At 65.0% G+C, this 111,435-nt stretch carries 114 protein-coding genes and 1 tRNA gene (1 of these 115 running past the window's edge); 28 read left to right on the top strand and 87 right to left on the bottom strand.

All coding sequences use genetic code 11. The features are described 5' to 3' along the window. The first annotated feature begins 276 nt into the window (after window positions 1-276). The 4 genes from V2L18_RS03070 to V2L18_RS03055 all read left to right on the top strand — a co-directional run bounded on the left by V2L18_RS03070 (window position 277) and on the right by V2L18_RS03055 (window position 3,940). On the top strand, window positions 277-741 hold the full coding sequence (locus V2L18_RS03070; protein WP_336176328.1) for a RidA family protein: 465 nt from the start codon (window positions 277-279) through the stop codon (window positions 739-741). A gap of 27 nt (window positions 742-768) precedes the next feature. Then, a complete protein-coding gene (locus V2L18_RS03065) occupies window positions 769-1,530 on the top strand; it encodes a glycerophosphodiester phosphodiesterase family protein (RefSeq protein ID WP_336176327.1) in 762 nt (253 codons plus the stop codon). A gap of 380 nt (window positions 1,531-1,910) precedes the next feature. Next, window positions 1,911-3,323: a GNAT family N-acetyltransferase gene (locus tag V2L18_RS03060; RefSeq protein WP_336176326.1), complete on the top strand. Its 1,413-nt coding sequence runs from the start codon at window positions 1,911-1,913 to the stop codon at window positions 3,321-3,323. 188 nt (window positions 3,324-3,511) lie between these two features. After that, window positions 3,512-3,940 (top strand): HIT family protein, encoded by a 429-nt coding sequence (locus tag V2L18_RS03055; protein WP_336176325.1) that lies wholly within the window; start codon window positions 3,512-3,514, stop codon window positions 3,938-3,940. A 60-nt stretch (window positions 3,941-4,000) separates the two neighbouring features. On the opposite strand, the gene V2L18_RS03050 is transcribed toward V2L18_RS03055, so the two are convergent. Further along, entirely contained in the window at window positions 4,001-4,366 is a 366-nt protein-coding gene (locus tag V2L18_RS03050) for an AzlD domain-containing protein (protein WP_336176324.1), read from the bottom strand. Then, the gene (locus V2L18_RS03045; RefSeq protein WP_336176323.1) at window positions 4,363-5,118 is read right to left on the bottom strand and encodes an AzlC family ABC transporter permease; all 756 of its coding nucleotides are present in this window, start codon (window positions 5,116-5,118) and stop codon (window positions 4,363-4,365) included. The genes V2L18_RS03050 and V2L18_RS03045 overlap by 4 nt, the downstream gene beginning before the upstream one ends. A 200-nt stretch (window positions 5,119-5,318) precedes the next feature. On the opposite strand from V2L18_RS03045, the gene V2L18_RS03040 reads away from it, so the two are divergent. Further along, window positions 5,319-5,834 carry an AAA family ATPase gene (locus tag V2L18_RS03040; RefSeq protein WP_336176322.1) on the top strand — a complete coding sequence of 172 codons (516 nt, stop codon included), beginning with the start codon at window positions 5,319-5,321 and terminating at the stop codon, window positions 5,832-5,834. A 125-nt stretch (window positions 5,835-5,959) separates the two neighbouring features. On the opposite strand, the gene V2L18_RS03035 is transcribed toward V2L18_RS03040, so the two are convergent. The 4 genes from V2L18_RS03035 to V2L18_RS03020 form a co-directional block, all read right to left on the bottom strand. Next, window positions 5,960-6,385, bottom strand: coding sequence for a hypothetical protein (locus tag V2L18_RS03035; RefSeq protein WP_336176321.1), 426 nt, complete (start codon window positions 6,383-6,385; stop codon window positions 5,960-5,962). Window positions 6,386-6,452: 67 nt separating this feature from the next. Then, window positions 6,453-8,888, bottom strand: a complete 2,436-nt coding sequence (clpA, locus tag V2L18_RS03030) for an ATP-dependent Clp protease ATP-binding subunit ClpA (protein WP_336176320.1) — start codon at window positions 8,886-8,888, stop codon at window positions 6,453-6,455. 10 nt (window positions 8,889-8,898) lie between these two features. Further along, a complete protein-coding gene (gene clpS, locus V2L18_RS03025; protein WP_336176319.1) occupies window positions 8,899-9,228 on the bottom strand; it encodes an ATP-dependent Clp protease adapter ClpS in 330 nt (109 codons plus the stop codon). A gap of 904 nt (window positions 9,229-10,132) precedes the next feature. Beyond that, window positions 10,133-10,456 (bottom strand): phasin family protein, encoded by a 324-nt coding sequence (locus V2L18_RS03020; RefSeq protein WP_336176318.1) that lies wholly within the window; start codon window positions 10,454-10,456, stop codon window positions 10,133-10,135. Between the two features lie 482 nt (window positions 10,457-10,938). On the opposite strand from V2L18_RS03020, the gene V2L18_RS03015 reads away from it, so the two are divergent. Beyond that, window positions 10,939-12,417 (top strand): SPOR domain-containing protein, encoded by a 1,479-nt coding sequence (locus V2L18_RS03015; RefSeq protein WP_336176317.1) that lies wholly within the window; start codon window positions 10,939-10,941, stop codon window positions 12,415-12,417. A gap of 81 nt (window positions 12,418-12,498) precedes the next feature. Here the strand turns inward: V2L18_RS03015 and V2L18_RS03010 are convergent, their stop codons facing one another. Further along, window positions 12,499-13,224 carry a DnaJ domain-containing protein gene (locus V2L18_RS03010; protein ID WP_336176316.1) on the bottom strand — a complete coding sequence of 242 codons (726 nt, stop codon included), beginning with the start codon at window positions 13,222-13,224 and terminating at the stop codon, window positions 12,499-12,501. Window positions 13,225-13,230: 6 nt separating this feature from the next. Then, complete coding sequence (locus tag V2L18_RS03005; protein WP_336176315.1) at window positions 13,231-13,977, bottom strand: VWA domain-containing protein; 747 nt, start codon at window positions 13,975-13,977, stop codon at window positions 13,231-13,233. A gap of 247 nt (window positions 13,978-14,224) precedes the next feature. Here V2L18_RS03005 and panC point away from each other — a divergent pair, with 247 nt between their 5' ends. After that, a complete protein-coding gene (gene panC / locus V2L18_RS03000) occupies window positions 14,225-15,094 on the top strand; it encodes a pantoate--beta-alanine ligase (RefSeq protein WP_336176314.1) in 870 nt (289 codons plus the stop codon). A gap of 483 nt (window positions 15,095-15,577) precedes the next feature. Here the strand turns inward: panC and V2L18_RS02995 are convergent, their stop codons facing one another. The 4 genes from V2L18_RS02995 to V2L18_RS02980 form a co-directional block, all read right to left on the bottom strand. After that, window positions 15,578-16,012: a DUF1489 family protein gene (locus V2L18_RS02995; protein WP_336176313.1), complete on the bottom strand. Its 435-nt coding sequence runs from the start codon at window positions 16,010-16,012 to the stop codon at window positions 15,578-15,580. 164 nt (window positions 16,013-16,176) lie between these two features. Next, a complete protein-coding gene (locus V2L18_RS02990; protein ID WP_336176381.1) occupies window positions 16,177-16,674 on the bottom strand; it encodes a c-type cytochrome in 498 nt (165 codons plus the stop codon). A gap of 126 nt (window positions 16,675-16,800) precedes the next feature. Then, window positions 16,801-18,753 (bottom strand): acetyl/propionyl/methylcrotonyl-CoA carboxylase subunit alpha, encoded by a 1,953-nt coding sequence (locus V2L18_RS02985; protein WP_336176312.1) that lies wholly within the window; start codon window positions 18,751-18,753, stop codon window positions 16,801-16,803. Between the two features lie 537 nt (window positions 18,754-19,290). Next, window positions 19,291-20,169 (bottom strand): MBL fold metallo-hydrolase, encoded by an 879-nt coding sequence (locus V2L18_RS02980; RefSeq protein ID WP_336176311.1) that lies wholly within the window; start codon window positions 20,167-20,169, stop codon window positions 19,291-19,293. 161 nt (window positions 20,170-20,330) lie between these two features. Between V2L18_RS02980 and V2L18_RS02975 the strand changes: the two genes are divergently transcribed. The 3 genes from V2L18_RS02975 (at window position 20,331) to V2L18_RS02965 (ending at window position 22,067) form a co-directional block, all read left to right on the top strand. Next, window positions 20,331-20,648: a metalloregulator ArsR/SmtB family transcription factor gene (locus tag V2L18_RS02975; RefSeq protein WP_336176310.1), complete on the top strand. Its 318-nt coding sequence runs from the start codon at window positions 20,331-20,333 to the stop codon at window positions 20,646-20,648. Between the two features lie 73 nt (window positions 20,649-20,721). After that, complete coding sequence (locus V2L18_RS02970; RefSeq protein WP_336176309.1) at window positions 20,722-21,279, top strand: rhodanese family protein; 558 nt, start codon at window positions 20,722-20,724, stop codon at window positions 21,277-21,279. Further along, a complete protein-coding gene (locus V2L18_RS02965; protein ID WP_336176308.1) occupies window positions 21,276-22,067 on the top strand; it encodes a sulfite exporter TauE/SafE family protein in 792 nt (263 codons plus the stop codon). The genes V2L18_RS02970 and V2L18_RS02965 overlap by 4 nt, the downstream gene beginning before the upstream one ends. Before the next feature lie 334 nt (window positions 22,068-22,401). On the opposite strand, the gene V2L18_RS02960 is transcribed toward V2L18_RS02965, so the two are convergent. The 6 genes from V2L18_RS02960 to V2L18_RS02935 form a co-directional block, all read right to left on the bottom strand. Then, complete coding sequence (locus V2L18_RS02960) at window positions 22,402-23,352, bottom strand: response regulator (RefSeq protein ID WP_336176307.1); 951 nt, start codon at window positions 23,350-23,352, stop codon at window positions 22,402-22,404. Next, window positions 23,349-25,067 (bottom strand): PAS-domain containing protein, encoded by a 1,719-nt coding sequence (locus tag V2L18_RS02955; protein ID WP_336176306.1) that lies wholly within the window; start codon window positions 25,065-25,067, stop codon window positions 23,349-23,351. Before V2L18_RS02955 ends, V2L18_RS02960 begins: the two co-directional genes overlap by 4 nt. Window positions 25,068-25,228: 161 nt before the next feature. Continuing rightward, window positions 25,229-26,773, bottom strand: a complete 1,545-nt coding sequence (locus tag V2L18_RS02950; RefSeq protein WP_336176305.1) for a carboxyl transferase domain-containing protein — start codon at window positions 26,771-26,773, stop codon at window positions 25,229-25,231. A 109-nt stretch (window positions 26,774-26,882) separates the two neighbouring features. Beyond that, on the bottom strand, window positions 26,883-27,530 hold the full coding sequence (locus V2L18_RS02945; RefSeq protein WP_336176304.1) for a glutathione S-transferase family protein: 648 nt from the start codon (window positions 27,528-27,530) through the stop codon (window positions 26,883-26,885). Window positions 27,531-27,566: 36 nt separating this feature from the next. Further along, the gene (locus V2L18_RS02940) at window positions 27,567-27,962 is read right to left on the bottom strand and encodes a rhodanese-like domain-containing protein (RefSeq protein WP_336176380.1); all 396 of its coding nucleotides are present in this window, start codon (window positions 27,960-27,962) and stop codon (window positions 27,567-27,569) included. 250 nt (window positions 27,963-28,212) lie between these two features. Further along, complete coding sequence (locus tag V2L18_RS02935) at window positions 28,213-28,344, bottom strand: hypothetical protein (protein WP_336176382.1); 132 nt, start codon at window positions 28,342-28,344, stop codon at window positions 28,213-28,215. Window positions 28,345-28,699: 355 nt separating this feature from the next. On the opposite strand from V2L18_RS02935, the gene V2L18_RS02930 reads away from it, so the two are divergent. Both V2L18_RS02930 and V2L18_RS02925 read left to right on the top strand, forming a co-directional pair. Continuing rightward, window positions 28,700-29,398, top strand: coding sequence for a DUF599 family protein (locus V2L18_RS02930; RefSeq protein WP_336176303.1), 699 nt, complete (start codon window positions 28,700-28,702; stop codon window positions 29,396-29,398). A 120-nt stretch (window positions 29,399-29,518) separates the two neighbouring features. After that, on the top strand, window positions 29,519-29,884 hold the full coding sequence (locus V2L18_RS02925) for a hypothetical protein (protein ID WP_336176302.1): 366 nt from the start codon (window positions 29,519-29,521) through the stop codon (window positions 29,882-29,884). Between the two features lie 601 nt (window positions 29,885-30,485). Here the strand turns inward: V2L18_RS02925 and V2L18_RS02920 are convergent. From V2L18_RS02920 to V2L18_RS02875, 10 genes are all read right to left on the bottom strand, one after another. After that, window positions 30,486-30,866, bottom strand: coding sequence for a hypothetical protein (locus V2L18_RS02920; protein ID WP_336176301.1), 381 nt, complete (start codon window positions 30,864-30,866; stop codon window positions 30,486-30,488). 14 nt (window positions 30,867-30,880) lie between these two features. Next, a complete protein-coding gene (locus V2L18_RS02915) occupies window positions 30,881-31,501 on the bottom strand; it encodes an ATP-dependent Clp protease proteolytic subunit (RefSeq protein WP_336176300.1) in 621 nt (206 codons plus the stop codon). A gap of 249 nt (window positions 31,502-31,750) precedes the next feature. After that, a complete protein-coding gene (locus tag V2L18_RS02910) occupies window positions 31,751-32,905 on the bottom strand; it encodes a GGDEF domain-containing protein (RefSeq protein WP_336176299.1) in 1,155 nt (384 codons plus the stop codon). A gap of 352 nt (window positions 32,906-33,257) precedes the next feature. Continuing rightward, window positions 33,258-34,430 carry an isovaleryl-CoA dehydrogenase gene (locus V2L18_RS02905; protein ID WP_336176298.1) on the bottom strand — a complete coding sequence of 391 codons (1,173 nt, stop codon included), beginning with the start codon at window positions 34,428-34,430 and terminating at the stop codon, window positions 33,258-33,260. Between the two features lie 756 nt (window positions 34,431-35,186). After that, entirely contained in the window at window positions 35,187-35,633 is a 447-nt protein-coding gene (locus V2L18_RS02900) for a PaaI family thioesterase (protein ID WP_336176297.1), read from the bottom strand. Between the two features lie 55 nt (window positions 35,634-35,688). Continuing rightward, window positions 35,689-36,117: a VOC family protein gene (locus V2L18_RS02895; protein WP_336176296.1), complete on the bottom strand. Its 429-nt coding sequence runs from the start codon at window positions 36,115-36,117 to the stop codon at window positions 35,689-35,691. Between the two features lie 30 nt (window positions 36,118-36,147). Then, the gene (gene mgtE / locus V2L18_RS02890; protein WP_336176295.1) at window positions 36,148-37,563 is read right to left on the bottom strand and encodes a magnesium transporter; all 1,416 of its coding nucleotides are present in this window, start codon (window positions 37,561-37,563) and stop codon (window positions 36,148-36,150) included. 295 nt (window positions 37,564-37,858) lie between these two features. After that, complete coding sequence (locus V2L18_RS02885) at window positions 37,859-38,128, bottom strand: GIY-YIG nuclease family protein (RefSeq protein ID WP_336176379.1); 270 nt, start codon at window positions 38,126-38,128, stop codon at window positions 37,859-37,861. Window positions 38,129-38,777: 649 nt separating this feature from the next. Next, a tRNA-Leu gene (locus V2L18_RS02880) sits at window positions 38,778-38,864 on the bottom strand. A gap of 86 nt (window positions 38,865-38,950) precedes the next feature. Further along, window positions 38,951-39,217: a FliM/FliN family flagellar motor switch protein gene (locus V2L18_RS02875; protein WP_336176294.1), complete on the bottom strand. Its 267-nt coding sequence runs from the start codon at window positions 39,215-39,217 to the stop codon at window positions 38,951-38,953. A 154-nt stretch (window positions 39,218-39,371) separates the two neighbouring features. Between V2L18_RS02875 and lipB the strand changes: the two genes are divergently transcribed. Continuing rightward, entirely contained in the window at window positions 39,372-40,079 is a 708-nt protein-coding gene (lipB, locus tag V2L18_RS02870; RefSeq protein ID WP_336176293.1) for a lipoyl(octanoyl) transferase LipB, read from the top strand. Window positions 40,080-40,136: 57 nt separating this feature from the next. Here the strand turns inward: lipB and V2L18_RS02865 are convergent, their stop codons facing one another. The 4 genes from V2L18_RS02865 to V2L18_RS02850 all read right to left on the bottom strand — a co-directional run bounded on the left by V2L18_RS02865 (window position 40,137) and on the right by V2L18_RS02850 (window position 43,710). Continuing rightward, window positions 40,137-40,445 (bottom strand): GIY-YIG nuclease family protein, encoded by a 309-nt coding sequence (locus V2L18_RS02865; protein WP_336176292.1) that lies wholly within the window; start codon window positions 40,443-40,445, stop codon window positions 40,137-40,139. A 228-nt stretch (window positions 40,446-40,673) separates the two neighbouring features. Next, the gene (locus tag V2L18_RS02860; RefSeq protein ID WP_336176291.1) at window positions 40,674-40,973 is read right to left on the bottom strand and encodes an acylphosphatase; all 300 of its coding nucleotides are present in this window, start codon (window positions 40,971-40,973) and stop codon (window positions 40,674-40,676) included. A gap of 29 nt (window positions 40,974-41,002) precedes the next feature. Further along, window positions 41,003-41,704, bottom strand: a complete 702-nt coding sequence (locus tag V2L18_RS02855; protein WP_336176290.1) for an HAD hydrolase-like protein — start codon at window positions 41,702-41,704, stop codon at window positions 41,003-41,005. Then, complete coding sequence (locus V2L18_RS02850; protein WP_336176289.1) at window positions 41,701-43,710, bottom strand: acetyl/propionyl/methylcrotonyl-CoA carboxylase subunit alpha; 2,010 nt, start codon at window positions 43,708-43,710, stop codon at window positions 41,701-41,703. The genes V2L18_RS02855 and V2L18_RS02850 overlap by 4 nt, the downstream gene beginning before the upstream one ends. A 329-nt stretch (window positions 43,711-44,039) precedes the next feature. On the opposite strand from V2L18_RS02850, the gene V2L18_RS02845 reads away from it, so the two are divergent. Next, a complete protein-coding gene (locus V2L18_RS02845) occupies window positions 44,040-44,903 on the top strand; it encodes a cation diffusion facilitator family transporter (RefSeq protein WP_346433432.1) in 864 nt (287 codons plus the stop codon). A 369-nt stretch (window positions 44,904-45,272) separates the two neighbouring features. Here V2L18_RS02845 and V2L18_RS02840 read toward each other — a convergent pair whose 3' ends face one another. After that, window positions 45,273-46,016 (bottom strand): DUF4336 domain-containing protein, encoded by a 744-nt coding sequence (locus V2L18_RS02840; RefSeq protein WP_336176287.1) that lies wholly within the window; start codon window positions 46,014-46,016, stop codon window positions 45,273-45,275. A gap of 141 nt (window positions 46,017-46,157) precedes the next feature. On the opposite strand from V2L18_RS02840, the gene V2L18_RS02835 reads away from it, so the two are divergent. The 3 genes from V2L18_RS02835 to folB all read left to right on the top strand — a co-directional run bounded on the left by V2L18_RS02835 (window position 46,158) and on the right by folB (window position 47,787). Next, window positions 46,158-46,583 carry a CidA/LrgA family protein gene (locus tag V2L18_RS02835; protein WP_336176286.1) on the top strand — a complete coding sequence of 142 codons (426 nt, stop codon included), beginning with the start codon at window positions 46,158-46,160 and terminating at the stop codon, window positions 46,581-46,583. Beyond that, window positions 46,583-47,296, top strand: a complete 714-nt coding sequence (locus V2L18_RS02830) for an LrgB family protein (RefSeq protein WP_336176285.1) — start codon at window positions 46,583-46,585, stop codon at window positions 47,294-47,296. Before V2L18_RS02835 ends, V2L18_RS02830 begins: the two co-directional genes overlap by 1 nt. Before the next feature lie 119 nt (window positions 47,297-47,415). Beyond that, window positions 47,416-47,787, top strand: a complete 372-nt coding sequence (folB, locus tag V2L18_RS02825) for a dihydroneopterin aldolase (RefSeq protein WP_336176284.1) — start codon at window positions 47,416-47,418, stop codon at window positions 47,785-47,787. Between the two features lie 39 nt (window positions 47,788-47,826). On the opposite strand, the gene V2L18_RS02820 is transcribed toward folB, so the two are convergent. The 3 genes from V2L18_RS02820 to V2L18_RS02810 all read right to left on the bottom strand — a co-directional run bounded on the left by V2L18_RS02820 (window position 47,827) and on the right by V2L18_RS02810 (window position 51,630). After that, window positions 47,827-49,140 carry an ATP-binding protein gene (locus tag V2L18_RS02820; protein WP_336176283.1) on the bottom strand — a complete coding sequence of 438 codons (1,314 nt, stop codon included), beginning with the start codon at window positions 49,138-49,140 and terminating at the stop codon, window positions 47,827-47,829. Next, the gene (locus V2L18_RS02815) at window positions 49,137-49,862 is read right to left on the bottom strand and encodes a response regulator (RefSeq protein ID WP_336176282.1); all 726 of its coding nucleotides are present in this window, start codon (window positions 49,860-49,862) and stop codon (window positions 49,137-49,139) included. The genes V2L18_RS02820 and V2L18_RS02815 overlap by 4 nt, the downstream gene beginning before the upstream one ends. A 235-nt stretch (window positions 49,863-50,097) precedes the next feature. Beyond that, window positions 50,098-51,630, bottom strand: coding sequence for an acyl-CoA carboxylase subunit beta (locus V2L18_RS02810; RefSeq protein WP_336176281.1), 1,533 nt, complete (start codon window positions 51,628-51,630; stop codon window positions 50,098-50,100). A gap of 280 nt (window positions 51,631-51,910) precedes the next feature. Between V2L18_RS02810 and V2L18_RS02805 the strand changes: the two genes are divergently transcribed. The 4 genes from V2L18_RS02805 (at window position 51,911) to V2L18_RS02790 (ending at window position 56,172) form a co-directional block, all read left to right on the top strand. After that, window positions 51,911-53,332, top strand: coding sequence for a circularly permuted type 2 ATP-grasp protein (locus V2L18_RS02805; RefSeq protein ID WP_336176280.1), 1,422 nt, complete (start codon window positions 51,911-51,913; stop codon window positions 53,330-53,332). Window positions 53,333-53,417: 85 nt separating this feature from the next. Continuing rightward, the gene (locus V2L18_RS02800; protein WP_336176279.1) at window positions 53,418-54,368 is read left to right on the top strand and encodes an alpha-E domain-containing protein; all 951 of its coding nucleotides are present in this window, start codon (window positions 53,418-53,420) and stop codon (window positions 54,366-54,368) included. A gap of 79 nt (window positions 54,369-54,447) precedes the next feature. Continuing rightward, on the top strand, window positions 54,448-55,266 hold the full coding sequence (locus tag V2L18_RS02795; RefSeq protein WP_336176278.1) for a transglutaminase family protein: 819 nt from the start codon (window positions 54,448-54,450) through the stop codon (window positions 55,264-55,266). 174 nt (window positions 55,267-55,440) lie between these two features. Continuing rightward, window positions 55,441-56,172 (top strand): proteasome-type protease, encoded by a 732-nt coding sequence (locus V2L18_RS02790; protein ID WP_336176277.1) that lies wholly within the window; start codon window positions 55,441-55,443, stop codon window positions 56,170-56,172. Between the two features lie 31 nt (window positions 56,173-56,203). Here V2L18_RS02790 and V2L18_RS02785 read toward each other — a convergent pair whose 3' ends face one another. Beyond that, entirely contained in the window at window positions 56,204-57,001 is a 798-nt protein-coding gene (locus tag V2L18_RS02785) for an ATP12 family protein (RefSeq protein ID WP_336176276.1), read from the bottom strand. Beyond that, window positions 56,998-57,681 (bottom strand): HAD-IA family hydrolase, encoded by a 684-nt coding sequence (locus V2L18_RS02780; RefSeq protein WP_336176275.1) that lies wholly within the window; start codon window positions 57,679-57,681, stop codon window positions 56,998-57,000. Before V2L18_RS02780 ends, V2L18_RS02785 begins: the two co-directional genes overlap by 4 nt. 300 nt (window positions 57,682-57,981) lie before the next feature. On the opposite strand from V2L18_RS02780, the gene V2L18_RS02775 reads away from it, so the two are divergent. Further along, window positions 57,982-58,191: a cold-shock protein gene (locus tag V2L18_RS02775; protein ID WP_336176274.1), complete on the top strand. Its 210-nt coding sequence runs from the start codon at window positions 57,982-57,984 to the stop codon at window positions 58,189-58,191. An 845-nt stretch (window positions 58,192-59,036) separates the two neighbouring features. Here V2L18_RS02775 and V2L18_RS02770 read toward each other — a convergent pair. Both V2L18_RS02770 and V2L18_RS02765 read right to left on the bottom strand, forming a co-directional pair. After that, window positions 59,037-61,232 (bottom strand): pyrroloquinoline quinone-dependent dehydrogenase, encoded by a 2,196-nt coding sequence (locus V2L18_RS02770; protein ID WP_336176273.1) that lies wholly within the window; start codon window positions 61,230-61,232, stop codon window positions 59,037-59,039. A gap of 55 nt (window positions 61,233-61,287) precedes the next feature. After that, entirely contained in the window at window positions 61,288-61,677 is a 390-nt protein-coding gene (locus tag V2L18_RS02765) for a hypothetical protein (protein ID WP_336176272.1), read from the bottom strand. Between the two features lie 313 nt (window positions 61,678-61,990). Between V2L18_RS02765 and V2L18_RS02760 the strand changes: the two genes are divergently transcribed. Together V2L18_RS02760 and V2L18_RS02755 are read left to right on the top strand one after the other, a co-directional pair. Next, a complete protein-coding gene (locus V2L18_RS02760) occupies window positions 61,991-62,152 on the top strand; it encodes a hypothetical protein (RefSeq protein ID WP_336176271.1) in 162 nt (53 codons plus the stop codon). A gap of 103 nt (window positions 62,153-62,255) precedes the next feature. Further along, window positions 62,256-63,566 carry a replication-associated recombination protein A gene (locus tag V2L18_RS02755; protein ID WP_336176270.1) on the top strand — a complete coding sequence of 437 codons (1,311 nt, stop codon included), beginning with the start codon at window positions 62,256-62,258 and terminating at the stop codon, window positions 63,564-63,566. A gap of 201 nt (window positions 63,567-63,767) precedes the next feature. On the opposite strand, the gene crcB is transcribed toward V2L18_RS02755, so the two are convergent. The 5 genes from crcB to V2L18_RS02730 all read right to left on the bottom strand — a co-directional run bounded on the left by crcB (window position 63,768) and on the right by V2L18_RS02730 (window position 69,224). Then, window positions 63,768-64,148, bottom strand: coding sequence for a fluoride efflux transporter CrcB (gene crcB, locus V2L18_RS02750; protein ID WP_336176269.1), 381 nt, complete (start codon window positions 64,146-64,148; stop codon window positions 63,768-63,770). A gap of 21 nt (window positions 64,149-64,169) precedes the next feature. Then, window positions 64,170-64,979, bottom strand: coding sequence for a sterol desaturase family protein (locus V2L18_RS02745; protein WP_336176268.1), 810 nt, complete (start codon window positions 64,977-64,979; stop codon window positions 64,170-64,172). Next, window positions 64,972-65,823 carry a sterol desaturase family protein gene (locus V2L18_RS02740; RefSeq protein ID WP_336176267.1) on the bottom strand — a complete coding sequence of 284 codons (852 nt, stop codon included), beginning with the start codon at window positions 65,821-65,823 and terminating at the stop codon, window positions 64,972-64,974. The genes V2L18_RS02745 and V2L18_RS02740 overlap by 8 nt, the downstream gene beginning before the upstream one ends. Window positions 65,824-66,241: 418 nt before the next feature. Next, window positions 66,242-66,544 (bottom strand): GIY-YIG nuclease family protein, encoded by a 303-nt coding sequence (locus V2L18_RS02735; protein WP_336176266.1) that lies wholly within the window; start codon window positions 66,542-66,544, stop codon window positions 66,242-66,244. Between the two features lie 238 nt (window positions 66,545-66,782). Then, window positions 66,783-69,224, bottom strand: a complete 2,442-nt coding sequence (locus tag V2L18_RS02730) for a patatin-like protein (RefSeq protein ID WP_336176265.1) — start codon at window positions 69,222-69,224, stop codon at window positions 66,783-66,785. A 461-nt stretch (window positions 69,225-69,685) separates the two neighbouring features. On the opposite strand from V2L18_RS02730, the gene msrB reads away from it, so the two are divergent. Both msrB and V2L18_RS02720 read left to right on the top strand, forming a co-directional pair. Beyond that, on the top strand, window positions 69,686-70,198 hold the full coding sequence (msrB, locus tag V2L18_RS02725) for a peptide-methionine (R)-S-oxide reductase MsrB (protein WP_336176264.1): 513 nt from the start codon (window positions 69,686-69,688) through the stop codon (window positions 70,196-70,198). An 81-nt stretch (window positions 70,199-70,279) separates the two neighbouring features. Further along, entirely contained in the window at window positions 70,280-71,272 is a 993-nt protein-coding gene (locus V2L18_RS02720; RefSeq protein ID WP_336176263.1) for an RluA family pseudouridine synthase, read from the top strand. A 392-nt stretch (window positions 71,273-71,664) separates the two neighbouring features. Here the strand turns inward: V2L18_RS02720 and V2L18_RS02715 are convergent, their stop codons facing one another. The 3 genes from V2L18_RS02715 to V2L18_RS02705 all read right to left on the bottom strand — a co-directional run bounded on the left by V2L18_RS02715 (window position 71,665) and on the right by V2L18_RS02705 (window position 75,067). Then, on the bottom strand, window positions 71,665-73,107 hold the full coding sequence (locus V2L18_RS02715) for a DegQ family serine endoprotease (protein WP_336176262.1): 1,443 nt from the start codon (window positions 73,105-73,107) through the stop codon (window positions 71,665-71,667). A 383-nt stretch (window positions 73,108-73,490) separates the two neighbouring features. After that, on the bottom strand, window positions 73,491-74,480 hold the full coding sequence (locus V2L18_RS02710; protein WP_336176261.1) for an EamA family transporter: 990 nt from the start codon (window positions 74,478-74,480) through the stop codon (window positions 73,491-73,493). Beyond that, window positions 74,477-75,067, bottom strand: coding sequence for a TetR/AcrR family transcriptional regulator (locus tag V2L18_RS02705; RefSeq protein ID WP_336176260.1), 591 nt, complete (start codon window positions 75,065-75,067; stop codon window positions 74,477-74,479). Before V2L18_RS02705 ends, V2L18_RS02710 begins: the two co-directional genes overlap by 4 nt. A gap of 290 nt (window positions 75,068-75,357) precedes the next feature. On the opposite strand from V2L18_RS02705, the gene yghU reads away from it, so the two are divergent. Further along, on the top strand, window positions 75,358-76,236 hold the full coding sequence (gene yghU, locus V2L18_RS02700; RefSeq protein ID WP_336176259.1) for a glutathione-dependent disulfide-bond oxidoreductase: 879 nt from the start codon (window positions 75,358-75,360) through the stop codon (window positions 76,234-76,236). 102 nt (window positions 76,237-76,338) lie between these two features. Here yghU and V2L18_RS02695 read toward each other — a convergent pair whose 3' ends face one another. Then, window positions 76,339-77,088, bottom strand: a complete 750-nt coding sequence (locus tag V2L18_RS02695; RefSeq protein WP_336176258.1) for an SDR family oxidoreductase — start codon at window positions 77,086-77,088, stop codon at window positions 76,339-76,341. Window positions 77,089-77,201: 113 nt separating this feature from the next. Here V2L18_RS02695 and V2L18_RS02690 point away from each other — a divergent pair, with 113 nt between their 5' ends. Beyond that, the gene (locus V2L18_RS02690; protein ID WP_336176257.1) at window positions 77,202-78,095 is read left to right on the top strand and encodes a LysR family transcriptional regulator; all 894 of its coding nucleotides are present in this window, start codon (window positions 77,202-77,204) and stop codon (window positions 78,093-78,095) included. A gap of 99 nt (window positions 78,096-78,194) precedes the next feature. Here the strand turns inward: V2L18_RS02690 and V2L18_RS02685 are convergent, their stop codons facing one another. From V2L18_RS02685 to rplJ, 38 genes are all read right to left on the bottom strand, one after another. Beyond that, on the bottom strand, window positions 78,195-80,387 hold the full coding sequence (locus tag V2L18_RS02685) for a methyl-accepting chemotaxis protein (RefSeq protein WP_336176256.1): 2,193 nt from the start codon (window positions 80,385-80,387) through the stop codon (window positions 78,195-78,197). 475 nt (window positions 80,388-80,862) lie between these two features. Then, the gene (gene rplQ, locus V2L18_RS02680) at window positions 80,863-81,294 is read right to left on the bottom strand and encodes a 50S ribosomal protein L17 (RefSeq protein ID WP_336176255.1); all 432 of its coding nucleotides are present in this window, start codon (window positions 81,292-81,294) and stop codon (window positions 80,863-80,865) included. 75 nt (window positions 81,295-81,369) lie between these two features. Next, window positions 81,370-82,392 carry a DNA-directed RNA polymerase subunit alpha gene (locus tag V2L18_RS02675; protein WP_336176254.1) on the bottom strand — a complete coding sequence of 341 codons (1,023 nt, stop codon included), beginning with the start codon at window positions 82,390-82,392 and terminating at the stop codon, window positions 81,370-81,372. Between the two features lie 118 nt (window positions 82,393-82,510). Beyond that, entirely contained in the window at window positions 82,511-82,900 is a 390-nt protein-coding gene (gene rpsK / locus V2L18_RS02670) for a 30S ribosomal protein S11 (RefSeq protein ID WP_336176253.1), read from the bottom strand. Between the two features lie 157 nt (window positions 82,901-83,057). Then, complete coding sequence (rpsM, locus tag V2L18_RS02665; RefSeq protein ID WP_336176252.1) at window positions 83,058-83,426, bottom strand: 30S ribosomal protein S13; 369 nt, start codon at window positions 83,424-83,426, stop codon at window positions 83,058-83,060. A 224-nt stretch (window positions 83,427-83,650) separates the two neighbouring features. Next, window positions 83,651-84,232: an adenylate kinase gene (locus V2L18_RS02660; RefSeq protein ID WP_336176251.1), complete on the bottom strand. Its 582-nt coding sequence runs from the start codon at window positions 84,230-84,232 to the stop codon at window positions 83,651-83,653. After that, window positions 84,229-85,560, bottom strand: a complete 1,332-nt coding sequence (secY, locus tag V2L18_RS02655; protein WP_336176250.1) for a preprotein translocase subunit SecY — start codon at window positions 85,558-85,560, stop codon at window positions 84,229-84,231. The genes V2L18_RS02660 and secY overlap by 4 nt, the downstream gene beginning before the upstream one ends. A gap of 458 nt (window positions 85,561-86,018) precedes the next feature. After that, window positions 86,019-86,510, bottom strand: coding sequence for a 50S ribosomal protein L15 (gene rplO / locus V2L18_RS02650; protein ID WP_336176249.1), 492 nt, complete (start codon window positions 86,508-86,510; stop codon window positions 86,019-86,021). 21 nt (window positions 86,511-86,531) lie between these two features. Next, window positions 86,532-86,726 carry a 50S ribosomal protein L30 gene (gene rpmD, locus V2L18_RS02645; RefSeq protein WP_336176248.1) on the bottom strand — a complete coding sequence of 65 codons (195 nt, stop codon included), beginning with the start codon at window positions 86,724-86,726 and terminating at the stop codon, window positions 86,532-86,534. A gap of 41 nt (window positions 86,727-86,767) precedes the next feature. Beyond that, window positions 86,768-87,337: a 30S ribosomal protein S5 gene (rpsE, locus tag V2L18_RS02640; RefSeq protein ID WP_336176247.1), complete on the bottom strand. Its 570-nt coding sequence runs from the start codon at window positions 87,335-87,337 to the stop codon at window positions 86,768-86,770. A 37-nt stretch (window positions 87,338-87,374) separates the two neighbouring features. Beyond that, window positions 87,375-87,737 carry a 50S ribosomal protein L18 gene (rplR, locus tag V2L18_RS02635; protein WP_336176246.1) on the bottom strand — a complete coding sequence of 121 codons (363 nt, stop codon included), beginning with the start codon at window positions 87,735-87,737 and terminating at the stop codon, window positions 87,375-87,377. Between the two features lie 12 nt (window positions 87,738-87,749). Next, complete coding sequence (gene rplF, locus V2L18_RS02630) at window positions 87,750-88,283, bottom strand: 50S ribosomal protein L6 (RefSeq protein ID WP_336176245.1); 534 nt, start codon at window positions 88,281-88,283, stop codon at window positions 87,750-87,752. Between the two features lie 53 nt (window positions 88,284-88,336). Then, a complete protein-coding gene (gene rpsH / locus V2L18_RS02625) occupies window positions 88,337-88,735 on the bottom strand; it encodes a 30S ribosomal protein S8 (RefSeq protein WP_336176244.1) in 399 nt (132 codons plus the stop codon). Between the two features lie 10 nt (window positions 88,736-88,745). Further along, window positions 88,746-89,051, bottom strand: a complete 306-nt coding sequence (gene rpsN, locus V2L18_RS02620; protein WP_336176243.1) for a 30S ribosomal protein S14 — start codon at window positions 89,049-89,051, stop codon at window positions 88,746-88,748. 30 nt (window positions 89,052-89,081) lie between these two features. Then, window positions 89,082-89,639 carry a 50S ribosomal protein L5 gene (gene rplE, locus V2L18_RS02615; protein ID WP_336176242.1) on the bottom strand — a complete coding sequence of 186 codons (558 nt, stop codon included), beginning with the start codon at window positions 89,637-89,639 and terminating at the stop codon, window positions 89,082-89,084. Then, window positions 89,632-89,949, bottom strand: coding sequence for a 50S ribosomal protein L24 (gene rplX, locus V2L18_RS02610; RefSeq protein WP_336176241.1), 318 nt, complete (start codon window positions 89,947-89,949; stop codon window positions 89,632-89,634). Before rplX ends, rplE begins: the two co-directional genes overlap by 8 nt. Continuing rightward, entirely contained in the window at window positions 89,950-90,318 is a 369-nt protein-coding gene (gene rplN / locus V2L18_RS02605; RefSeq protein ID WP_336176240.1) for a 50S ribosomal protein L14, read from the bottom strand. It abuts the gene before it with no gap. A 64-nt stretch (window positions 90,319-90,382) separates the two neighbouring features. Continuing rightward, window positions 90,383-90,634: a 30S ribosomal protein S17 gene (rpsQ, locus tag V2L18_RS02600; protein WP_336176239.1), complete on the bottom strand. Its 252-nt coding sequence runs from the start codon at window positions 90,632-90,634 to the stop codon at window positions 90,383-90,385. A 9-nt stretch (window positions 90,635-90,643) separates the two neighbouring features. Further along, window positions 90,644-90,844 carry a 50S ribosomal protein L29 gene (gene rpmC, locus V2L18_RS02595; RefSeq protein ID WP_336176238.1) on the bottom strand — a complete coding sequence of 67 codons (201 nt, stop codon included), beginning with the start codon at window positions 90,842-90,844 and terminating at the stop codon, window positions 90,644-90,646. Between the two features lie 22 nt (window positions 90,845-90,866). Next, entirely contained in the window at window positions 90,867-91,280 is a 414-nt protein-coding gene (rplP, locus tag V2L18_RS02590) for a 50S ribosomal protein L16 (RefSeq protein ID WP_107989421.1), read from the bottom strand. Window positions 91,281-91,329: 49 nt separating this feature from the next. Then, window positions 91,330-92,040, bottom strand: coding sequence for a 30S ribosomal protein S3 (gene rpsC, locus V2L18_RS02585; protein WP_336176237.1), 711 nt, complete (start codon window positions 92,038-92,040; stop codon window positions 91,330-91,332). Continuing rightward, window positions 92,040-92,420 carry a 50S ribosomal protein L22 gene (gene rplV / locus V2L18_RS02580; protein WP_336176236.1) on the bottom strand — a complete coding sequence of 127 codons (381 nt, stop codon included), beginning with the start codon at window positions 92,418-92,420 and terminating at the stop codon, window positions 92,040-92,042. Before rplV ends, rpsC begins: the two co-directional genes overlap by 1 nt. Before the next feature lie 2 nt (window positions 92,421-92,422). After that, window positions 92,423-92,701, bottom strand: coding sequence for a 30S ribosomal protein S19 (gene rpsS / locus V2L18_RS02575; protein WP_321339738.1), 279 nt, complete (start codon window positions 92,699-92,701; stop codon window positions 92,423-92,425). Window positions 92,702-92,712: 11 nt separating this feature from the next. After that, on the bottom strand, window positions 92,713-93,546 hold the full coding sequence (gene rplB / locus V2L18_RS02570) for a 50S ribosomal protein L2 (RefSeq protein ID WP_336176235.1): 834 nt from the start codon (window positions 93,544-93,546) through the stop codon (window positions 92,713-92,715). A 15-nt stretch (window positions 93,547-93,561) separates the two neighbouring features. Then, window positions 93,562-93,855, bottom strand: coding sequence for a 50S ribosomal protein L23 (locus tag V2L18_RS02565; protein ID WP_336176234.1), 294 nt, complete (start codon window positions 93,853-93,855; stop codon window positions 93,562-93,564). Beyond that, window positions 93,852-94,472 (bottom strand): 50S ribosomal protein L4, encoded by a 621-nt coding sequence (rplD, locus tag V2L18_RS02560; protein ID WP_336176233.1) that lies wholly within the window; start codon window positions 94,470-94,472, stop codon window positions 93,852-93,854. The genes V2L18_RS02565 and rplD overlap by 4 nt, the downstream gene beginning before the upstream one ends. After that, window positions 94,472-95,176 (bottom strand): 50S ribosomal protein L3, encoded by a 705-nt coding sequence (gene rplC / locus V2L18_RS02555; RefSeq protein ID WP_336176232.1) that lies wholly within the window; start codon window positions 95,174-95,176, stop codon window positions 94,472-94,474. Before rplC ends, rplD begins: the two co-directional genes overlap by 1 nt. A gap of 25 nt (window positions 95,177-95,201) precedes the next feature. Further along, on the bottom strand, window positions 95,202-95,510 hold the full coding sequence (rpsJ, locus tag V2L18_RS02550; protein ID WP_107989429.1) for a 30S ribosomal protein S10: 309 nt from the start codon (window positions 95,508-95,510) through the stop codon (window positions 95,202-95,204). Between the two features lie 125 nt (window positions 95,511-95,635). Beyond that, the gene (tuf, locus tag V2L18_RS02545; RefSeq protein WP_336176219.1) at window positions 95,636-96,826 is read right to left on the bottom strand and encodes an elongation factor Tu; all 1,191 of its coding nucleotides are present in this window, start codon (window positions 96,824-96,826) and stop codon (window positions 95,636-95,638) included. 47 nt (window positions 96,827-96,873) lie between these two features. Continuing rightward, the gene (fusA, locus tag V2L18_RS02540) at window positions 96,874-98,949 is read right to left on the bottom strand and encodes an elongation factor G (protein WP_336176231.1); all 2,076 of its coding nucleotides are present in this window, start codon (window positions 98,947-98,949) and stop codon (window positions 96,874-96,876) included. Window positions 98,950-98,972: 23 nt separating this feature from the next. After that, window positions 98,973-99,443: a 30S ribosomal protein S7 gene (rpsG, locus tag V2L18_RS02535; RefSeq protein ID WP_336176230.1), complete on the bottom strand. Its 471-nt coding sequence runs from the start codon at window positions 99,441-99,443 to the stop codon at window positions 98,973-98,975. A 34-nt stretch (window positions 99,444-99,477) separates the two neighbouring features. Further along, entirely contained in the window at window positions 99,478-99,849 is a 372-nt protein-coding gene (gene rpsL / locus V2L18_RS02530; RefSeq protein ID WP_107989433.1) for a 30S ribosomal protein S12, read from the bottom strand. 644 nt (window positions 99,850-100,493) lie between these two features. After that, complete coding sequence (locus V2L18_RS02525; protein ID WP_336176229.1) at window positions 100,494-100,910, bottom strand: DoxX family protein; 417 nt, start codon at window positions 100,908-100,910, stop codon at window positions 100,494-100,496. 278 nt (window positions 100,911-101,188) lie between these two features. Continuing rightward, window positions 101,189-101,485: a regulator gene (locus tag V2L18_RS02520; protein ID WP_336176228.1), complete on the bottom strand. Its 297-nt coding sequence runs from the start codon at window positions 101,483-101,485 to the stop codon at window positions 101,189-101,191. A 169-nt stretch (window positions 101,486-101,654) separates the two neighbouring features. Continuing rightward, on the bottom strand, window positions 101,655-105,860 hold the full coding sequence (gene rpoC, locus V2L18_RS02515) for a DNA-directed RNA polymerase subunit beta' (protein ID WP_336176227.1): 4,206 nt from the start codon (window positions 105,858-105,860) through the stop codon (window positions 101,655-101,657). A 154-nt stretch (window positions 105,861-106,014) separates the two neighbouring features. Continuing rightward, window positions 106,015-110,154, bottom strand: a complete 4,140-nt coding sequence (gene rpoB, locus V2L18_RS02510) for a DNA-directed RNA polymerase subunit beta (RefSeq protein ID WP_336176226.1) — start codon at window positions 110,152-110,154, stop codon at window positions 106,015-106,017. Window positions 110,155-110,604: 450 nt separating this feature from the next. Next, on the bottom strand, window positions 110,605-110,979 hold the full coding sequence (gene rplL, locus V2L18_RS02505; RefSeq protein ID WP_336176225.1) for a 50S ribosomal protein L7/L12: 375 nt from the start codon (window positions 110,977-110,979) through the stop codon (window positions 110,605-110,607). 61 nt (window positions 110,980-111,040) lie between these two features. Next, a protein-coding gene (gene rplJ, locus V2L18_RS02500; RefSeq protein WP_336176224.1) for a 50S ribosomal protein L10 crosses the window boundary here: on the bottom strand, window positions 111,041-111,435 show its 3' portion. Its footprint extends 124 nt past the window's final position; only the last 395 of its 519 coding nucleotides appear in the window; the start codon falls outside the window, past its right edge — the gene reads right to left on this strand; the stop codon is at window positions 111,041-111,043.

Raw genomic sequence — 111,435 nt, 5'->3', positions numbered from 1 at the left:
AAGGAACGCAAACCGAACTGCAACACCGACAAGCCTTTCGAAACGGAGCGGACCGGACAGCCCCTGTCAGCCAACATCTTCCCCACCATGCGCCAGATCGCCATTCCATGCCAGAGTGCCGTTGGAGGAACGAACCGCATTTCGCACGAGCAGCACGCCGACGCCGCCCTTGCTCGGCGAGGAGAACGGCCGGACAACCCTGTTGCCGCCCGCACCGATTTGCGCCAATGTCGCGACCTCGTTTTGACTGCACAAGCCCTTCAACTGGAGCCTTCCATGACCGGTCCGATCGAAAAGCGGCTCGCCGATCTCGGCATTGTCCTGCCGAGCCCCGCCGCGCCGGCCGCCAACTACGTGCCCTTCGTCGTCAGCGGTCTGCACCTCTACATTTCCGGCCAGTTGCCCTTCGGTGCCTCCGGCGCGCTCATCAAGGGTCGCTGCGGCGAGGACCTTTCGGTCGAAGACGGCCAGAAGGCCGCCCGCCTGTGCGCCATCAACCTGCTCGCCCAGGCGAAGGCCGCGACCGGCGACCTCGGCCGCATCGCGCGCCTCGTCAAGCTCACCGGTTTCGTCAACTCCACGCCCGATTTCACGGATCAGCCGAAGGTCGTCAACGGCGCGTCCGACCTGATGGTCGAGGCGCTCGGCGACAAGGGCAAACATGCCCGCTCCGCCGTCGGCGTCGCCGCCCTGCCGCTCGGTGTGGCGGTGGAGATCGAGGCGATCTTCGAACTCGCCTGAACGGCACCCTGACAGGACAAGCAAACCATGTCCGCCCCCGCCTGGCTCACCGCCCGTCCGATCGCCCATCGTGGCCTGCACGATGCCTCCGCCGGCCGCATCGAGAATTCGCCCTCGGCGGTCGCGGCGGCGGTGGAGCGCGGTTTTGCCATCGAGGTCGATCTTCAGGAAACGGCCGATCAGGGTGCCCTCGTCTTCCACGACAACACGCTCGACCGGCTGACCCGCGAGAGCGGCCCGGTGCGCGCCCGCGCTTTGGTCGATCTCGTGCAGATCCCGATGCGCGACGGCTCCGACCATTTGTGGGATCTCGATGCCCTGCTCGCGCTGGTCGCCGGCCGGGTGCCGCTGGTCATCGAGCTGAAATCGCTCAACGCCCGCGACGGCCAGCGCGCCTTCGTCAAGGCCGTGACCGAAAGGCTTGTCGCCTATGACGGCCCGGTGGCGCTGAAGACCTTCGATCCGGAAATGCTCGCCAACGTCCGCGCCCTTGCGCCTGCCATCCCGCGCGGCATCCTGGCGGAGGATACCCGCTCCGACGAATGGCGCCGGCGCTTCGGGCTGATGGAGCGCTTCATCCTGCGCAACATGCTGCACTGGCCGCGCACGAGGCCGGATTTCATTTCCTATGGCGTCCACTCCCTGCCTGCGCCCGCGCCCTGGGTCCTGCGCAATCTTTTCGGCGTGCCGGTGATGACCTGGACGGTGCGCACCGCCGACGACCGCGCCACCGCCGCCCGCCACGCCGACCAGATCGTCTTCGAAGGCTTCGATCCGGATCGTCTTTAGGGAGGGGCGCGGCGTCTCGCCCGCCCGACGGGCCCTTTCCGTCCTCGTCAACTCTGTCTTGGCGAGCATGGAAGCCGGGATCACAGCCACACCCGCGATTGTCATCTCCGCGCAGGCGGGGATCCAGCATCCCAGAGGCGCCGCGTCTTTTGCCTCATGGTTTGATCCTGTGGTTGCTGGATTCCCGCCTCCGCGGGAATGACATCGAATGTGGGGCCCATTTCTCAGGCAATGATGACAGAGAGCGGGGACTGTCATTCCCATCGCCTCGCGCCCCTTCCGCTCGCCCCCACACTCCACCTTCTTCGCAGCCGCCCTATAGAACTCCCGCCGCAATGCACTAAATTCATCCGCATGCCCTCTCCCCGAACCGGCGAGCGATGACCGACAGTTCCGAGCACATCATCCGCGTCCACTCCACCCTTGCCGATATCCCGGCCCGCCAATGGGATCGGGTGGCCAATCCCGGCTGGACACTCGGCCCCGGCGGCCGACTTGAATCTCTGCCTGAAGATGCGCAGCTCCCCGTCTCCGCCGCCAAACCTCTGAAACCGGAGCGAAATCGCGCGGGCCTTGAATCGGATTGCAAGGCAGGTGAATCGATACGTGAAGTTCCCGATGCCGCGTCCGAACCGCTTGAATCAGAAGCTGAGACACTTGAATCACCGTCTCAGGTAGCGGAATCAAATCCTCAAGAAACCAGCTTCAACCCCTTCGTTTCACACGCATTTCTACATACACTCGAAGAGGCAGGCTGCGCGGTCGGCAAGACCGGATGGCTCGGCCAGCACCTCGTGCTGGAAGATGGCTCGGGCACCCCGCTCGCAGCAGCGCCCTGTTACGTGAAGACCCATTCCCAGGGCGAATACGTCTTCGACTACGGCTGGGCCGATGCGTTTGAGCGCGCGGGCGGGCGCTACTATCCCAAGCTTCAGGTCTCCGTGCCGTTCACGCCGGCGACCGGCCGGCGCCTGCTCGTCGGGCCCGACATCGACCGCGACACCGGCCGCGCGGTGCTTGCCTCCGGCCTGCATCAGCTATGCGACCAGCTCGGCACCTCCTCCGTTCACCTCACCTTCCTGCCGAAGGCGGAAGCGGCGTTTCTGGAGCGCGGCGACTTTCTCATCCGCACCGACCGCCAGTTCCACTGGCCCAACCACGGCTACGCCACCTTCGACGATTTCCTGGGTTCCCTCGCCTCGCGCAAGCGCAAGGCCGTGAAGCGCGAACGGCGCGAGGCGCTGGAAGGCGGCATCACCGTGGAATGGCTGACGGGCAAGGACATCACCGAAGACCACTGGGACGCGTTCTTCGAATTCTACATGGACACCGGTTCGCGCAAATGGGGCCGGCCCTATCTGAACCGCACCTTCTTCTCCCTTCTCGGCGAGCGGATGGGCGAGCGCGTGCTGCTCATCATGGCCAGACGCAGCGGGCGCTACATCGCCGGCGCGCTCAACATGATCGGCTCCGACACGCTCTACGGCCGCTACTGGGGCTGCGTGGAGGATCACCCCTTCCTGCATTTCGAGCTCTGCTACCATCAGGCGATCGATTATGCGATCGAGCACGGGCTCGCCCGGGTAGAGGCGGGCGCGCAAGGGTCCCACAAGCTGGCGCGCGGCTACCTGCCGGAGACGACATGGTCCGCCCACTGGATCGCCCACCCGGGCCTGCGCCGTGCGGTGGAGGATTATCTGGAGGAGGAGCGCAGGGCGGTCGCCGAGGAACAGGAGATCCTGAGCGAGCACGCCCCTTACAGACGGGGCGAAGGCCCCGTGCCAGAGCGCTGAAACGACTCGGGCTTTTCGCAGGCAGGGCTCAGGGAAACGACCGTCCGCGCCTGTGGCCCCGTCGCCTTGACGGATGCTCGAACGGCGCCGCGCAACCGCCTGTTCCCGCCCTTGGCCAGCGTTTTGCGCCAGGCGATTCTGCGCTATAGGAAAAGCGATTTCAGCAACAAGCAATGGAAACCAGGTCCATGACCACGCCCGAGTATGACGACCAGAACGTCTTCGCCAAGATCCTGCGTGGCGAGTTGCCCTGCCACAAGGTCTACGAGGACGACAGCACCCTGGCCTTCATGGACGTCATGCCGCGCGGCGACGGGCACGTTCTGGTGGTCCCGAAAGCCGCCTCGCGCAACATCTTCGACATCGCTCCCGCCGACCTCGCCGCCCTGATGGCGACGGTGCAGACGGTTGCCCGCGCCACCGTGGCCGCCTTCGACGCCGACGGCTGCACCATCCAGCAGTTTTCCGAAGAAGCGGGCGGCCAGGCCGTGTTCCATACCCACGTCCACGTCATCCCGCGCTTCACCGGCGTGAGCCTGCGTCCGCACACGGGCGAGATGGGCGATCAGGACGTGCTTGCCTCGCAGGCCGAACAGATCCGCAGGGCATTCGCCTGACCCTTTCGCAAAGGGGGCCGACCGGGGACCTTGCAAGCGCGCGCCCTCAAGGGGTCGCGCTCACAGCCCCAGCGCCAGCCAGCCGCCGATCAGCAGCGCCTCCGCCGTCAGCACGCCGACGATGAGCCGCTGGCCGGCGGCGAGGAAAGCGACAAAGCCCAGAAGCGCCGCGCCGATCCGCAGCCACAGCGGCGCGCCTTCCAGCGCGCCGGAGGGAAAAAGGATCAGCCGCGCGATCACGCCGGCCACAAGCGCGGTCGCCACCGCCTTGACCCAGCCGAGGAACTCGCTGTCCTCGCGCAGGCGCCCGGCCACCAGCACGCCGATCCAGCGCCAGATGTCGGTGGCGAGCCAGCCGGCGACCACGATCATCACATAGGGCCACCACCACGCATCGGCCGCCGCGCTCATCGCATCCCCGCTCATGGCCGCACCGCCCGGGCGATCCGCGTACCCGCATAGGCGAGCGTGCCGCCGAGAAGTCCGGTCCACAGAAGGTCGAGCCCCGGCAGGTAGACGTAGAAGACCGGTCCCAGCACCAGCCCGGCCACCATCGACGCCTTCTCTGACGACAGCTTCGAGGCGCCCCACAGCGAGCACAGGAAATAGACCGGCGTCAGCAGGAACAGCGCCGCGGTCACCGGCGTCGGCATCTCGCCCACCAGTTCATAGGCGATGCCGGTCATGCAGAACACGAAGGCGGAGATCGTCACGCCGAACCCAAGGAAGAACGGCAGCCGCCCCTCCCTGGGCAGGTGCGGCAGGTGGATCATGGCATAGACCCAGGCCGTCACCGCCACGAAGTGCGAGGCGAGAAACAGTTTCCAGCGCGGCGTGCGGCCCTCCTCCTCGCGCAGGATCGGCAGGAGCGCCACGGTCATCGGCATCAGCCGCACCGAGGCGAGCGCCACGGCGATGGCCGCCGGCAGAAGTCCCATTCCTGACGTGATCGCCCCGGTCATCACCACGATGGAAGGCAGCGCCCAGACGAGCCCGGTCAGCATCAGCGTTTCGCCGAGCGACAGCCCGCTCTCGCGCGCAAGTCCCGCATAGCCGATGAAGGCAGCAGTCAGGATGACGGCGGGAAGCGACACGATCGCCCGCGCGCCGCGGAAAAACCAGACATGGGTGGCAAGCCGCGGCTGCGGCTGGGGGAGACTGTCGTCGGGATCGGGCAAGAGACGAATCCACTCGTGGTTCGGAAAGGCGGGATGGACACCCTAACAAGCGGCGGCCGCAAGGTCAGCCCGCCTGACGCATGGGGAAGACAAATCCCCATGCAGTGGATGCATAGCTGATGTCCGCCGGACAAAGGCCGGCAGCGCTGGAGCGGCAGGCGATCAGCGGGTAGTTTCGCGGCGATTTGCAGGAGAATGCGATGGCGACGCTGATTGCGTTTGCAGGCCTTCCGGGAACGGGAAAATCGACGATCGCGGCGGCACTTTCGAAACGGACGGGCGCGGTGTTCCTGCGGATCGACGAGATCGAGGCCTCCTTGCGCGCCCACGGCCCCTCGCGCGACATCGGGCCGGAAGGCTATCACGTCGCCGCAGCGCTTGCCGCATCCAACCTGCGCCTCGGCCACGACGTCATCACCGATTGCGTCAACCCGTGGCCGCTGACACGGACGATCTTCGCCGAGGCTGCCGAACGCGCCCGCGCCGCGATGCTCGGCGTGGAGATCCTGTGCTCCGACAGTGTGGAGCATCGCGGGAGGGTGGAAACGCGCACCCTCGACATCCCCGGCGGCAGCCTGCCGGACTGGCCCGCCGTCGAGGCCCGCGACTACACGCCCTGGCACGACGCGGATCTGCACATCGACACCGCCACAACCCCGGTCGCGGAAGCCGTCTCGCTGATCCTGAGACGGCTGCTTTACCACCCGGTGCGATAGTTCATCCCGTAAGAGCGCCTATCGTTCAGACGGAATCGTCTGAACGATAAGAAATCGCCGCAGATCAATACCTTGAGCATATTCTTATCGATCAGATTAGTTCAACCTGATCGACAAGGATATGCTCAAGGCAAAATCAGCGCCTGCCAGCCTCGTCTTCTGGTAGCGGGCAAGCCCTGCCGAATGCGATCGAAAGTCCTGCGCGCCATCGCCTCGTCCCGAGTCTCGACGCACAGGTCGAACTCTCCTTCCCGCGCAAACTGCCACGGGATTTTGGTAACCTGCACCACACCAGGCATGTCCTTCAAAAGACGCCGGACGATTTCGATCGCCTCAGGATCCGGACCACAACAATAGCTGCCAAAACGAACAGTCAGATCGCAATCGCCCTCATCGGCCAGAACCGACGGCGCGATCGAAAACATGACGATCGAGAAAATGATCGCCTTGCAGAAAGATACAAGTGTTTGAGCGATTTCTCGTCGACCATGTCGGAGCGATCCGCCTGGGATATGCTTTAATATACGCTCTTCGATCCGGCCAAGCCGCATCACTCGCCCCTTAAGCAAAAGGGGCAGTTTCGACCTGCCCCTTTTTCTCATTCACCAGCGACCGCCTCTAATCCGCCAGCGGCACCTTCGGCACCAGCGAGCGCTTGGGATCCGCGCCGCCGCTGCCGCCCTTGGAGCCGCTGCCGGAACCCGACGACTTCGCCTTCGCCGACGCCTTGCGCTTCTTCTGGGCGCTCGGCTTCTTCGGCTGGACCGGCATATCCTCGATGGCCTCCAGCTTCAGGCCCGGCTTGCCGCCTTCCGGCGTCTCCACCGACACCTTCACCGTGCCGCCCTTCTGCAGCTTGCCGAACAGCACCTCGTCAGCCAGCGGCTGCTTGATGTTGTCCTGGATCACGCGGGCCAGCGGGCGGGCGCCCATCTGCTGGTCGTAGCCTTTGTCCGCAAGCCACTTCACCGCCTCGTCGGTCAGCTCGAACGTCACGCCGCGGTCGGCAAGCTGCGCCTCCAGCTGCATGACGAACTTGTTGACGATCTGGTAGACGACCTCCATCGGCAGGTTGCCGAAGGCGATGATCGCGTCGAGCCGGTTGCGGAACTCCGGCGTGAACAGCCGGTTGATCGCTTCCTTGTCGTCGCCTTCGCGCTTGGTGCGCGCGAACCCGATCGCTTCCTTCGCCATGTCGGCCGCGCCGGCATTGGTGGTCATGATTAGGATGACGTTCCTGAAATCCACCGACTTGCCGTTGTGGTCCGTCAGCTTGCCGTGATCCATGACCTGCAGCAGGATGTTGAACAGGTCCGGATGCGCCTTCTCGATCTCGTCGAGCAGCAGCACGCAATGCGGGTGCTGGTCGACGCCGTCGGTCAGAAGCCCGCCCTGGTCGAAGCCGACATAGCCCGGAGGCGCGCCGATCAGCCGCGAGACGGTGTGGCGCTCCATGTATTCCGACATGTCGAAGCGGATCAGCTCCACGCCCAGCGAGGACGCGAGCTGACGGGCGACCTCGGTCTTGCCGACGCCGGTCGGGCCGGAGAACAGGTAAGAGCCGATCGGCTTTTCCGGTTCGCGCAGACCCGCGCGCGCCAGCTTGATCGCCGACGACAGCGCATCGATCGCCGCGTCCTGACCGTAGACCACACGCTTGAGCGAGGCCGACAGGCCCGACAGCATCTCCGCGTCATCGCGCGAAACCGACTTCGGCGGGATGCGGGCCATGGTCGCGATGGTCGTCTCGATCTCCTTCACGCCGATGGTCTTGCGGCGCCGGCTTTCCGGCAGCAGCATCTGCGAGGCGCCGGTCTCGTCGATCACGTCGATCGCCTTGTCCGGCAGCTTGCGGTCGGAAATGTAGCGGGCCGACAGTTCCACCGCCGTCTTGATCGCGTCGTTGGTGTAGCGGACCTTGTGATAGGTCTCGAAATAGGGCTTCAGCCCCTTCAGGATCGCGATCGCGTCGGTCACCGACGGCTCGTTCACGTCGATCTTCTGGAAGCGGCGGACAAGCGCCCGGTCCTTCTCGAAGAACTGCCGGTATTCCTTGTAGGTGGTGGAGCCGACGCAGCGGATCGTGCCCGATGCAAGCGCAGGCTTGAGCAGATTGGAGGCATCCATCGCCCCGCCCGAGGTCGCGCCCGCGCCGATCACGGTGTGGATCTCGTCGATGAACATGATCGCGCCGGGATAGTCCTCGATCTCCTTCACGACCTGCTTCAGCCGCTCCTCGAAGTCGCCGCGATAGCGGGTTCCGGCCAGAAGCGCGCCCATGTCGAGCGAGAAGATGGTCGAGTCGCGAAGGACCTCCGGCACGTCGCCGTTGACGATGCGCCGGGCTAGGCCTTCCGCGATCGCGGTCTTGCCCACGCCGGGGTCGCCGACGAAGAGCGGATTGTTCTTCTGGCGCCGGCAAAGAACCTGAATGGTGCGCTGGATTTCCGTGTCTCGCCCGATCAGCGGGTCGATCTTGCCGTTGCGCGCCTTTTCGTTGAGGTTGACGCAATAGGCCTCCAGGGCATCCGTCTTTTTCTTCGACGTCTCCTGATCCTCCACCGTCGCCGCGTCCTCCTCCACGCCGCGCACCGGACGGTGCTCGGACGCGCCGGAGCGCTTGGCGATGCCATGCGAAATGTAGTTGACCGCGTCGTAGCGGGTCATGTCCTGCTCTTGCAGGAAATAGGCCGCGTGGCTCTCGCGCTCGGCGAAAATCGCCACGAGCACGTTGGCGCCGGTCACCTCCTCGCGGCCGGACGACTGCACGTGGATCACGGCGCGCTGGATGACGCGCTGGAAACCGGCCGTGGGCTTGGAATCGTCGTCCGTGTCATGGACGAGGTTTTCCAGTTCGGTGTCGATATATTCGATGAGGTTGCGCCGCAGGAGGTCGAGATCGACGTTGCACGCCCGCATGACGGCGGCCGCGTCCTGATCGTCGATCAGGGCCAGCAGAAGGTGTTCCAGCGTCGCATATTCCTGGTTGCGATCGTTTGCATAGGCGAGCGCCTGATGCAGGGCTTTTTCCAGGCTGCGGGAGAATGACGGCACGTGGGTCCCCTTATTTCTTCTCCATGACGCATTGCAGCGGATGCTGATGCTTGCGCGCGAAATCCATGACTTGGGTCACCTTTGTCTCGGCGACCTCGTAGGTGAACACCCCGCACTCCCCGACACCGTGGTGGTGAACGTGAAGCATGATGCGGGTGGCGTCCTCCTGGTTCTTCTGAAAGAACCGCTCCAGTACATGAACGACGAACTCCATCGGCGTGTAGTCGTCGTTCAGCAGCAGCACGCGATACATGTTCGGCCGCTTGGTTTTCGGCCGTGTCTTGGTTACGACGACGGTGCCCGTGTCACCGTCATTATCCTGACGATTGTCTTTACTCATCCCCGTCCGGCCTGCCTTGCCGCCGACCCCGCGCGGCCGACCAGCCCTGCCGTTTGTCCTGGCCGCCCTGGACCCGCACGCCCCGGCCGGCACCATCGTTTCATCAAAGGCGGCCCGGATCGGGCCCGCCCAATTTTCTCTCGTCCACGCCGGCGCCCTCGTGACATGTCTCTCGTCACGAATGTTGTTCGCGGGTCCCGTTCGACAAGCCCCCGCACGACCGGCCGACACCGGCGCCCCGCAGAACCAACTTCTGGCTGCGTCCGCCCTGACAAGGCCGACGACACGTCGGCCTGCCAAATCACGCTCACCCAATTATGTAGGCCACATTGTCGGAATTGTAAGCCGCTTGCCGGGCGGCGCAATGGGGCTTGTCCGCATTCGCCCGGTCAAATCCATGAAAATCTCAAGGAAAACGTCCCCCGCTACCGCGAATAATCGCAAGGGGAGACGGCGCATGTGGAGGACGCGGCAACCTTGGCGAAGCGGAAACAAAACCCCGTGATCGCCGTTACGCCGCGAAATGCCGTCAAACCGGCGGGGGAAACCGTCCGGAGAGGCAGGTCCGAATGGCATCGGGCTGTGCGCTTTCGCGCCCTCCCCCTCATGCCCCCCGCCGTCATTGCCCGGCGAAGTCCGGACGATCCACCGCCACAAGCAGCATTCCGGGCACGCACCGGATCACCCGGACTTCCCCGGGTGATGACGACGGTGGGACATGATGGGGAGGAGTATGAAGACGCGTGGAACTCGGGGCAAAGAACCAACGACCATTTTCTGACCAGCCTTTTTCCGGAAACAAGCGGCAGAAACAGAAAGAGGCCCGGCGTGCCGGACCTCCGCTTCCCCCATCACCGCCCCATCACGGGAAACCGTTTCGAGCCGGGCGAGTGCCCCGCTCGCGCTACTTCGAGGCGACCTTGCCGGCGAAGCCTTCGTACGGCTTGTAGGCTTCCTTGCCGAGATCGAGATACATCTCCGACAGCTTGTTGAACTCGCTGATCATGCTCTCGTAGGCGCTCTTCATATAGTCCGACTGGACCTCGAAGGCCTTGTCCGGCGACTTGGCGGCGATCATCTTCTCAAACGCGGCGGTCGACTCCTCGACGGACTTCTTGGAGAAATCGGCATACTCGGACGCGATCGCCTGCAGCCCCTTGGAGACGGCGCCAAAGCTCTTGGTGGCAACGTCCATGCCTTCTTTCGAGGCCTTCTGAAATTCATCCATTCCGTTAATCATCTTACGAAACTCCATCTTCGCTTTGCACCCGGATCCGCACACGCGACGAAGCCCCCGTGGAGCTCCCGGCACCCACGACAATATCTTCCTTTATATGCACTGCACAAAATATGTCAAGCTCTGAATATTGCACTGCGATATTTTAAGCCCGCGTCCCGGAGTGAGACGCATTCGCACAATTTGTCCCGCGGGCTTTACCGATTCGTAACCGCGTTTCTTCATCCTGCAGACACATCTTCCGAACGGCCCGGGCATTGATATCCGGCCGTCGGATCCGGCTACCGCACAAGGCGGGGCGAGCCGGACGAGGAGACGTCGAACCCCGGGGTGGCAGGCGTCGAAACCGAAGGCGCGCGGGCGATCAGGCCCAACGCGGGCGGACAGGATCCGTGGCCACGCGCGTCCGAAAGCGTCAATGTGTTCAGGCCGGGAGCGCAGCAAACCCGGCCGGTAATGAGTTTGTCTCCATCATGCATTCGCGTAACCGTCGGTCCGCTACGCTGTCGACGCTGATCAGGGCATGGGCGATCGTTTGTATCGCCGTTGCCGCCACGCTCGTCGCGGCGCCGCCTGCTTCGGCCAACAGCAAATATGCCGGGATCGTGGTCGACGCCAAGACGGGCAAGGTGCTCTATTCAAACAGCGCCAATTCCCGTCGCTACCCCGCCTCGCTCACCAAGATCATGACGCTCTACATCCTGTTTGAGGAACTGGAAGCGGGCCGCATGTCGCTCGACACGCCGCTCAAGGCCTCGCGCCATTCCTCCGGCATGCCCCCCTCCAAGGTCGGGCTGCGCCCCGGCGACACGATCAAGGTGCGCGACGCCATCCTGGCGCTGGTCACCAAGTCGGCCAACGACGTAGCGGCCACCGTGGGCGAGAACATCGAGGGCTCCGAGCCCGCCTTCGCGCGCCGCATGACGCGCACCGCCCACCAGCTCGGCATGCGCAACACCCAGTTCCGCAATGCCTCCGGCCTGCCCAACAGCCACCAGTACACCACCGCCGCCGACATGGCCCGGCTGGGGCGCGCCATCCAGGAGCGCTTCCCCACCTACTACAAGTATTTCTCGACCCGCGTCTTCACCTACAAGGGTCGCCGTTATGGCAACCACAACAAGTTGCTCGGCCGGGTGGAGGGCGTGGACGGCATCAAGACCGGCTATATCCGCGCCTCCGGGTTCAACCTCGTCACCTCTGTGCGCAAGAACGGCCGTCACATCGTCGCCGTCGTCTTCGGCGGACGCACCGGCCGCTCGCGCGACGCGCAGATGCGCGAGCTGATCGCCGAATACCTGCCCAAGGCGAGCCGCGGCAGCAAGCGCGATTCCATCATCATCGCGCGGCGTGCGCCTCTGCCCTCCGCCAAGCCCGGCGAGACGACCCCCGTCGCCCCCATTGTCGTGGCCGACGTGCCGCTGCCGCCGGTTCAGGAGGTCGTTGACGACGCCGAGACCACGGATACCACCGAGGATCTGGTGCCGCCCGCACTTGCCGAAGGCGATACGGATCCCGAATCAACCATCGAGACGGCCAGTGTCGTCCCGGCGCCCAAGGCCATCAGCGCCGCCATCGCGCGCGCCCACGACATCGCCCGCAAGGCCGAGATCACCGGCATGCCCGCGGCCGAGCCGAAGAGCCCGAAGGCGACCACGCTCACCGTCGCCAGCGCCGATCCCGCCCCCGCCGCCGTTCCCGAGCGCCCGGCCGGCTGGCACGTCCAGATCGCCGCCGCTCCCACCGAGGCCGGCGCGCTGGAAATGCTGAAAAAGGCCCGCGACAAGGCCGGCAAGACCCTCAAGGGCCGCAAGCCCTTCACCGAGGCCATCCAGAGCGGCGGACAGACGCTGTACCGCGCCCGCTTTGCCGGTTTCGCCAACCAGGACGCCGCAATCGCGACCTGCAAGTCGCTGAAGAGGATGAAGATCGGCTGCTACGCCACCCAGTGAAGTCCGAAGTGTCGCCTGCGGCCGGCGGAGCGTTTCGTCCTCCGGCCGTTTCTTGGAAGGCTGTCGCCTTCCCGCCTCCAGCTAGTTTCGCGTACGGGAGGATCCATGATTTCTGAGAAGCCTGTCCTTGGCCTCGTTGATTTTGGCCGCAAGGAACGTCGAGCCCCCCTGGTCGGGGTGCATCCGAAGCATGAGCCGCCGGTGGGCCGCTCGGATTTCCGTCTCCCCGGCGCCGGGCGCAAGCCCAAGCACCTGATAGGCCTCCTCCTCGCTCATGGGGCCCGCGCCAGGCGTTCCGTCCTGCCGCGCTGCGCCATCCGCCTCGAAGTCTACACGCCATCCGGGATGCCGGCGGTCGAGATAAGCTTCGAGTAGGGCGCGGCTCTCCCCGTCGCCCGCCGTTTCCTGCCACAGGGCCAGCATCTCCTCGCGCGACAGCGCGTCGAGACTGCGGCCCTCGAAGGCCCCCGCGATTACCCCGCCGGCGAGATCGCCGGTATCGTGATCGAGTTCCATTTCCAGCATGGCCGAACGCACCGTGGAGCGCTTGCCCGGTGAGGGCCGCGACCGGGTCGACGAAAACCCCGGCACTCCACCCCAGCCGAGCACGGAGAGCCCCAGCGCGCCGATCGGCAGCGCGAACGCCAACCGGCCGAAGACGAGAAAGATCGCAGCCACCGCCAGCAGCAACACCCCGCTCGTCATCTTCACCCAGAAGGCGAGCCGCGCGGGGTCGGCGGACACGAACGAATTGGCGAAGAGAAGCACGAGCAGCAGCAGCACCGCGCCTATGATGAAGAATGCCATCGCGCCCTAACTCCGCATCTGGCCGATGAGAAGCCGCGCACCGGCATCGCCGCGCGCATTGAGATCCTCAAGCGCGGCCCGCCCGCCCGCCGCATAGGTCGCGACCGCGCCCAGCAGATCGCGCAGTTCCTTCGCCGAGGCTGAGGAAAACCGGCAGAACGCCCCGCCCGTCAGCCGCGCGATCTCGCGAAACGTCGGCTCCGCGCCCGGGTCCGTCCCCTCCTGAAAAACGAAGGCCGGCACGCCCAGCAAGCCCAGTTCGCCTGCGAGCGCACAGAGATCGTCGGCGCTCTCCTCCATGCAGTCGCCGACATAGACGAGCGCCTGAACCTTGCGCGTGCGCGTCTCGTTGATGGCGTGGCGCAGCACCTTGCGGATCTGGGTATGCCCGCCCCGGCAGGTGATGCGGCTCATCAGGTTGCCAAGCCTCTTGCCGTCGCTCACCCATTTGCTCGCCCGGCATTCGCCAAGGCCCCGGAAATAGACGAGCTGCACATCGAGCCCGCCGATCGCGGCGGTGACGGAGAACATGTCGCCCTGAATGGCGCAGGCCCGGTCCCAGGTCGGCTGGCGGCTCATGGTGGCATCGAGCGCGAAGATCAGCCGCCCGCGTCCAGACGCACCCGCCGGCTTTTCCGCCGCAAGCGCCCGCGTCTTTTCCAGAAAGGCGTCGATCTCGCCACGGCTGGAGCGCTGCCGCACCTCAGGCGCGGCGGCGGCGTCGCGGCGTGTCGGCGTCTTCTCCTCGCCCATGGTCGGGGTCCTCCTCACGCGGTCTGGTTCCCCCCAATTTGGAGTGCCGGCCGCTCCGCCGCAAGAAAGGCGGATGTTTTGCACCGCCGCGCGGTCGCAATCGCGTGCGATTGCTCAAGATTGGTGCATTCGCGCCCGCGCTCTGCTAGAGCAGCCTGCGTTCGGGCGGACTCACCTGAACGAAAGAAGAGTTGCTCTGTTCTAGTCGTCTTAGAGCATCCCCAAACGAACAATCCGGAGAGAGCCCGTGACGGCCCCGGCGACACATTCTGCAACACCCCGCCTCATTCGCACCACCCAGGATCTGCAGGCCTGGTCAGACGGCTGCCGCAGGGACGGCCGCACCATTGCCATGGTTCCCACCATGGGTGCGCTGCACGCCGGCCACCTGTCGCTTGTCAAAGCCGCCGCCGAAAAGGCCGACGCGGTCGTCGTCTCCATCTTCGTCAATCCGACCCAGTTCGGCCCCGGCGAGGATTTCGACGCCTACCCGCGCACCGAGGCGGCGGACGTGGAAAAGCTGACCGGGCACGGTGTCGAGGTGGTCTTCGCGCCCAACGCGGCGGAGATGTATCCGGACGGGTTTGCCACCACCGTCACCGTCGGCGGTCCCTCCGCGGGACTGGAGACGGATTTCCGCCCGCATTTCTTCGCAGGCGTCGCAACGGTGGTCACGAAGCTGCTGCTCGCCGCCCGCCCGCATTACGCGGTCTTCGGCGAGAAGGACTACCAGCAGCTTCTGGTGGTGAAGCGGCTCGCCCGCGATCTCAATATCGGCACCGAGATCGTCGGCCGGCCGACGGTGCGCGAGGCCGACGATCTGGCGCTTTCCTCGCGCAACGCCTATCTGGATGCCGCCGCCCGACGCGCCGCCAGCCGCCTACCGGCGGTGCTGAGGCATGTGGTGATCGCGCTTGAGGCCGGCGCGCCTGTCGAAGCCGCGCTTGCCGACGGCCGCGCCGCGCTGGAGCGCGAGGGCTTTGCGGTCGATTACCTGTCGCTGTGCGACGCGGAAACGCTTTCCGCGCCCCGTCCCAACGCCCCCCGCCGCCTGCTCGTCGCCGCCCGCATCGGCACGACGCGACTGATCGACAACATGGGCGTTGCTGCCGCGTAACGGGTAGATTGCGCGTATGGCCGATGTGGACCTTGCGGCCCATCCTCCGAGACGGCGTCTGCGCCGCCTCCTGAGAGCCCGGCCCGGAATTGGTATCGGGCTATGCGCTTTCGGTTATTCCCCCTCATGGCCCCTCCATCGTCATTGCCCGGCACCCGCTTTCGCGGGCACAGGCTCCGTCCGGGCAATCCATCGCCAGCCGCAGCATTCGGTGCGCGCGCTGGATCACCCGGACGGAGCCTGTGCCCGCGAAAGCGGGTGCCGGGTGATGACGATGGAGGGGTATGAAGGCGCGGAGAATTCGACGCGAAGAGCCGGTTACCATTTCCGGACCAAGCTCTCAGGATGACGCGTGTGTGTTGATGAATTTGAAGAAGCCAACCACCCGATAACGTCATCCTGAGGAGGCCCGAAGGGCCGTCTCGAAGGATGGGCCACGCCCTCGAACACGCCCACCGGCCCCGCGCGCGAAATCCCGCGCCCCTACAGCAGCCCCAGCTCCGCCAGTTCCCGGCGCATATCTTCCGGCATGTCGGGAGCGGCGGCGACCGTGTGCGCGTCGCGCGGGGCGTCCTCGGGCTTGAGGTAGCGCCAGCCCTGGAACGGGCGGCGCGGCTGGGTCTCGGTGCGCACCAAGAGCGGCTCCATCACCAGCTCGCAGCGCTTGATGCCGGCGGCATCGGTGAAGGGGCGGATGTCCACGAGCGGCGAGCGCACCTGGATCATGCCCTTGATCACCCAGTAGAGCGACCCGCCATCGAGAATCTCGTCGCGGCGCGAGGGCACCATGCGGGTGACGTGGGAGCGCTCCCATTCGCGGCCGGCGGCGCGCGCCTCCTCACGCGAGAAATCGATCCAGGCCTGAAGGTCCTCGACGGACTCGACGCCGACACAGAGTTTGACGAGATGGAGGGTCATGGCCTGAGATTTAGCAGGCGCGGCCTGTGAGGCAAAGTCGGCTTGCGCTTTTGCACAGGGCTCCCTGAGCAAAGGCCCCGTAAGCAACGGCCCCTTGGCAAGGAGGCGCAAATGGGGCCCGCCATGAGCGGGCCCCTCGCCGAGTCGGCGCGGATCAGCGAAGCTCAGTGCAGGTTCGCCACCGCTTCGCCCGGCGGCAGGACGCGAAAGACGAAGCTCGTCGCCGTCTCGCCCGGTGCGAAGGGCCCCGGAACCTGGTTGTCGACCGCCGGCAACGATTTGAGATAACGCGCGATCGCCGTCGCATCCGCCCTGGTCATCGAGGCAAACGCACGCCACGGCATGGCAGGCGCGAGTTCGCGCCCGTCCGGCCGGATGCCGGTCTGAAGGGCGGTGACGATTTCCTCCTCCGACCAGGCGCCGAGTCCGGTCTTCTCGTCGGGCGTCAGGTTGGGGCCGACGAAGGCCCCGAGGCCGGGCACCTCAAACGCCACCTCCGAACCGGAGAGCATGCGGCTCATGTCCGGCTTGCCGAAGAAATGGCCGGGCGTATGGCAGTCGTTGCAGCCCATGAGGCCGACGAGATATTTACCCCGCTCCACGGCCTCGTCGGCATGGGTGCGCGAGGTGGCGGCGACTGCCACCGGCAGCGCCAGTGCCATCGCCAGGGCGACGGCAGAATTTCGAAATACCTTTTTCAATTTGGATACCCCAATGGACACGATCGACCTCGATCGCTTGGACGGGGATCCTTTGCGCCATCCGGCCGCAGGCTGCCGTGATGCGCATCACGCAACGTCAGATTGCGCCCCGCCGGCTTCCGTCACCGTCTCCTCCAGAACGACGACCGCCGCCCCCTGCTCCACCTGGTCGCCCTCGCTGGCGGAGACCCGCTCCACCCGTCCGTCGCGCGGGGCGGTCACCGCGTGTTCCATCTTCATCGCCTCCACGATGAACAGCCGGTCGCCGCGCGAAACCTCCGCGCCTTCCTCCACGAAGACGGCGATGACCTTGCCGTGCATCGGCGCGGTGACGGCACCATGGCCGCTGTCGTCCTCGGCCTCGCGCAGCAGGCTGTCTGCGAGCGCGACCTTGACCGCCCGCCCGCCTTCCAGCGCAACGACGCCACCGGCAACCCGCGCCACGTCCGCCCCGGCTGTATCCGCACGCTCCGGGACGCCTTGGTGCCAGCGCATCCGCATCTCGCGCTCCTCGCCGTCGACCACGACCCGCACGCCCACATCCCGGTCGCCGGATAGCTGGAACGCATCGCGCACCGACCACGGATCAAGCCATCCGCCCGCATCGGGCTCATCGACTTCGGGCGCCAGCAGCGCCGACAGCGCCGCCTCAACCGCGGCTTCGGAAACCCCGCCGCCCGTCAGCGTCGCGATCTCGCGGTCGATCAGCCCGGTATCGAACCCGCCTGCGCGCACGGCCGGGTGATCGACCAGCGCGCGCAGAAAGGCGAGATTGCAACGCGGGCCGGCAACCGCGGTTTGCGCAAGCGCGCCGGCCAGCCGGTCGAACGCCTCCGCGCGCGTCGCGCCATGGGCGATCACCTTGGCGATCATCGGATCGTAGAAGGGCGAGACCTCCGCCCCCTCCTCCACGCCCGTATCGACGCGGACGCCCTCGCCGTCCGGCAGTCGCAACAGGTCGAGCTTGCCGGTCGATGGCAGGAAGCCGTTGTCCGGATCCTCCGCATAAAGGCGAACCTCAACCGCGTGGCCGGAAAGCGTAAGTTGCGCCTGTTCCATCGGCAGCACCTCACCCGAGGCGACGCGGATCTGCCATTCGACGAGATCGGTGCCGGTGACGAACTCGGTCACCGGATGCTCGACCTGGAGCCGCGTGTTCATTTCCATGAACCAGAAGCCGTCAGCCCTCAGGCCCTTCGATCCGTCGGCGATGAATTCCACCGTGCCGGCGCCGACATAGCCGACGGCCAACGCAGCCGCCACCGCCGCATCGCCCATCGCCTTGCGCACCTCCTCGCTCATGCCAGGCGCCGGCGCTTCCTCGATCACCTTCTGGTGGCGGCGCTGGGCCGAGCAGTCGCGCTCGAACAGATGCACGGCATTGCCGTGCCCATCGGCGAAGACCTGGATCTCGACATGGCGGGGATTGGTGACGAATTTCTCGATCAGCACGCGCGGATCGCCGAAGGCGTTCTGGGCCTCGCGCATGGCCGATTGCAGCGCGTCGTCGAACTCGATGGCCTTGTCGACGCGGCGCATGCCCTTGCCGCCGCCGCCCGCCACCGCCTTGATCAGCACCGGATAGCCGATCTCGTAGGCCTTCTGGCGCAGGAAGGTCGGGTCCTGCAAATCGCCGTGATAGCCCGGCACCACCGGCACGCCGGCCTTCTCCATCAGCGCCTTGGCGCCGTCCTTGAGCCCCATGGCGCGGATGGCGGAGGCCGGAGGCCCGACGAAGACGATGCCCGCCCGCTCGCAGGCTTCCGCGAATGCGGCGTTCTCCGACAGGAAACCGTAGCCCGGATGGATCGCCTCGGCATGGGTCTGCCGCGCGGCGCCAAGGATCTTCTCGATATCGAGATAGGATTCGGAGGCCGGCGCCGGCCCGATCGCCACCGCCTCGTCGGCGAGCCGCACATGCAGCGCGTCCCTGTCGGCCTCGGAGTAGACCGCGATGGTGCCCAGCCCCATGCGGCGGGCGGTCCTGATGATCCGGCAGGCGATCTCACCCCGGTTGGCGATCAGCAGCGATGTCAGCATGTGTCCCCTGAACGTTTCCCTCGAGCATATCCCGATCAGATTGAACCAATCTGATCGGGATATGCTCGAGCTATTGATCTGGAGCGGTTTCTTTTCGTTCAGACGATCCCGTCTGAACGGAAAACGCTCTCGGCCCGGTACGCGGGCTCGTTTCGTGAGGCGAGGAAAGCCCAGTGCGACGGGAACTGCAAGAGGAGAAGGTGACGTTTGGTCAGGAAAGATGATTACAGGGAGGGGTGGAGCCAGTTGTCTCTGAACTGTCCATCGTCATTGCCCGGCACTGGCGCCTCTCCCTCGGTGTCATCCCCGCGCAGGCGGGGATGACAACCGAGTGTGGGGCGGGCATGTGAGGTCACTTCTATAACGATTTCAATCACATCCCGCCTTGCGCCAATGCCTCCACCGTCATTGCCCGGCGCAGTCCGGGCAATCCATCGCCGGGCACAGCACGCGCGGAGAGCGCTGGATCCCCCGGACAGAGCCGGAGGATGACGGCGGAGAGATCGCAATGCCCCTCGCCCCCTCACCCTGCCAGCTTCACCCTGCCAGCTTTACGGGCACCTTGAGATACGTCACGCCGTTGGCCTCCGCGGGCGGCAGCTTGCCGGCGCGCATGTTCACCTGGATGGACGGCATCAACAGGTTCGGCGCGGCGAGCGTGGCATCGCGCGCCTCGCGCATGGCGACGTAGTCGTCCTCGCTCTTGCCACCGCCCACGTGGACGTTGCGCGCCTTCTCCTCGCCGACCGTCGTCTCCCAGGCGTAGTCGTCGCGCCCCGGCGCCTTGTAGTCGTGGCACATGAAGAGCCGCGTCTCCTCCGGCAGGCTCAGAAGCTTGTGGATCGAGCGGTAGAGCTGGCGCGCGTCGCCGCCGGGAAAATCCGCCCGCGCGGTGCCGTAATCCGGCATGAACAGCGTGTCGCCGACGAACACCGCATCGCCAATCCGGTAGGAAATGCAGGCCGGCGTGTGCCCCGGCGTCGCGATCACCTCGCCCTTCAGCGCGCCGATCTCGAAGACCTCGCCGTCCTTAAACAGATGATCGAATTCCGACCCGTCGCCGGAAACGTCCTCGGCGTTGAAGACGGGGCGGAAGATTTTCTGAACCTCGCGGATGCGCTCGCCGATGGCGACCGGCGCGCCGGTCTTGAGCTTGATGTAGGGCGCGCCCGAGAGATGATCTGCATGGGCGTGCGTCTCCAGCACCCAGACGATCGAGAGCCCCCGCTCGGACGCCGCATTCAGGATCGCGTCGGCGGATTTCGTCGAGGCCTTGCCGGACTTGTGATCGTAGTCGAGAACCGGATCGATCACGGCCGCCTTGCGGGTTTCCGGATCGGCCACGAGATAGCTCACCGTGTTCGTCGGCTCGTCGAAAAAGGCCTGAATATCAGGGGCGATGTCGGCGGTGGTCATCGTTCTCTCCTCACGTTTCCTGCCCCCCGGTCCGATGCGTGCCGGTCCGATGCGTGCCCCGGCAGGTCGCGCATTCGGCAGCAGGGCATGCTCGTTCTTGACAAATATATTCATACATTCTAATGTTAGCAACATCTAATATACATATCACTCCGTCGAGGATGGGAGCGATGCGTCCGTTGAGCGATCCGGCTGACCTTTCCGCGCGTGCCGGCGATGCCGCCCGCCTGTTGAAACTGCTGGCCAGCGAAAGCCGGTTGCAGATCCTGTGCGAGCTCGCCCAAAGCGAGGCATCGGTCACCGCGCTGTCGAAGGCGGTGGGGCTCGGCCAGTCGGCGCTTTCCCAGCATCTGGCCAAGATGCGCGCCGAGGGGCTCGTCACGTTCCGCCGCGACGGCCAGACGCTCTACTACCGCATCGAGAACCCGGCCGCCGAGCGCATCCTGGTGCTGCTGAAGGACGTGTTCTGCGAGGCCTGACAACACGCAACGACCCGGAATTGTTCCGCGCCCTCTCCCGAACCGGGCGCGCCGTTGAAATGAGGATCCGATCATGAGCCTGAAATCGATCGACGCCCGCGCGGCGCACAATCTGGCACAGGCCGGCGCGCTGCTGGTCGACGTGCGCGAGCAATGCGAGTTCGACCGCGAACGCATCCCCGGCTCGCAGCTCTCGCCGATGTCGACGATGGGCGAGGCCGGGTCGGTGAAGAGCGCGTCCGGCAAGGTCATCTTCCTGTGCGCCTCCGGCGCGCGCACCAATGCCAACAGCCCGCTGCTCGCCGCCTGCGCCGATGGCGAGGCCTATGTGCTGGAAGGAGGCCTCAGCGCCTGGAAACGCGCCGGCCTGCCGGTGGAGCGCCAGGAACGCAAGCCCGTCTCCATCCTGCGTCAGGCGCTGATGACGGCCGGCGTTCTCGCCATCGCCGGCTTCGTGCTCGGCACCTACGTGGCGCCTGCCTGGCACCTGCTGTCGCTTCTCGTCGGCTGCGGCCTTCTGTTCTCGGGCGCAACCAACTTCTGCCCGATGGCCTTCTTCGTCTCGTTGATGCCGTGGAACCGCAACAAGCCGCGCCTGCCCGGCGCCACCGGCATCGGCCAGTTCGGATGATCGCAGCGCTTGCGAGCGGCGCCCTCGTCGGCCTGTCGCTCGGGCTCATCGGCGGCGGCGGTTCGGTACTTGCCGTGCCGCTGCTGGTCTATGTCGTCGGCGTTCCCGCCCCCCACATCGCCATTGGCACCAGCGCGCTCGCGGTCGCGGTCAACGCCGCAGCCGGCCTTGCCGGCCATGCCCGCGCCGGCACGGTGAAATGGCCCTGCGCGCTGGTCTTCGCGGCAAGCGGGCTCGTAGGTGCTGCGGCCGGCTCCACCCTCGGCAAGGCGATCGATGGCGACAGGCTGCTCGCGCTCTTCGGCGTGATCATGATCGTCGTCGGCATCGCGATGCTGCGCCGGCCGGAGGGTCGGGACGACGCGAATGTCCACCTCGACAGCGCCTCCGCCCGCCGCCTGCTGCCGCGCCTCCTGATCACCGGTTTCGGCGTCGGCCTGCTGTCCGGCTTCTTCGGCATCGGCGGCGGCTTTCTCATCGTGCCGGGCCTGATCGCGGCGACCGCCATGCCGATGCTCAACGCGGTCGGCTCCTCGCTCGTCGCCGTCACCACCTTCGGGCTGACGACGGCGTCCAACTACGCGCTTTCCGGGCTGGTCGACTGGGTGCTGGCGGCCGAATTCATCGCAGGCGGCATCGCCGGCGGCATTCTCGGCACCTGGGCGGCCGGCCGCATGGGCAATGGACGCACAGGTGCAGGCAAGCGCGCGCTCACTCGCGTCTTTTCCGCCGTGGTGATCTGCGTCGGCCTCTACGTCGTGGCGCGGGGCGCGGCGGCCTTCGTGTAGATCGTTTTCCCTCAAACGGAAACGGGTCGCGGGTTTACGTGCTGCGGCCTACCCTTCGAGACAGCCTTGTCAGGCCTCCTCGAAGCCTGGCCGGCAAATAGTATCAGGCTAGGCGCTTTCGGCTATTCCCCTTATGCCCCTCCACCGTCATTGCCTGGCACCCGCTTTCGCGGGCACAGGCTCCGTCCGGGCAATCCATCACCAGCCGCAGCATTCCGGGCACGCGCTGGATCGCCCGGACTTCGCCGGGTGATGACGGTGGAGACGTATGAAGGCGCACAGAACCAACTGCCATTTTCAGCCCGGACTCTCAGGATCGATGGCTTGCGTCCCGCTAGCCGTGAATCGCCTTGAGCCCCATCGCTCCCGGGCGCTGGGCGAGCTTGTCCATGATCACCTTGAAGATCTCCACGGGCCGGAACGGGAACTGGATGCAGCCGTCCACCCCCAGTTCCCTCAGCGCCTCCAGGGTGTTGTCGTTGATGCCCGGCGGCACCAGCACGACAAGCCGCGACGCCTTGTTCCGATGAGCAGAATTCTCCAGATATTGCAGCAGGTAGTGCACCTTCTTGGAATAGACCAGGAAGCTCACGTCGTAGCTGTGCTTGGCGAAGGTGTCCGCGTGCAGCGTATCCTCCGCAATCAGCGTCACCGTGCAGCCGACCTCGTTCAGCGCCGAGCTGATCGGCGCGATCGCCTTGGTGTTGGAGGTGACGATCGCGACCTGGATCGGAGGTTTCTCCTTCTGCGTCTCCTTGTAGGCCTTGTAGAGCTTCATCAGTTGCTGGCGGGAATGCTCCGCCATGCGCCGCACGCCGGCGATCCGCGTCTCGATGGTCGCCAGCAGCATGTCGTAGTCGATCGGCTTGGTCAGGTAGTCGTCCGCCCCGAGCTTGCGGCCGCTGATCACGTCCTCGCGCGCGGAACGCGCCGTCAGGAAGATGAACGGCACCTGGTCGAGTGCGGGGATCTTCTGCCGGATGACCTTCAGCAGCGTCGGCCCGTCCATCTCCGGCATCATCACGTCGCACAGGATCAGGTCGGGCTGCAGGGTCTGCAGCATATCCAGTGCCTCGCGGCCGTTGCGCGCGGCGCTGACCCCGTAGCCGGCATCCTCCAGTTCGCCCACCAGATCGCCAAGCAGCAGTTCCTCGTCCTCGACGCAAAGGATGTTGATGTCCTTGTTCATGGCGGGTTTCATGGCCGGGGCATCCTTGCCTTGCGTTTCGTCATGGTCGTTGGCGCGCATGCCGCGCCGCTGGTCCCGATCGTCGCTTTGCATCATCGCTCCGCCCTCCCTATCGGTTCTTCGTTATCCTGCAGCCGGATCTCGGCCGCATCCGCCCGCATCGCGGCAAGCGTGCTGCCGCACGCACCGGTTTCCGCCTCGCTCTCCCCCTGCCGGCGTTGTTCGTCACCGCCGCCGCCATCCGTCGCAGGCGGTCTGTCGAGGGCCGGATCGACCGGCAGGTCGAGCGGCAGCCGGATGGATACGACTGTTCCCTTGCCCTCCTCGCTCGAGATCGACATCCGCCCCTTGTGGCGCACGATGATCATCTCGGTGAGGTTGAGACCGATCCCCGTGCCCGGAATGCCGCTGGAAGTGGAGGCGCGGTAGAAGCGGCCAAACACCTTCTTGATCTCGGCTTTCGGTATCCCGACCCCGAAATCGGTCACCTCGATGCAGGCGAAATTGTTCTCCACCCGCACATCGACCTCCACCCTGTCCTTGCCCGGCGAATACTTGATGGCGTTGCCGACGACGTTCACCAGACACTGCTCGATCATCCGCCGGTCGATGTTGATGACCAGGTCGCCGATGCTCTCGTTGAGCACGATCTCGTGGCTTCGGTTGCCCTGGTGCTGCTGGTTGCACACCGCCTGCACGATCGGCAGGAGCGGCTGCGGCTGGGGCGAGATTTCCAGCACGCCGTCCTGCGAGACGGAGAAATCGATGAAGCGCTCGATCAGGTAATTTATCCGCCTGACCGCCTCGCGCATGTTATCGAGCCGCTCGACCACCTCCTCCGGCTGCAACCGGTCGAAGCGGCGCTTGAGCCGCTGGGCCGCGCCGTCGATGATCGCCAGCGGCGTGCGGAACTCGTGCGAGGCCATCGACACGAACTGCCGCTGCATCTCGTTGAGCCGCTTTTCCTTGCGAAGGTGCTTCACCAGTTGGTCGGCATGGGCGCGCAGCTTCTTGTTCTGCTCCTTGAAGTCGGAGACGTCGGAGAAGACGACGACATGTCCGCCGGTCGGAATCGACGAGACCTGGATGCGAAACCAGCGGTCGAACATGCGGTGGTCGCTTTCCGCCGTGATCTGCTGGATGAAATCGTCCAGGTCCTTCGCCTCGCCCCATTCAAAGGCGAACGCCTCCTTCAGGTGTGCCCGGCCGTCCAGATACGCCTCGATCCCGGGATGAAGGCGCTTCATGTTGGAGTTGGCAAGCGTCAGGCATCCCGCGCCGTCGACCATCACCAGAGCGTCGGGAATGGCGTCCACGGCGGAGGAAAGCAGATCGCGGCTTTCCTCAAGCTCGCGTGAGCGGCTGCGTAGTGTCTTCACCAGCCGGTCCTGCTTTTCCTCCAGCCGTGTCTCGACCGCCCGGAATTGCGTGATGTCGGAATAGATCGCCACCTGCCCGCCGTCGGGCAGCGGCGTGACCTGGACCTTCAGCAACCGCCCGTCGGGCAGCGACCGGTCGAAGGCCACGTCCCCCTGCGCCCGGGCAGCGATGGTGATGCCCGAGACGAAGTCCTCCACGTCGCCGGGGCCATAGTCTCCACGCTCGGCGAAATAGCGGATGAGATCGGCGAGGTTGGGATCGCCCTCGAATACGCTTTCCGGCAGATCGAGCAGATCCTTCGCCCGCCGGCTGAACACCAGCAGATTAAGGTCAGCGTCCATCAGGACGATGCCCTGATGGATCGAGCTCAGGAGCGCGGGAACAAGCGCCGCCTCGTTGATATTCTCCTTGATGAAATGTCCAGACAACATCGCATATCCGATCCAGAGAACTTTCCGCTCTTAAGACCGACTACACCTTGCGGATTAAATTGAATATAAGCAGAATATATCAATTTTTAACGCTCTGGTTACTCCGAACCATCGCGATTTTCGACTACGCACATCAACGTATCAATTAACAGAAAACGGATTTACATACGAAATACTCCGAATGGCGTCGGCTCGACAGGCGCGTTCAGCGTCGCGGAAAAGGCCAGTCCGAGCACCCGCCGCGTCTCGGAAGGCGCGATGATGCCGTCGTCCCACAGCCGCGCGGTGGCGTGATAGGGATGGCCTTCCGCCTCGTAGCGCGCCCGGATCGGCGCCTTGAACGCCTCTTCCTCCGCCGCACTCCAGGCCGCGCCCTCGGCTTCCATGTTGTCGCGCTTGACGGTGGCCAGAACCGAGGCCGCCTGTTCGCCGCCCATCACGGAAATCCGCGCATTCGGCCACATGAACAGGAAGCGGGGCGAGTAGGCGCGCCCGCACATTCCATAGTTGCCCGCACCATACGAGCCGCCGACGATGACGGTGATCTTCGGCACCTTCGCGCACGCCACCGCCGTGACGAGCTTCGCCCCGTCCTTGGCGATGCCGCCGGCCTCGTATTCGCGACCGACCATGAATCCGGTGATGTTTTGCAAAAAGAGAAGCGGAATGCGCCGCTGGCAGCACAATTCGACGAAATGCGCGCCCTTAAGAGCCGATTCAGAGAAAAGGATGCCGTTGTTGGCAACGATTCCGACGGGCATTCCGAAAATTTTCGCAAAGCCCGTCACAAGCGTCGTGCCGTAGAGCTTCTTGAACTCGTGAAACTCCGAACCGTCGACAAGCCGCGCGATCACCTCGCGGATGTCGTACTGCTTGCGCAGGTCCGCCGGCACCACGCCATCGAGCTCGGCCGGATCGTAGGCGGGATCGCGCGGCGGGGCGAGGTCGATGTCCGCCCGCTTCACGCCGTTGAGATTGGCGACAGCCCGGCGCGCCATGGCCAGCGCCTGGTCGTCGTCCACCGCATAGTGATCGGCGACGCCGGAGACGCGCGCATGCACGTCCGCCCCGCCCAGATCCTCAGCCGACACCTCCTCGCCGGTGGCCGCCTTCACCAGCGGCGGCCCGGCCAGAAAGATCGTGCCCTGCTGGCGCACGATGATCGTCTCGTCCGACATCGCCGGCACATAGGCGCCGCCCGCCGTGCACGATCCCATCACCACCGCAATCTGCGGAATGCCCATCGCCGACATGGTGGCCTGATTGTAGAAGATGCGGCCGAAATGCTCCTTGTCGGGAAAGACGTCGGTCTGGTTGGGCAGGTTCGCGCCGCCGGAATCCACCAGATAGATGCACGGTAGCCGGTTTTCGCGCGCGATCTCCTGGGCGCGCAGGTGCTTCTTCACGGTCATCGGGTAATAGGTGCCGCCCTTGATGGTGGCGTCGTTGCACACGATCATGCATTCGCGCCCCGACACCCGGCCGATGCCGGTGATCAGCCCGGCGCCATGGATGGCGGCATCGTACATGCCGTTGGCCGCCAGCGGCGACAGCTCCAGAAACGGCGCACCTGGATCGAGCAGTCGCGTGACGCGCTCGCGCGGCAACAGCTTGCCGCGCCCCACATGCCGCTCGCGCGCCTTCTCCGGCCCGCCCAGCGCCGCCTCCTCCCGACGGGCGCGCAGATCGGCGACGAGCGCCCCCATTTCCGCAGCCTGTCCCCTGAACGCATCGGAAGACGACGAAACAACGGATTTCAACAACGCCACAGCAGAACTCCCCCACTCGCGTGACAATGATCTTGATGAAAAAGGCTCAGTCGACCTCGTCGGCCGGAACGATCCACGTCTCCCTCAGCGCCGCCTCGCACCACTCGGCCATGGCCGGATGGGCCATCACCGCCTCCATGTAGGCGCGAGAGACCGCATCCACCGGCACCGCATAGGTGATCAGCCGGCTGACGACCGGCGCGAAAAAGGCGTCGGCCGCCGTTAAGGCCCCGAACAGGAAATCGCCGCCCGCGCCGAAACGGGCCCGCGCCTCGTTCCAGATCGCCAGGATCCGCGCCACGTCGGCCTCCACCGCTGCATCCTGCGGCCGGGCGGCGGGTGCCCGCCGGATGTTCATCGGGTAATGGCCGCGCATGGCGGTGAAACCGGAGTGCATCTCGGCCACGATGGCGCGGGCATGGGCGCGCGCCGCGCGGTCCGCCGGCCACAGCCCGGCTTGCGGAAAGCGCTCCGCCAGATATTCCACGATCGCCAGACTGTCCCACACGGTGATATCGCCGTCGATCAGCACCGGCACGCGGCCAGCCGCGGAATGGGCCCGGATCTCATCGTGCATGGTGGGCGTGTCGAGCGGGATCAGCACTTCCTCGAAGTCGGCGCCGGTCTGCCTCAATGCCAGCCAGCCGCGCAGCGACCAGGTCGAGTAGTTCCTGTTTCCGATGACGATCTTCAAGTGACGCGCTCCTTGCGTTGGCCTCCCGCGACAGGCTTACGCCTTCTCTTTCGGAAGCTCAACGGCGCCGCCCGCGTCCCGCCAGGCACCGAACCCGCCCTCGATATGGGCGACGTTCTCAAGCCCCATGTCCTGCACGGTCTTGGTCGCCAGCGCGGAGCGCCAGCCCGCCGCGCAGAAGAAGACGAAGCGCTTGGGCTGGGCAAAGACCTCGCGATGATAGGGGCTGTCGGGATCGACCCAGAATTCCAGCATCCCGCGCGGGGCGTGGACGGCGCCGGGCATGCGGCCCTGCCGCTCCAGCTCGCGGATATCGCGCAGATCCACGAACACCGTGTCCGCATCGCCGTGGAGCGCGATCGCCTCGGCGACGGGCAAGGTCACGATCTCCGCTTCCGCCGCATCCACCAGCTGACGGTATCCCTTCTTCATCGCCATCGGCGACCTCCCCTCCCTCGTGCCGGCCTCGCGACGCCGGTCTTGTTGCCGAACCGTTTTGCGCGCCGGAGTGTCGTTTGACTTGCGGGGATTCACAAGACCCGATTGCCGCCGCCGCGAAAAGAACCGGCCGGGCGCCATGCGGCAGAAGCTGAAGACCGGGCCCGAAAACGCAAAAGGGGCGCGGTTCGGTCCGCGCCCCTTTCGAACTGACCATGCCGGTGGCAAGTCTATTCTGGCAAGCCTATTTCACGGCGATCGTCGTGACCGCCGGATCGAATCCACCGAACAGGTAGACGAGCAACATAGCGCCTCCGAGCATCAGGACCGTCCAGGTCATGAACCCCCAGCAGGACTTCTGTACGTGATCGTCCATGGAACTCCTAATTGCTGAACAGGGCGACGGGGCGGGTGAAACAACCCTCTCCTTCCATCGCGAAGCCACGCCCATTTAACGACTTGGTAACCTCTGTTCAAGTCCGAAGAATCCCGCCTTGCGGAAAGGCTGGCACGCGCCCTGTGCATGGCGTTGTGGAAAAAGCGCGAGGCCCGCCCGCCCTCGATTTCGTTCGGCCGCACCAAGCCGATGATTTGCCTTTGCGATTTGCGCCGGGTCGGATGCCTTTCCGGTCGCATTGAAACAATCCCGCCACCGCGAATATGCTCTGGAAATCGCCCCTCCTTTTCGCCTTGAAGGGGACGGGGGTCGTGAACCCGACAGAAAGACCGACATGCCCTTCCTGCCGCTCGACCTTGCCGCCCTTGCGTGGTTCGCCTGTTCCTGGCTCGGCTACAACTGGCTTGTGGAGCGCAGCCGCTGGAAATCCGCCTGCCTGTCGCATGCCATGGACCGGTACCGGCACGAATGGATGCACTCCATGCTGGAGCGCCCGTTGCGGATGATCGACGCACAGATCATCGCCGGTCTGCAGCAGGGCACGGCCTTCTTCGCCTCCACCTCGCTGCTGGCGCTGGGCGCCTGCTTTGCGCTGCTCAACGCCACCGATCTGGCCCTTGAGGTCTACGCCGACCTGCCGCTCGCCATCGTCACCACGCGGGCGGAATGGGAGGCCAAGGTTCTGGGGCTGATGCTGATCGCGGCCTATGCCTTCTTCAAGTTCGGCTGGTCCTACCGGCTCTTCAACTACTGTTCGATCATGGTCGGCGCCGTGCCCAACGAGGACAAGAACCCTTCGGCGGAGGCGCGGGATCTGGCGAGCCGGGCGGCCAGCCTCAACGTGCTCGCCGGGCGGCATTTCAGCCGCGGCCAGCGCGCCTTCTTCTTCGGCGTCGGCTTCCTGTGCTGGTTCGCCGGGCCGATCCCCTTCATCGCCGGCACGACCTACGTTTTCGTCGTGCTGTTGCGGCGCCAGTTCTTTTCCGCCGCCAGCAGTGCCGCGTTTTCCCGCGAAATCCCGCCGCGGGGCTGAGGTCGGGGTGATTATGCCGGCGAAATCGCCGCAAACGTGAGAATAGTCACAGTAGCGTTTGCACCGAAGTGATTAGCTGTCCGCAGCTGGCGGGCATCAATCATTTTCCAGGGTGCGGCAATGACGACGCTCTACCTCAGACTTGGCGGAAGACAGAGTATCGAACGTTTCACATATGTAATTTTCGACATGATGCGCCACGACGACATTCTCGCGGAGGAACTGGACCGTATCGACCATGCCTGGGTCATCGACAAGGTGAACTCGCTTCTGGTCTTCATATTCGGCGGCTCGCCCTTTTACGAGGGCCGCTCGATCCGTTCCGATTTCCGGACTCTGCTGGCGACGGACCATCACTACACCCGCTTCGCCGACCACTTCCAGACGGCACTGCAGGCAAACGGCATCGAACCGCCGCTGCGCGAGGAGGCGCAAGCCGTCATCGAGCTGGTTCGCGATTACGTGCTGGAACGGCAACTGGTGTAAGGGACCGGGAGCTCCGTTCAAGCCGCTGCGGCCGTTTCCGCGGGTGAACGCCAGCCCCACGGCCGACCTCCCCCTTGAGGGGAGGTCGAACGGCTTCTTCGGCCGTTCGGGTGGGGGTCAAGGCGGCAGGTTCGGAGCAAGAGAGAGCACCCCCACCCCTGGCCCCTCCCCTCAAGGGGGGAGGGGGACGAATGCGGCTCGCTCAGCGCATCCCGGTCGGGAAATGGTATCGGATTGCGGGCTCGCCTTTTTTCCCCTCATCCCCCACCGCCGTCATTGCCCGGCTTCGTCCGGGCAATCCACCTCCAGCCGCGGCACTCGGGGCGCGCGCTGGATCACCCGGACGGAGCCTGTGTCCGCGAAAGCGGGTGCCGGGTGTTGACGATGGAGGGAAATGTGGAGCGAAAAGTCAGCCCCACGGCCTACCTCCCCCTTGAGGGGAGGTCGAACGGCTTCTCCGGCCGTTCGGGTGGGGGTCAAGGCGGCAGGCTCGGAGCAAGCGGCTTTACCCCCAGCCCTAACCCCTCCCCTCAGGGGGGAGGGGAACGTCAGACGCACGCTCAGCGCGTCGCGGCACCTTCATTGCGTGCAGATGACGGTCTCATTCCGGCTCGATCAGATCGGAGCGGACGTTGCCGACGACCTCGCCGGTATCGACCTCGCACCACCGTCCGTCGAGAATCTGCCGCCGGGCGGCGGCGTCCGCGCCGGCCCAGTCGCCGGCCGGAATCTCCGGCTCGCACCAGTTGAGACGGATGCCGCCGGTTCCGGCGCGCACGCGGCCCGCCACCTGCGAATTCGGGTCCATCTCGACGTTGATGACCAGATCGGACAGGGCCCGGTAGCTCTGGTAATAGGGCGACTGCGCCCGTGCGGGAGACGGGAAGGTCACAACGGCGGAAAGCGCCGCCGCCCCGAAAACCGGCATGGCAGCGAGGATCGCGGCGGGGCGCACCCGCCGCGCGTTCGGTTTCACGACCATCGATCGCCGCCGCTTCAGCCGAGTTCGGATGCCGAGTTCACGACCTTGCCGACGAGACCGTAGGCGATGGCCTCTTCCGGCGACATCCAGTAGTCGCGGTCCGTATCCTTGTCGATCCGCTCCACCGGCTGACCGGTGGCGACCGAGAAGATCTTGTTGAGACGATCGCGCATGCGCAGCATCTCGCGCGCCTGGATCTCGATGTCCGTCGCCGGGCCGCCGGCCCCACCGGAGGGCTGGTGCAGCAGGAAGCGCGTGTTGGGCGTGCAGTAGCGGTCTTCCTTGGGAACCGCGACATAGATCAGCGCACCCGCGCTCGCCACCCAGCCCATGCCGAGCATGCGCACGCGCGGGGCGATGAAGCGGATGGTGTCGTGGATCATGTCGCCCGATTCCACGTGGCCGCCGGGCGAGGACACGATCACGTTGATCGGATCTTCGGAAACCTGCGCCAGCGCCAGAAGGCGGGCGCACACATCGCGGGCCAGCTCCTGCGAGATCTGACCGGTAATGAGCACCGTGCGCGATTCGAAAAGATGCTTGTCGACCTGGATCGACGCCGGCGTCTTGGTCTTTTCCTCGTCTTCGTCCTCGTCGTCGAGGTGGGGAGGAACCGACGTGAAATAAGTGTTCATGCGCTGGATAGGCTCCATTGATTGCAGGGGCGGCCGCGTTCGGCCGCTCCGTTTTTCCGACTCCATGTGTATGCGATGCCGCCGCGGCTCGCAAACCCCGGCTCGCGCCTGCCGGCCCGCAAACCATGACAGACCACCCTTTTTCGCAAAAGGGTTAGCGGACACCCCGCCGGCCATACCGACCACATGGGGAGCCTGCCGCTCGAAAGAAGGGGGTGGAAGACGAATTGTGCCGGATACCCGGCCCGCTTATACCGGCGCCGCGATCACCACCCGGTTTCGGCCGCTGCCCTTGGCGCCATAAAGGCCCCGGTCGGCGCGGGCGATCAGATCGGCGAGCGTCACCGATTGACCGCTTGTCGCCGCCACGCCGATGCTCACCGTCAGCCCGATCGGGGTGCCCTCCCATTCCACCACCTGATCCGCGATCCGCGTGCGCAACTTCTCCGCCACCTGTAGCGCATCGTGCAGATCGGCGCCGCGCAGCAAAATGACGAATTCTTCGCCACCGTAGCGGGCGAAAAGGTCGCTCTTGCGCAGCTCCTCCTCCACCGTGCGGGCGAAATCCTGCAGCACCCGGTCGCCGGCGGGGTGGCCGAACCGGTCGTTGATAGACTTGAAATGATCGAGGTCGATGAGCAGCAGCGCCATCGTCTCCCGCCCGGCGTGCATCCGCTCCAGCAGCGCGCCGACGCTGCGGTCGAAGGCACGCCGATTGAGGATGCCGGTGAGCGGATCGATCTCCACCTCGTGCTGCAGGGTCTTCACCGCACGCACCTGCCAAAGCCACAGCCCGCCGATCGCGAGCGCGACGAGGAAGATCACCGGCACGAACAGCGCCAGCGACAGCCAGAAATCGTCCTCGAGCACATTTTTCGGGCGGTGGGTGATCAGGCTGTAGAAAGCCCGCAGCACGAAGACCGTGACATTGCCACCGGCTGCAAGCAACAGCACCGCGCGGACTTCCGCCTTCACGCCCCGGGTCCGCCAGAACTCGTGGAAATAGCCGAGCGACAGAGCGGCGATCAGGATGGAGGCCACGAGCGAGCGCAGCCAGGTTTCTTCGTAGAAGCCGGGATACCGGGACAGGATCAGCCAGACGACGCAAGGCAGGATGACCGGCAGCACGAGAAAGCGGCGCCCGTTCATCTCCCGAAACGAGTTCCAGCCCAAGGCCATCGCGGCGAACACGGCGGCGTTTGCGACATCGACGGAAAGCAGGTCGGGTATGCGCCCGCGCGCCGCCAGCAGCAACGTGGAGACGGCACCGAGCCCGAAGGTGGCGGCGGAATAGGCCAGCACCCGCTCGCTGCGATGCTTCCACCAGCCGATGCCGAAGCCGACGGCGGCCAGCAGACAGATGGTCGCCATCAGAACGAAGATCGTGAATATATCCAGCCGCATGCCACGCTTCCCGCGTCCAGGCAGCGCGCCCGGAAGCCTTGAGCCACCGTCAACCCCAATTGCGGGTAAAGACCGGAAGCCGGAAACAATGTCAAATCACTTGATGGTTGCGGCTTCCCGCCGGCGCGCCTTCCTCAGCGCACGTGCCCGGCGGGATCCTGGCGATTTTTGACGGTCCTTGCGCAAGCGCGGCACAGGCACAGCGGCGGGGATATGTCGCCGGCTCCGCCCTGCGGCCTTTTCCCCCACCCGAGCGACCGAGGAGAACGTTCGACCTCCCCTCAAGGGGGAGGGGTCAGGGGTGGGGGTACCTTCGCTTGCTCCGACCCCACATCCCTGCCCTCGCGCGCGCCTAGCGTGAAGCGTCGAACAGCTCGCGCCCGATCAGCATCCGCCGGATCTCGCTCGTTCCCGCACCGATTTCATAGAGCTTGGCATCGCGCAGAAGCCGGCCGGTCGGATACTCGTTGATGTAGCCGTTGCCGCCGAGAAGCTGAATCGCGTCGAGCGCCACCTTCGTCGCGTTTTCCGCGGCATAGAGAATGGCCCCTGCGGCGTCCTGACGCGTCGTCTCGCCCCGGTCGCAGGCCTGCGCCACGGCATAGACATAGGCCCGGCTGGCGTTCATCGTCACGTACATGTCCGCGACCTTGCCCTGCACCAGCTGGAACGTGCCGATCGGCTGCCCGAACTGCTCGCGCTCGTGGATGTAGGGCATCACCACGTCCATCGCCGCCTGCATGATGCCGATGGAGCCGGCCGCCAGCACCGCGCGCTCATAGTCGAGCCCCGACATCAGGATGTTGACGCCCTTGCCGACCGCGCCGAGCACGTTCTCCTCAGGCACCTCGCAATCGCGGAAGACGAGTTCCCCTGTCTCCGAACCGCGCATGCCGAGCTTGTCGAGCTTCTGCGCGACGGAAAAACCGGGGAAATCCTTCTCGATGATGAAGGCGGTGATGCCGCGCGGGCCGGCGGCCGGGTCAGTCTTGGCGTAGACGATCAGCGTGTCCGCCTGCGGGCCGTTGGTGATCCACATCTTGGAGCCGTTGAGGACGTAGCGGTCGCCCCTTTTCTCCGCCCTGAGCTTCATGGAGACGACGTCGGACCCCGCGCCCGGCTCCGACATGGCGAGCGCGCCCAGATGCTCTCCGGAGATAAGCTTGCCGAGATAGCGCTTCTTCTGCTCGTCATTGCCCCAGCGCCGCATCTGGTTGACGCACAGGTTGGAATGCGCGCCGTAGGAAAGCCCGATCGAGGCGGACGCCCGGCTCACCTCCTCCATCGCCACGCAATGCTCCAGATAGCCGAGCCCCGCGCCGCCCCACTCCTCCTCCACCGTGATGCCGTGCAGCCCGAGCGCCCCCATTTCCGGCCACAGCTCGCGCGGGAACCAGTCCTCGCGGTCGATCTTTTCCGCCAGCGGCGCGATGCGGTCCTGCGAGAAGGACAGCACGCTGTCGCGCAGCATGTCGGCGGTTTCGCCGAGGTTGAAATTGAACGCGGCGGGTGCGTTGGGGATCATGCTCTTCTTCCTCCCTGGCGGACCTCCCTGCCCGCCTTGTGCATGTGTTTGCGCAGGACACTCGGTGCCTGCGGCGGCTCTCCTTACGGAATTTTCCGGAGAAAGCTAGAGCAACATGCCGCCAGGTGGAAGCGCCGGAAGAGGGGGCCGGCCGGTTTGAGCGAAACGGCGCGAAAGCGGCGCGCGGCCAGACAGATCGTTTCGCGGATTGAAGGAAGAAGATCGCAATTCTTCCAGCCACGGCCGATCATCCGGGATGGCCCCTTGCGCGGGATTGCCCGAGGCTGGCGTGGAAATGGTAGCGGGTCAGATGCATCCAGACTCTCCCCGTCATTGCCGGCTTCGACCGGCAATCCATTCCGTGAAATATCCACCCGGGGAGCATTTAAAGCGGCGGCAAAACGCACCTTTACGCCGGGCCGTGAAATCACGGCATGGATTGCCGGTCTGAGCCGGCAATGACGAGCGGAGGGAATAGAGCACCACAACCGGCTGCCATTTCCACGCCAGCATCACACTCAACGTCATCCCGAGCGGCCACCCGGGAAACACAAGTGCCTTCTTGGCCCTTCAATTCTATGCCCCCCTCAGACCTCTCCATCGTCATCACCCGGCGAAGGGGCATGAGGCGGAAACGGTCGAAGGCGCACAACCCGAGACCAGTTCCAGCCCATCCTCCGGCCCGTCCGCGCAAGCGGCCATCCCGAAGCATCGGCCGCAGCACGAATGCCGGAGCGTCCTCCTCCCTGAACCGCCCTAATCCGCCAGCCCCGGCAGGCACACGAGCGAGAACAGCCCCGTGGCGACGTGGGTCTCGCGGCCTGCCTCCAGGCCGTAGACGTCGGAGCGGCAGATGGTGAGCGTGCGGCCCGGCTTCACCACCCGTCCGCGGGCAACAAGCTTTTCCCCGCGCGCCGGGTTGAGCAGGTTGATCTTGTATTCGCTCGTCAGAACCCCGGTGCCGGCCGGATAGAGCGACAGCGCCGCATAGCCGGCCGCGCTGTCGGCTATGGAGGCGGTGGAGCCGGCGTGGAAATAGCCGTGCTGCTGGGTAAGGGCGCGCGCATGCGGCATGTCCAGATCGACCTCGCCCGGCGCCAGATGCGCGATGACGGCGCCCAGATATTCCATGAACGGCTGGCGCGCGAAACTGGCGCGCACGCGCGCTTCCCAGTCCGCATCGCGCGGTTCGAACCCTGCCATCTCTCCTCCTCCCGATTATCTCCGCTCCGGGCGCTCCCCCGCCCGGCAAAGCGGCCTATCCCGCGTAATTCGGCCACAACGGCGGGGCGGCGAGTTCCAGCACGTTGCCGTCGGGATCCTCCAGATAGAGGCTCGTCCCGCCGGCCGACCACGTCACCTCCGAGGTGATCGCGACCCCGCAGGCGCGAAGATGCGCGCGCCACGGATCGAGATCTTCGGCCGCGACCTTGAAGGCGAAGTGGCTCGGCCCCTCGCTGTGATGGCCCGGCACGATGCCGCCCTGCGTTTCCACGTCATCCGCCGTCGAGCCGCGCGCAAACACCAGCAGCGTCTCGGCCGGTCCGGCATTGTAGGCGGAGAGCCTGTCGCCCTCGACCATGCGCTCAAGCCCCATCACGCCGGAATAGAACGCGTGCGCCGCCGCCATGTCATCGACATAGACCGCCGTTTCCAGGATGCCGCCGATCTTGGGTGCCTGTCTCATGAGTTTTCCTTGTCAGACCGATACTTTTTCTCAGTGCAGCCCGAACCACCAGGCGGCGAGCCCCAGAAACGCGAAGAAGCCCACCACATCCGTCACCGTCGTCACGAACACCGAGGAGGCGACGGCGGGATCGATGTCGAGCCTGTCCAGCGTCAGCGGGATGAGAATGCCGGCCATGCCGGCGGCCACCATGTTGATGACCATGGCGGCCGCGATCAGCCCGCCGATCTGTTCGTTGTCGAACCAGAGGGCGGCAACGAGCCCCATCAGCACGGCGAACAGCACGCCGTTGATGAAGCCCACCGCGGTCTCGCGCGCGATGATGCGAACGGTGTTGAAACTGCCCAGATCGCGCGTGGCCAGCGCGCGCACGGCGACTGTCATGGTCTGCGTGCCGGCATTGCCGCCCATAGAGGCGACGATCGGCATCAGCACCGCGAGCGCCACCATCTGCTGAATGGTCGCGTCGAACATGCCGATGACGAGAGACGCCAGCACCGCCGTGCCGAGATTGACCAGCAGCCACACGAAACGCCCGCGCACCGTCTCCACGATGCTGTCGGAAATCTCCGCGTCGCCGCCCACACCGGCCAGCGCGAAGATGTCCTCCTCGGCCTCCGCCTGGATGACGTCGACGATGTCGTCGACGGTCAGCACGCCGACGAGCCGGTCCGAATCGTCCACCACAGCGGCCGAAATCAGGTTGTAGCGCTCGAAGGTGGTCGCCACCTCCTCCTGATCCTCGGTTGCTTTGATCGCGTGCATCGTCTCGCCCATGATGCCGCTGATCGGCTCATTGCGCTTGGTGCGCAGCAGCTTGTCGAGCGCCACGGTGCCCATCAGCCGGAAGCCCGGGTCGATGACGTAGATCTGGTAGAAGTCCTCCGGCAGCGCATCCGATTCGCGCAGGTAGTCGATGGTCTGGCCGACGGTCCAGAACGGCGGCACGGCGACGAAGTCGCTCTGCATGCGCCGGCCGGCCGATTCTTCCGGGTAATCCAGCGCGCGGCGCAGCTGCAGCCGGTCGGACTGCTTCAGCTCCTGCAGGATCGCTTCCTGGTCTTCCTGCGGCAGGTCTTCCAGAATGTAGACGGCATCGTCCGAATCGAGCTCGGCGATGCCTTCCGCCACATTGCCCGCCGGCATTTCCTCCAGCAGGCGCGCGCGGACCGAATCATCGAGCTCGGTGAGAACGGTGAAATCGAAGGCATCGCCCAGCAGGCTGACGAGCTTGGCCTGGTCTTCCGGGTGCAGCGTCTCGATCAGGTCGCCGAGGTCGGCCTCGTGCAGGTCGCCGGCGAGTTCGAGCGTGGCCTCCCTGTCGTCGGCCTCCACGGCCTCCTCGACAAGCGCCACGAAATCCTTGGAGACGTAGCCGTCCTCGTCGCGAAAGGCGATTTCCGCGGGATCGGCAACGGCAGCATCGACGGGTGGGGTCTCGGCCACGATCTCCTCCTGCGGTTGGATTGCCTGCGGTTGGGATGCCTACAGTTGGGATGAACGTGCCGGTAAAAATCGCGAGACGTCGGGACCAGCCCGCAAAAGCTACGAAATTATCGGCGCTTAAGGAACAGTCTTTTCGCACCGGCGAAGTGCGGCGATGTCATTTTTATGGGAGATCGAAAAACAAAAAAGGCGACCCGGGGGCCGCCGCTTTCGCAAAGACAGCCGGACATTGGTCTGTCCGGCTCACCCTTCGCCTGACGGCTTCAGGTGGCTGTGCCACCCGAATCGCAATCGGTCAGACAAAAGGGAGTCTGGAAGCGTTCTCCCACAGACGCCTCTTTGCGAATGCCTGCCCCGATCCGGATTTCAGATATCTCTCGAAGTCGAGCGCACGCTGCTTCTCGTCGAAGGCGTGATAGCAGACGAGTTTCCATGGTCGAAATTTAGAAGTGTGAGGAGATGAGCCGGAATTATGATCGGCCACGCGTCTCTTCAAATCAGCGGTGAAGCCAATATATGTCTGCTTCGGAAACGAAATGCTTCTCAATAGATAGACATAGAATATTGGCAGTCCCCCTTCGCTAAAGCTACGGGCGACACCCTTCGCCTGACGGCTCCAGGTGGCTGTGCCACCCGAAGCTCGGTCACGACCCTAGGCCGCCGTTTCCCAAGGCAGAAATTCTGCGATATTCGGAGGCGAAATACAAACAGTCCCCCTTCGCTAAAGCTACGGGCGACACCCTTCGCCTGACGGCTCCAGGTGGCTGTGCCACCCGAAGCTCGGTCACGACCCTAGACCGCCGTTTCCCAAGGCAGAAATTCTGCGATATTCGGAGGCGAAATACAAACAGTCCCCCTTCGCTAAAGCTACGGGCGACACCCTTCGCCTGACGGCTCCAGATGGCTGTGCCACCCGAAGCTCGGTCACGACCCTAGGCCGCCGTTTCCCAAGGCAGAAATTCTGCGATATTCGGAGGCGAAATACAAACAGTCCCCCTTCGCTAAAGCTACGGGCGACACCCTTCGCCTGACGGCTCCAGGTGGCTGTGCCACCCGAAGCTCGGTCACGACCCTAGGCTGCCGTTTCCCAAGGCAGAAATTCTGCGATATTCGGAGGTGAAATACAAACAGTCCCCCTTCGCTAAAGCTACGGGCGACACCCTTCGCCTGACGGCTCCAGGTGGCTGTGCCACCCGAAGCCGTCAGGCGAAGGGTGGTGCGGTCGAGAAGACTCGAACTTCCACGGGTTTTACCCCACAGCGACCTCAACGCTGCGCGTCTACCAATTCCGCCACGACCGCACATGACTGGTAGCCGGGGCACTCGGCCTCGGCGGAGGTCCATGTATCAAACCCCCTGCCCCTGTTCAAGAAGCATTTCACGAAAATCAGATGCGGGCGTTTTCTGCCTGTGGACGGAATTCCGGAGCGCGCATCAAAACCTCGGTGATCGAGATGCCGATGCGGTCGCCGCGCAGCACCACCTGCCCCTTCGCGACGGGAATGTCGTTGGCCAGAATTTCCACGTCATCCTCCTCCGAAACGTCCAGCTCGATGACCGCGCCGCGGCCCATGCGCAAAAGCTGGTGGATCGGCATTTCCGCCCGGCCAAGCACCACGGAGATATGAACGGAAATCTTGTCAACGCTGGTCATGAAGGTGATCCGGACCTATGAAGGCGATCGATATGGATGGGCAGGCTGCCTTGAACCTACACTTTCGGGCGAAGCGGAACCCGCGGTCCCGGTTCGGTTCGTTAACGAAACCTTGCCCGTCAAGCGTTACCCAATGGTTAACAGGCATTAACGCATGAACACTGAGACGCGCGACCAGCTGAGCGTCTCGATGCTGCCGCAGCCCGGCGCCGCGCCGGTGGAATGGCATGTCGAGGATGCGCCCGTCGCCTATCCGCAAGCCCTTGCCGCCATGGAGGCGCGCGCCGCCGCCATCGCCGACGGCACGGCGCCCGAGCGCGTGTGGCTCGTGGAACACCCGCCGCTCTACACCGCCGGCACCAGCGCACGGGAGGAAGATCTCGTCTCCCCCGACCGTTTTCCGGTCTTTCACACCGGGCGCGGCGGCCAGTTCACCTATCACGGGCCCGGCCAGCGCGTCGCCTACGTGATGCTGGACCTGAAGCGCCGCCAGCCCGATATCCGCGCCTTCGTGGCGGGCCTTGAGCAATGGCTGATCCAGACGCTGTGGCAGTTCCACGTGCGCGGCGAGCGGCGCGACGACCGCGTCGGCGTGTGGGTGCGCCGGCCGGAAAAGGGACAGGACGCGGAGGACAAGATCGCCGCCATCGGCATCCGCGTGCGCAAATGGGTGACCTTCCACGGCATCAGCCTGAACGTGGAGCCGGATCTGGAACATTTCTCCGGCATCGTGCCCTGCGGCGTCACCGACCACGGCGTCACCAGTCTGGTCGACCTCGGCCTGCCGGTGACGATGCCGGAAGTCGATTCGATCCTGCGCGGCGAGTTCGAGAAGATTTTCGGGGAGACGGTGGCGGTCTGAGGCGGGCGGTCACAACGTGGTCTGTGTTGGCGGATAGCCTGTGAGGCTTGCGCAGTCTTATCCCCCCGCCTCCGGCCTCTTCCTTCCACCGCGCTTCGACAGCTCCGGCAACAGATCGAACCGCCCGGCGATCCACGCCTCCTTCTTGGCCCGGCTCCAGCCCTTCAGGCGCCGCTCGCAGGCGATGGCGTCCTTGATCGTGTCGTAATATTCCGAATGGATGAGTTCGAGAGGGCGATGGCGGGCTGTATATCCATCGTGCAGCCCCTGCTGATGCTCGCTGAACCGCGTCTCCACGTCGCGATCGGTGATACCGACGTAGTAGCTCCCGTTCGCACAGCGCAGGATGTAGACCGTCGATCCCATGAAGGGAGAGTACTGGGGATGCAGAGGGGGAGCAACAACGCGTGCGGCCCATCCTTCGAGACGGCCTTGTCAGGCCTCCTCAGGATGACGTTGTGCGGGTGGCAAGGCTTCTCGGGAGGACATTATCGTGTTGATGTTTCCGTGAAACTCTCAACATACACAACGTCATCCTGAGGAGGTGCGCAGCACCGTCTCGAAGGATGGGCGGCACACACCAATCCCTCCCCCTCACCCCGTCGCCCGCACCTCGAACCCGCCCGCGACGATCCCCGCCTCGCCCAGCACCTTCACGTCGCTCACCCGCGCCCAGCCGGGCCCCTCGAAGGCGGCGGAGAGCATCTCCTCCACGGCTGCCGCGTCGCCGGAAAACACCGCCTCCACCTCGCCCGAGCGCAGGTTGCGCACCCAGCCGGAAAGCCCGAGCGCCTGCGCCCGGTCCGCGCACCACGCCCGGTAGCCTACGCCCTGCACCCGCCCGCTGATGAGCACATGCACGCTGCGCTGTCCGCCCGCTCCGTTCCGGTTCATGGGGCTTGCCTCCGGATTGTCCGTCCCACTCAGCCGGCGACCGCGGTCTCGCTCCACTCCACCACCAGCGCGCCCGCCTCGCGCGGCGTGTCGGCGATCGCCAGCGGGCTTTCCGCCTGCAGTTCCGCCCGGCTGCCGTAGCCGTAGGTCACCCCGATCGCGGCAACCGCATTGGCGCGCGCGCCGGCCAGATCGTGCTTGCGGTCGCCGATCATGATGCCTGCGCTGGCGCTCACGCCCTCGCACGCCAGAAGATGCCCGATCAGCTCCGCCTTGGTCGACAGGCTGCCGTCGTCCGACGCGCCGTAGATACCCTTGAAATAGCCGGCCAGCCCGAAATGCTCCACGATCCTGACCGCCGGTTCGTGCAGCTTCGAGGTTGCGACGTAAAGCGTGTGGCCAAGATCCCGCAGCCCGGCCAGCACCTCCGGAATCCCGTCGATCACCTGGTTCTCGAACAGCCCCACCTCGCCGTAACGGTCGCGATAATGGCCGACCGCCTCGCTCACGCGCTCCGGATCGTCCCCGCCCAGCAGCACGGCAAAACTCTCGCCGAGCGGCGGGCCGATGCACCAGCGCAGATCGTCCGCTTCGGGGATTGTCTCCACCCCCATGCACTCAAGGGCATACTGGATGGAGCGGGTGATGCCGGGAAAGGGATCTGTCAGCGTGCCGTCGAGATCGAACAGGACGGCACGCCCGGGCACTGCTTCAGCAGGTATGACGTTCATTCAAATTCCATGATCACGGCGTCGACCGCAAGACTGTCGCCCGGCGCCGCCTTGATGGCGGAGACCTTGGCCTCGCGCTCGGCCACCAGCACGTTTTCCATCTTCATCGCCTCCACGATGGCGAGCCGCTGGCCGGCGCTGACCTTTTCGCCCTCCTCCACATGGATGGAAACGACGAGCCCCGGCATCGGGCAGAGCAGCATCTTGGAGGTATCCGCCGGCACCTTCTCCGGCATCAGCCGGTCCAGTTCGGCGGTGCGCGGAAGCATAACGCAGGCGTTGACCGAGCAGCCCTGCCAGTCAAGCCGCCAGCCGTTCTCGATGGCGCGCACCTGAACCGCGACGACCTCGTGCCCGACGCGGCCGCGCCACAGGAGATCGCCCGGCTGCCAATCGGAGGTGACGGGGAAGGTCTGGCCCTCGATGGTCACGTCGATCTCGACGGGAAGATCGGGATAGCCCTCGGCCAGCTCGATGGCGAGATATTCCTTGTCGAGCCGCACCACCCAGTCGCGCCGGAGCTTGCCCGAATGCGGGCGCAGCCGGCCGGTCAGCCGGTCGAGCCGGTCCTTGCGCACCACCTCCATGGACAGCGCGACGGCCGCCAGAACCACCTTGTCCTCGTGGGTCGGCTGGGTCGGCGTGAAGCCGTCGGGGTATTCGTCGGCCAGGAACCCCGTCGAAAGCGCACCCGACTTCCAGCGCGGATGCTTCATCAGCGAGGACAAAAGCGGAATGTTGTGGCCGATGCCGTCGATGACGAACTGGTCGAGCGCCAGCCCCATCGCCTTGATGGCGGTGGCGCGGTCCGGCGCGTGGGTGATGAGCTTGGCCACCATCGGGTCGTAGAACATGGAGATCTCGCCCCCTTCCACGACGCCGGTGTCGTTGCGCACGGTAATGCCGACGTGGCTCTCCTCCTCCGGCGGGCGGTAGCGCACCAGCCGGCCGATGGAGGGCAGGAAGTTGCGGTACGGATCCTCGGCATAGATGCGGCTCTCGATCGCCCAGCCGTCAAGCTTCACGTCAGCCTGCGTGATGGAGAGCGTCTCACCCGCCGCCACCCGGATCATCTGTTCCACGAGATCGATGCCGGTGACGAGTTCGGTCACCGGATGCTCCACCTGAAGCCGCGTGTTCATTTCGAGGAAGAAGAAGCTCTTGTCCTGACCGGCGACGAATTCCACCGTGCCGGCGCTGTCGTAATCGACGGCCTTGGCCAGCGCCACGGCCTGCTCGCCCATCTTGCGCCGCGTTTCCTCATCAAGCAGCGGCGAGGGCGCCTCCTCGATGACCTTCTGGTTGCGCCGCTGAATGGAGCATTCGCGCTCGCCCAGATAGATCGCGTTGCCGTGCTTGTCGCCGATGACCTGGATCTCGATGTGGCGCGGGTTCTCGATGAACTTCTCGATGAACACCCGGTCATCGCCGAAGGAGGAGGCGGCCTCCGAGCGCGCGCGTTCGAAACCCTCATGGGTCTCCTTCTCGCTCCACGCGATGCGCATGCCCTTGCCGCCGCCGCCGGCGGACGCCTTGATCATCACCGGAAAGCCGATCTCCTTGGCGATGGTCACCGCCTCGTCCGGGCTCTCGATCACACCGAGATAGCCCGGCACCGTGGACACGTTCGCGGCATTGGCGAATTTCTTGGATTCGATCTTGTCGCCCATCGCCTCGATGGCGCGCTTGTTCGGGCCGATGAAGACGATGCCGTTGGCGGCCAGCGCCTCGGCGAATTCCGCGCGCTCGGAGAGGAAGCCGTAGCCGGGGTGTACCGCTTGGGCGCCGGTCTGCTTGCAGGCGGCGATGATCTTGTCGATGACGAGATAGCTCTCGGACGCAGCCGGCGGGCCGATATGCACCGCCTCGTCGGCCATTTCCACGTGCAGGGCGTCCGCATCGGCGTCGGAATAGACCGCCACGGTGGCGATGCCCATGCGCCGCGCGGTCTTGATGACACGGCACGCGATCTCGCCGCGATTGGCGATCAGGATCTTGTCAAACATTGCTTCTCCCAGCCTTGAAACGGCTCCTCGGGCTGCGTTGTAAGCCTGCATCCCCGGCTGCGCAACTATACGGAAGGCAGGGGTCGAAACGCCTTGCCCGCGTCATGCGACCGCAGCCGCGCAGCTTAAATGGATAATAGTATAACGTCCGCCTCCTGCTGTAATCCTGCTGGCAAGCAAAGCAAAACCGCCTGACACAGGAGAGTGCCGTGGGCCATAACCACACGCACGAACACGATGTCGATCACCCACACAGCCACGCGCATGGCCACGCTCATGGGCATGGTCACGGCCACCATCATCATCACGTCGATCCCAATGCCGGCGATCTGCGCATCGCGTTCGCCATCGGCATCAATTTCCTGCTGACAGCCGTGCAGATCGTCGGCGGCATCATGGCGGGAAGCCTGGCGCTGATCGCCGACGCGCTGCACAACTTCTCCGATGCGATCTCGCTGGTCATCGCCTTCGGCGCCCGCAAGATCGCACGCAGACCTTCCGATGCGCAGATGACCTTCGGCTACGACCGCATCGAGATCGTCGCCGCCCTGATCAACTACACGACGCTGATCGTCCTCGGCCTCTATCTCGTCTACGAGGCGGTGCTGCGCTTCCTCCAGCCGGAAGGCGTCGACGGCTGGATGGTGGTGATCATCGCCGTCGTCGCGCTGGTGATCGATGTCGGCACGGCCGTGCTGACCTACGCCATGTCGAAGTCGTCGGTGAACATCCGCGCCGCCTTCCTGCACAACGTGGCCGATGCGCTTGGCTCCGTCGCCGTCATCGTCGCGGGCACGCTGATCCTTCTCTACGACTGGCGCCTGGTGGACCCGCTCGTCACGCTGCTGATCGCCGGCTACATCCTGTGGCAGTCGTTTGCCGAGATCGGCCCGGTCATCCGCATCCTGATGCTCGGCAGCCCTCCGGGCATCGCCGCCCAGCACGTTCTCGACGCCCTGCGCGGGCTCGACGGCGTGGCCGACGTCCACCACGTGCACCTGTGGCAGATGAACGAGCACCTGAACGCAGTCGATGCCCACATCGTCATCGCGGAAGGCTTCTGGGAAGAGGCGGACGCAGTCAAGGTGCGGGCGAAGACGCTGCTGAAGTCGGAATTCGGCGTCGCCCACACCACGCTGGAACTGGAATGCTCCCGCCACGTCTGCCCCGAGGCGCGTGCGATCGGACATTGAGGGAGCGGAGTAAGGCGGTGAAGGTCCCGCCCGGTTCACACCAACAGCTTCAGCGCCTCGAGCCAACGACAAAGCCGCTGTGATTATGCGCGCATCCTGTCGTCTTCTTGCGGCTTTGCGCAATCTCTCTTCTTGTCATCCCCGCGCAGGCGGGGATCCAGCATTCCAGAGGCGGCGCGCATCGCACGCGGCGGTCGAACCCTGTGGGTACTGGATCCCCGCCTGCGCGGGGATGACATCGAGAATGGGGCCGATGTCACGGGCGACGGCCCACCCGCTCCGCTCATCCTCCAGCGTCATCCGGATCTGCGAAGCGGCACTTCGCACCGCATCGCGTCCGGGATGACGCTGGAGAGTTCAGCGCGGCGCCTACCCCAGCAGCCACGAAAACGCCCGGCGCAGTTCCGCCGCGCCGTCGCGCTCGTACCAGCGCCCGTGCGCCAGGATCACCCGTTCCGGATCGAGCGCGATCATCCGCTCCACGGCGGCCTTCAACGTCGCCTGCTCGCCGCGATAGGTGCGCCGCATGTCGCGCGGCATGGAGCCGTGCGGGTGCAACACACCGCCGAGCCGGTAGAGGAACCGCATCGGCCAGCTACCCACCTTCTCCGGCTCGAAATTCTCGATCAGATCGGTCAGCACCAGCGTGCGGCTTTCCCGGTGGAAGAAATCGACCTCCGTCATGAAGTCGCCGGAGGCCAGGATCGTCTCCACATCGCCGTCCCACGGGAAACCGCTTTCCGCCTCGATCTCGAAGGCCACGAAATCGATTCGCGTCCCCGCCTGCTCGCGGATGCGCGGCGCAAGCCAGACGTCGGCGTCCGGAAAGGCGGCCTTCCAGTCCGGCAGCCACCAGTAGTGAATGCGGTTGGGGCCGATCAGGTGGCGCACCGGGCCGAGACTGTCGATCTCGCGGCGGAGCTCCGGCGTCAGCGGCGTGGGCGAATGCACCATGAGGCCGCCGTCGGCGAGCCGGATGACGGTCATCCGCGTCGGGAAGGTGAGCTTCGGCCAGGGCAGGCCGAAACGGATGGTCGGACCGTCGACGATCCAGATGTTGTCGGCAATCGGCTTCAGGCGATTGAGCGGGGGATAGGTCTTTTGGGAGGTCAACGTGGCGCCTTGGGCTAAATTTACGGAACACGACGCAATGGCCGAGAGACGAAGGCGGGACTATATGTCGGATCAATCGGTGATAGAACCGCGCGACGGTTCCCAATCCCATTCCTTGGACACCCACAGCCTCGAAAGAGCGTGCCGGCCCTCCGGCGCGCCGTACCCGGTTTCATGATTTCCGCCCTGACCCTCCTTCTCCTGTGCCAGCTCGCCGGCGAGATCGTCGCCCGCCTGCTGAGCCTGCCCCTTCCCGGCCCCGTCATCGGCCTCGTGCTGCTTGCCGCCGGCCTCGCCATTCGCGGCAAGGTTCCCGACAATGTCCGCGCGGTGGCGACCGGCATCCTGCGCAATCTGGCGCTGATGTTCGTGCCGGCCTCCGTCGGCATCATCACCCAGACCCATGTTCTGGCCGCCAACGGCCCCGCCCTCGCGCTCGCCCTCGTCGTCTCCACCATCATTACGATGGCGGTCACCGCGCTCGTCTTCCGCTGGGCCACCCTGCGCGCCAATCTCGGCCACACCGCGCGCTCCGGCGCCGGCAACAGCAACGGGGAGGAGGACTGATGGCGAATGTCGAACAGCTCTGGGTCTATCTCGCCGAGACGCCGCTTCTGTGGCTGGCCGTGACCCTCACCGCCTACACCATCGCCGACTGGATCTCGGGCCTGGCGAAACGCCATCCCCTCGTCAATCCGATCGTGATCGCCACCGCCATCATCATCGCGGCGCTCAGCCTCTCCGGCACCAGCTACCGTACCTATTTCGGCGGCGCGCAGTTCGTGCACTTCATGCTCGGGCCGGCGACCGTGGCGCTCGCCATTCCGCTCGTCGACAATCTCGGCCAGATCCGCCGCACGATCATCCCCATCACGCTGGCGCTCGTCGCCGGCTCCGCCACCGCCATCCTGACCGCGGTCGGCACCGCGTGGCTGCTCGGCGCGCCGCATGATCTTCTGATGTCGCTGGCGCCGAAATCGGTCACCACCCCCATCGCCATGGGCCTGTCGGCGACGCTCGGCGGCATTCCCTCGCTCACCGCCGTCCTCGTCGTCGCCACCGGCATCTTCGGCGCCATCACCGTGAGCCCGCTGATGAACGCGCTCAGGATCGACGATCCGGCCGCGCGCGGCTTCGCCGTTGGCCTTACCTCGCACGGCATGGGCACCGCCCGCGCCTTCCAGGTCAACGCGCTCGCCGGCACCTTCGCCGGCCTCGCCATGGGCCTGAACGGCCTGATGACGGCCCTGCTGGCGCCGCTGCTGGCGGGGCTTTTCTGAGATCGAAATAGCCGGGACCGAATTGACACCGGCCGCCTTTCCCGTCATCCGGGCGTTTGCCCGCCGATAACGGGGCAACCATCCGCACCTCCCACACCACTCCTGACCGGGCACCCGCCATGGACCGCATCATTCTGGAAGACCTGAGCTTCTTCGCCTATCACGGCCTTCACGACGAGGAGGCGCGCCTCGGCCAGCGCTTTCACGTCGACCTGACCGTCTGGGCCGACCTGTCGGCCGCCGGCCGCAGCGACAATTACGACGACGCCATCTGCTACGCGAAAATCACCCGCACGGTGGAAGAAGTGGTGATGGGACAGCGCTTCAAGCTGATCGAGCGGCTCGCCCAGGCGATCGCCGATGCGGTGCTGGCGGATAAGCGGATCGGCAAGGTCGCCGTGCGCGTCCACAAGCCGGGCGCGCCGCTTCCCATCGCCACGGGCCGCGTCTCCGTCGCCATCGAGCGCAGCCGCGACGAAAGCGGACGGTGAACGCGGCGACCGCCGCCTCGGCGAGGCGGGAAGGTCGGTTCAGCTTCGCTTGAGCGGCAGGTCGACGCGAACGGTCAGCCCGCCGCCCGGGGTATCGCGGAGCGCGAACGTGCCGTTATGCCCCTTCGCGATCGCCCGGCAGATCGACAGGCCGAGCCCGAAGCCGACCGGACAGTCCTTGTTGCGCGCCGCATCGCCGCTGACGAAGGGCTCCTGCATCGCCGCCTTGTCGCATTCGGCGATGCCCGGCCCGTGGTCGACCACCTCGACCCGCGCCAGATCGTCCGCGACCGCCAGCCGGATCGCTCCACCGCCGGCATGCTTGAGCGCGTTGTCGGCGAGGTTGGAAAACAGCCGCAGCAGCTCCGATGGGCGCCCGGCCACAGGCACGCGACCCGCGCCGCCCTGCAGCGGAAAATCGTGACCGAGATCGGCGCACTGATCGGAGACGGTGGACAGAAGGCTGGCCAGATCCACCGTGACGGTCATCTCGCCGGAGCGCCCCTCGCGCAGGTATGTAAGCCCACCCTGCAGCAGCCGGTCCATGCTGTCGAGATCGTCGATGAAGGCGCCGCGCAAGCCCGGATCCTCCACATATTCCGCCCTCAGCCGCAACCGGGTGATCGGCGTGCGCAGATCGTGACCGATCGCCGCCAGCATGCGCACGCGGTTCTCCATCAGCTGGTTGATCCGGTGCTGCATGCGGTTGAGCGCGAAGGCGAGCTGGCGGACCTCATGCGGCCCCTCCTCGCGCAGATCTTCCGGCTCGATGGTGTCCGAACCGAACCGCTCGACCGCGCCCGCCAGCCGCTGCAGCGGGCGGATCAGCTCGCGCGCCGCCCATGCGCCGAGAACGAGAAGGCAGACGGCAAGAAACAACACCGTGACGAAGGCCGGGCCGACGAGAAAGGGAGGCGACGGCTTGAGCGGCCCTTCGGCGATCAGGTAAGTCCCGTCATGCAGCTTGAAGACGATCCTCAGCCCGTCTTCCTCGTCCGGGCTCACCGCCATACCGATGCCGAACCGGCTGCCAAGCTCGTCCACCAGCGGCCGGGGAAGACCGTTGCCGGACCAGTCGAACCCGTCGGGCGCCTCGCTGGCCAGCGTCAGGTGCAGGTCGGAATCGTTGCGCGCGAAAGATTGCAGGACCTCGCGCCGGGTTTCGCCCTTGAGCGTGTCAAGCGTCCAGGCGGCCGCGGCCAGCCGCTGCATCTGCCCCGGCACCTCGTCGCGCAGTCTCTCGCTCAGCGTGAAGACGAGAAAGACAATTCCGTGAATGAGGATCAGCGAGGCGACCAGTGCGACCGCCATCTGCCCGGCGACGCCGCGCGGCGGAAACCGCAGGCGCCTCATGCGGCGTGGACATCGACCGGATCGCCGATGAACTCGTAGCCGCCGGCGCGCACCGTGCGGATCAGCTTCGGCTGCGCCCCGTCGCCTTCCATCTTGCGGCGGAGCCGGCTGATCAGGATGTCGATGCTGCGCTCGTTGGGCGACGCTGCCCGGCCCTGGGTCAGGTCGATGAGCTGCTCGCGGCTGAGCACCCGCCCGGCCCGCTCCACCAGAACCTGCAAGAGGTCGAATTCGGCCGGCGTCAGCATCACCAGCGAGCCGTCCGCATTCGTCAGCGTGCGGTGCCGCGTGTCCATCCGCCAGCCGGAGAACGACAACACGCGCCCCCTCACCGAAGGCTCGCAGGCCGACAGCGTAGCCCGGCGCAGCAGCGCACGCACCCTGGCGACCAGCTCTCGCGCGTTGAACGGCTTGGGCAGGTAGTCGTCCGCGCCGATCTCCAGCCCTACCACCCGGTCGATGTCGTCGCCTCGGGCAGACACGATGAGAATGGGAATGGAGGAGGAGGCCCTCAGCCGCCGGCACAGGCTGAGCCCGTCCTCGCCGGGCAGCATCACGTCGAGCACGATCAGGTCGACCCGCGAGGTGTTCAGGAGGGCGTCCATCTCGCGTCCGTCGGCGGCCTGCGACACGCGCCAGCCTTCCGCAGTGAGGCTGCGCGCAACGAGAGAACGGATTTCACGGTCGTCTTCGACGACGAGGATTTGGGCTGATGACAACATGGCGGGAAATTATGCCAAAAGCCGCCGCGCGTCAGTTCGATATTTTTTTCTGGCGGTTTCCGGGAAATGAACGCGCAACCTCCGCCGCGACATCCGAAGAGAAGAGCGGCCCGCCGACCCCGCGACGAAACGTCGCATGGGGCGAGGCCGGCGGGAGGACGACGGCCGCAAGGGCCGCACATGTCCACCCCACCCTCGGATGTCATCCCCGCCAAGGTTCACACGCGCCTTCCCCTCACAACGGAATGTTGTCGTGCTTCTTCCAGGGCAGCTCGTCCTTCTTGTGGCGCAACATGGCGAGCGCGCGGGAAACCCGGCGGCGCGTGGAATGCGGCATGATCACCTCGTCGATGTAGCCGCGCTCGGCCGCAACGAACGGGTTGGCGAAGCGATCCTCGTAGTCCTTGGTGCGACGGGCGATCTTCTCCTTGTCGCCAAGTTCGGAGCGATAGAGGATCTCCACCGCGCCCTTGGCGCCCATCACCGCGATCTCCGCCGTCGGCCAGGCGTAGTTGATGTCGCCGCGGATGTGCTTGGAGCTCATCACGTCATAGGCCCCGCCATAGGCCTTGCGGGTGATGACCGTCACCTTCGGCACCGTTGCCTCGGCATAGGCGAACAGCAGCTTGGCGCCGTGCTTGATCAGCCCGCCGTATTCCTGTGCGGTTCCGGGCAGGAAGCCCGGCACGTCGACGAAGGTCAGGATCGGGATGTTGAAGCAGTCGCAGAAGCGCACGAAGCGCGCCGCCTTGCGGCTGGCATCTGAGTCGAGCACGCCCGCCAGCACCATCGGCTGGTTGGCGACAACGCCCACCGTGCGCCCCTCGATGCGGCCGAAGCCGGTCACGATGTTGGCCGCGAACTTCGCCTGCAGCTCGAAGAAGTCGCCCTCGTCCAGAACCTTGGCGATCAGCTCCTTCATGTCGTAGGGCTTGTTCGGGTTGCCCGGCACCAGCGTGTCGAGGCTGCGGTCGAAGCGGGTCGGATCGTCGACGACGGAGATCTCCGGCCCGTCGGCGAGATTGTTCATCGGCAGGAAGTCGATCAGCCGCCGCATCTGCTGCAGCGCGTCCACATCGTTGTCGTAGGCCCCGTCGGCGATGGAGGATTTCGTCGTGTGGATGGAGGCGCCGCCCAGCTCCTCCGCCGTCACCGTCTCGTTGGTCACCGTCTTCACAACGTCCGGACCGGTGACGAACATGTAGGAAGTGTCGCGCACCATGAAGATGAAGTCGGTCATCGCCGGCGAATAGACGTCGCCGCCCGCGCAAGGCCCCATGATGACGGAGATCTGCGGAATGACGCCGGAGGCGGTCACGTTGCGCTGGAACACCTCGCCGTAGCCGCCGAGCGCGGCAACGCCTTCCTGGATGCGCGCCCCGCCGGCGTCGAACAGGCCGATGATCGGCGCGCGGTTCCTCAGCGCCATGTCCTGGATCTTGATGATCTTCTGGGCGTGCGTCTCCGACAGCGACCCGCCGAAGACGGTGAAATCCTTGGAGAAGACATAGACCGTCCGGCCGTTGATCGTGCCCCATCCGGTGACGACGCCGTCACCCGGGATATGGGTCTCGTCCATGCCGAAATCGGTGCAGCGGTGCTGCTTGAACATGTCGTATTCTTCGAAGGACCCCTCGTCGAGCAACACGTCGATGCGTTCGCGCGCGGTCAGCTTGCCGCGCTTGTGCTGCGCCTCGATGCGCCGCTCGCCGCCGCCCAGGCGCGCCACGTCGCGCCGGCGTTCAAGCTCCGCCAGGATTTCCTTCATTTTCGACGACCTCCCGTACCTTCCTCACGGCGAGGCTCATAGCACGCGGCGCGATGCCGGCAAAGCTCGCCTTGCGTCGCAAATGCAAACATGCCGCAGCGATAGGCTTCGACAATTCGTCGTATCTGCCCAATATTATAGCAGTCACAGCGCTGCATTTAACCTTGGCGGGCGTGACGGCGTTTGCAATGATTTTAGGCAATTGACGTAGCGGAGCGAACCACAGCGTCGGTAGCGCGTTCCTCCTCAGGACACCCAGGGACGGAGACAGCACACCCTCATGGCCGACATTGGCTTTTTCAACGAGATGCTGACGGCCGAGGGCACGCCGCGCCCCGCCTACAGTCAACTCGACAGCTGGCTCGAACAGGTTCCGCGAAACGATCTCAAGCGGCTTTCGCGCGAAGCGGAGACGATTTTCCGCCGCCACGGCATCACCTTCGCCGTCTATGGCACCGACGAGGAGACCGAGCGGCTCATTCCCTTCGACATCGTCCCGCGCATCATTTCCGCGCGCGAATGGCGCCGCCTGTCCGCCGGCATCGACCAGCGCGTGCGCGCACTCAACGCGCTGATCCACGACATCTATCACCGTCAGGAGATCATCCGCGCCGGCCGCCTGCCGGCCGAGCTCGTCGTCCAGAACGAGGCCTTCCTGCCGGAGATGGTCGGCCACACCCCGGCCCGTCAGGTCTATGCCCATATTATCGGCACCGATCTCGTGCGCGTGTCGGAGGACGAGTTCTACGTGCTGGAGGACAACACCCGCACGCCGTCGGGCGTCTCCTACATGCTGGAGAACCGGGAAACGATGATGCACATGTTTCCCGAGCTGTTTCAGAGCCACCGCGTGGCGCCGATCGAGCATTATCCGGAAATGCTGCGCGAGACGCTGGAAAGCGTCGCGCCGCCGGCCTGCGACGGGTCGCCGACCATCGCCGTGCTCACCCCCGGCATCTACAATTCCGCCTATTACGAACACGCCTTCCTCGCCGACACGATGGGCGTGGAACTGGTGGAGGGACGCGACCTCTTCGTCGATGACGGCTATCTCTACATGCGCACCACCCGCCAGCCCGAGCGCGTCGACGTGCTCTACCGGCGCATCGATGATGCCTATCTCGATCCCCTCACCTTCCGCCCCGATTCAACGCTTGGCGTCCCGGGCCTCTTCGACGTCTACCGCGCCGGCCGCGTCACCATCACCAACGCGCCCGGCACCGGCATCGCCGACGACAAGGCGATCTATTCCTACATGCCGGAGATCATCGAGTTCTACACCGGCCAGAAGCCGATCCTGAACAACGTGCCGACCTGGAAGTGCGAGGAGAAGGACAGCCTCGCCTACGTGCTGGAGCATCTGGACGAACTGGTCGTCAAGGAGGTCCACGGCGCCGGCGGCTACGGCATGCTGGTCGGGCCGACGGCGTCGAAGAAGGAGCGCGCGGCCTTTGCCAGGAAGCTGAAGGCGCGGCCCGGCAACTACATCGCCCAGCCGACGCTGGCGCTGTCGGCCTGCCCGACCTTCGTCGGCGCAGAGATCGCGCCGCGCCACGTCGACCTGCGCCCCTACGTGCTGATCGGCGACAAGGTGCGCATCACGCCGGGCGGGCTCACCCGCGTGGCGCTGAAGAAGGGCTCGCTCGTGGTCAATTCCAGCCAGGGCGGCGGCACCAAGGACACCTGGGTGCTGGAGGACTGATGGCCAGATCAGGAACGGGAGAACCGATGAACTCCATCACCGCAACCGCAGCCGCCGTCCGCAATGCCACGGCCGGGAGCCGCCCATGCTAGGCCGCACCGCGAGTTCCCTTTTCTGGCTGTCGCGCTACGTCGAGCGTTCGGAGGACATGGCGCGGCTTCTCGATGTTGGCTACCGCATCTCGCTGCTGCCCGGCATCGGCAACGGCGGCCACCGCGAGGACTGGAAGTCCACCCTCGTCAGTGCCGGCTGCGACGCCGGGTTTTCTCGGGTCTACGACGAGGTGAACGAGCGCAACGTCGTCAGCTACATGCTGTTCGACGAGGAGAATCCCTCCTCGGTGCGTTCCTGCCTGCGCACGGCGCGCGACAATGCGCGTTCGGTGCGCACCGCGCTGACCCGCGAGATGTGGGAGAGCCTCAACACCACCTGGATCGAGTTCTCCGACATCAAGCCGCATCACATGACGCGCAACAAGTTGCCGACGCTGCTCGACTGGATCAAGGAGCGGTCGATGCTCTTTCGCGGCGCGCTGCTTGGAACCAGCCTGCGCACCGACACGTTTCATTTCGGACAGTTCGGCGCCTTCATCGAACGCGCCGACAACACTTCGCGCATCCTCGACGTGAAGTACCATCTGCTGCTGCCGCAAAACGAGATGATCGGCGGCGGGGTGGACAACTACCAGTGGTCGACGATCCTCAGATCCGTCTCCGCCCACCGCAACTACCGCTGGATCTACCGCGACAGCCGGCCGAAACCCTGGCACGTGGCGGAGTTCCTGATCCTGCGCCGCGAGATGCCGCGCTCGCTCGTCCATTGCTACGCCTGGCTTGCCGAAAGCATGGACGGATTGGAGCAGCTCTACGGCGAACGCAGCCCCTCCATGGACATCGCGCACAAGACCTACGACACGTTGAGGGGCGGCGACATGAAAGACATCTTCGCAAACGGCCTGCACGAGTTCCTGCAGGATTTCATTACGTGCAACAACAATCTGACCACGGCGCTCGCCACCGACTACAATTTCGCCTGAACGGGCGATCGACATCTCCCGACCAAGGCCCGATCCGCTCTTGAGATCTGGCCTTGAAGGGTATCAGCCGGACCAACCGATGCGCATAGAGATCACTCACTCCACCCACTACCACTACGATGCGCCGGTCTCGCAGTCCGTGCAGCATCTGCGCCTCACGCCGCCGTCCGACACCTGCCAGAGCGTGCTCGACTGGCGTATCGAGACGCCCGGCATTGAACGGGCGCTCAGCTATGACGACGCCTTCGGCAACGTGGTCCACCTGATCACGCAAGGCCGCCTCGGCGAGACCATGACGATCACCGCCCGCGGCGTGGTGGAAACGCGCGACAATCACGGCGTCATCGGCTATCTGCCGGAAGCGATGCCGGCGCGCGTCTACCTGCGCCAGAACGAGCTGACGCGCACCAGCCCCGGCATCCGCAAGCTGGCGAGCCTGCTGGAAAAACCGGACGACGTGACGAGCTTTCACGCGCTGATGAACGAGATCCGCGATCAGGTCGCCTACCGCACCGGCGTGACGGAAACCCACACGCCGGCAGCCGACGTTCTGACGGCCGGCGAGGGCGTGTGCCAGGATCATGCCCACATCTTCATCTCCGCCGCCCGCCACGCCGGCATCCCGGCCCGTTACGTCTCCGGCTACCTGCTGCTGGAGGAGGACGACGACGCCTCCGAGGCGCATCACGCCTGGGCGGAAGTGCTGGTCGATCCGCTCGGCTGGGTGGGCTTCGACGTCTCCAACGGCATCTCCCCCACCGACCACCACGTACGCCTGTCGGTGGGCCTCGATTCCCGTTCCGCGGCCCCGATTCGCGGTATACGGTGGGGCGGCGCGCAGGAGGCGCTGGCCGTGGAGGTGCGCGTCGACCGCGCCGCGCAGCAACAGCAGCAATAGCGCGCGCGGGAATGCCCCAATGGCGCGTGCCGGCCGGCAAGGCTATGAACGGCGCGCCGGCGCGCCATCCGGTTCCGGCAGAAGTTTTGACACGACGAGCCCCGTCGCCCCCTCCCCCATCGCCCGCAACGGCGTGAGGGATGCGGTTCCGGCGGGCCTTTTCGAGGAACGGAAATGACCTATTGCGTCGCCTTGCGGCTCGACCGTGGCCTGGTGTTCGCCGCCGATACCCGCACCAATGCGGGCCTCGACAACATCGCCACCTTCCGCAAGATGCATATCTTCGAGAAGAAGGGCGACCGCGTCATCGCCATGTGCGCGGCCGGCAATCTGGCCGTGACGCAATCGGTGGTATCGCTGCTCAACGAGCGCGCCCACGACGAGACGCTGACGCAGCCCACGGTGATGAACGCCTCCACCATGTTCCAGGTGGCGCGCGTCGTCGGCCAGGCGGTGCGTGACGTGCGCGCCATCGACGGCGAGGCGCTGGCCGCCAACAGCGAGAATTTCGGCGTGTCCTTCCTGCTCGGCGGCCAGATCGGCAGCGAGGCCCCGCGCCTCTTCCAGATCTATTCCGCCGGCAACTTCATCGAGGCGACCGAGGACACCCCCTTCTTCCAGATCGGCGAGCACAAGTACGGCAAGCCGATCCTCGACCGGGTCACCCGGGCCGACATGTCGCTGGGCGACGCGGCGAAGCTGGTGCTGATCTCCTTCGATTCAACGCTGCGCTCCAACCTGTCGGTCGGCATGCCGATCGACCTGCTGCTCTACAACCGCGACACGCTGGAAGTGAACCGCCAGACCCGCATCGAGCAGGACGATCCCTATTTCCGGGAATTGTCGAGCGGCTGGTCGGACGCGCTGCGCGACGCCTTCTCCCACCTGCCGCCGTTCGACGTGTGAGGGCCGACGTAGGACGGCCCTCGCTCCGCCGCTATCGCGCCAGCATCTCCAGCACCAGAACGGCCGCATCGAATTCCGCGCGCTTCTTCTCGCGCAGCCGCATGGCCTCTGCGTCCTGGCCCCACAGCTCCACGTTCCAGTCCTCGTCCACATGGGCCGCCGCCCAGGCCTGATCCGCATCGATGCGGCCCGCCGCCAGCGCCAGCGCCAGCAGAACCGAGCCGGTCAGCGTCGTCACCGTGTGAAGGGCGGCAAGCTCCAGCGCCCCGAACCGGCCGACCGCCGCACGGATCGCGGCCAGCGCCTCGGCCGGCTGCTCGGCCGGCATCACGCCCTCCACCAGCACGAACCGTGCGCCGAGCTCGGTTTCCGCCCAGGCCAGCACCGGCGCCCAGTGCGCGCGCTGGCGTTCCACCAGCCGCTCCGGCCCGTCGGCGCGGTAGCACAGGAGGTCCGTTCCCGCATAGGCCGCGATGGCGTCGCAGACCTCCGCATGCTTGCCCGGCACCGCCTCGATGCCGGAATTGACGATCCGCGTCAGGTGCATGACGCCCGGATCGATGACATCGACCTGCGCCCGCCATTCCTCGGCCACGGCTTCCGCCAGCCCGCCATGCGGCAACGCCAGCGTCAGCTTGCCCGGCGTCTTCACCGCGCGCCCGTCGAGCAGCACCACATGCCCCTCCGCGCGCGGCTCCACCGAAACGTCGGAGTAGAAGCGCTTGGGCAGCGCCGGGCGCATCAGCTCCTGCGCCTTGCGCATCGGGTCGCGGTTGCCGCTGTCCTGATCGGCGTTGTCCTGCGAGATCTCGAAAATATCGCGGCTCATGCGACTTCCTCCGCGTGCCAGCCGAAGCGGCGGCCGAGTTCGGGCACCAGATCGGCGAATTCGTCGAGAATGGCGGCGGCGCCCGCCTGGGTGAGCAGCGGCCGCGCATGATAGCCCCAGGAAACGCCGATGCCGGCCACGCCGGCGTTCTTCGCCATGGCCATGTCGTAGCTCGTGTCGCCGATCATGACGGTGTTTTCCGGCCGCGCGCCCGTTTCCTCCATCGCCTGAAGGATCATGCCGGGATGCGGCTTGGAAGGCGCGCGGTCGGCGGTCTGCACGGTCACGAAGCGGTCGTGCAGGCCATGCACCTCCACCATGTGTTCCACGCCGCGATAGGCTTTACCGGTGGCGACGCCGAGCAACACGTCGTCGCGCGCATTGAGCGCCTCGATCGCGGCGCGCGCTCCGGGATAGAGCGGGTCCTGCCCGCCGCCGGCCTTGCGCTCGGCGACCTTGGAGGCGCGATAGGCGTCCGCCATTTCCTGAACGAGGTGGCGCTCCGCATCGCCGACCAGCCGGTCGATGGCGACCTCCAGCGACAGCCCGACGATGCCGAGGCACGCCGCGCGCGGCGGCGGCGCCAGCCCCACAGCGGAAAACGCCGCCTCCATGCCGGAAACGATGGTGTCCTGGCTGTCGATGAGCGTGCCGTCGCAATCGAATAGGATGAGATACATGGAGCGCGTGCCGGTTCTGGTCCTCGGGGCCCCGATGTGGCGGGTTTTCATGGCAGGGTCAAGGGCGCGCGCAGTTGCGCGTCCGGCGACGCGGATACCCAGACGGCGCTTGTGTCGGGACGCAAAAGCCTCTACTGTGCGCGCCACGATATTTGGCCAAGTTGGCTCGCAAACGCCCATTCCACGACTGGCGCGCTACCGTTTCAGACTTTTTCAAAAATCGACAGAAGAGCGTTTGACGGTCCGCAACCGCGTTGCGTGCCGGGACAACGCACACCCAGTCTTGGAAGGACTACGACTATGACCACGGGCACCGTGAAGTTCTATAATGGCCAGAAGGGCTATGGTTTCATTCAGCCGGAGAACGGCGCGAAGGACGTTTTCGTGCACGCCACCGCTCTCGAGCGCGCCGGCATCGCCGATCTGCGCGAAGGCGACAAGGTTTCCTTCGAGACCGAAGTCGATTCCCGCTCCGGCAAGACCGCCGTCAGCACGATCGAACTCGCCTGAGTTTGCGCCAGGCCCAAGGCCTGTAACGCAGAAAGCCGCGACCTCCGGGTCGCGGCTTTTTTTTGTGCCCGGATGACGGGCGTGGCACCTGGGCGTGGGGCGGATTCCATTCCCTGATCTGGACTTGCGAACTCTGCCGAGACGGCCCGGACGTGCCGCATCCGTCCCCCTCCCCCTTGAGGGGAGGGGTTAGGGGTGGGGGTACCCTCGCTTGCTCCGAACCTGACGCCCTTACCCCCACCCGTACGGCCGAAGAGGCCGTACGACCTCCCCTCAAGGGGGAGGTTGACCGTGGGGCTGACTTTTCGCTCCACATGGGCCTCCATCGTCATCACCCGGCACCCGCTTTCGCGGGCACAGGCTCCGTCCGGGTGATCCAGCGCGCGCGCCGGGTGCCGCGGCTGGAGGTGGATTGCCCGGACGAAGCCGGGCAATGACGGCGGTGGGGGATGAGGGGAAAAAAGGCGAGCCCCCAATCCGATACCATTTCCCGACAGCGACACAATGAGCGAGCCGCATTCGTCCCCCTCCCCCTTGAGGGGAGGGGCCAGGGGTGGGGGTAAAGCCGCTTGCTCCGAGCTTGCCGCCTTGACCCCCACCCGAACGGCCGAAGAAGCCGTTCGACCTCCCCTCAAGGGGGAGGTGGGCCGTGGGGCAGACTTTTCGCTCCACATGGGCCTCCTTCGCCGGGCAATGACGGCGGTGGGGTATGAGGAAAAAAGGCGAGCCCCAATCCGATACAATTTCCCGACCGGGACGCGCTGAGCGAGCCGCATTCGTCCCCCTCCCCCTTGAGGGGAGGGGCCAGGGGTGGGGGTAAAGCCGCTTGCTCCGAACCCGCCGCCCTAGTTCGCGTTCTGCGGCAATGCGTAAACCACCAGATAGTCACCCACGGGCGTCTCCATGAAGTGGTGGCCGCCGGCGGAAATGGCGAGATATTGCCGGCCGTCGACCTCATAGGTCATCGGCGTCGCCTGCCCGCCGGCCGGCAGCTGGTCCTGCCACACGACCTCGCCCGTCTTGACGTCGATGGCGCGGATCAGATCGTCCGTGGCCGCCGCCACGAAGACGAGCCCGCCCGCCGTCGTCAGCGGTCCGCCATTGTTGGGCGTGCCGATGGTGAGCGGCAGCCGGCTCGCGATGCCGAAGGGTCCGTTGCGCAGGGCCTCGCCCAGCGGCTCGTCCCAAAGCGTCTCGCCGGTCGCCAGATCGATCGCCCGGATCCCGCCATAGGGCGGCTCGGTGCAGGGCATGCCGGTCAGGCTTGAGCGCCAACCCGCGTTGACATCGATGGCATAGGGCGCACCCGCCTGCGGATCGCCCGCCCCTTCTGCCTTGGCCGGAATGGAGCCGTTGTCTTCCTTTGCCCGCTCGTTGATGGGTTTCAGCCCCATCTCGTCCGCCTTCTTGCGCGCAATGAGCCGGTTGTAGTTCGGGATGTCGTTGTAGTTGGCGATCAGGATGCCGTTCTTCGGATCGACCGACACGCTGCCCCAGTCCGAGCCGCCATTGTAGCCGGGATACTGGATCCACGGCTTGTCGGCGCTGGGCGGCGTGAAGAAGCCGTCATAGTTCGCGCGGCGAAACTCGATGCGGCACCACAACTGGTCGAGCGGCGTCGCGCCCCACATGTCCTTTTCCGTCAACCTCTTCTTGCGAAGCGTGTGGTAGGCGGAGGTCGGCTGCGTCGGCGACAGGTTCTCCGGCTCCACCCCGCCCTTGGGCGCATCGACGGACTTCACGGGAAAGAGCGATTCACCCGTGCGCCTGTCGAGGATGTAGAGATCGCCCTGCTTCGACGGCAGGATCACGGCCGGAACCTTGCCCTTGTCGGTCGGAAAATCGACGAGCGTCAGCTGCGAGCCCAGATCGTAGTCCCACAGGTCGTAATGGACGGTCTGGAAGTGCCAGGCCGGCTTGCCGGTGGTGACATCCAGCGCGACGAGCGAGGTCGCCCACTCGTTCTCCGCATCCGAACGGTTGCCGCCGTAATAGTCGACGGAGGAATTGCCGAGCGGCAGGTAGACGAGGCCGAGCTTTTCATCGCCCACCGGCGCCGTCCACATGTTGGGCGTGCCGCGCGTGTAGGTCTGGCCGTCCGCCGGCTCGCCGGTCAGCTCCGGGTTGGCGAGGTCCCACGCCCAGGCGAGCTTGCCGGTCACCGCGTCATAGCCGCGAATGACACCGGAGGGCGCATCTTCCGCCTCCCCGTCCTTCACCTGCGCGCCGGTGACGATCACCCCGCGCACGATGGCCGGCGGGGCCGTCACCGCATACCAGCCCGGCACCTTGTTGCCGATGCCGTCCCACAGCGAGACCGCGCCGTTATCGCCGAAATCCTCGCAAGGCTCGCCGGTCTTCGCATCCACTGCGATCAGCCGGGCATCCAGCGTGCCCTCGATGATCCGCGTCTTGCAGGCGGCGTCGTCGCCGGCCTGCGGGTTGACGTAATAGGCCACGCCCCGGCAACTCGCGCTGTAGGGAATGGCGTCGTCGGAGACCTTCGGATCATACCGCCAGTTCTCCTTGCCGGTGGTCGCGTCCACGGAGATCAGGATGTTTTCGGCCGAGCACATGTAGAGCGAGCGGCCGACCTTCAAGGGCGTGCCCTCCCAGGCATACTTGCCCTTGGCCCGCTCGCTCGGCATGTCGCCGGTGCGATAGACGAAGGCACGCTCCAGATTGCCGACATTGCCCGTGTTGATCTGGTCGAGCGGCGAATAGCGCTGCGCCTTCGGCCCGCCGCCATAATAGGGCCAGTCGTCGCCAACGGCCTGTGTGGCCTGCGGCTGGCTGCGATCCGTACCGATACCGGCCGTCTCCGCACCGCCCTCATTGGCAGCCCCGGGGGCAGCACCGGGGGCAACGGCCGGGCGCTCACCGTCGCCGTCGGCGGGAACCGGGGGAAGCGTGGATTGTCCGGCGGCCGGGTCGGCGGGCGCCGGGTCGGATGAGGTCTGCTGGGCAAGGGCGGCCGGGACTGCGCTGACGCAGCCGAGGCCGAGCGCGAGTGTCAATGTCGCGAGGTGTCTGGATGCCATGGGTCACGGCTCCTTCCGCTGTCGTTCCAAGAATGGGTTTTCTGTCCGGGTCGGCTCAGTCGTTCTCGGCGCGCTTCAAAACCGGAATGGTCGCCGCGACGAGCAGGAGCACGATGGTCGGCGCGAGCAGGCGCGGAAGCTGCGCCCACCAGTCGAAACCGACCTCCCAGAAGGCCCACGCGAGCGTGCCGAGCCAGGTGACGAGATAAACCGAAAAGGCCGCCATGGAGGCGCGGAACAGGAAATAGGCCGTCAGCAGCAGGCCGACGCCGGCAATCGCGTAATAGTAAGACCCACCCAGCGAAATCAGCCACACGCCGCCGGCAAAGATCGCCAGCCCGAAGGCCAGCAGCACCACGGCGAGCGCCATGGTCAGCCAGTAGCCGATCCCGTGCGCGGATCGTTCGTGTTCATGGGCGTGCGAGGAATAGGTTGCAGTTGTCATCGGAGGCTCCCTTCGTCTGCCGCCAGGCGCGGCAAGCGACGGCCTGCTTGTCCACGTCCTCCCGCATCCCCCCTCGTGCGGATCATCAGACGGGATCACGCAGTGGCATTCTCTATGACCGGTGCGTTCCAGATGCAGGCCATCGCAAATTCTTTCATGTCATCTGGCCAACGTATGCTCGCGCCTTTCGTTCCGTAATTTCGCCGCACGATCTTCTCGTTTCCGCCATTGCCGCGCCGACACGCGGCTGGACAGCGGCCTCCCCGGCGCCTATGGCTGGGCCCTGCCCCCCAAACGGACGCGCGGAGAAATCGTGACCAAGGCCATCGCCCTCTTCTTCGTGCTCGTCGCCCTCATCCAGGTGATCCGGCCGCTCGGCTGGCCGGGGCTCAGGCGGCGCAAGGATGCCTGGAAGCTGGTTGCCGCGGGTTTCGCACTCTCCGTCGTCGTGGTCGGCTGGTCGCTCACCCGGTGAGCGTGCGGCCGCGAATATCCGGCCGGTTCTTCCCCCGAAATTTCATTGTCGGCCGGCCCTCTTGGCGCCTATATCCTTGGGCAACGGACAAGGATGATGCCTGATGAGCGATCTTTTCGCTGCCGCCGGCGCGGCCACTATCGCGCCGCGCCCGCTCGCCGACCGGCTGCGCCCGGAAAAGCTGGAGGACGTGGTCGGCCAGGACCACATCGTCGGACCGGAGGGGGCGCTGACGCGGATGCTGCGCTCCGGCTCGCTCGGCTCGCTGATCTTCTGGGGCCCGCCGGGCACCGGCAAGACCACCGTCGCAAGGCTGCTGGCGCGCGAGACCGATCTCGCCTTCGAGCAGATATCGGCGATCTTTTCCGGCGTGGCGGATTTGAAGAAGGTGTTCGAGGCCGCCCGCATGCGCCGCATGTCGGGACGCGGCACGCTCCTGTTCGTCGACGAGATCCACCGCTTCAACCGCGCCCAGCAGGACTCATTCCTGCCGGTGATGGAGGACGGCACGGTCACGCTCGTCGGCGCCACCACCGAGAACCCGTCCTTCGAACTCAACGCCGCCCTCCTGTCGCGCGCTCATGTGATGAGCTTCAAATCCATCGATGCCGCCGGCATCGAACGGTTGCTCGCGCGTGCGGAGGAACTGGAAGGCCGGCCGCTGCCGCTCGATGCGGAGGCGCGCGAAACGCTGATCCGCATGGCCGACGGCGACGGCCGCGCCTCGCTGACGCTTGCCGAGGACGTGTGGCGGGCGGCCGGCGAGGGCGAGACCTTCGATGCCGCGCAGTTACAGGAGATCGTCCAGCGACGCGCGCCGATCTACGACAAGTCCCAGGACGGGCACTACAATCTCATCTCTGCGCTGCACAAGTCGGTGCGCGGATCGGACCCGGACGCCGCGCTCTACTATCTCTGCCGCATGTTCGATGCCGGCGAGGATCCGCTGTTTCTCGGCCGCCGTCTGGTGCGCATGGCGGTGGAGGATATCGGCCTTGCCGATCCGCAGGCCCTCGTCATCGCCAACGCGGCCGTTGAGCAGTATCGGCTACTGGGCACCCCGGAGGGCGAACTGGGGCTGGCGCAGGCCTGCGTCTATCTGGCGTCCGCGCCGAAATCGAACGCGGTCTACAAGGCGTTCAAGTCGGCGATGCGGTCGGCCAAGCAGGCCGGCTCCCTGCCGCCGCCACGCCACATCCTGAACGCCCCGACCAAGCTGATGAAATCGGAAGGCTACGGCGAGGGCTATCGCTACGACCACGACGAGCCCGACGCCTTTTCCGGCCAGGATTATTTCCCCGAACAGCTCGGCCGCCAGCACTATTACGAGCCGGTGGAACGCGGCTTCGAACGCGAGATCCGCAAGCGGCTGGACTACTGGGCGAAGCTCCGGCGCGAACGCGGCGAGGGGTGAGGAGGTTTGCGGGAGGGGGAAATTGCCCGTCGACTTTGCCAAGCGTTCGCTGTCATCCCCGCGCAGGCGGGGATCCAGCAACCACAGGGTTTGATTGTCGACGCGACGGGTGTGTCTGAACGAAAGGCCTCTGGAATGCTGGATTCCCGCCTGCGCGGGAATGACAAGCCAAGGGCGCCAACACCAAACGGCTCTTCCCCCCTACCCCGCGATCCCGCGCACCAGCCACAACGCGGCGAACAGCGCGCCGATGGAGGCGACGACCGTGATCGCCATGTAGCCCAGCGCCAACTCCATGTGGCCGCGCTCCCAGATCGTCGCGAAATCCAGCGAGAACGACGAGAACGTCGTGAAGCCGCCGAGCATGCCGGTTGCCACCAGCAGCCGCAGGCTCTGGAACGAGCCGTCGAGGCGCGCCAGAATCGCGATGAACAGGCCCATGATGAACGAGCCGAGCACGTTGACCGTCAGGGTGCCGAAGGGAAAGCCGCCGCCGAACTGGCGCAACATGTAAAGGCCGACCAGATGCCGGCCCGCCGCGCCGATGCCGCCGCCCAGCGCGACGAGGAGGAGATGTTTCATTCTTCTGCTGTTTCGCTCGTTTTATTCCGCCGCCGGGCTCGCCCCGTCCTTGCGGGCTCCGAGCCGCTCGAAGCCCTTGACCGCCTCGTCGTATTTCGGGTCGATCGTGCCCATCGCCCGATCCCAGAAGGAAAAGAAGTTGGCGAAGTTGTACCTGAAGCGCGAATGGTGCTGGTCGTGGAAGGTGACGCAGACCATGGGAGAGGGCGCGCGCGAGGCGGGGCTCGCCCAGAACTCGAAGCCGGAATGGCCGATCGTGCCGTTGAAATGGTCGTAGAGCCGGTGGCCGACCAGCACCAGCGCGGGGATCGGCATCACCAGCGGCGCCCACAGATAATAGCACTGCATCACGAAGGCATCGACCAGATCGTCGCTGTAGGTGCTCCACACCGTCGGCGCCACCGAGCGGTGATGCTCGGCATGGAAGCGGTACATCAGCTTCGTGTGCATGAACCGGTGCATCCAGTAGAACCAGGCGTCAAACACCACGATGGAGACGACGAACATCAAGGGCACCGACCACCACGACAGCGCCAGCGGCTCCACCAGCGTGAAGCCGCGATATTGCAGGAACAGCCCGCCCGCAAGGCACCCGTCGGTCACCAGCAGCGAGATCACCGACTGGCGGATTTCCCTGCGCATCCGCTTCTCGCCGCGCCGGTTTTGCTGGATGCGGCGTTCCGGGTACCGGTTCTGGATGGCGACCAGAACCCAGCCGGTGACGAAATAGAGAAAGACATTCGCCGCATAGACCGCCGCCCACCAGGGCAGGAAGTCGAGGAAGAGGTTGCCTGCGGCGCCTGTCCAGCCGCCCGTCAGCCACTCAGCCATGGGCTTTCTCCCCGCTCCCGGTGCCGGCGCCCGCCGCCGACACGTCCGCCCCGTTCCCACCACTCGTGTTGCCACCAGCCGCGGGACGTTCGAATTCCGCCACCATCGCGTCGTAGCGCGGATCGACCGTTCCCATCATCCGGTCCCACAGCGAGAAGAAGTTGCCGAAATTGTAGCGAAAACCGGAATGGTGCAGGTCGTGAAAGGTGGTGCAGATCAGCGGCGAGGGCCAGCGCGCGGTGGGCGAGGCAAAATACTCAAAGCCCGCGTGCCCGATCATGCCCGAGACCTGATCGTAGAGCCGCTGGGCAAAGAGCGCTGCGGCCGGCATCGGCAGGATAAACCAGATCACGAGATAGTAGCCGTGCTCTATCAGCGTATCGACGGTGGTGGAACTGTCGTTGCTCCACGCGGTGGGAGCGACGGAGGCATGGTGCGGCGCGTGAAAGCGGTAGAAGGCCGGCAGGTGCAAGAGCCGGTGGCCCCAGTAGAACCAGGCGTCGAACAGCACCATGGAGACGACGAACATCCCCGGTATCGACCACCAGGTCGCCTCCAGCGGGGCGATAGTCCAGCCGTTCAACTGCGCGAAGAAGCCGGCGGAAATCAGCGCGGACGAGGTGGCGAGCGCCTTCATGGAGGCGCGGATTTCCCGACGCATGCGCTTGGAGCCGTCGCGGTGGGGCTGGATGCGGCGATCGGGATGGCGGCGGTTGACCCAGGTGAGCGCGAGCCCGGTCGCGAAATAGACGACCAGCGTCACCGCATAGACGGCGAGAAACAGCATCATGTAGTGGACAAGCAGTCCCGGAGCCGCCACGGCAATCCCCATTCCGATCATCATGAAAAGCGCCGGATCGCCGGCCGGCAGGCACCGCCGCGCCCTGCCCAGCGCCCCGACATCGCCCGCTCCGCGACCGGATCCGGACCGGCCCCGGATCAGAAAGCGCAACCTAGAGCAATTCACGGCCGGACGAAAGCCGATGCGGGTTCTTGCGTTGCAGCCCATCGTTCGAGACGGCGGCTGCGCAGCAACGTTGCACGTTGCAGCGCGCCCGGGATGACACCGGAAGCATTGGAGCCAACCGGGAGCAGCCCGAATTGCCGCCAGATCCCCCCCCCATTCGATTGTCATCCCCGCGAAGGCGGGGATCCAGCAACCACAGGACCACGCCGCAGCACATAAACCGCAAACGCCTCTGGAATGTTGGATTCCCGCCTGCGCGGGAATGACACCGAATGGGAAGTACCCACCGAGAAAATCAACGGTCCATCAGGACGCCGGGTCCGAGATCATGCCAATCCGGATTGTTCTCCTCGATCAACCGGATCTTCCAGGCCCGATTCCACTTCTTCATCTGCTTTTCGCGCAGGATCGCTTCGTTGATGTCCTCGAACTGCTCGTAATAAACGAGCCGCGCGACGCCATATCGGCTCGTAAAGCCGGGGATCAGCCCGTCGCGATGTTCCGAGATCCGGCGGACGAGATCATTGGTCACGCCGATATACAGTGTGCCACCGGCGCCACTTGCGAGCAGATACACATAGTAGGCATGCGACAGCACATGCACACTCCTGCGACCATACGAAAACCAGTCTCCGACGTTCGAGCACAATGCCTACCCCCCATTCGATTGTCATCCCCGCGAAGGCGGGGATCCAGCAACCACAGGACCACGCCGCAGCGCATGAACCGCAAACGCCTCTGGAATGCTGGTTTCCCGCCTTCGCGGGAATGACAATCGAGAGCATGAGGGCACGCGGGAAAACCGCCACTCCCCTCGCACGCTCCTTCCATAAAACTCACCGCGATCGAACCATGCCCAGACCGGCGGCCGGCGCCCGTGGTCCGTAGCGCGCCTCGATCCTCTCGCGCACGGAACCGATCAGTTCCGGATCGGCCGTCAGATGCGCCGCCTCCTCTTCCACGATCGCCTCGAAGATCCCGGCGCGCAGCCCCTCCTGATCCAGCCCTGCCGGCAGCCGTTCGCCCACCGCCGCCAGCACGATGGAAAGCAGCGTATCGGCGGCATTGAGCCGGCCCCAGAGATAGTCGTGCTCTCGCCAGGAGCGGTTGAAGAAGGCGCCGAACAGCGACAGCGCGGCGCCCTTGAGCTTGATCGGCCCGTCGTTGAGCGCGCCGGGATCGGTCGCCGAAATGCGGTCCACCAGAACCTCGTTCACCTCCGAAAATTCCCGGCGCTGCATCACCGGGAAGGTCACGAGATCGTAGAAGGCGAAGCCGATATAGGCGCCGGTCAGCCGCCGGCGCAGCGGGGCGGCGATGAAGGCGAAGTTCATTACCGAGAAGATGTCGTCGTGCAGCCGGTCGATCTCGCCAAGCGACATGGTGCGTGTCAGCCCGTCGAGAAAGCTCTTCAGCATCTCGTGGTCGTCGGCCGGGCTGCCCGCCAGCACCCGCGCGGCGAGCCGCGTCGCCTCGTCGTGGTTTTCCGCCCGCCAGTAACGCGCCAGCCGGTCGATCTGGTCGTAAAGGGTGGCCTTCAGGTCGTCCATCATCTCCGAGGACTGCTCGAAGATCTGCATTTCCGGCCAGTGGTAGAGATCGTTCAGCCGGCGGATGACGAAGCGCAGGCGGCGGATGCGGTAGTCGACATCGAGCCCGCGCAGGAAATCCGCCACGGGCTTGGGCACCGCCCGTGGCTCCAGCGGGCCGGCGGCAGGCGCGGCCGCGCGCGCCTCCTCCTCCAACCGGTGCAGATAGTCGCCAATCCGCCGCTCCATCTCCCGTTCCAACACCCGTTCCGCTTCCTTGTCGCCGCCCTCCACGGCAAGATGGGAGATCAGCCGCGCAAGCCGCTGGGAAAGAGAGGCGAGCTTGAGCTTCAGGTAGGGCAGATGCATGAAGCCCGCCTGCCGGTGCGCTTCCGCATTCGCCTCCTGCCGGCAGGCGCGCAGGCGCTGCACGGTCGGCGCGTCGTCGCCCTCGCGGCTGAGGATCGCGGCCACCTCCTCCTCCACCAGCGGATCCGTCGCGGCGATCAGATCGCCCAGATGCCGCGCCCGGCGGTTGCGGTCCTCAAGATCCGCCAGATCGTCGCCGATCGGCTCGTTGCGCGGGATCTGCGACAGCGAGGCCAGGATGATGCGGAAGAAGCCGGGCACCGTCTCACGATCAACCGGACGCCGCTCGATTTCCGGCATCGGATCGACATAGATCAGCCGGCGCACGACCTCGCGCATGGCCGGGCGGTCGCTGATCGCGTCGAGGACGGGGCCGAACGGCTTGTTCATCACAACCGACCCGTCAACGAAGACGGGCGGGATCGGATCGTCCGGATCGATGCCGAGGTTCTGGCGCAGGAACCGCTCGCGCTCGGGCCAGGCATCGCCGCGCTCCGCCAGAAGTCCGTCCATCTCGGCCACCGTGGCGGGCGGAAAGGCGCCGGGAAAGGATGCGGTCGCACGCGCGGCGAAAACCATGTCCGGCGCGTTCAGCCGTCCCATGTCGCTGTCGATCCGGCTCGTGCGGTGGAGCGCGCGGAAATGCAGGATGCGGCGGTGCTCCTTCTCCTCAAGTCCGTCGCGATTTTCCAGCAGGATCTTGCGCCGCTGGCCGTGAAAGTCGGTGAGCGTGACGAAGAGGTCGAGCCGCTGGCCGAGCGGCAGCAGGCTCGCGCCCTCGCGCCAGTGCGCATCCATGGCCGCGCAGGCATCCAGCATCCAGCCGGCGAAGTTCTCGCCCGAAAAGGGCGGCGTGAACCAGCGCGACTGCACGAAGGCGCGCAGCTTCTCGCGGGTTTCGGGATCGTCGATCTGGCTTTTCAGCGCGGAGGCGACCAGCCGGTCGATGACGGGCGAGACGGTGCGCTTGAAATAGCGGGTGAGCCCGTCCTGCGGCTTGGCGAGCCGGGTGACGTCGGCGTTCTCCAGCCACAGGGCGCGGTGGTCGTCGAGCGGCAGGTCGTGGGCAAGCGCGCGCGCCAACATGATTCCGTTGACCCCGCCGGCCGACGCCCCGGAGATCGCATCCACCACCACGCGCAGTTCCACTGTCTCGGCGAGCGCATCGAAGACCCTCCGCCAAGCCGCCTCCACCGGGGAGGGAACCCGCGACGGACCGGTCCCGACACGGGGCCCGTCGTCGGCCTCCTCCCGGACGCCGCGCGCCCTGCTGGAAGCCCGCACCATCGCCAGCACCTCGCGCGAGACCCCGTGCATGTAGATCGCCAGCGACACGCCGCCGTAGAGTACCAGCGCCAGCCGCAGCTCGATCTCCTTCATGAAGCGGTTCCTGCCAGTTGGGGGCGCGACGCGGAGGGAATGAGGATGCCCGTCCCCCCCCCCCCCCATCGCCGGGCCTCTCCGTCGTTCGGGAGAGCATTGTCCGACGACATCCTTGCACAAGTCTTTCCGACCGGAGAAAGGCCCCGCAAGGAAGGAACCGGGGATAAATCCGCGGCTTTCGCATTTCATTCGTAGATTCGAGAAATTCGAACCGAATTCGAGGAAATTCGAAGAAATTCAACTGACGATTCAAAACGCATTTCCGCCAGTTTGGGAGCCTTGCGCCCCCGTTTGCCACTTGTCCCCCCCTCACGGCCCGATCAAGACAAGTTGTTGGCCGGAGCCCGCCTTGTGACCCCTCGCACGCTCCCCGGCCAGTGATCTTGCCGCCCCGGCCCGCTATGTATCGTATCGGCGGGGGCGACTTGTCCCCGCCCGCACACTGCAAGGAGGACGACATGGCGAACGCGACGATCAGCCGACGGACGATGCTCTTCGCAGGCTCTGCCGTGGTGCTTGCCGGCGGCCTCGCGGGCGGCGCCTATTTTCGGGTGAACGCCAAGACGAGCGGCGACTTCGAGGTCACGCACACGGAGGAGGAATGGCGCAAGCTGTTGACGCCGCAGCAGTTTGCGGTGCTGCGCCAGGAGGATACGGAGCGTGCCTTCTCCTCGCCGCTCAACGACGAGAAGCGCGAGGGCATCTTCCATTGCGCCGGATGCGATCAGGCGGTTTTCTCCTCCAAGGACAAGTTCGACAGCGGCACCGGCTGGCCGAGCTTCACCCGCACCCTGCCCGATGCGGTCGGCTTCAAGAAGGATTACATGCTGATCTTTCCCCGCACGGAGGAGCACTGCTCGCGCTGCGGCGGCCACCTCGGCCACGTCTTCGACGACGGCCCCGCCCCCACCGGAAAGCGCCATTGCATCAACGGCGTGGCGATGACGTTCAAGCCCTCCGGCGTTTCGTGATTTTCGCCTCGGCGGGAATGGCATTCCCGCTCCGCTGACGCTATAAGGCGCGACATATCCACGCCAGCGAAAGCGCGAAAAATGAGCGGCATCGAAACCCGCACCGTGACATCCGACGAGGCCGGAATGCGCCTTGACCGGTGGTTCAAGAGCCATTTCCCCGGCCTCGGCTTCGGCCAGTTGCAGAAGCTCGTCCGCACCGGTCAGGTCCGCGTCGACGGCGGCCGCGCGAAGACTGACACGCGCGTTGCGGCGGGCCAGCAGATCCGCATCCCGCCGCTCGGAGTCGACCCCAAGAAGATCGAGAAACAGGCGCCGAAAAAGGTCTCCAACGACGACCGCGCGGCAATCGAGGCGATGATCCTCTATGAGGACAAGGACTTGATGGTGCTGAACAAGCCGGCCGGGCTCGCCGTTCAGGGCGGTTCGGGAACGCGCCGCCACATCGACGGCATGCTGGGCGCCTTCGCGGACAAGTCCGGCGACAAGCCCCGCCTCGTCCACCGCCTCGACAAGGACACCGCCGGCTGCCTCGTCGTCGCCAAGTCGCGCAAGTCCGCACAAGCCTTGACGAAGGCCTTCCGCTCGCGTTCCGCGCGCAAGGTTTACTGGGCGCTGGTCAAGGGTGTTCCCAAGCCGCGCCAGGGCAAGATCTCGACCTTCCTCGCGCGTGAGGAAAAGAGCGAGAAAATGGCGATTGCCCACCACGGCGACGACGACGCCCAGCACGCCATGACCTACTATTCGGTGGTCGACAATGCCGGCCAGAACCTCGCCTGGCTGAGCCTGAAGCCGGTGACCGGCCGCACCCACCAGCTGCGCGCCCACACCGCCCATATCGGCCATCCGATCATCGGCGACCCGAAATACTTCGACATCGAGAACTGGGAACTGCCCGGCGGGATGCAGAAAAAGCTGCACCTTCTGGCCCGGCGCATCATCATCCCGCACCCGACCCGCGGCGGGAAGCTCGACGTCACCGCACCCCTGCCGCCGCACATGCAGCAGTCATGGAACCTGCTCGGCTTCGATACTTCCGACTACGACCCGGAGGATGACGAGGAAGAGATCTGAGCGGGAGCAACGCGCTCGTCAGACTTCGAGATGGCACTGCACAGGTCCTCGATGTCTCACCCGAAATGCGCGTTGCCTGCTTCTGACTGTCATCCCCGCGCAGGCCGGAATCCAGCATCCCACGAGGGTTGCTATTCAATTCTGTAAAAAGATCCTGTGGTTACTGGATCCCCGCCTGCGCGGGGATGACAATTGTGCCTGTGGTTCTCATACCCATCCATCGTCATCACCCGGCGAAGTCCGGGTGATCCAGCGCGGGCCCCAAATGCCGCGGCTGACGGTGGATTGCCCGGACGGAGCCTGCGCCCGCAAAAGCGGGTGCCGGGCAATGACGGCGGAGGGACATGAGGGGCAATCCCCCTCCCTCCGCTTCCGTCAAACCCTGAAGCCCCCTACCCCCTGACTGCAAAGCGCAGGGTGCGGCCGTCGCGGGAGACCTCGACGCGCCAGACATAGGGCTCGGTGCCCGCGATGGAGGCGAGGCCGCGGGTGGATTTCACCGCTTCCTGATTGACCGAAGCGATGATGTCGCCGGCCTGCAGCCCGACGCGCTCGGCCGGAGAGCCGGGGGCAACCGTCTTGACGACCACGCCTTCCTCATCGCTCGGCAGCGACAGCTCTTCCGCCACCGCCGGCGAGAGGTTTTCGACGGTCGCCCCGGTGAACGGCGAGCGCCCGCCGATCTCGCGGGTGTCGCGCGGCACCGTCTCGGGCGCGGCTTCAAGCGCGATGGACAGCATGTGCTCGCGCCCGTCCGACATGACGTCAAGCTCCGCCTTGCCGCCGAGCTTCTTGGTGGCAAGCCGGTAGCCGAAGGCGTTCGGATCCTCCACCTGCGTGCCGTCCACCGCGAGCACCAGATCACCGACCTTGAGCCCGGCCTTTGCAGCGGGCGAGCCCTTGGCGATGCGGGTGACCAGAACGCCGCGCGGCCGGTCGAGGCCCATTCCTTCCGCGATGTCGGCGGTAACCGCCTGCATCGACGCGCCGATCCACGGCCGGCGCACCTTGCCGCCGTGCTTTGCCGCTTCTGCGATCAGCTTCACCATGTTGACGGGAATGGCGAAGCCGATGCCGTTGGAGCCGCCGGAGCGCGAATAGATGGCGGAGTTGATGCCGACCAGATTGCCCGACATGTCGACCAGCGCGCCGCCGGAATTGCCCGGGTTGATGGAGGCATCGGTCTGGATGAAAAACTGGTAGTCGGACACGCCCACATGGGTGCGCGCGACCGCCGAGACGATGCCCTGCGTCACCGTCTGGCCGACGCCAAAGGGATTGCCGATGGCGAGCACGATATCGCCAACCTCAAGCTTGTCGCTGTCGCCGAACTTCAGGTGCGGGAAGTCGCCGGTTCCGTCCTTGATCTTGAGGACGGCGAGATCGGTGCGCTCATCATCGAGCACGATGTCGCAATCGAACTCGCGCCGGTCGGAAAGCGCCACGCGCACTTCGTCGGCATCCTTGATGACGTGGTGGTTGGTGATGATGATGCCGTCGGCGGAGATGATCACACCGGAGCCGAGCGAGCGTTCCACCCGCTGGCGCGGCGCGCCGAAGCCGCCCTGATCGCCGAAGAAACGGCGGAAGAATGGATCGTTGAAGAACGGCGAGACCTGGCGCTGGGCGACGACGCGGCGGGCATAGACATTGACCACCGCCGGCGCAGCCTCCTTCACGATGGGGGCAAACGAGAGCTTGATCTGGGCGGCCGACTGGGGAACGGCACTCTCGGCATGAGCCTTGGGCGCGAACGGCGCCAGCACGGCGAGGGAGAGGATGAGGGAGAAGGCGGCGGTCGCCCGCCTAAGCGTTCCTGTTCGGTTTTTCTGCATCTTCGATGGTTCCGATTTTCTTGTTCCGCGCTGAACGGCGCGCGCGGGTATTCAGATAGTGTCGGGTCAACGATATGCGATGCGAATGCGGCAGGGTATGGCAGAGACGAAAGATGGAGGAAATTTAAGGTTTAGGCGGGCACACACGACATCGGTCGGCCTCGGACGAGATCAGCATTTTTGCCGGACGCGCCACTTGTCGCGACCCGACCTCACGGCACGGATTGCCGGTCGGGGCCGATATCCTGTCGGGGCATGTGCTTCATGACCTGAACTCTCCGGCGTCATCCCGGTTCTGCGAAGCGGTACTGCGCACCGCATCGCGTCCGGGATGACACTGGAGAGATCGGGCAAATCGCAAGGACCCGACGAATGGGACCAGTTCAGCGCCGGGTGCGAAAACCGGGCCCCGACCCCGCCAGCCTTCCCCGCCGTCCCGGCAGCGGGGCTGTCGTCCACACCAGACACAGAACGATCAGCGCGACGCCTAGCCAGCTTGCGGCCGGCAGGCGTTCGCCGACGACGATCACAGCGAGGATCGCCGCCACGACCGGTTCAAACAGCGTGATGGTCGTCGCCATGCTGGCGGAGATGCGCGAAAGGCCCTGCCCGAAGGCGACATAGCCCAGGAACATCGGCACCAGTGCCATGTAGGCGCCGACGGAGAAATTGATCGCGCTGTCGAGAAACGGCGCGCCGGTGGCGGCAAGCACCGGCATCAGCAGAAGGCCGCCGAGCCCGAAGGTCGCCCCCATCGTCGCACGCGCCGGAATGCCGTCGTTCATCATCCGCCGCGCCGTCCAGGAATAGAGCGCGTAGGTGCCGCCGGCGACAAACCCCAGCAACGCCCCCGCCACGACGTTGCCGCCCGTCTCCACGTGAGCGCCCCCGCCCATCGACAAAAGCGCGATGCCGGCAAGCCCGATGGCGGCCCCCGATGCCCAGCGCAGCGTCAGGCGGCGGCCTTCGAGCCGGTTCTCGATGAGGGCGGAAAGCAGCGGCGCGGAACCGAGCGAGATGACGGTGCCGACCGCGACGCCGGCAAGCCGCATGGAGGCGTAGAAGGCGAGCGGATAGATCGCGACGCCGAGCGCGCCAAGCACCAGATTGAGCCGCTGCCGCCGCAATGCCCCGCGACAGGCACGGATGGAGGAAAACGCCAGGAGCGCCTGAAGCAGGCCGCCGATGCCCATGGCCGCCGCCCCGATGGCCACGGCAGGAACACCCGGCGCAAAACTTGCCGCCGTGCCTGTCGTGCCCCAGGCGAGCGAGGCGAAAAGAACGAAACCGACGCCCGCAAGGTCGGGGGCCAGATCCGGAGCGAGATCGGGGGTGACACCGGAGCGCGGTGCACGCGTTTCGGAGGCGCTCACAGGGCCTCCAGCATGTCGACGGCGATCGCGCGGGCATGGCGTACCCGCTCGCCATTGCCATCGAGCCCGGCCCGCGCCATCGCGCCCTCCACCAGATAGGCGAAGTGCTCGGCAAGCACCGGCACACGGTCCGGCTGGTCGGGCAGAAGCACACCAAGCTGGGTCTTGAGGATGACATCCACATCGAGCTTGTGACGCCGCACGGCCGCACGGCCTGCATCGTCGGCGGTCAGCTCGGCCGCCGCATTCAGCAGGCCGCAGCCGCGAAAGCCGCGCTCGTAGGCGAATTCCGCGTGATCCTCGTAGGCATCGAAGACGGCGAGGATTTTTTCCTTCGCGTCATGGGCGGTCGCCTCGCGCGCGGCATAGAGATCGAGCCATTCGGCGTGGCGCGCATCGATATAGGCGGCGACCAGATCCGCCTTGGAGGCGAAATTGTTGTAAAGGCTCTGCTTAGCGACGCCCGCGCGATGGGTGATCGCGTCGATACCCGTCGCGGCAATACCGTCATTGTAGAAAAGCTGGGCGGCGGCCTGCAGCAGCTTTTCGCGTGCGCTGGCCCCGCCGGTTTCCTCGATCCCGCTCATGACACCTCCCCCCGCAAATGCGGACTGACGCAAGGTTTGCACCGGACTAGGTAGACCGGTCTACCCAATCCGCGGGGATTGTCAATCGCTTTCGGGAATCGCCGCGCTGGCAGGCATCGCGGTACGCCTCCGGCCGAGGGGGAGCAGGTCGCGTTCGCTCTGGCCCCGTTCGCATGCTCATGAAGCCCTGTGGGCTTGCAATGCGTCCCTTGAGTTGCATGTTACCCGGTGACACGGGCAGCCCGCCCGCCCGCCAGATTTTGTTTCCAAAAAGCCGGAGCAAGGCTCACATGACAGACAACGCCTCCTACACGCCGCCCAGGGTCTGGACCCAGGACAAGGAAAGCGGCGGCAAGTTCGCCTCCATCAACCGTCCCGTCGCCGGCCCCACCCACGAGAAGGCGCTTTCCGTCGGCAAGCACCCGCTGCAGCTCTATTCGCTGGCCACCCCTAACGGGCAGAAGGTCACCATCCTTCTGGAGGAGCTGCTGGCGGCCGGCCACACGGGCGCGGAATACGACGCCTGGCTCATCAATATTGGCGACGGCGACCAGTTCGGCTCCGGCTTCGTCGACGTGAACCCCAATTCCAAGATCCCCGCCCTGATGGATCGCAGCGGAGAGACGCCCATCCGCGTGTTCGAATCGGGCGCGATCCTGCTTTATCTGGCGGAGAAGTTCGGCGCCTTCGTGCCGCAGGACGATCCGGCGAAGCGCGCGGAATGCCTTTCGTGGCTGTTCTGGCAGATGGGCTCGGCGCCCTATGTCGGCGGCGGCTTCGGCCATTTCTATGCCTACGCGCCGGAGAAATACGAGTACCCGATCAACCGCTTCACAATGGAGACCAAGCGTCAGCTCGATGTGCTCGACCGGCGGCTTGCCGAAAGCCGGTTCATCGCCGGCGAGGATTACACCATCGCCGATATCGCGATCTTCCCGTGGTACGGCGGTCTGGTGAAGGGCTGGCTCTACGAGGCGGCCGAATTCATCGACGCGGCGAGCTACAAAAATGTCCTGCGCTGGGCCGACGAGATCTACGCACGCCCCGCGGTCAAGCGCGGCCGCATGGTCAACCGCACCTCCGGCGCCCCGGCCGGACAACTGCGCGAGCGCCACGACGCCTCCGACTTCGACACGAAGACGCAAGACAAGCTGGAGGCCGCGCAATAGCGGACGGCCGACTGATATGAAAATGCGAAAGGGCGGCCTCCGTGGCCGCCCTTGTTATTCGGGCCGATGGGCGCGGCGGCGCGGCCATCCGTTCCCGCATGTTCAGACCACGCCGCCATTGGCGCGGATCGTCTGGCCGCTGACCCAGGCCCCGTCGGGGCCCGCAAGAAAGGCGACGACGCGGGCGATATCCTCCGGTGCGCCGAGACGGCCGAAGGGGTTCATCTTGCGAATGCTGTCGACGAGTGCGTCCGGCTTGCCGGCGAGGAAGAGATCCGTCGCCACCGGCCCCGGCGCCACCGCATTGACCGTGATGCCGCGCGGTCCGAGCTCCTTGGCAAGAACATGCGTCAGGGCCTCCACGCCGGCCTTCGTCGCGGCATAGACGCCGTAGCCCGGTTGATAGAGGCCGACCACGGAAGAGGAGAAGCTGACGATGCGGCCGCCATCGGCGAGCCGGCGCGCGGCCTCCCGCATGCCGCGGAAGACCCCGCCGAGATTGACCGCCACCTGACGTTCGAAATCCGCATCCTCGACTTCCGCTACCGGAGCAAGCGCCATGATGCCCGCATTGTTGACGAGAACCCCGACGGGGCCGAAGGCGGCCTCCGTGGCGTCGAAAAGCGCGGGCATCGCAGCGGGATCGGCGATATCCGCCCTGACCGCGATGGCGCGACCGCCGGCGGCCTCGATCTGGGCGACCACCGCCTCCGCCGCCGTGCCGTTGCGGGCGTAGTTGACGGTCACCGCGAACCCGTCGGCGGCAAGACGACGGGCGATCGCCGCGCCGATGCCCTTGGATGACCCGGTGACGATGGCGGTGCGCGGGGCGTTGCCGTTGATATCTGGCATGGGGATCTCCTTTCCGGTTAACCGACTGGTGAGCCCGGAGATAAGCCATCAGCCAACCGGAATAATCCCTCTGCTCTTGCCAATACTGTTCGGCATGGACGAATAATGGCGACATGGACCATCTCGATGCCCTGCGCCTTTTCGTGCGGGTGGTGGAGCGCGGCAGCTTCACCGCAGCCGCTGCCGACCTGAATCTGCCCCGTTCCACCGCCACCGAGGCCCTGCGCCGGCTGGAGCGGCGGCTCGGCGCGCGTCTTCTCGAGCGCACAACCCGGCACGTCGCACCGACGCCGGACGGGCAGGCCTTCTACGAACGCTGCGTGGCGATCCTGGCCGACATGGAGGACGCGGAAGCGGTGTTGCGTGATGCCGACCCGCGCGGCCGGCTGCGCATCGATGCCCCGGCCCTGCTCACGCGTACGGTGATGCTGCCGCACCTGCCGGCCTTCCTGGAGCGTTATCCCCGGCTCGACATCCAGTTCGGCCAGAGCGACCGGCTGGTCGATCTCGTGCGCGAAGGCATCGATTGTGCGATCCGCGCAGGCGATCCCGTCGACAGTGACCTGATGCTGCGCCCGCTTGGCGAGCTTACGGAAATCACGGTGGCAAGCCCGGGCTACCTTGACCGCTTCGGCACACCCGAACGGCTCGACGATCTCGACGGTCATCAGATGGTGGGATTTCTGTCCTCGCGCACCGGCGAGGTCATGCCGCTGGAATTCACAGACGGCGCAACGATCCGCGAGATGCGCCTGCGCTCGCGGGTGAGCGCCAACAATTCCGATACGGTTGCCGAGCTTGCGCGTCTCGGCTTCGGGCTCGCACAGGCCCCCGGCTATCGCTTTGCCGCCGATATCGCCGCAGGGCGGCTGGTGGAGGTGCTGGCCGCCTACAGGCCGCGCCCCATGCCGCTTTCCGCGCTTTACCCGCGCGGCCGCCAGCTCGCCCCGCGCCTGCGCGTCTTTCTCGACTGGGCAACTGACCTCTTTGCCGCTTCTGGACTTTAGGTCGCCCCACGCCACAGCGACGGGGCGGCATGCAACGAAAAAGGGCGGCACCCCTCGGCGCCGCCCTTTTCCGACATTCGTTCGTCGCTTGATCGGCGATCAGGCCGCGCGGATCTGATCGAGGAAGTCGCGCACCTGCTTGTCCAGCGTGCGGGCCTGCTCGGTGAGGTGGCCGGCTGCGCCGACAACCTGCTCCGCAGCCGCGCCCGTGTGCTGAGCCGCCTGGCGAACTTCCTCGATGTCCTTGGTCATCGAGGTGGTACCGTCGGCCGCGCGTTGGGTATTGGAAACGATGCCCTGCGTGGCCGCGCTCTGTTCCTCGACGGCTGAGGCGACAGAGCCGACCGATTCGGAGATCTCGCCGATCGTCGTGCGGATTTCCGAAATCGCCTCCACCGCATCGCGGGTGGCACCGCGGATCGCCTCGATCTGCTGACCGATCTCGCCGGTTGCCTTGGCGGTCTGGCCGGCCAGTTCCTTCACCTCCGAGGCAACGACCGCAAAGCCCTTGCCCGCCTCTCCGGCTCGTGCCGCCTCGATGGTGGCGTTGAGCGCCAGAAGGTTGGTCTGGTCAGCGATATCCGAAATCAGACGGATCACCTCGCCGATGCGATCGGCGGCCTCCGCCAGGGACCGAACCGTCTCGTCGGTGGTCGAGGCGCGGTCGTTCGCCATGTGGGCGATCGAGGAGGACCGCGAGATCAGCGCGGAAATCTCCTGGATTGACTTGAACAGTTCGTCGGACGCCCCGGCGATGGTCTGGACCTCCTCGCGTGCGGCATCGGATGCCCGCGACACGCTCTCCGACCGCGACCCCGCCGTTCCCGCGACAGCCGCCATGCTTTCAGCCGACTGGCGCAGTTCGTTGGAAGCCGCGAAGACACGCTGGACGACCTCGCCAACGGACGCCTCGAAGTCGGACGCCAGCGTTTCGACGAATTCGCGCCGCTGCTGAGCCTGGGCCTCCTGCTCGCGCGCATCCTCCGCCGCCTTGCGCTCCTGTTCGCGAACGGCGTTGTCCTGGATACGCAGGACCGCCCGGCCGATCTGGCCGATCTCGTCACCCCGCTTGGCAGCCTTGATCTCGGTATCGAGATCGCCGCTCGCGATCTTGCGAAGCGCGGAAACCAGATTGCTGAGCGCCCGGGTGATGTAGGTGGAGAAGACGATGCCGATGACAGTGACGATCGCAAGCACGATAAGCGTGCCGTAGATCATCGAGTTGCGCATCTCCACAACCGGGGCCAGCGTCTCCTCCTGGCTGCGTTCGGCCACCACCGCCCATTTCGCGCCCATGAACGAGAACGGCACGGCCGCCACGAATTCCCCGGCGCCCGCAGGATCGGTGATCAACCCGAACTTCTCCGTGCCGCGGGTGGCATCGAGGATCACCGGGCTGTCGACCGTCTCTTCAAGAGCCGTGGCGGAGGCCGAAAGCGGCTTGTCGGAGCGCACTTCGCCGTCGCTGCCGACCAGGAACGATTGCCCCGTCTCGCCCAGCGACTCGCGGCTTGCCAGAACGCTATTGAGCAGGCTCACGTCGACGCGCAGCACCATCACGCCCTTGAGCGCGGTTTCATTGTAGTCGGAGAGATACACCGGCTGGGCGATGAACATCGAGACGGTGCCGCCGGACGGCGCATAGGTGGAGAAGTCGACGAGCGTCTGCTCGCCCTGCTTCAGTCCCTTGGCGGCATCGAACGCCTTCTGCAGGCCGGTGCCGGCCACATCAGGCGAATTGACGGTCTCCAGGAAGTCGGACGACTTGGTGACGGAATAGATAACGCGTCCATCCATGTTGAGCACATAGATGTCGCCGTAGCCGGCCTGCTTCCACATGGCGAGGAAGGTTCCGTGCACGCCGGTGTGGCGCCACGAATACATCGTCTTGTTCTTGTCGCCGGTCAGTTCCGCCCGCACGGCCGGATCGTCGGAGGCCCTGTAGTAGGCGTCTAGCTGTTCGCGATCCTGCTCCAGTGTCGCCAGTGCCTCGTTCATCTCATTGAGAACGATCGATGCATTCGCGCTGGAGACCAGATTGTTGAGATCCGATTTGGCACCGGCAAGCTTGATGGACAAGGCATCGGCGCGGGCATGCGCCAGGATGCGCAATTCGCTCTCCGCCGCACTGACGAGCCCTTCCCGCCCGTTCAGGTAGCCGAGCACGCCGACCGTTATGCACGAAATCAAGGCCAGTCCGCTGACGATGAGCGGCAGTCGAAACGACAACCGCGACATGACACCGAAGCCCGACTTTCCGGACTTCCCTTCAGTTTCGACCTCACCGGCCATCTACACTCCCCCAGTCACAGGAATTACCATCAAGATTGGGGGCGATGGTCACACTCACTTACTAAAAAATACCTAAGTTAAATATCCGAATCGAATGGATATTTGGGATTCCCGTAACGCCTGGAAGGTCTCACGCACCTCCTCCTGCGACAAACGTCCGTACATATCGACGTCGATTGCGGCACCCCAGTCCATGCGGCAAATGCCGACCGGCGGCGCGCGGCCTGACAGACCAGCCCATTTGTGCCCCGTCGCGCGGGAGGCGCGCCAACGACGCTGCGGCCCGGGCGATCGATTTGTCCGGCCAGCGAGGGCAGAGAGGCCAGATCATGCGAACGAGGATTGTGAGGACTACAAAACCATATGCAGCCGGGGTGCCCGCCGCCAAAGAGCGACCGGGCAACGAAAAAGGGGCGGCCCGAAGGCCGCCCCTTGAATCTTGAGACTGCGCCCGAAAGCGCGAGGCACCGGCCGATCAGGCGGCGGCGCCTTCGGTCTCGACCTCTTCGGCCTCCGCACGGGCACGGTCTTCCGCGCCCTTGGCGGCCGGATCACGATCGACGAGCTCGATCACCGCCATCGGCGCGCTGTCGCCATAGCGGAAGCCCGCCTTCAGCACGCGGGTGTAGCCGCCGTTGCGCTCCTTGTAGCGGGCGCCGAGGGTGTCGAACAGCTTGCCGACGGTCTCCACGTCGCGGATCTGCGCGATCGCCTGACGGCGGGCGTGCAGGTCGCCGCGCTTGCCGAGCGTGACGAGCTTGTCGACGATCGGTTTCAGTTCCTTGGCCTTCGGCAGCGTGGTGACGATCTGCTCGTGCTTGATCAGCGAGGCCGCCATGTTGGCGAACATCGCCTTGCGGTGGCTCGCGGTGCGGTTGAGCTTGCGGCCGGCTTTACCGTGGCGCATGGCCCTCTCCTTCTTGACTTCCTTGGCGGCCACAAACCGCCGCGCGATAAACGATCTGGAAACGCTCGTGCGACATCAATAGTGATGTTCTTCGTAGCGCTTGGCGAGTTCTTCGATGTTCTCCGGCGGCCAGTTCGGCACTTCCATACCGAGGTGCAGGCCCATCTGCGCCAGAACTTCCTTGATCTCGTTCAGGGACTTGCGGCCGAAGTTCGGCGTGCGAAGCATCTCCGCTTCCGTCTTCTGGATGAGATCGCCGATGTAGACGATGTTGTCGTTCTTCAGGCAGTTGGCCGAACGCACCGAAAGCTCCAGCTCGTCGACCTTCTTGAGCAGCGCCGGGTTGAACGCCAGTTCCGGAACCGCTTCCTCGGTGACCACCTTCTCCGGCTCTTCGAACGTCACGAAGATGGAGAGCTGGTCCTGGAGGATGCGCGCGGCGAACGCGACCGCGTCCTCCGGCTTGATGGAACCGTCGGTTTCCACCGTCATGGTCACCTTGTCGTAATCGAGAACCTGCCCCTCACGGGTGTTCTCGACCTTGTAGGAGACCTTGCGCACCGGGGAGTAGAGGCTGTCGACGGCGATAAGGCCGATCGGCGCGTCCTCGGGGCGGTTGCGGTCGGCCGCAACGTAGCCCTTGCCGGTGTCCACGGTGAACTCCATGCGGATCTCGGTGCCCTCGTCCAGCGTGCAAAGCACGAGTTCGGGGTTGAGAACCTCGATGTCGCCCACGGTCTGGATATCGCCGGCGGTCACGGTGCCCGGACCCTGCTTGCGCAGAACCATGCGCTTGGGGCCCTCGCCCTGCATGCGCAGAGCGATTTCCTTGATGTTGAGGATGATGTCGGTCACATCCTCACGCACGCCCGGAATGGACGAGAACTCGTGCAGAACGCCATCGATCTGCACGGCCGTCACGGCCGCGCCCTGCAGGGAGGACAGCAGCACGCGGCGCAGCGCGTTGCCGAGCGTCAGGCCGAAACCACGCTCCAGCGGCTCCGCCACGACCGTCGCCACGCGGCGCGGATCGTCACCGGGCCGGATGTCAAGCTTGGTCGGCTTGATCAGCTCTTGCCAGTTTTTCTGAATGGTCACGTCAAAAACCCTTTCGGCTTTCCCGCCGGCTCCCGAAGTCCGGCCATACCTTGCCTAAAGAGAGGAACGGAATGGCGGGGAAGCGGAACTCCCCTCGCCTGCGATCGAAGCGGCGCGACTAGACGCGGCGGCGCTTCGGGGGACGGCAGCCGTTGTGCGGGATCGGCGTCACGTCACGGATCGAGGTGATCGTAAAGCCGGCCGCCTGCAGCGCACGCAGTGCGGACTCACGTCCCGAACCCGGGCCGCGAACCTCGACCTCGAGCGTGCGCATGCCGTGCTCGGCCGCTTTCTTGGCCGCGTCTTCCGCAGCCATCTGCGCCGCATAGGGCGTGGACTTGCGCGAGCCCTTGAAGCCCATCGTGCCGGCGGACGACCAAGAAATGGTGTTGCCCTGCGCGTCGGTGATGGTGATCAGCGTGTTGTTGAACGTGGAGTTCACGTGTGCGACGCCGGAGGTGATGTTCTTGCGCTCACGGCGGCGTACGCGTGTCGGTTCCTTAGCCATTCCTAGTACCTTTCAATCGATCTCGACGCCGCCGTATTCCCGGCGGCTCCACCGGATGCCGCAAAAGCCGTGCCCCATCGGAACACGGCCTTTCCGGCATGTGTGCCTGATCTCACCAACCGCCCCACTCTTGAGGCGGCAGAGCGATCTTCCCGGCTTACTTCTTCTTGCCGGCAATCGCCTTTGCCGGCCCCTTGCGGGTGCGGGCATTGGTGTGCGTGCGCTGACCGCGCACCGGCAGACCGCGACGATGACGCAGGCCGCGGTAGCAGCCCAGGTCCATCAGACGCTTGATGTTCATCGCAACTTCGCGACGCAGGTCACCCTCGACGAGATAATCGCGATCGATCGTCTCGCGGATCTGGATAACCTCGGCATCGGACAGCTCGTTCACACGACGTTCGGGCGCGATGTTCACCTTCTCGATGATCTCTTTCGCCTTCCCGGCGCCGATGCCGTGAATGTACTGCAGCGCGATCAGGACGCGCTTGTTCGTCGGGATGTTGACGCCAGCAATACGGGCCACGCTTATTTCTCCTTTTCGGCCCACGCCTCTTTTCGAGCGGGGCCCATCGTCTGTCGGTCGTTATCTGTCGGTCGTTTGTCGCTAATCGATCGCGGGTCGCGGACACGACAAGATCGGACCGATTCTCGTTGAACCGGCGCCGACCGCTTTAATTTCGCGATTTGCGCCGGGTATTACTGGATTTGACCACGCGACGCAACCGTCACGTTGTCGTCATCACCCGTTCAGGCCGTCGCACTCTCCTGAAGGAGAGCATCGATCTCGGCCGCAACCTCGTCGATCGACTGCATTCCGTCGACCGACTTGAGCATTCCGCGCTCGGAATAGAAGGAAACCAGCGGCGCTGTCTGGCCGTGATAGACCTCCAGACGCTTGCGCAGCGTTTCCACATTGTCGTCGGCGCGCGCCCCGCCCGTCTCGCGGGCCCGGGTCTCGATTCGCTCCGCCAGGATCTCGTCGTCGACCCTGAGCTCGATCACCGCATCGAGTGCGGTGCCGTGCCTGGCCATCAGCGCTTCCAGCGCTTCCGCCTGCGCGATCGTGCGCGGGAAGCCGTCGAGGATGTAGCCGTTGGCGCAATCGGGCTCGCCGGTGCGGTCCTCGATGATCTTGACCATGATGTCGTCGGAGACGAGCTCGCCGCGATCCATCACTTCCTTCGCCTTGAGGCCGACCGGCGTCGCGGCCTTCACCGCGGCACGCAGCATGTCGCCGGTGGAAAGCTGGACGATGCCATGCTTCTTGACCAGACGTTCGGCCTGCGTGCCCTTACCGGCACCCGGAGGCCCCAAGAGAATGAGTTTCATCGGCGTTTACCCCTGAGTTTCGATTTCTTGACCAGGCCCTCATACTGGTGTGCCAGCAGATGACCCTGAATCTGCGAGACCGTGTCCATCGTGACACTGACAACAATCAGCAGAGACGTACCACCGAAATAGAACGGAACGCCGGTCGCCGAAATTAGAAATTCGGGCAAGAGACAGACGAGAACCAGGTAGATCGCGCCGAGCACCGTGATGCGGGTCAGGACGTAGTCGATGTACTGGGCGGTGCGCTCGCCCGGCCGGATGCCGGGGATGAAGCCGCCGTGCTTCTTCAGGTTGTCGGCCGTGTCCGTCGGATTGAACACGATAGCGGTGTAGAAGAAGGCGAAGAAGATGATCATCGCCGCGTACAGGATCATGTAGAGCGGCTGGCCGTGGCCGAGCAGCGCCGTCACCGTGGTCAGCCACTCCGAGCCGGAGTTCTGCGCGAAGTTCGCGACCGTGGCCGGAACCAGCAGCAGCGAGGAGGCGAAGATCGGCGGGATGACGCCCGAGGTGTTGAGCTTCAGCGGCAGGAACGAGGTGTTGCCCTCGAACATGCGGTTGCCCTGCTGGCGCTTGGGGTACTGGATCAGCAGCCGGCGCTGAGCGCGCTCCATGTAGACGATGAAGGCGATGACGACGACCGCGACGACGATGATGCCGAGGATCACGGCCGTGGAGATCGCGCCCTGACGGCCGAGCTCCAGCGTGCCGGCGATCGCCTTGGGCAGCCCCGCCACGATGCCGGAGAAGATGATCAGCGAAATGCCGTTGCCGATGCCGCGCGAGGTGATCTGCTCGCCCAGCCACATCAGGAACATCGTGCCGCCGGTCAGCGTGATCACGGTGGAGATGCGGAAGAACATGCCCGGATCGAGCACCAGGTTCGACTGGCCCTCAAGCCCGACCGAAATGCCGTAAGCCTGAAGCGCGGCCAGCACCACCGTGATGTAGCGGGTCCACTGGTTGATGACCTTGCGCCCCGCCTCGCCTTCCTTCTTCAGCTGCTCCAGCGACGGCACGACCGTCGTCATGAGCTGGATGATAATGGAGGCGGAGATGTAGGGCATGATGCCCAGCGCGAAGATCGCCATGCGTCCGACGGCACCGCCGGAGAACATGTTGAACAGGCCGATGATGCCGCTCTGCTGCTGGGAGAAGACCTGCGCGAGCGCTTCCGGGTTGATACCGGGCATCGGGATATAGGTTCCAAGCCGGTACACCAGCAGCGCACCCACCGTGAACCAGATGCGCTTTTTGAGTTCCGTTGCCTTGGAAAAGGCCGAAAAATTGAGATTAGACGCGAGTTGTTCAGCCGCAGACGCCATGCCGCACTCCGGTCAAGCCCTTGATGCCGGACCGGCCACCGCCTTGAGCCATTCCGATCGAACCGACCCGGTCGGATCGACAAGAGCCAACGCCGGGCACGTCCCGGGCCGTCATCTCGTCGACCAGTGCGTTTCGATCCGGCCGGACCTTGCTCGAGAGCCGCGAAGCGCGGCGCGGCGAACCATCCGAACGTTATCCAGAAGCATATCCGGGCCGCATCGAATCGATCAGGCCCCGAATGAATATGCCCCAGCAAGAATTCTGGAGCGAACCCCTATCGACCACACCTTACCAGCACAATCAACAGATCGCTCGTCGCATTTCCCTGAAGCTCCGCCCCAGGGGACGCCGGCTCCGGGAAATCCTGTTGCCGCGGGATGAACCCACCCCGCCACAAAAGCACAGGCCCGGCCGTGAGGCCGGACCTTGAATTCGCGCGTTTCCGTTGCGAAACGCTCTATTCGGCCTTCGCGTCGCCAGCAGGCGCCTTCGGCGCCAGAATGGTGACCTTGCCGCCGGCCTTCTCCACCGCCTCGATCGCCGAGCGCGAGGCGCCCGCGATCTCGAAGGTGACCGCCGCGGTCAACTCACCGTCGCCCAGGAGGCGGACGCCGTCCTTGACGCGCCGCAGCACACCAGCCGCCTTCAGCGCTTCCACCGTCACCGGGGCCTTCGCATCGAGCTTGCCGGCGTCGATCGCCGTCTGCACCCGACCAAGGCTCACGATGTTGAGATCCTTGGCAAAGATGTTGGTGAAGCCGCGCTTCGGCAGGCGACGATGCAGCGGCATCTGACCGCCTTCGAAGCCCTTGATCGCGACGCCCGAACGGGACTTCTGACCCTTGACACCACGGCCGCCGGTCTTGCCCTTGCCGGAACCGATGCCCCGGCCGACGCGCGTCTTGGACGGCGTGGCGCCCGGATTGTCGCGCAGATCGTTGAGTTTCATATTTCTTTCTCCCCGCTCCCGTTACGCGTCTTCGACGACGCGCACGAGGTGCTGGACCTTCCGGATCATGCCGCGCACTGCGGGCGTATCCTCAAGGGTGCTCCGACGGTGCATCTTGTTGAGGCCGAGACCGACCAGCGTGGCACGCTGGTCACCGGGGCGCCGAATGGGGCTGCCGATCTGCTCGACCGTGACGGTCTTTTCGCTCTTCGCCATGGGAATAACCCTTGTTCAACTGGGGGCGCCGCAAGCCGGCGTCAACCCTCAGCGCCGGCCGCGCCGGCATCATCCAGATCGCGACGGCGCGCCTGCAACGTCGACACCTTCATGCCGCGGCGAGCTGCCACGGACCGGGGGCTGTCTTCGCGCTTCAGCGCATCGAACGTGGCGCGAACCATGTTGTAGGGGTTCGAGGAGCCCAGCGACTTGGCGACAACGTCCTGCACGCCGAGCGTCTCGAAGACGGCGCGCATCGGGCCGCCGGCGATGATGCCCGTGCCCGGAGGGGCAGCGCGCAGGATCACCTTGCCCGCGCCGTGACGGCCGGCAACGTCGTGATGCAGCGTGCGGCCTTCGCGCAGCGGCACGCGGACGAGGCCGCGCTTGGCGAGCTCGGTCGCCTTGCGGATTGCCTCCGGCACTTCACGTGCCTTGCCGTGACCGAAGCCCACCCGGCCCTTCTGATCGCCGACGACGACGAGAGCGGCAAAGCCGAAACGACGGCCGCCCTTCACCACCTTGGCGACGCGGTTGATGTGGACCAGCTTGTCGACGAATTCGCTGTCGCGCTCGTCGCGGTCCCGATCGCGGTTGTCCTGTCTAGCCATAATTCAGTTCCGTGTCTGCGCGCCTGAAAAGCGCCGCTCAGAATTCAAGACCGCCTTCACGAGCGGCATCGGCGAGCGCCTTGACGCGCCCGTGATAGATGTAACCGCCGCGGTCGAACACGACCTGCTTGACGCCCGCCTTCACGGCGCGTTCGGCAATCAGCTTGCCGACGGCGCTTGCGGCAGAGGTGTCGGCGCCGGTCTTCAGACCCTCGCGCAGATCCTTGTCCAGCGTCGACGCGGCGGCCAGGGTACGCCCCTGCGCGTCGTCGATGATCTGGGCGTAGATGTTCTTCGAGGAACGGAAGACGGACAGGCGCGGACGCCCGTTCGCCACCGTCTTGATCGAACGGCGGACGCGATCGCGGCGACGCTCGAAAGTATTCTTGGTCTTCGCCATGGCAGCGCCCCGTTACTTCTTCTTGCCTTCTTTGCGAACGATGTATTCGTCCGCATAGCGCACGCCCTTGCCCTTGTAGGGCTCAGGCGGCCGGTACTCGCGAATCTCGGCCGCGACCTGGCCGACCTGCTGCTTGTCGATACCCGAGACGACGATTTCCGTCGGCTTCGGGCAGGCCACCTGGATCCCTTCCGGGATCTCATAGACCACATCGTGCGAGAAGCCGAGGGCAAGCTGCAGGTTCTTGCCCTGCATCTGCGCGCGGTAGCCGACGCCCGTGATCTCAAGCTTCTTTTCGAAGCCCGCCGACACGCCTGTCACGAGGTTCTGAACCATCGTGCGGGCCATGCCCCACATCGCCCGCGCTTCCTTGCTTTCGTCGCGCGGGTCGACCTTGATACCGTCGTCCGTCATCTTCGCGACAACGAACTCATTGAGGACAAAATCGAGTTGACCCTTCGGGCCCTTCACTTCGACCCTCTGTCCGTCAATCGTTGCGGTCACACCGTTCGGTACGGGGACAGCCTTTTTGCCAATACGAGACATGAAACCAACCTGTCCGGTTCGATCGTTTACTTCAGCGGATGGCTCCGCGCGTCTTAGAAGACGCGGCAGAGCACCTCGCCGCCAACATTCTCGTCCCGCGCCTGATGATCGCTCATCACACCCTTCGGCGTGGAGAGGATCGACACGCCGAGGCCATTGTTGACCCGCGGGATATTCTTGACCGACGAATAGACGCGCCGGCCGGGCTTGGAGATGCGCGAGATCTCGCGGATCACCGGCTCGCCGTCGTAGTACTTGAGTTCGATCTCGAACTCCGCCTTGCCGCCGTCGAATTCAACCTTGCTGTAGCCGCGGATATACCCTTCCGCTTCCAGCACATCAAGCACGCCACCGCGCAGCCGCGAGGCCGGAGTGCTGACCTTGGTCTTGCGCCGCATCTGCGCGTTGCGGATGCGGGTCAACATATCCCCCAAGGGATCCGTGATCGCCATTGGGCTCTCCTTACCAGCTCGACTTGACCAGGCCCGGGATCTTGCCCTGGGACCCGAGTTCGCGAAGCGCAATACGCGACATCTTCAGTTTGCGATAGACACCGCGCGGACGCCCGGTGACTTCGCAGCGGTTGCGCAGCCGCGTCTTGGAGGAGTTGCGCGGCAGCTCCGCCAGCTTCAGCCGGGCGGCGAACCGTTCCTCAAGCGACAGCGATTCATCGCGGGCAATCGCCTTCAGCCGGGCACGCTTGCCGGCAAATTTCTTCACCAGCGATGCCCGCCGGTTGTTCTTCTCGATCGCGCTCTTCTTGGCCATCGTGTCCTATGTCCTCGTCCGATCGCTCAACTACTGGCGGAACGGGAAGTTGAAGCCGCGCAGCAGCTCGCGCGCTTCGTCATCCGTCTTCGCCGTGGTGCACACGATCACATCCATGCCCCAGATCTGATCGACTTCGTCGTAGTTGATCTCCGGGAAAATGATGTGCTCCTTGATGCCCATCGCGTAGTTGCCGCGCCCGTCGAAGCTCTTCGGGCTGAGGCCGCGGAAGTCACGCACACGCGGCAGCGCGATGGTGACCAGGCGATCCAGGAATTCGTACATCTGCGCGCGGCGCAGGGTGACCTTTGCGCCGAGCGGCATGCCCTCGCGCACCTTGAAGGTGGCGATGGACTTGCGCGCCTTGGTGACCACCGGCTTCTGACCGGCGATCTTCGCCAGGTCGTTGGCCGCGATCTGCGCCTTCTTGCTGTCCGCAACCGCTTCGCCGATGCCCATGTTCAGGACGATCTTTTCCAGACCGGGAACCTGCATGGGGTTCGCGTAGGAGAACTGCTCCTGCAGCTTGGCCCGCACCACTTCGTCGTAGTGCTTCTTCAGCCGCGGTTCGTATTTGGTGTCAGCCATCGATCAGGTCTCCCGAACGCTTGGCAATCCGGACCTTGCGGCCGTCATCCGTGGTCTTGAACCCGACCCTGGTGGGCTTGCCGTCCTTGGGATCGGCGAGCGCCACGTTGGAAACGTGGATCGGCAGTTCCTTGGCGATGATGCCGCCCTCGTCCTGCGCCGTCTGACGCTGGTGGCGGCGGGCGACGTTGACGCCACGCACGAGCACGCGGTTCTCCGCCGGCATGACCGAGATCACCTCGCCGGTCTTGCCCTTGTCGCGGCCGGTGCGCACGATGACCGTGTCGCCCTTTTTGATCTTCGCGGCCATTTAGAGCACCTCCGGTGCAAGCGAAATGATCTTCATGTGGTTCTTCGCACGCAGCTCGCGCGGCACCGGGCCGAAGATACGGGTCCCGACCGGTTCCTTGTTATTGCCGATCAACACAGCTGCGTTGCGGTCGAAGCGGATGACGGACCCGTCGGCGCGGCGGATGTCGCGTGCCGTGCGCACGACGACCGCCTTCATGACGTCGCCCTTCTTCACCTTCCCCCGGGGGATGGCTTCCTTGACGGAGACGACGATGATGTCACCGACGCCGGCATACTTGCGCTTCGAGCCGCCAAGCACCTTGATGCACATAACGCGACGCGCGCCGGAATTATCCGCCACGTCCAGGTTTGTTTGCATCTGAATCATGACTGGCCGCCTTGTTCTTCTGTCGGCCCCTCAATGCAGGGGTCCGGATGCATGATTGGTCGTATCAGTTGGCGGAAGCTTCTGCCGTCCCCTGGACGACTTCCCACCGCTTGTTCTTGGAGATCGGAGCGCATTCCTGGATCAGAATGGTATCGCCGACCTTGCAGGCATTCGCCTCGTCGTGCGCCTGGTACTTCTTCGAGCGGCGCACGGTCTTTTTCAGCAACGGATGGGTAAAGCGGCGTTCCACTTTCACCACGACCGTCTTGTCGTTCTTGTCGCTGACGACGATGCCCTGGAGGACTCGCTTCGGCATCTTCGCCTCCTACTTGTTCTCGGCTGCGCGCTGAGCGCGAGCCGTGGTCTGGATGCGCGCGATATCGCGGCGGATCTGCCGCACGCGCGCAGTGTTCTCGAGCTGACCGGTCGCCTTCTGGAAGCGCAGGTTGAACTGCTCCTTCTTCAGCTTCTCCAGCTCTTCCGTGAGCTGGTCAGCGGTCAGCTGCCGCACGTCACTCGCCTTCATGGCATTCACTCCTGTGTTCCGCTCACTCGGCGATGCGCTGGACGAACCGGCACTTGATCGGCAGCTTCGCCGCTCCGAGCCGCAGCGCTTCACGCGCAATCGGCTCCGCGACACCGTCGATCTCGAACATCACGCGGCCCGGCTTCACGCGGGCGGCCCAATATTCGGGAGCGCCCTTACCCTTACCCATGCGCACTTCGGTCGGCTTCGACGACACCGGCACGTCCGGGAAGATGCGGATCCACACGCGCCCCGCACGCTTCATGTGACGGGTGATTGCACGACGGGCCGCCTCGATCTGGCGCGCAGTGATGCGCTCCGGCTCAACGGCCTTCAGGCCGTAGGCGCCGAAATTCAGATCGGTTCCGCCCTTGGCTGTGCCGTGGATGCGGCCCTTGTGCTGCTTGCGGAACTTTGTTCGCTTTGGCTGCAGCATTGTTGCTCTCTCGCTTTCCTAGATCCCAACCGAAACGATCGTCGCCGACTTACGCGGCGCGCTCGCGACGGCCACCGCCGCCACCGGATTCGTTGCCTTCCGCGCTGCGACGCTCGGAAGCCATCGGGTCATGCTCCAGGATCTCACCCTTGAAGATCCAAACCTTGACGCCGCAGGCACCGTAAGCGGTGTGAGCGGTCGCCGTGCCGTAGTCGATGTCGGCGCGAAGCGTGTGCAGCGGCACGCGGCCTTCGCGGTACCATTCGGTGCGCGCGATTTCCGCACCACCCAGACGACCGCCGCAGTTGATGCGGATGCCGTCTGCGCCGAGCCGCATGGCCGACTGGACAGCGCGCTTCATGGCGCGGCGGAACGCGACGCGGCGCTCCAGCTGCTGGGCGATGGACGCAGCGACGAGCGTCGCGTCGATCTCCGGCTTGCGCACCTCAACGATGTTGATGTGCACTTCCGAAGACGTCATCTGGCTGAGCTTGCGCCGCAGCTTCTCGATGTCCGCACCCTTCTTGCCGATGACGACACCCGGACGGGCCGAGTGAACCGTGACGCGGCACTTCTTGTGCGGACGCTCAATGACGACCTTGGAGATCGCCGCCTGCTTCAGCGCATCGAGCAGGTACTCGCGGATCCGGAAATCCTCGTGCAGCATCGAGCCGTATTCGCTCTTGTCTGCGTACCAGCGCGAGTCCCACGTCCGGTTGATGCCGAGGCGCAGACCGATCGGATTGACTTTGTGACCCATCAGGCGGCCTCCTCAACTTCGCTGACGACGATGGTCAGGTTGGCGAACGGCTTCTGGATCCGTCCGACCCGGCCACGCGCCCGGGGCTGGAAGCGCTTCATGACCAGCGCCTTGCCGACATAGGCCTCGGAGACGACGAGCATGTCGACATCGAGGTCGTGATTGTTCTCGGCGTTGGCGACGGCCGATTCCAGCGTCTTCTTCACATCGCGGGCGATGCGCTTGCGGGAGAAGGTCAGCTCGGCCAGCGCCGCCGAAACCTTCTTGCCCCGGATGCCGGCCGCCACGAGGTTCAGCTTCTGCGGCGAGACCCGCAGCATGCGCGCGACAGCCTTCGCCTGAGTGTCGGCGAGACTACGCTCGCGCTTCGGCTTGCCCATCGTTACTTCCTCTTCGCCTTCTTGTCCGCCGCATGACCGTAGTAGGTCCGCGTCGGCGAAAACTCGCCCAGCTTGTGGCCGACCATGTCCTCGGACACGAGAACCGGCACATGCTTCTGGCCGTTGTAGACCCCGAAGGTCAGACCAACGAACTGGGGCAGGATCGTCGAGCGCCGGCTCCAGGTCTTGATGACCTCATTACGGCCGGAGGAACGAGTCTTCTCGGCCTTTTTGAGGAGGTAGCCGTCAATGAACGGGCCCTTCCAAACAGAACGTGCCACGGTCGTTCCCCTTACTTCTTCCGCTGGTGGCGGCTGCGGACGATGAACTTGTCGGTCGACTTGTTGGAGCGGGTCTTCTTGCCCTTGGTGGGCTTGCCCCACGGGGTCACCGGATGGCGGCCACCGGAGGTACGACCTTCACCACCGCCGTGCGGGTGGTCGACCGGGTTCATCACCACGCCACGCACGTGCGGGCGCTTGCCGAGCCAGCGGGAACGTCCCGCCTTGCCCAGGTTGGTGTTCATGTGATCCTGATTGGAAACCGCACCAACGGTCGCCATGCAGGTGCCGAGAACCCGACGCTGTTCGCCGGAGTTCAGGCGGATGACGGTGTAGCCCTGGTCGCGGCCCACGATCTGCGCATAGCCACCGGCCGAACGCGCGATCTGACCACCCTTGCCGGGCTTCATCTCGATGTTGTGCACGATCGTGCCGACCGGAATGGACGACAGCGGCATCGCGTTGCCCGGCTTCACGTCGACCTTGGCACCGGCGACGACCTTGTCGCCTGCGGCCAGGCGCTGCGGCGCCAGGATGTAGGCCAGCTCGCCGTCATCGTAGCGGATCAGCGCGATGTAGGCGGTGCGGTTGGGATCGTACTCGATCCGCTCCACCGTCGCCTCGACGTCGAACTTGCGCCGCTTGAAGTCGATGATGCGGTAGGTCCGCTTGTGCCCGCCGCCACGGTTCGGAGCCGTGTTGCGACCACGATTGTTGCGGCCGCCCGACTTGGACAGGCCTTCGGTCAGCGTCTTGACCGGCTTGCCCTTCCACAGGTCCGAGCGGTCGACGATGACCAACTGCCGGGTACCCGGCGAAGTCGGCTTGAAGGTCTTGAGTGCCATCTTTCCTCTCGCCCCTTAAAGACCGGTGGTCACGTCGATCGACTGGCCCTCGACGAGGGTGACGACGGCGCGCTTGATGTTGCTCTGACGGCCCTTGATGCCCTTGAAGCGCTTCACCTTGCCCTTGCGGACAGCGGTGTTGACGGCCTTCACCTTGACGCCGAAGAGAGCTTCGACGGCAGCCTTGATCTCGGGCTTCGTCGCCGTGAGCGCCACGTTGAAGACGACCTTGTCCTGCTCGGACGCGATGGTCGACTTCTCGGTGATCGCCGGGCTGACGATCGTGTCGTAGTGCTTGAGGTTCGTCATTTGAACCGCTCCTCCAGAGCACTGACCGCCGCCTTCGTCAGGACCAGCGTCTCGCGACGGAGAATGTCGTAGACGTTGATGCCCTGCACCGGAAGCACGTCCACATTCGGGATGTTGCGTGCCGCCAGGCGGAAGTTGTTATCGATTTCGGTCCCGTCGACGATCAGAGCATTGGCGTAACCGAGCTTCGCGAGCTGGGCGCTCAACGCCTTGGTCTTGCCGTCCGCTGACTTCGCATCGTCGACGACGACGATGTTGGAAGCCTTCACCTTCGCCGACAGAGCGTGCTTCAGGCCGAGGGCGCGAACCTTCTTCGGCAGGTCGATCGCATGATCGCGAACCACCGGCCCGAAGGCCTTGCCGCCACCGCGGAACTGCGGAGCCTTGCGGTCACCGTGACGGGCGCCGCCAGAACCCTTCTGGCGGACGAACTTCTTGCCCGTCGCAGCGATCTCGCTGCGGGTCTTGGTCTTGTGCGTGCCCGCCTGGCGCTTGGCAAGCTGCCAGCGCACCACACGGTGCATCAGGTCGGCACGCGGATCGAGACCGAAGATCTCTTCCGACACCGTGATCGACCCGGCCGCGTCGCCGTCAAGCGTCTTGACGTCCAGTTCCATCACTCGGCCTCCTTCTCAGCCGCGACTTCCGCCGCCCGGAAGGCACCCGGCGTCGGGACCCCGTCCGGCAGGGAGCGCTTGATCGCGTCCTTGACGAGGATCCAGCCGCCCTTGGAGCCCGGGACAGCGCCCTGAACCATGATCAGCCCGCGCTCCACGTCGGTGCGCACGACCTTCAGGTTCTGGGTGGTCACGCGGGTGTTGCCCATGTGACCGGCCATCTTCTTGCCCTTGAACACCTTGCCGGGGTCCTGGCACTGGCCAGTCGAACCGTGCGAACGGTGCGAGACCGAGTTACCGTGCGAAGCGCGGCCACCACCGAAGTTGTGGCGCTTCATGACACCAGCGAAGCCCTTGCCGATCGACGTGCCCGTGACATCCACGAACTGGCCTTCGACGAAGTGGTCGGCGGTGATTTCGGCACCGACCTCGATCACGTTGTCCGGAGTGACCCGGAACTCGGCGACCTTGCGCTTCGGTTCGACCTTGGCGACGGCAAAGTGCCCCCGCATCGGCCGCGGCGTGTTCTTGACTTTGGCCAGACCTGCGCCGAGCTGCAGCGCGGTATAGCCATTCTTCTCAGCCGTCCGGTGGGCTACGACCTGGCAGTTCTCAAGCTTGAGAACCGTCACCGGCACGTGTTCCCCTGCATCGGAGTAGATGCGGGTCATGCCCACCTTCTGAGCGATCACTCCAGAACGCATCAGCGTGTTCCTCGGTTGGTCCGCTTTAGAGCTTGATTTCGACGTCGACACCGGCAGCCAGGTCGAGCTTCATCAAGGCATCGACGGTCTGCGGGGTCGGATCGACGATGTCGAGCAGACGCTTGTGCGTGCGCATCTCGAACTGCTCGCGGCTCTTCTTGTCGATGTGAGGGCCGCGCAACACGGTGTACTTCTCGATCCGTGTCGGCAGAGGCACCGGTCCGCGCACCTGGGCGCCGGTCCGCTTCGCCGTGTTGACGATTTCGCGGGTCGAGGCATCCAGGATGCGGTGATCAAACGCCTTCAGGCGGATCCGGATATTTTGACCGTTCATTGCTCTGGTCCTTACGAGCCGGTGCCGCAACCGCGACGACCGCTCCTGACTTCTTCAACGTTGGAGGCGACTTGCGTCGCCCCCGTGGGATGCCGAGAACCGGCATCCCGACTTATCCGGCCCGATTACTCGATGATCGAGGCGACGACGCCGGCACCGACGGTGCGGCCACCTTCGCGGATGGCGAAGCGCAGGCCGTCTTCCATCGCGATCGGCACGATCAGCGTCACCGTCACGGTGACGTTGTCACCCGGCATCACCATCTCCGTGCCTTCCGGCAGCTCCACCACGCCCGTCACGTCCGTCGTGCGGAAGTAGAACTGCGGACGATAGTTGGTGAAGAACGGCGTGTGACGGCCACCCTCTTCCTTCGTCAGGATGTAGGCCTCGGCCTTGAACTTCGTGTGCGGGGTCACAGAACCCGGCTTGCAAAGAACCTGGCCGCGCTCCACGTCCTCACGGCCGATGCCGCGAAGAAGAGCACCGATGTTGTCGCCAGCCTGGCCCTGATCGAGCAGCTTGCGGAACATCTCCACGCCCGTGCACGTCGTCTTCTTGGTGTCGCGGATACCGACGATCTCGATTTCCTCGCCGACCTTGATCACGCCGCGCTCGACACGACCGGTCACAACCGTGCCGCGACCGGAGATCGAGAACACGTCCTCGATCGGCATCAGGAACGGCTGGTCGATCGGACGCTCCGGCGTCGGGATGTAGCGGTCGACCTCGGCCATCAGTTCCTTGACCTTGTCGCGGCCGATCTCCGGGTTGCGGTTCTCGACCGCAGCCAGCGCCGAACCCGCAACGATCGGAATGTCGTCGCCGGGGAAGTCGTAGGAGGAAAGCAGCTCGCGCACTTCCATCTCCACGAGCTCCAGAAGCTCGGCATCGTCAACCTGGTCGACCTTGTTCAGGAACACCACCAGAGCCGGCACGCCGACCTGACGGGCCAGAAGGATGTGCTCGCGGGTCTGCGGCATCGGGCCATCGGCGGCCGACACCACGAGGATCGCGCCGTCCATCTGCGCAGCACCCGTGATCATGTTCTTCACGTAGTCAGCGTGGCCCGGGCAGTCGACGTGGGCGTAGTGACGGTTTTCCGTCTCGTATTCCACGTGCGCCGTCGAGATCGTGATGCCGCGCGCCTTCTCTTCCGGCGCCGCGTCGATCTCGTCGTAGGCCTTCGCGGTGGCTCCGCCCGATTCAGCAAGCGTCATCGTGATCGCTGCCGTCAGGGTCGTCTTGCCGTGGTCAACGTGGCCGATCGTGCCAATGTTCACGTGCGGCTTGTTGCGCTCGAATTTTTCCTTAGCCATCGGATTTCTCCGCTCTCTCGATAGTTGTTGTCAGGCTGGCCGGTCTATCAGGCGTACTTGGCCTGAACTTCCTCGGCGACCGCCTGAGGAACCTGCTCGTAGTGATCGAAAACCATGGAGTACTGCGCCCGCCCCTGCGACATCGAGCGCAGGTTGTTGACGTAGCCGAACATGTTTGCCAGCGGAACGTTCGCGCTGACGACGGTGACGATGCCCCGGTTCTCGGTGCCGGTGATCTGACCGCGACGCGAGTTCAGATCGCCGATGACGTCGCCCATGTATTCTTCCGGCGTCACGACCTCGACCTTCATGATCGGCTCCAGCAGCTTCGGGGAAGCCTTCTGGATACCTTCACGGAAGCCCGCGCGGCCGGCGATTTCGAACGCCAGGACGGAGGAGTCAACGTCGTGGTAGGCACCGTCGACGAGCGTCACCTTCACGTCGAGGATCGGGAAGCCCGCGAGCGGACCCGACGACATGACGCTGTCGACACCCTTCTGGACGCCGGGGATGTATTCCTTCGGCACCGAACCGCCGACGATCTTGGATTCGAACACGAAGCCCGATCCCTGCTCGCCCGGCTCCAGAACCAGCTTGACGCGGGCGAACTGACCCGAACCGCCAGACTGCTTCTTGTGGGTGTAATCCACTTCCGCCTGCTTCGTGATCGTCTCGCGATACGCAACCTGCGGCTGACCGATATTCGCCTCGACCTTGAACTCGCGCTTCATGCGATCGACGATGATGTCGAGATGAAGCTCGCCCATGCCGGCGATGATCGTCTGCCCGGATTCCTCGTCGGTCTTGACGCGGAAGGACGGATCCTCGGCGGCCAGACGATTGAGCGCGAGGCCCATCTTTTCCTGGTCGGCCTTCGTCTTCGGCTCCACCGCGATCTCGATGACCGGCTCGGGGAATTCCATGCGCTCCAGGATCACCGGCTTGTTCGGGTCGCACAGGGTGTCGCCCGTGGTGGTGTCCTTCAGACCCGCAACGGCCACGATGTCGCCGGCGTAGGCGACATCGATGTCTTCACGGGAGTTGGAGTGCATCTGCATCATGCGGCCGATGCGCTCGCGCTTTTCCTTCACCGTGTTCTGCAGCGACACGCCCTTGTTGAGGACGCCCGAGTAGATGCGGCAGAAGGTGAGCGAGCCGACGAACGGGTCGTTCATGATCTTGAAGGCGAGCATCGACAGCGGCTCTTCGTCGGAAGAGTGGCGAATGACCTCTTCTTCCGTCTTCGGGTCGATGCCGCGGATCGCAGGGACCTGCGTCGGGTTCGGCAGGTAGTCCACGACGCCGTCGAGCAGGGGCTGCACGCCCTTGTTCTTGAACGCGGAACCGCAGAACACCGGAACGAACTCGGTCGAGATCGTGCCCTTGCGGATCAGAGCCTTCAGCTCCTCCTCGTCCGGCATCTCACCCTCGAGGTAGCGCTCCATCGCGGCCTCGTCGACTTCGACGACGGTCTCGATGAGCTGCTCGCGGTATTCCTCGGCCTGCGCCTGAAGCTCTGCCGGGATCTCTTCGATATCCCAGGCAGCACCCAGCGTCTCTTCCTTCCACACCAGCGCCTTCATGGCGATGAGATCGATGCAGCCGACGAACTCGCTCTCCGCGCCGATCGGCAGCTGGAGGACGACCGGCTTGGCGCCGAGGCGCGTCTTGCTCATCTCCACGCAGCGGAAGAAGTCCGCGCCGAGCTTGTCCATCTTGTTGACGAAGATCATCCGCGGGACGTGATACTTGTCGGCCTGGCGCCAGACGGTTTCCGTCTGCGGCTCCACGCCGGCATTGGCGTCCAGCAGCGCGACAGCGCCGTCGAGCACACGAAGCGACCGCTCGACCTCGATGGTGAAGTCGACGTGGCCCGGCGTGTCGATGATGTTCAGCCGCTTCTCTTTCCAGAAGGCGGTGGTGGCAGCAGAGGTGATCGTGATGCCACGCTCCTGCTCCTGCTCCATCCAGTCCATCGTGGCAGCGCCGTCATGGACTTCGCCGATCTTGTGGCTGCGGCCGGTGTAGAAGAGGATCCGCTCGGTCGTCGTCGTCTTGCCGGCATCGATGTGGGCCATGATGCCGAAGTTGCGGTAGTCCTCGATTTTATGCGTGCGCGCCATGGCGTCAGACCCTCGGGGTTTGCTTACCAGCGATAATGCGAGAACGCGCGGTTGGCTTCGGCCATGCGATGCGTGTCTTCACGCTTCTTCACAGCCGTACCGCGGTTGTTGGCGGCGTCGAGCAGCTCCCCGGAGAGCCGGTCGATCATCGTCTTCTCGTTGCGACCGCGCGAAGCGGCGATCAGCCAACGGATGGCCAGCGCCTGACGACGCTCGTTGCGGACCTCGACGGGGACCTGGTAGGTCGCACCACCAACGCGCCGCGAGCGGACCTCGACGGAGGGCATCACGTTCGCCAGAGCATCGTGGAACACCGCGATCGGGTCCTGCTTGGCGCGCTCTTCGATGATGTCGAAGGCGCCGTAGACGATGCTCTCGGCGGCCGACTTCTTACCGTCGAGCATCACGTAGTTCATGAACTTCGTGACGACGACATCCCCGAATTTCGGGTCCGGATTGATCTCTCGCTTTTCAGCGCGATGACGGCGGGACATCTTTTGATCCTCAGCCCTTGTTCACGAAAACTGATTACTTCGGACGCTTGGCGCCGTACTTCGAACGGCGCTGCTTGCGATCCTTGACGCCCTGGGTATCCAGCACACCACGCAGGATGTGGTAGCGCACGCCCGGCAAGTCCTTGACGCGGCCGCCGCGGATCATCACCACAGAGTGCTCCTGGAGGTTGTGACCCTCACCCGGGATATAGCCGATGACCTCGAAGCCGTTGGTCAGACGCACCTTCGCGACCTTACGCAGAGCCGAGTTCGGCTTCTTCGGCGTGGTCGTGTAGACGCGGGTGCACACGCCACGCTTCTGCGGGCAGGCCTCCATGGCCGGCACCTTGTTCCGCTTCGGCGGGTCCTTCCGCGGCTTGCGGATCAACTGGTTGATGGTCGGCATATTAGCGCTTCACCTTGTCCATCTGCTGCATGCGCCCGTGCATGCGCGGAATCGCGCCGTTTCCGCGCACAGCCGGCGCGAAAAGGGCGCTGCGAAAAACAGAGGATCACGGGAAACCCGCGATCGTGTGCTCGACGATTTATCGCCAAATTTGAACCCGGCAGCGTTTAAGCGTGTGGTCCAGAGCGTGTCGCTCCAGAATACAAGATAAGCTTACCGCCTGCCTTGGGAGTGCGCGGAACCTACTCATCCAACCGCCTTCCGTCAAGGCCTAGCCCAAGAATTCTTGCGGGTTTGCGCTTGTACCGCACCGCGACCCGGCTGATCCCGGTTTCTCGGCAGATGACGCAAGATTCCGCAATCTGAAGCGAGCGCTACGCAACAAAGTCATCCGCGCACGACCGGCGATCAGGGACGGATCCGACACTTTCCTGATCTCCGTTCGGGTTTTCTTTCCAAATGGTGAATCATCTGTCCGCTCACGGAGCATCTTCCGGCATTTCGCGGACGGACAGGATTCGGGATTCGCCCGCCTTTTCCTGTCGCCCGACCTCGCCTGCGCGAACACACCTTATAGGAAAAGGGGGCCGCGCCACGGCGCTGCCCCCTTTTCTTCAAGTCCTGCCCTTCAGAGCTGTAGCCGTTCACGCCGCGTGGACGGCTCTTCCTCTCTGGCGCAACGCATCAAGCGACCACTCCCCTGCCCCGTTCACGAAGAGGAACAGGAAGCCGCCGGCGATCGACAGGTTCTTCATGAAGTTGATCATCTGCGCCTGATCGCTGGGGTTGAAATGGAAGAACAGCGCGGTCAGCAACGTGAAGCCCGCCATCAGAAACGCGACCAGTCGGGTCTGATAGCCCACCGCGATGAGAAGACCGCCGCCGAACTCGGTGAGGATCACCAGCGGCAGCAGGACGGTGGGAACGCCATGAGACGCCATGTAGGCGGCGGTTCCTGAATAGGCGGTGATCTTGCCCCATCCCGAAAAGATGAAGATGAAGGAGATCAGCAGGCGACCTGCGAGATCGATCGGATTCTTGAGAGCATCAAAGAGAGACATCGGATTGCCCCTTTCCTCGGGAGACAGCTGACGAAACCGGAAGGCTGGTTTCTTTATCTGAAAGCTATGCTTTCGCCGCGCCGCGCAGAAGACAGGAAAGAGCCGACAGATTGTTCACGAATCCAGATACAATTGAAGTGAAATCGGAGTATTGGGCATATGGCGACCGAGGCCGCGGAACGAGGTGCCGGCCGTGCGGCCCGTCCTTCGAGACCGCCGCTTGCGCGGCTTCGAAGGACAGGCGGCGCGCCCGGAGCGATGCCCCCTCCCCGCGCGCGCTACTCGCGGAAGGTGATGACCGCGACGTTGCCCTCCAACGCGTCCTGATAGGCCTCCTCGAAGGTCGGATCGTCGGGTTCGTTGTCGAGCGTGCCGATCTGGTCGAGTTCGGCCTCGACGTACCCCTCGCCGGCCAGCGCTTCGAGCGCGCGGCGCACCGCGCTGTCGTCATCCGGGGCGGACAGGAAGATGTTGACGGTGATGGCGTCATCCGGCCCGCCGTCCTCCACATCCCATACCCGGCCCACGATGATGAAGATCATCGGCTCGTCGCCGTTCACGTTTTTCAGATCCATGTCGTCACTCCGCAGATCGGTGCCGGTGAGAGCCTTGCACCGCATGGCGCCTGTGTCCATCGCGCCTCAGGCGGATGGATTGGCGGACGCCTGGCTCTCACATCGTGTTCCTAAAGGAAAGGCCGCCCGGAGGCGGCCTTTCTTCGATTTCGTTCAAGATTGGGGCGTCCTATTCGGCCGCACCCTGCTCGCTCATGTCGGTCAGCATCGGATCGGCCATCTCCACGCCGGAACGCTTCTTGCGCTCCTCCAGGATCAGGTCGTCACGATGCGAGGCGACCTTGCGGATGCGGGTGATCGCACCGCCGGAGCCGGCCGGGATGAGACGGCCCACGATGACGTTCTCCTTGAGACCGTCGAGCGTGTCCGACTTGCCGTTGACCGCAGCCTCGGTGAGCACCCGCGTCGTCTCCTGGAAGGAGGCAGCGGAGATGAAGGAGCGCGTCTGCAGGCTGGCCTTGGTGATGCCGAGCAGCACCGGGTTGCCGAATGCAGGCTTCTTGCCCTCCTCGATGCAGCGGGCATTGATCTCCTCCAGATCGACGCGGTCGACCTGCTCGCCGGCGATGAGATCCGTCTCGCCGGCATCGGTGATCTCGATCTTCTGCAGCATCTGGCGAACGATCACCTCGATGTGCTTGTCGTTGATGCCCACGCCCTGCAGCCGATAGACTTCCTGGATCTCGTTGACGAGGTAGTTGGCCAGAGCCTCCACGCCCTTGATCGCCAGGATGTCGTGCGGTGCCGGGTTGCCGTCGAGGATGTACTCGCCCTTCTCGATGGTGTCGCCTTCCTGCAGGTGGAAGTGCTTGCCCTTCGGGACCAGGTATTCGATCGGCTCCAGCGACTCGTCGAACGGCTCCACGATGATGCGGCGCTTGTTCTTGTAGTCGCGGCCGAACTTGATGGTGCCGTCGATCTCCGCGATGATCGCGTGGTCCTTCGGACGACGCGCCTCGAAGAGCTCCGCCACACGCGGCAGACCACCGGTGATGTCCTTGGTCTTGGCGCTTTCCAGCGGAATACGGGCCAGCACGTCACCGGCACCGACCTTGTTGCCGGCGTCGACCGACAGAACCGCATCGGGCGACAGCAGGTAACGGGCCTCGCCGCCGCGCGGCAGCTTCAGGATCTCGCCCTTGGCGTCACGGATGACGATGGCGGGCTTGAGGTCCTGGGTACGCGGCGAGGAACGCCAATCGATGACGACACGCTTGGTGATGCCGGTCGCCTCGTCCGTGGACTCGGTGACGGTGGCACCGTCGATCATGTCTTCCAGTCCAACCGTACCGGCAAGTTCGGTCAGCATCGGGCGGGTGTAGGGATCCCACTCCGCGATGCGCTGGCCGCGCTTGACGGTATCGCCCTCGTCGACGTGCATCTTGGAACCGTAGGTCACGCGATGGGTCGCGCGCTCGATGCCTTCCTGATCCACGATGACGATGGACATGTTGCGCGCCATGGCGACGAGATTGCCGTCGCTGTCACGCGCAACGTTGCGGTTGCGGATCTTGATCGTGCCTTCGAACGAGGACTCGATGAACGAGCTGTCGACCACCTGCGCCGTGCCGCCGATGTGGAACGTGCGCATGGTGAGCTGCGTGCCCGGCTCGCCGATCGACTGGGCCGCGATGACGCCGACGGCCTCGCCGATATTGACCGGCGTACCGCGGGCAAGGTCGCGACCGTAACAGGCGCCGCAGCAACCGATCTGCGTCTCGCAGGTCAGCACCGAACGGATCCGGATCGACTGGACGTTGGCCGCCTCGATCTGGTCGACCTGCTTCTCCTCGATCATCTCGCCGGCCTTGACGATGACTTCGCCGGTGGCCGGATTGATGATGTCGTCGCAGGTCGTGCGGCCGAGCGCACGCTGGCCGAGCGTCGCGATGACCTGGCCGGCGTCGACGATCGCCTGGATCGTGATGCCCTTGTCGGTGCCGCAGTCCGGCTCGAGGATGATGCAGTCCTGCGCCACGTCGACGAGACGACGGGTCAGGTAACCGGAGTTCGCGGTCTTCAAGGCGGTGTCGGCCAGTCCCTTACGGGCACCGTGCGAGGAGTTGAAGTACTCCAGAACCGACAGGCCTTCCTTGAAGTTCGAGATGATCGGGCTTTCGATGATCTCGCCCGACGGCTTGGCCATCAGGCCGCGCATGCCGGCAAGCTGCTTCATCTGCGCGGGCGAACCACGGGCACCGGAGTGGGACATCATGTAGACCGAGTTCATCGGCTTCTGACGACCGCTCTCCTCGTCGTACTCGACCGCCTGGATGCGCTTCATCATCTCGTCGGCGACCTTGTCCGTGCACTTGGCCCAGGCGTCGACGACCTTGTTGTACTTCTCGCCCTGCGTGATCAGGCCGTCATTGTACTGCTGCTCGTATTCGGTCACGAGCGCGGCCGTCTCGTCCACCAGGCTCTGCTTGGTGTCGGGGATGACCATGTCGTCCTTGCCGAACGAAATGCCCGCCTTGCACGCGTTGGTGAAGCCGAGCTTCATGATCTGGTCGCAGAAGATGACCGTCTCCTTCTGACCGCAGGCGCGGTAGACGGTGTCGATCATCTTGGAGATGTCCTTCTTCGTCATCAGCTTGTTGCAGACGTCGAAGGGCACCGCGTGATGCTTGGGCAGCAGCTCGCCGATGATCAGGCGACCGGGTGTCGTCTCGTAGATATACGAGACCGGCTTACCCTCCGCGTCGACCGTCTTGTAACGGCCCTTGATCTTGGTGTGCAGCGTGACCGTCTTGGTCTCCAGCGCGTGGTGCAGCTCACCGAGATTGCCGAAGACCATGCCCTCGCCGGGCTCGCCTTCGGTCATCAGCGACAGGTAGTAGAGGCCGAGAACGATGTCCTGCGACGGCACGATGATCGGCTGACCGTTGGCCGGGTGCAGGATGTTGTTCGTCGACATCATCAGGACGCGCGCTTCCAGCCGCGCCTCAAGCGAGAGAGGCACGTGGACGGCCATCTGGTCGCCGTCGAAGTCGGCGTTGAAGGCGGCGCAGACGAGCGGGTGAAGCTGGAGGGCCTTGCCCTCGATCAGCGTCGGCTCGAAGGCCTGGATGCCGAGGCGGTGCAGCGTCGGCGCGCGGTTCAGCAGGATCGGATGCTCTCGGATGACCTCGTCGAGGATATCCCAGACTTCCGGACGCTCCTTCTCCACGAGCTTCTTCGCCTGCTTGACGGTGGACGAATAGCCCTTGGCGTCGAGCCGCGAGTAGATGAACGGCTTGAACAGCTCAAGCGCCATCTTCTTCGGCAAGCCGCACTGGTGCAGCTTCAGCTCCGGGCCCACGGTGATGACCGACCGGCCCGAGTAGTCGACGCGCTTGCCCAGCAGGTTCTGGCGGAACCGGCCCTGCTTGCCCTTGAGCATGTCGGACAGCGACTTCAGCGGACGCTTGTTGGCGCCCGTGATGACGCGGCCGCGGCGGCCGTTGTCGAACAGCGCATCGACGGATTCCTGCAGCATGCGCTTTTCGTTGCGGATGATGATATCCGGCGCACGCAGCTCGATCAGCCGCTTCAGACGGTTGTTCCGGTTGATCACGCGGCGATACAGGTCGTTCAGATCCGACGTCGCGAACCGGCCGCCGTCCAGCGGCACCAGCGGACGCAGGTCCGGCGGAATGACCGGGACCACGGTGAGGATCATCCATTCCGGACGGTTGCCGGATTCCAGGAACGCCTCGATGACCTTCAGCCGCTTGGCGAGCTTCTTCGGCTTCAGCTCGGTCGTCGCTTCCGCGATCTCCACGCGCAGCCGCTCGCTCTCCTTTTCGAGGTCGAGCGACATCAGCATCTCGCGGATCGCTTCCGCGCCGATCATGGCGGTGAAGCTGTCGTCGCCGTACTCGTCCTGGGCGGTGATGAACTCCTCTTCCGAGAGCAGCTGGTTCTGCTTGAGCGGGGTCAGGCCCGGCTCAAGCACAACGTAATTCTCGAAATAGAGCACGCGCTCGAGATCCTTCAGCGTCATGTCGAGCAGAAGGCCGATGCGCGAGGGCAGCGACTTCAGGAACCAGATGTGGGCGACCGGCGCGGCGAGCTCGATGTGGCCCATGCGCTCGCGGCGCACGCGGCTCAGCGTGACCTCGACGCCGCACTTTTCACAGATGACGCCCTTGTACTTCATGCGCTTGTACTTGCCGCAAAGGCACTCGTAGTCCTTGATCGGCCCGAAGATACGCGCGCAGAAGAGACCGTCCCGTTCCGGCTTGAACGTACGGTAGTTGATCGTCTCCGGCTTCTTGATCTCGCCGAAGGACCAGGAATGAATCTTCTCGGGACTGGCGATCGAAATCCGGATCTGGTCGAATGTCGCCGGCTGAGCCTGCTGATTGAACAGGTTCATGACCTCTTGATTCATAGGATATCTCCTTCAATGCTCGGGCGGGATGGCGCGCCGCTTCGCGCATCGGCCGTCCCGGCACTCAAACAGGAATCGCTCGCAGTCGGGCTCAAGACAGCGGGCCTGACGTAACGGGCGAAACTATGACGTTCCGCCCGTTCGACGCCGCGGATCATTCCGCAGCGTCCGCCTGTGTTTCATCGTCAGCCCCGGGAAGCTGAAGCTTGCTGTCCTTCAGCTCCACGTTCAGGCCCAGAGACCGCATTTCCTTGACCAGGACGTTGAAGCTTTCCGGAATGCCGGCTTCGAACGTGTCGTCGCCGCGCACGATCGACTCGTAGACCTTGGTACGGCCCGCCACGTCGTCCGACTTCACCGTCAGCATTTCCTGCAAGGTGTAGGCGGCGCCATAGGCTTCGAGCGCCCACACCTCCATTTCGCCGAAACGCTGTCCGCCGAACTGCGCCTTGCCGCCCAGCGGCTGCTGGGTCACGAGCGAGTACGGGCCGATCGAACGGGCGTGGATCTTGTCGTCCACCAGGTGGTGCAGCTTGAGCATGTAGATATAGCCCACGGTGACCGACCGGTCGAACTGCTCGCCCGTGCGTCCGTCGTAGAGCCGCGACTGGCCGGACCCGTCGAGCCCGCCCTTCTGCAGCATGTCGACGATGTCCGCATCGACCGCGCCGTCGAAGACCGGCGTCGCGATGGACACGCCCTTCTTGAGCTGCTCGCCGAGGCGCACGATCGACTCGTCGTCGTACTCCTTCACCGGCTCGCCCTTGACGTTGTCGCCGTAGATCTCAACGATCGTTGTCTTCAGCTCGTTCAGCTCACCCGACTTGCGATACTGGTCGTAAAGCTCGCCGATGCGCTTGCCCATGCCTGAGCACGCCCAGCCCAGATGCGTCTCCAGGATCTGGCCGACGTTCATGCGCGAGGGCACGCCCAGCGGGTTCAGCACGATGTCGACAGGGGTGCCGTCGTCCAGGTAGGGCATGTCCTCGAGCGGATTGATCTTGGACACCACACCCTTGTTACCGTGACGGCCGGCCATCTTGTCGCCCGGCTGGATCTTGCGCTTCACCGCGACGAAGACCTTGACCATCTTCATCACGCCCGGCGGCAGTTCGTCACCGCGCTGCAGCTTCTCCACCTTGTCGATGAAGCGCTGCTCCAGACGCTTGCGGCTCTCGTCGTACTGACCGCGCAGCGCCTCGATCTCGCCCATCAGCTTCTCGTCGTCGACAGCAAACTGCCACCACTGCGAGCGCGGATACTCGTTCAGAAGATCGCCGGTGATCGTTGCGTCCTTCTTGAAGGTCTTCGGACCAGCCGAGGCCTCCTTGCCGAGCAGCATTTCCGCCAGACGGCCGTAGACGTTGCGATCCAGGATCGCCTGTTCGTCGTCGCGGTCCTTGGCCAGACGCTCGATCTCCTCGCGCTCGATCGCCATCGCGCGCTCGTCCTTCTCCACGCCGTGGCGGTTGAAGACGCGCACTTCGACGACCGTGCCGGTGACGCCCGGCGGCAGACGGAGCGAGGTATCGCGGACGTCGGAGGCCTTCTCGCCGAAGATGGCGCGCAGAAGCTTCTCTTCCGGCGTCATCGGGCTTTCGCCCTTCGGCGTGATCTTGCCGACGAGAATATCGGCCGGATTCACTTCCGCACCGATGTAGACGATGCCGGCTTCGTCGAGGTTCTTCAGCGCCTCTTCCGACACGTTCGGAATGTCGCGCGTGATTTCCTCCGGCCCGAGCTTGGTGTCACGCGCCATCACCTCGAATTCCTCAAGGTGGATGGAGGTGAACACGTCATCGCGCACGATGCGCTCGGACAAGAGGATGGAGTCCTCGAAGTTGTAGCCGTTCCAGGGCATGAACGCGACAAGCACGTTGCGCCCCAGCGCCAGATCGCCCAGGTCCGTCGACGGGCCGTCAGCGATGATATCGCCCTTGCCCACCACGTCACCCACGCGCACCAGCGGACGCTGGTTGATGCAGGTGTTCTGGTTGGAACGCTGGAACTTCATCAGCCGGTAGATGTCGACGCCGGACTTGGAGGCATCGATCTCTTCCGTCGCCCGGATGACGATACGGGTCGCGTCGACCTGATCGACCACGCCCGCGCGCCGTGCGGCGATCGCCGCACCGGAATCGTGCGCCACCACCGATTCCATGCCGGTACCCACGAACGGGGCCTCGGCACGCACCAGCGGCACCGCCTGACGCATCATGTTCGAGCCCATAAGCGCGCGGTTGGCGTCATCGTTTTCCAGGAACGGAATGAGCGATGCGGCCACCGAAACGAGCTGCTTGGCGGAAACGTCCGTGTAGTCCACGCGCTCGGCCGGAACCAGCATCACGTCGCCGGCATGACGGCAAAGGATCAGCTCTTCGGTGAAGCGGCCTTCCTCGTCCGTCGGCACATCCGACTGGGCGACATAGTGCTTGGATTCTTCCATCGCCGACAGGTAATGGACATCGCCCGTCACCTTGCCGTCCTTCACGCGCCGATACGGGCTCTCGATGAAGCCGTACTTGTTGACGCGGGCAAACGTCGCCAGCGAGTTGATCAGACCGATGTTCGGGCCTTCCGGCGTCTCGATCGGGCAGATGCGGCCGTAATGCGTCGGGTGCACGTCGCGCACCTCGAAGCCGGCGCGCTCGCGCGTCAGACCGCCCGGGCCAAGAGCCGAGAGGCGGCGCTTGTGGGTGACTTCCGACAGCGGGTTCGTCTGGTCCATGAACTGCGACAGCTGCGAGGAACCGAAGAACTCGCGCACGGCGGCGGCGGCAGGCTTCGCGTTGATCAGGTCCTGCGGCATGACGGTGTCGATCTCGACCGACGACATGCGCTCCTTGATCGCGCGCTCCATGCGCAGCAGACCGATGCGGTACTGGTTCTCCATCAGCTCGCCGACCGAACGCACCCGGCGGTTGCCGAGGTTGTCGATGTCGTCGATCTCGCCGCGGCCGTCGCGCAGGCCCAGAAGCGTGCGGATGACCTCGATGATGTCTTCCTTGCGCAGGACGCGCACGGTGTCCTCGACGTCGAGGTCGAGACGCATGTTCATCTTCACGCGGCCGACTGCGGACAGGTCGTAGCGCTCGCTGTCGAAGAACAGCGAATGGAACATGGCTTCCGCCGTGTCCAGGGTGGGCGGCTCGCCCGGGCGCATGACGCGGTAGATGTCGAACAGCGCGTCCTCGCGGGCTTCGTTCTTGTCCACCGCCAGCGTGTTGCGCATATACGCGCCGGTCGTGACGTGGTCGATCGCGAGAACGGGGATTTCCTCGTAGCCCTGCTCGATCAGCGCCTCCAGGACCTTCTCGTTGATCTCGTCACCGGCCTCGGCATAGATCTCGCCGGTCTGCAGATTGACCATGTCCTCGGCCAGGTACTGGCCGTAGAGGTCTTCCGCGCCGACCTTGATCGCCTTGACGCCCTTTTCCACCAGCTGCTTGGCATGGCGGGCGGTCATCTTCTTGCCCGTCTCCAGGATCACCTCGCCGCTGTCGGCGTCAACGAGATCCTCGGCAGCCTTCAGCCCGCGCATGTGAGTCGGGTTGAAGGGCTTGCGCCACGCGCCGTCGACCTTCGTGTAGGAGAACGACTCGTAGAACGTGGACAGGATTTCGGACGGATCGAGCCCGAGCGCCATCAAGAGCGACGTCACCGGGATCTTGCGGCGACGGTCGATGCGCGCATAGACGATGTCCTTGGCGTCGAACTCGATGTCGAGCCAGGAGCCGCGATAGGGGATCACGCGGGCGGCAAACAGCAGCTTTCCGCTGGAGTGCGTCTTGCCCTTGTCGTGGTCGAAGAACACGCCCGGCGACCGGTGCATCTGGGAGACGATGACGCGCTCGGTGCCGTTGATGATGAAGGTGCCGTTTTCCGTCATGAAGGGCATGTCGCCCATGTAGACGTCCTGCTCCTTGATGTCCTTCACCGACTTGGCATCGGTTTCCTCATCGACGTCGAACACGATGAGCCGGAGCGTCACCTTGAGCGGCGCGGAGAAGGTCATCCCGCGCTGGCGGCACTCGTCCACATCATATTTCGGCTGTTCGAACTCGTACCGGACGAATTCGAGCAGCGACGTGCCGCTGAAATCGGAGATCGGAAAAACGGATTTGAAGACAGCCTCAAGGCCGTCGACCGCGCGGCCGCCCTCGGGTTCCTCGACCTGCAGAAACTGATCATAGGATGCCTTCTGCACCTCGATCAGGTTCGGCATCTTCGCGACATCGCGAATGTGACCGAAAAACTTACGGACCCGCTTGCGACCGTTGAACGTCTGCGCCATTGTCGCTCCTCGTATCGCCTCAAGCACCATGCCCCCGCCGGACTCGTGCTCTTGCTTTTCGTTGTCGACCGCTGGTCTCCGGACGAATTCCGGGACCGTCTCGGTCCTGGTGACGGCTAGCCGGATCGCCGGGCGATGCCGGCCCCGGCTCCATTGCGCGACATGTCTGCCGCGCGAAGGGCCGCGATCTGGATAGCCGTCCCTCGACCACCCCGCCCGGGCACGATGCCCGCCGGCGAAAAGGCCGCTCTCTCAAAAGCCCCGAAAACCGATGCTCGCACCCGACGGGCAGGAGCAGGCTCCAAGGGGACGTTCGCCCCGGTAACGGGAAGAACCCGCCGGGGCCGCAACTCGATTGCCGGATGTCGTTCTCGTGCCGGATGCACCGGCCACATCCCGATTTGCGGTCCCGGGCGAACCCGGGACCGCGAAGTCTTGCAGGAAGAAGACTTACTTCAGCTCGACGGTCGCGCCGGCTTCCTCGAGCTTCTTCTTCAGCTCTTCGGCCTCTTCCTTGGAAGCGCCTTCCTTGACGGTCTTCGGAGCGCCCTCGACCAGGTCCTTGGCTTCCTTCAGGCCAAGACCCGTGATCGCACGGACTTCCTTGATGACGTTGATCTTCTTGTCGCCGGCGGCAGCCAGGACAACGTCGAACTCGGTCTTCTCTTCCTCGGCCGGAGCCGCGGCACCGCCGGCGGCAGCCGCGACGGCGACCGGAGCGGCGGCGGAAACGCCCCACTTCTCCTCGAGCATCTTGGACAGCTCGGCGGCTTCCATGACGGTCAGGGTGGACAGCTCTTCAACGATCTTCTCGAGATCAGCCATTTTTCAAACCTTCGTATTCGAACCGTATCGGTTTCGGTGTGTTTCAAGCAGTCGCGTTGTCTTACGCGGCTTCGTCCTTCTTGGCGTAAGCGCCGATGACGCGGGCAACCTGCCCGGCCGGAGCGCTGAGAACCTGCGCGATGCGCGTTGCCGGCGTCGAGATCATGCCGACGATCTTGGCGCGCAGCTCATCGAGCGACGGCATCGTGGCAAGCGCCTTGACCCCATCCGCATCGAGGTTTGTGGAGCCGAGGGCTCCGCCCAGGACAACGAGCTTTTCGTTCCCCTTGACGAAGTCCATCACCGCCTTGGGAGCTGCGACCGGATCGCTCGAATAAGCGATGACGGTCGGACCCTGGAACAGGTCGGCGATGTGTTCGGCGTCCGTGCCTTGAAGGGCAAGCTTGGCAAGACGGTTCTTCGCGACCTTTACGGACCCGCCGGCCTCACGGACCT

Source organism: Breoghania sp. JC706 (assembly GCF_037026715.1).
In the GTDB taxonomy this organism is placed as follows: domain Bacteria; phylum Pseudomonadota; class Alphaproteobacteria; order Rhizobiales; family Stappiaceae; genus Breoghania.
Note: the sequence above shows the minus strand (reverse complement) of the source record. Positions and strands in the feature narration are given on the sequence as shown.

Bases quoted from the DNA above. Each gene is read 5' to 3' on its own strand.
- rpsH (WP_336176244.1), bottom strand. From the start codon at position 88,735: ATGGCGATCACGGATCCCTTGGGGGATATGTTGACCCGCATCCGCAAC.
- rpsE (WP_336176247.1), bottom strand. From the start codon at position 87,337: ATGGCTAGACAGGACAACCGCGATCGGGACCGCGACGAGCGCGACAGC.
- V2L18_RS03020 (WP_336176318.1), bottom strand. From the start codon at position 10,456: ATGGATGAATTTCAGAAGGCCTCGAAAGAAGGCATGGACGTTGCCACC.
- fusA (WP_336176231.1), bottom strand. From the start codon at position 98,949: ATGGCGCGCACGCATAAAATCGAGGACTACCGCAACTTCGGCATCATG.
- rplX (WP_336176241.1), bottom strand. From the start codon at position 89,949: ATGGCCGCGAAGATCAAAAAGGGCGACACGGTCATCGTGCGCACCGGC.
- V2L18_RS02850 (WP_336176289.1), bottom strand. From the start codon at position 43,710: ATGTTTGACAAGATCCTGATCGCCAATCGCGGCGAGATCGCGTGCCGT.
- V2L18_RS02790 (WP_336176277.1), top strand. From the start codon at position 55,441: ATGACCTATTGCGTCGCCTTGCGGCTCGACCGTGGCCTGGTGTTCGCC.
- rplP (WP_107989421.1), bottom strand. From the start codon at position 91,280: ATGCTGCAGCCAAAGCGAACAAAGTTCCGCAAGCAGCACAAGGGCCGC.
- rplB (WP_336176235.1), bottom strand. From the start codon at position 93,546: ATGGCACTCAAGACCTTCAAGCCGACTTCGCCGGGTACCCGGCAGTTG.
- rpsK (WP_336176253.1), bottom strand. From the start codon at position 82,900: ATGGCTAAGGAACCGACACGCGTACGCCGCCGTGAGCGCAAGAACATC.
- V2L18_RS02795 (WP_336176278.1), top strand. From the start codon at position 54,448: ATGCGCATAGAGATCACTCACTCCACCCACTACCACTACGATGCGCCG.
- V2L18_RS02780 (WP_336176275.1), bottom strand. From the start codon at position 57,681: ATGTATCTCATCCTATTCGATTGCGACGGCACGCTCATCGACAGCCAG.
- V2L18_RS02915 (WP_336176300.1), bottom strand. From the start codon at position 31,501: ATGAACACTTATTTCACGTCGGTTCCTCCCCACCTCGACGACGAGGAC.
- V2L18_RS03005 (WP_336176315.1), bottom strand. From the start codon at position 13,977: ATGGGCGAGGAGAAGACGCCGACACGCCGCGACGCCGCCGCCGCGCCT.
- rpoC (WP_336176227.1), bottom strand. From the start codon at position 105,860: ATGAATCAAGAGGTCATGAACCTGTTCAATCAGCAGGCTCAGCCGGCG.
- V2L18_RS02745 (WP_336176268.1), bottom strand. From the start codon at position 64,979: ATGGCTGAGTGGCTGACGGGCGGCTGGACAGGCGCCGCAGGCAACCTC.
- V2L18_RS02820 (WP_336176283.1), bottom strand. From the start codon at position 49,140: ATGAGGCGCCTGCGGTTTCCGCCGCGCGGCGTCGCCGGGCAGATGGCG.
- rpsN (WP_336176243.1), bottom strand. From the start codon at position 89,051: ATGGCCAAGAAGAGCGCGATCGAGAAGAACAACCGGCGGGCATCGCTG.
- V2L18_RS02810 (WP_336176281.1), bottom strand. From the start codon at position 51,630: ATGAAGGAAATCCTGGCGGAGCTTGAACGCCGGCGCGACGTGGCGCGC.
- rpsJ (WP_107989429.1), bottom strand. From the start codon at position 95,510: ATGAACGGTCAAAATATCCGGATCCGCCTGAAGGCGTTTGATCACCGC.
- rplR (WP_336176246.1), bottom strand. From the start codon at position 87,737: ATGGCGAAGACCAAGAATACTTTCGAGCGTCGCCGCGATCGCGTCCGC.
- rplF (WP_336176245.1), bottom strand. From the start codon at position 88,283: ATGTCTCGTATTGGCAAAAAGGCTGTCCCCGTACCGAACGGTGTGACC.
- V2L18_RS02755 (WP_336176270.1), top strand. From the start codon at position 62,256: ATGAGCGATCTTTTCGCTGCCGCCGGCGCGGCCACTATCGCGCCGCGC.
- secY (WP_336176250.1), bottom strand. From the start codon at position 85,560: ATGGCGTCTGCGGCTGAACAACTCGCGTCTAATCTCAATTTTTCGGCC.
- V2L18_RS02865 (WP_336176292.1), bottom strand. From the start codon at position 40,445: ATGGGATCGACGGTCTACATCCTGCGCTGTGCGAACGGGAGCTACTAC.
- V2L18_RS02685 (WP_336176256.1), bottom strand. From the start codon at position 80,387: ATGGCCGGTGAGGTCGAAACTGAAGGGAAGTCCGGAAAGTCGGGCTTC.
- V2L18_RS03070 (WP_336176328.1), top strand. From the start codon at position 277: ATGACCGGTCCGATCGAAAAGCGGCTCGCCGATCTCGGCATTGTCCTG.
- rpoB (WP_336176226.1), bottom strand. From the start codon at position 110,154: ATGGCGCAGACGTTCAACGGTCGCAAGCGGGTCCGTAAGTTTTTCGGT.
- V2L18_RS02720 (WP_336176263.1), top strand. From the start codon at position 70,280: ATGAGCGGCATCGAAACCCGCACCGTGACATCCGACGAGGCCGGAATG.
- V2L18_RS02770 (WP_336176273.1), bottom strand. From the start codon at position 61,232: ATGGCATCCAGACACCTCGCGACATTGACACTCGCGCTCGGCCTCGGC.
- V2L18_RS02705 (WP_336176260.1), bottom strand. From the start codon at position 75,067: ATGAGCGGGATCGAGGAAACCGGCGGGGCCAGCGCACGCGAAAAGCTG.
- V2L18_RS02765 (WP_336176272.1), bottom strand. From the start codon at position 61,677: ATGACAACTGCAACCTATTCCTCGCACGCCCATGAACACGAACGATCC.
- V2L18_RS02980 (WP_336176311.1), bottom strand. From the start codon at position 20,169: ATGACCACCGCCGACATCGCCCCTGATATTCAGGCCTTTTTCGACGAG.
- V2L18_RS02565 (WP_336176234.1), bottom strand. From the start codon at position 93,855: ATGACGAACCTCAAGCACTACGACACGATCGTCAGCCCGGCGATCACC.
- rplN (WP_336176240.1), bottom strand. From the start codon at position 90,318: ATGATTCAGATGCAAACAAACCTGGACGTGGCGGATAATTCCGGCGCG.
- folB (WP_336176284.1), top strand. From the start codon at position 47,416: ATGGACCGCATCATTCTGGAAGACCTGAGCTTCTTCGCCTATCACGGC.
- rplO (WP_336176249.1), bottom strand. From the start codon at position 86,510: ATGAAACTCAACGATCTGCGCGACAATCCGGGCGCCACGCCGTCCAAG.
- V2L18_RS03035 (WP_336176321.1), bottom strand. From the start codon at position 6,385: ATGCGGCTTGGCCGGATCGAAGAGCGTATATTAAAGCATATCCCAGGC.
- yghU (WP_336176259.1), top strand. From the start codon at position 75,358: ATGACAGACAACGCCTCCTACACGCCGCCCAGGGTCTGGACCCAGGAC.
- V2L18_RS02730 (WP_336176265.1), bottom strand. From the start codon at position 69,224: ATGAAGGAGATCGAGCTGCGGCTGGCGCTGGTACTCTACGGCGGCGTG.
- V2L18_RS02900 (WP_336176297.1), bottom strand. From the start codon at position 35,633: ATGGCAGGGTTCGAACCGCGCGATGCGGACTGGGAAGCGCGCGTGCGC.
- V2L18_RS02805 (WP_336176280.1), top strand. From the start codon at position 51,911: ATGGCCGACATTGGCTTTTTCAACGAGATGCTGACGGCCGAGGGCACG.
- V2L18_RS02895 (WP_336176296.1), bottom strand. From the start codon at position 36,117: ATGAGACAGGCACCCAAGATCGGCGGCATCCTGGAAACGGCGGTCTAT.
- msrB (WP_336176264.1), top strand. From the start codon at position 69,686: ATGGCGAACGCGACGATCAGCCGACGGACGATGCTCTTCGCAGGCTCT.
- V2L18_RS03055 (WP_336176325.1), top strand. From the start codon at position 3,512: ATGACCACGCCCGAGTATGACGACCAGAACGTCTTCGCCAAGATCCTG.
- V2L18_RS03010 (WP_336176316.1), bottom strand. From the start codon at position 13,224: ATGGCATTCTTCATCATAGGCGCGGTGCTGCTGCTGCTCGTGCTTCTC.
- V2L18_RS02935 (WP_336176382.1), bottom strand. From the start codon at position 28,344: ATGGACGATCACGTACAGAAGTCCTGCTGGGGGTTCATGACCTGGACG.
- V2L18_RS02970 (WP_336176309.1), top strand. From the start codon at position 20,722: ATGAGCCTGAAATCGATCGACGCCCGCGCGGCGCACAATCTGGCACAG.
- rpsQ (WP_336176239.1), bottom strand. From the start codon at position 90,634: ATGCCGAAGCGAGTCCTCCAGGGCATCGTCGTCAGCGACAAGAACGAC.
- V2L18_RS02925 (WP_336176302.1), top strand. From the start codon at position 29,519: ATGACGACGCTCTACCTCAGACTTGGCGGAAGACAGAGTATCGAACGT.
- V2L18_RS02965 (WP_336176308.1), top strand. From the start codon at position 21,276: ATGATCGCAGCGCTTGCGAGCGGCGCCCTCGTCGGCCTGTCGCTCGGG.
- rplQ (WP_336176255.1), bottom strand. From the start codon at position 81,294: ATGCGCCACGGTAAAGCCGGCCGCAAGCTCAACCGCACCGCGAGCCAC.
- V2L18_RS03040 (WP_336176322.1), top strand. From the start codon at position 5,319: ATGGCGACGCTGATTGCGTTTGCAGGCCTTCCGGGAACGGGAAAATCG.
- rpsL (WP_107989433.1), bottom strand. From the start codon at position 99,849: ATGCCGACCATCAACCAGTTGATCCGCAAGCCGCGGAAGGACCCGCCG.
- rplV (WP_336176236.1), bottom strand. From the start codon at position 92,420: ATGGGCAAGCCGAAGCGCGAGCGTAGTCTCGCCGACACTCAGGCGAAG.
- V2L18_RS02960 (WP_336176307.1), bottom strand. From the start codon at position 23,352: ATGATGCAAAGCGACGATCGGGACCAGCGGCGCGGCATGCGCGCCAAC.
- V2L18_RS03060 (WP_336176326.1), top strand. From the start codon at position 1,911: ATGACCGACAGTTCCGAGCACATCATCCGCGTCCACTCCACCCTTGCC.
- tuf (WP_336176219.1), bottom strand. From the start codon at position 96,826: ATGGCTAAGGAAAAATTCGAGCGCAACAAGCCGCACGTGAACATTGGC.
- V2L18_RS02695 (WP_336176258.1), bottom strand. From the start codon at position 77,088: ATGCCAGATATCAACGGCAACGCCCCGCGCACCGCCATCGTCACCGGG.
- V2L18_RS02930 (WP_336176303.1), top strand. From the start codon at position 28,700: ATGCCCTTCCTGCCGCTCGACCTTGCCGCCCTTGCGTGGTTCGCCTGT.
- V2L18_RS02950 (WP_336176305.1), bottom strand. From the start codon at position 26,773: ATGGGGGCGCTCGTCGCCGATCTGCGCGCCCGTCGGGAGGAGGCGGCG.
- V2L18_RS03050 (WP_336176324.1), bottom strand. From the start codon at position 4,366: ATGAGCGGGGATGCGATGAGCGCGGCGGCCGATGCGTGGTGGTGGCCC.
- V2L18_RS02690 (WP_336176257.1), top strand. From the start codon at position 77,202: ATGGACCATCTCGATGCCCTGCGCCTTTTCGTGCGGGTGGTGGAGCGC.
- rplL (WP_336176225.1), bottom strand. From the start codon at position 110,979: ATGGCTGATCTCGAGAAGATCGTTGAAGAGCTGTCCACCCTGACCGTC.
- V2L18_RS02830 (WP_336176285.1), top strand. From the start codon at position 46,583: ATGGCGAATGTCGAACAGCTCTGGGTCTATCTCGCCGAGACGCCGCTT.
- V2L18_RS02740 (WP_336176267.1), bottom strand. From the start codon at position 65,823: ATGATGATCGGAATGGGGATTGCCGTGGCGGCTCCGGGACTGCTTGTC.
- V2L18_RS02910 (WP_336176299.1), bottom strand. From the start codon at position 32,905: ATGCGGCTGGATATATTCACGATCTTCGTTCTGATGGCGACCATCTGT.
- V2L18_RS02985 (WP_336176312.1), bottom strand. From the start codon at position 18,753: ATGCTGACATCGCTGCTGATCGCCAACCGGGGTGAGATCGCCTGCCGG.
- V2L18_RS02855 (WP_336176290.1), bottom strand. From the start codon at position 41,704: ATGAACGTCATACCTGCTGAAGCAGTGCCCGGGCGTGCCGTCCTGTTC.
- lipB (WP_336176293.1), top strand. From the start codon at position 39,372: ATGAACACTGAGACGCGCGACCAGCTGAGCGTCTCGATGCTGCCGCAG.
- rpmC (WP_336176238.1), bottom strand. From the start codon at position 90,844: ATGAAGGCGAGTGACGTGCGGCAGCTGACCGCTGACCAGCTCACGGAA.
- rplC (WP_336176232.1), bottom strand. From the start codon at position 95,176: ATGCGTTCTGGAGTGATCGCTCAGAAGGTGGGCATGACCCGCATCTAC.
- V2L18_RS02940 (WP_336176380.1), bottom strand. From the start codon at position 27,962: ATGAAGAAGGGATACCGTCAGCTGGTGGATGCGGCGGAAGCGGAGATC.
- rplE (WP_336176242.1), bottom strand. From the start codon at position 89,639: ATGGCTGACACCAAATACGAACCGCGGCTGAAGAAGCACTACGACGAA.
- V2L18_RS02660 (WP_336176251.1), bottom strand. From the start codon at position 84,232: ATGAAACTCATTCTCTTGGGGCCTCCGGGTGCCGGTAAGGGCACGCAG.
- V2L18_RS02995 (WP_336176313.1), bottom strand. From the start codon at position 16,012: ATGACCCTCCATCTCGTCAAACTCTGTGTCGGCGTCGAGTCCGTCGAG.
- V2L18_RS02975 (WP_336176310.1), top strand. From the start codon at position 20,331: ATGGGAGCGATGCGTCCGTTGAGCGATCCGGCTGACCTTTCCGCGCGT.
- rpsC (WP_336176237.1), bottom strand. From the start codon at position 92,040: ATGGGTCACAAAGTCAATCCGATCGGTCTGCGCCTCGGCATCAACCGG.
- rpsG (WP_336176230.1), bottom strand. From the start codon at position 99,443: ATGTCCCGCCGTCATCGCGCTGAAAAGCGAGAGATCAATCCGGACCCG.
- crcB (WP_336176269.1), bottom strand. From the start codon at position 64,148: ATGAAACATCTCCTCCTCGTCGCGCTGGGCGGCGGCATCGGCGCGGCG.
- V2L18_RS02990 (WP_336176381.1), bottom strand. From the start codon at position 16,674: ATGGCACTGGCGCTGCCGGTGGCAGTCGCCGCCACCTCGCGCACCCAT.
- rpmD (WP_336176248.1), bottom strand. From the start codon at position 86,726: ATGGCGAAGAGCGAAAAGACCGTCACGGTCGAGCAGATCGGCAGCCCC.
- clpS (WP_336176319.1), bottom strand. From the start codon at position 9,228: ATGAGTAAAGACAATCGTCAGGATAATGACGGTGACACGGGCACCGTC.
- V2L18_RS02860 (WP_336176291.1), bottom strand. From the start codon at position 40,973: ATGAACCGGAACGGAGCGGGCGGACAGCGCAGCGTGCATGTGCTCATC.
- V2L18_RS02955 (WP_336176306.1), bottom strand. From the start codon at position 25,067: ATGTTGTCTGGACATTTCATCAAGGAGAATATCAACGAGGCGGCGCTT.
- rplD (WP_336176233.1), bottom strand. From the start codon at position 94,472: ATGGAACTGGACGTCAAGACGCTTGACGGCGACGCGGCCGGGTCGATC.
- V2L18_RS02520 (WP_336176228.1), bottom strand. From the start codon at position 101,485: ATGGATCTGAAAAACGTGAACGGCGACGAGCCGATGATCTTCATCATC.
- V2L18_RS02815 (WP_336176282.1), bottom strand. From the start codon at position 49,862: ATGTTGTCATCAGCCCAAATCCTCGTCGTCGAAGACGACCGTGAAATC.
- V2L18_RS03015 (WP_336176317.1), top strand. From the start codon at position 10,939: ATGCATTCGCGTAACCGTCGGTCCGCTACGCTGTCGACGCTGATCAGG.
- V2L18_RS03065 (WP_336176327.1), top strand. From the start codon at position 769: ATGTCCGCCCCCGCCTGGCTCACCGCCCGTCCGATCGCCCATCGTGGC.
- V2L18_RS02905 (WP_336176298.1), bottom strand. From the start codon at position 34,430: ATGATCCCCAACGCACCCGCCGCGTTCAATTTCAACCTCGGCGAAACC.
- V2L18_RS02525 (WP_336176229.1), bottom strand. From the start codon at position 100,910: ATGTCTCTCTTTGATGCTCTCAAGAATCCGATCGATCTCGCAGGTCGC.
- V2L18_RS02800 (WP_336176279.1), top strand. From the start codon at position 53,418: ATGCTAGGCCGCACCGCGAGTTCCCTTTTCTGGCTGTCGCGCTACGTC.
- V2L18_RS02715 (WP_336176262.1), bottom strand. From the start codon at position 73,107: ATGCAGAAAAACCGAACAGGAACGCTTAGGCGGGCGACCGCCGCCTTC.
- V2L18_RS02920 (WP_336176301.1), bottom strand. From the start codon at position 30,866: ATGGTCGTGAAACCGAACGCGCGGCGGGTGCGCCCCGCCGCGATCCTC.
- V2L18_RS02785 (WP_336176276.1), bottom strand. From the start codon at position 57,001: ATGAGCCGCGATATTTTCGAGATCTCGCAGGACAACGCCGATCAGGAC.
- V2L18_RS02775 (WP_336176274.1), top strand. From the start codon at position 57,982: ATGACCACGGGCACCGTGAAGTTCTATAATGGCCAGAAGGGCTATGGT.
- V2L18_RS02875 (WP_336176294.1), bottom strand. From the start codon at position 39,217: ATGACCAGCGTTGACAAGATTTCCGTTCATATCTCCGTGGTGCTTGGC.